This window comes from Mesorhizobium sp. 128a (assembly GCF_053848025.1).
The window spans coordinates 279,375-391,815 of sequence record NZ_JBSPKY010000003.1 but is presented as its reverse complement, the minus strand read 5'-3'; the positions used below and the strand labels follow the sequence as shown (position 1 = coordinate 391,815).

The 112,441-nt window shown below is 62.3% G+C and carries 108 protein-coding genes, 2 tRNA genes and 1 pseudogene (2 of these 111 only partly in view); 52 read left to right on the top strand and 59 right to left on the bottom strand.

Annotated features, from left to right (window positions below; all coding sequences use genetic code 11):
- Positions 1-2,700, bottom strand: the 5' portion of a protein-coding gene (gene gltB, locus ACWTU9_RS08225; protein WP_455857868.1) for a glutamate synthase large subunit. Its footprint begins 2,061 nt before the window's first position; 2,700 of the gene's 4,761 nt are visible here — the first part of the coding sequence; it begins with the start codon at positions 2,698-2,700; its stop codon lies off the left edge, out of view.
- 497 nt (positions 2,701-3,197) lie between these two features.
- On the opposite strand from gltB, the gene ACWTU9_RS08220 reads away from it, so the two are divergent.
- A complete protein-coding gene (locus ACWTU9_RS08220; protein ID WP_455857867.1) occupies positions 3,198-4,247 on the top strand; it encodes a threonine aldolase family protein in 1,050 nt (349 codons plus the stop codon).
- Positions 4,248-4,255: 8 nt separating this feature from the next.
- Positions 4,256-5,152, top strand: a complete 897-nt coding sequence (locus ACWTU9_RS08215) for an MBL fold metallo-hydrolase (RefSeq protein WP_455857866.1) — start codon at positions 4,256-4,258, stop codon at positions 5,150-5,152.
- Here the strand turns inward: ACWTU9_RS08215 and ACWTU9_RS08210 are convergent.
- Positions 5,149-5,913: a sulfite exporter TauE/SafE family protein gene (locus ACWTU9_RS08210; RefSeq protein WP_455857865.1), complete on the bottom strand. Its 765-nt coding sequence runs from the start codon at positions 5,911-5,913 to the stop codon at positions 5,149-5,151. The two genes, ACWTU9_RS08215 and ACWTU9_RS08210, sit on opposite strands and share 4 nt — an antisense overlap.
- 176 nt (positions 5,914-6,089) lie before the next feature.
- Positions 6,090-6,557, bottom strand: a complete 468-nt coding sequence (locus tag ACWTU9_RS08205) for an Hsp20 family protein (RefSeq protein ID WP_112559269.1) — start codon at positions 6,555-6,557, stop codon at positions 6,090-6,092.
- A gap of 463 nt (positions 6,558-7,020) precedes the next feature.
- On the opposite strand from ACWTU9_RS08205, the gene ACWTU9_RS08200 reads away from it, so the two are divergent.
- The 4 genes from ACWTU9_RS08200 to ACWTU9_RS08185 all read left to right on the top strand — a co-directional run bounded on the left by ACWTU9_RS08200 (position 7,021) and on the right by ACWTU9_RS08185 (position 9,508).
- Positions 7,021-7,980: an alpha/beta fold hydrolase gene (locus tag ACWTU9_RS08200; protein WP_455857864.1), complete on the top strand. Its 960-nt coding sequence runs from the start codon at positions 7,021-7,023 to the stop codon at positions 7,978-7,980.
- Between the two features lie 176 nt (positions 7,981-8,156).
- Positions 8,157-8,327 (top strand): hypothetical protein, encoded by a 171-nt coding sequence (locus tag ACWTU9_RS08195; protein WP_454574496.1) that lies wholly within the window; start codon positions 8,157-8,159, stop codon positions 8,325-8,327.
- 99 nt (positions 8,328-8,426) lie between these two features.
- Positions 8,427-8,570: a DUF1127 domain-containing protein gene (locus ACWTU9_RS08190; RefSeq protein ID WP_455857863.1), complete on the top strand. Its 144-nt coding sequence runs from the start codon at positions 8,427-8,429 to the stop codon at positions 8,568-8,570.
- A gap of 107 nt (positions 8,571-8,677) precedes the next feature.
- The gene (locus ACWTU9_RS08185; RefSeq protein WP_455857862.1) at positions 8,678-9,508 is read left to right on the top strand and encodes a helix-turn-helix domain-containing protein; all 831 of its coding nucleotides are present in this window, start codon (positions 8,678-8,680) and stop codon (positions 9,506-9,508) included.
- 60 nt (positions 9,509-9,568) lie between these two features.
- Here ACWTU9_RS08185 and hisN read toward each other — a convergent pair whose 3' ends face one another.
- Together hisN and ACWTU9_RS08175 are read right to left on the bottom strand one after the other, a co-directional pair.
- Positions 9,569-10,342: a histidinol-phosphatase gene (gene hisN, locus ACWTU9_RS08180; protein WP_455857861.1), complete on the bottom strand. Its 774-nt coding sequence runs from the start codon at positions 10,340-10,342 to the stop codon at positions 9,569-9,571.
- A 335-nt stretch (positions 10,343-10,677) separates the two neighbouring features.
- On the bottom strand, positions 10,678-11,619 hold the full coding sequence (locus ACWTU9_RS08175; RefSeq protein ID WP_455857860.1) for an N-formylglutamate amidohydrolase: 942 nt from the start codon (positions 11,617-11,619) through the stop codon (positions 10,678-10,680).
- 164 nt (positions 11,620-11,783) lie between these two features.
- Between ACWTU9_RS08175 and cpdR the strand changes: the two genes are divergently transcribed.
- Together cpdR and ACWTU9_RS08165 are read left to right on the top strand one after the other, a co-directional pair.
- Positions 11,784-12,146 (top strand): cell cycle two-component system response regulator CpdR, encoded by a 363-nt coding sequence (gene cpdR, locus ACWTU9_RS08170; protein ID WP_006199474.1) that lies wholly within the window; start codon positions 11,784-11,786, stop codon positions 12,144-12,146.
- 114 nt (positions 12,147-12,260) lie between these two features.
- Positions 12,261-12,335: transfer RNA gene (locus ACWTU9_RS08165), tRNA-Val, on the top strand.
- A gap of 238 nt (positions 12,336-12,573) precedes the next feature.
- On the opposite strand, the gene ACWTU9_RS08160 is transcribed toward ACWTU9_RS08165, so the two are convergent.
- On the bottom strand, positions 12,574-12,951 hold the full coding sequence (locus ACWTU9_RS08160) for a hypothetical protein (RefSeq protein ID WP_455857859.1): 378 nt from the start codon (positions 12,949-12,951) through the stop codon (positions 12,574-12,576).
- Between the two features lie 52 nt (positions 12,952-13,003).
- Between ACWTU9_RS08160 and ACWTU9_RS08155 the strand changes: the two genes are divergently transcribed.
- On the top strand, positions 13,004-15,274 hold the full coding sequence (locus ACWTU9_RS08155) for an alginate lyase family protein (RefSeq protein ID WP_455857858.1): 2,271 nt from the start codon (positions 13,004-13,006) through the stop codon (positions 15,272-15,274).
- On the opposite strand, the gene ACWTU9_RS08150 is transcribed toward ACWTU9_RS08155, so the two are convergent.
- From ACWTU9_RS08150 to ACWTU9_RS08140, 3 genes and pseudogenes are all read right to left on the bottom strand, one after another.
- Positions 15,271-15,615 carry a hypothetical protein gene (locus ACWTU9_RS08150; protein WP_455857857.1) on the bottom strand — a complete coding sequence of 115 codons (345 nt, stop codon included), beginning with the start codon at positions 15,613-15,615 and terminating at the stop codon, positions 15,271-15,273. The two genes, ACWTU9_RS08155 and ACWTU9_RS08150, sit on opposite strands and share 4 nt — an antisense overlap.
- A 71-nt stretch (positions 15,616-15,686) precedes the next feature.
- Positions 15,687-15,902 (bottom strand): annotated as a pseudogene (locus ACWTU9_RS08145) (GDP-mannose 4,6-dehydratase); the annotation flags it as partial.
- A gap of 105 nt (positions 15,903-16,007) precedes the next feature.
- A complete protein-coding gene (locus ACWTU9_RS08140) occupies positions 16,008-17,162 on the bottom strand; it encodes a dihydrodipicolinate synthase family protein (RefSeq protein WP_455857856.1) in 1,155 nt (384 codons plus the stop codon).
- Between the two features lie 239 nt (positions 17,163-17,401).
- On the opposite strand from ACWTU9_RS08140, the gene ACWTU9_RS08135 reads away from it, so the two are divergent.
- The 13 genes from ACWTU9_RS08135 (at position 17,402) to ACWTU9_RS08075 (ending at position 32,159) form a co-directional block, all read left to right on the top strand.
- Positions 17,402-18,460 carry a LacI family DNA-binding transcriptional regulator gene (locus ACWTU9_RS08135; protein ID WP_455857855.1) on the top strand — a complete coding sequence of 353 codons (1,059 nt, stop codon included), beginning with the start codon at positions 17,402-17,404 and terminating at the stop codon, positions 18,458-18,460.
- On the top strand, positions 18,457-19,473 hold the full coding sequence (locus ACWTU9_RS08130) for a Gfo/Idh/MocA family protein (RefSeq protein ID WP_455857854.1): 1,017 nt from the start codon (positions 18,457-18,459) through the stop codon (positions 19,471-19,473). The genes ACWTU9_RS08135 and ACWTU9_RS08130 overlap by 4 nt, the downstream gene beginning before the upstream one ends.
- Entirely contained in the window at positions 19,470-21,071 is a 1,602-nt protein-coding gene (locus tag ACWTU9_RS08125; RefSeq protein ID WP_455857853.1) for an acyl CoA:acetate/3-ketoacid CoA transferase, read from the top strand. Before ACWTU9_RS08130 ends, ACWTU9_RS08125 begins: the two co-directional genes overlap by 4 nt.
- Positions 21,064-21,840, top strand: coding sequence for an enoyl-CoA hydratase/isomerase family protein (locus ACWTU9_RS08120; protein WP_455857852.1), 777 nt, complete (start codon positions 21,064-21,066; stop codon positions 21,838-21,840). Before ACWTU9_RS08125 ends, ACWTU9_RS08120 begins: the two co-directional genes overlap by 8 nt.
- A gap of 10 nt (positions 21,841-21,850) precedes the next feature.
- Positions 21,851-23,362 (top strand): aldehyde dehydrogenase family protein, encoded by a 1,512-nt coding sequence (locus ACWTU9_RS08115; RefSeq protein ID WP_455857851.1) that lies wholly within the window; start codon positions 21,851-21,853, stop codon positions 23,360-23,362.
- Positions 23,363-23,420: 58 nt separating this feature from the next.
- Positions 23,421-24,674, top strand: coding sequence for an ABC transporter substrate-binding protein (locus ACWTU9_RS08110; protein WP_454585849.1), 1,254 nt, complete (start codon positions 23,421-23,423; stop codon positions 24,672-24,674).
- 154 nt (positions 24,675-24,828) lie between these two features.
- Positions 24,829-25,779 (top strand): carbohydrate ABC transporter permease, encoded by a 951-nt coding sequence (locus ACWTU9_RS08105; protein WP_455857850.1) that lies wholly within the window; start codon positions 24,829-24,831, stop codon positions 25,777-25,779.
- A complete protein-coding gene (locus ACWTU9_RS08100; protein ID WP_455857849.1) occupies positions 25,776-26,720 on the top strand; it encodes a carbohydrate ABC transporter permease in 945 nt (314 codons plus the stop codon). Before ACWTU9_RS08105 ends, ACWTU9_RS08100 begins: the two co-directional genes overlap by 4 nt.
- 22 nt (positions 26,721-26,742) lie before the next feature.
- Positions 26,743-27,858: an ABC transporter ATP-binding protein gene (locus ACWTU9_RS08095; RefSeq protein ID WP_455857848.1), complete on the top strand. Its 1,116-nt coding sequence runs from the start codon at positions 26,743-26,745 to the stop codon at positions 27,856-27,858.
- A 68-nt stretch (positions 27,859-27,926) separates the two neighbouring features.
- Positions 27,927-29,429: an FAD-dependent oxidoreductase gene (locus tag ACWTU9_RS08090; protein WP_455857847.1), complete on the top strand. Its 1,503-nt coding sequence runs from the start codon at positions 27,927-27,929 to the stop codon at positions 29,427-29,429.
- Positions 29,426-30,187: a 3-ketoacyl-ACP reductase gene (locus tag ACWTU9_RS08085; RefSeq protein WP_455857846.1), complete on the top strand. Its 762-nt coding sequence runs from the start codon at positions 29,426-29,428 to the stop codon at positions 30,185-30,187. Before ACWTU9_RS08090 ends, ACWTU9_RS08085 begins: the two co-directional genes overlap by 4 nt.
- A gap of 9 nt (positions 30,188-30,196) precedes the next feature.
- Complete coding sequence (locus tag ACWTU9_RS08080; RefSeq protein ID WP_455857845.1) at positions 30,197-31,828, top strand: GMC family oxidoreductase; 1,632 nt, start codon at positions 30,197-30,199, stop codon at positions 31,826-31,828.
- Positions 31,829-31,850: 22 nt separating this feature from the next.
- Entirely contained in the window at positions 31,851-32,159 is a 309-nt protein-coding gene (locus tag ACWTU9_RS08075; RefSeq protein ID WP_455857844.1) for a Dabb family protein, read from the top strand.
- A gap of 1 nt (position 32,160) precedes the next feature.
- Here ACWTU9_RS08075 and ACWTU9_RS08070 read toward each other — a convergent pair whose 3' ends face one another.
- The 13 genes from ACWTU9_RS08070 to ACWTU9_RS08010 form a co-directional block, all read right to left on the bottom strand.
- Positions 32,161-33,006, bottom strand: a complete 846-nt coding sequence (locus tag ACWTU9_RS08070; protein WP_455857843.1) for an EamA family transporter — start codon at positions 33,004-33,006, stop codon at positions 32,161-32,163.
- 7 nt (positions 33,007-33,013) lie between these two features.
- Entirely contained in the window at positions 33,014-33,922 is a 909-nt protein-coding gene (locus ACWTU9_RS08065) for an endonuclease/exonuclease/phosphatase family protein (RefSeq protein ID WP_455857842.1), read from the bottom strand.
- Between the two features lie 199 nt (positions 33,923-34,121).
- Positions 34,122-35,675, bottom strand: coding sequence for a cation:proton antiporter (locus ACWTU9_RS08060; protein WP_455857841.1), 1,554 nt, complete (start codon positions 35,673-35,675; stop codon positions 34,122-34,124).
- Between the two features lie 327 nt (positions 35,676-36,002).
- On the bottom strand, positions 36,003-37,067 hold the full coding sequence (locus ACWTU9_RS08055; protein ID WP_454585860.1) for an ABC transporter ATP-binding protein: 1,065 nt from the start codon (positions 37,065-37,067) through the stop codon (positions 36,003-36,005).
- 16 nt (positions 37,068-37,083) lie between these two features.
- Positions 37,084-37,875, bottom strand: coding sequence for an ABC transporter permease (locus tag ACWTU9_RS08050; RefSeq protein ID WP_454585861.1), 792 nt, complete (start codon positions 37,873-37,875; stop codon positions 37,084-37,086).
- Complete coding sequence (locus ACWTU9_RS08045; RefSeq protein ID WP_454585862.1) at positions 37,872-38,786, bottom strand: ABC transporter permease; 915 nt, start codon at positions 38,784-38,786, stop codon at positions 37,872-37,874. The genes ACWTU9_RS08050 and ACWTU9_RS08045 overlap by 4 nt, the downstream gene beginning before the upstream one ends.
- A 64-nt stretch (positions 38,787-38,850) precedes the next feature.
- Complete coding sequence (locus ACWTU9_RS08040; RefSeq protein ID WP_454585863.1) at positions 38,851-39,957, bottom strand: ABC transporter substrate-binding protein; 1,107 nt, start codon at positions 39,955-39,957, stop codon at positions 38,851-38,853.
- A 240-nt stretch (positions 39,958-40,197) separates the two neighbouring features.
- Positions 40,198-41,370, bottom strand: coding sequence for an iron-containing alcohol dehydrogenase (locus ACWTU9_RS08035; protein ID WP_455857840.1), 1,173 nt, complete (start codon positions 41,368-41,370; stop codon positions 40,198-40,200).
- 15 nt (positions 41,371-41,385) lie between these two features.
- Positions 41,386-42,774 (bottom strand): aldehyde dehydrogenase family protein, encoded by a 1,389-nt coding sequence (locus ACWTU9_RS08030; protein ID WP_455857839.1) that lies wholly within the window; start codon positions 42,772-42,774, stop codon positions 41,386-41,388.
- A gap of 136 nt (positions 42,775-42,910) precedes the next feature.
- Positions 42,911-44,281 carry a glutamine synthetase family protein gene (locus ACWTU9_RS08025; protein ID WP_455857838.1) on the bottom strand — a complete coding sequence of 457 codons (1,371 nt, stop codon included), beginning with the start codon at positions 44,279-44,281 and terminating at the stop codon, positions 42,911-42,913.
- 86 nt (positions 44,282-44,367) lie between these two features.
- Positions 44,368-45,924, bottom strand: coding sequence for an amino acid permease (locus ACWTU9_RS08020; RefSeq protein WP_455857837.1), 1,557 nt, complete (start codon positions 45,922-45,924; stop codon positions 44,368-44,370).
- Between the two features lie 80 nt (positions 45,925-46,004).
- The gene (locus tag ACWTU9_RS08015; RefSeq protein ID WP_455857836.1) at positions 46,005-47,549 is read right to left on the bottom strand and encodes an amino acid permease; all 1,545 of its coding nucleotides are present in this window, start codon (positions 47,547-47,549) and stop codon (positions 46,005-46,007) included.
- An 18-nt stretch (positions 47,550-47,567) separates the two neighbouring features.
- Entirely contained in the window at positions 47,568-48,386 is an 819-nt protein-coding gene (locus tag ACWTU9_RS08010) for an N-formylglutamate amidohydrolase (protein WP_455857835.1), read from the bottom strand.
- A gap of 146 nt (positions 48,387-48,532) precedes the next feature.
- Between ACWTU9_RS08010 and ACWTU9_RS08005 the strand changes: the two genes are divergently transcribed.
- The 3 genes from ACWTU9_RS08005 (at position 48,533) to ACWTU9_RS07995 (ending at position 53,818) form a co-directional block, all read left to right on the top strand.
- A complete protein-coding gene (locus ACWTU9_RS08005; protein WP_454574458.1) occupies positions 48,533-49,357 on the top strand; it encodes a MurR/RpiR family transcriptional regulator in 825 nt (274 codons plus the stop codon).
- Positions 49,358-49,526: 169 nt separating this feature from the next.
- Complete coding sequence (locus ACWTU9_RS08000; protein WP_455857834.1) at positions 49,527-50,690, top strand: efflux RND transporter periplasmic adaptor subunit; 1,164 nt, start codon at positions 49,527-49,529, stop codon at positions 50,688-50,690.
- The gene (locus ACWTU9_RS07995; RefSeq protein WP_455857833.1) at positions 50,687-53,818 is read left to right on the top strand and encodes an efflux RND transporter permease subunit; all 3,132 of its coding nucleotides are present in this window, start codon (positions 50,687-50,689) and stop codon (positions 53,816-53,818) included. Before ACWTU9_RS08000 ends, ACWTU9_RS07995 begins: the two co-directional genes overlap by 4 nt.
- 180 nt (positions 53,819-53,998) lie before the next feature.
- Here the strand turns inward: ACWTU9_RS07995 and ACWTU9_RS07990 are convergent, their stop codons facing one another.
- From ACWTU9_RS07990 to ACWTU9_RS07980, 3 genes are read right to left on the bottom strand one after another with little or no spacing between them, the layout of a single operon-like run.
- Positions 53,999-55,036: a zinc-binding dehydrogenase gene (locus tag ACWTU9_RS07990; RefSeq protein WP_455857832.1), complete on the bottom strand. Its 1,038-nt coding sequence runs from the start codon at positions 55,034-55,036 to the stop codon at positions 53,999-54,001.
- An 11-nt stretch (positions 55,037-55,047) separates the two neighbouring features.
- Entirely contained in the window at positions 55,048-56,016 is a 969-nt protein-coding gene (locus tag ACWTU9_RS07985; RefSeq protein ID WP_455857831.1) for an NADPH:quinone oxidoreductase family protein, read from the bottom strand.
- A 4-nt stretch (positions 56,017-56,020) separates the two neighbouring features.
- Positions 56,021-57,262, bottom strand: coding sequence for an acyl-CoA dehydrogenase family protein (locus ACWTU9_RS07980; protein ID WP_455857830.1), 1,242 nt, complete (start codon positions 57,260-57,262; stop codon positions 56,021-56,023).
- Between the two features lie 121 nt (positions 57,263-57,383).
- On the opposite strand from ACWTU9_RS07980, the gene ACWTU9_RS07975 reads away from it, so the two are divergent.
- The 6 genes from ACWTU9_RS07975 (at position 57,384) to ACWTU9_RS07950 (ending at position 61,783) form a co-directional block, all read left to right on the top strand.
- Complete coding sequence (locus tag ACWTU9_RS07975; protein ID WP_455857829.1) at positions 57,384-58,199, top strand: SDR family oxidoreductase; 816 nt, start codon at positions 57,384-57,386, stop codon at positions 58,197-58,199.
- 11 nt (positions 58,200-58,210) lie between these two features.
- Positions 58,211-58,726: a MaoC family dehydratase gene (locus ACWTU9_RS07970; protein ID WP_454574451.1), complete on the top strand. Its 516-nt coding sequence runs from the start codon at positions 58,211-58,213 to the stop codon at positions 58,724-58,726.
- The gene (locus tag ACWTU9_RS07965; RefSeq protein WP_455857828.1) at positions 58,723-59,757 is read left to right on the top strand and encodes a phosphotransferase; all 1,035 of its coding nucleotides are present in this window, start codon (positions 58,723-58,725) and stop codon (positions 59,755-59,757) included. The genes ACWTU9_RS07970 and ACWTU9_RS07965 overlap by 4 nt, the downstream gene beginning before the upstream one ends.
- 30 nt (positions 59,758-59,787) lie before the next feature.
- On the top strand, positions 59,788-60,564 hold the full coding sequence (locus ACWTU9_RS07960) for an SDR family NAD(P)-dependent oxidoreductase (protein WP_455857827.1): 777 nt from the start codon (positions 59,788-59,790) through the stop codon (positions 60,562-60,564).
- A 139-nt stretch (positions 60,565-60,703) separates the two neighbouring features.
- The gene (locus ACWTU9_RS07955) at positions 60,704-61,348 is read left to right on the top strand and encodes a TetR/AcrR family transcriptional regulator (RefSeq protein WP_455857826.1); all 645 of its coding nucleotides are present in this window, start codon (positions 60,704-60,706) and stop codon (positions 61,346-61,348) included.
- Positions 61,349-61,549: 201 nt separating this feature from the next.
- Positions 61,550-61,783, top strand: coding sequence for a DUF680 domain-containing protein (locus ACWTU9_RS07950; RefSeq protein ID WP_455857825.1), 234 nt, complete (start codon positions 61,550-61,552; stop codon positions 61,781-61,783).
- A gap of 104 nt (positions 61,784-61,887) precedes the next feature.
- On the opposite strand, the gene ACWTU9_RS07945 is transcribed toward ACWTU9_RS07950, so the two are convergent.
- From ACWTU9_RS07945 to ACWTU9_RS07925, 5 genes are read right to left on the bottom strand one after another with little or no spacing between them, the layout of a single operon-like run.
- Positions 61,888-62,115, bottom strand: a complete 228-nt coding sequence (locus ACWTU9_RS07945) for a hypothetical protein (protein ID WP_455857824.1) — start codon at positions 62,113-62,115, stop codon at positions 61,888-61,890.
- 52 nt (positions 62,116-62,167) lie between these two features.
- Positions 62,168-62,746, bottom strand: a complete 579-nt coding sequence (locus tag ACWTU9_RS07940; protein WP_455857823.1) for a sarcosine oxidase subunit gamma — start codon at positions 62,744-62,746, stop codon at positions 62,168-62,170.
- On the bottom strand, positions 62,739-65,747 hold the full coding sequence (locus tag ACWTU9_RS07935) for a sarcosine oxidase subunit alpha (protein WP_455857822.1): 3,009 nt from the start codon (positions 65,745-65,747) through the stop codon (positions 62,739-62,741). Before ACWTU9_RS07935 ends, ACWTU9_RS07940 begins: the two co-directional genes overlap by 8 nt.
- On the bottom strand, positions 65,744-66,040 hold the full coding sequence (locus ACWTU9_RS07930) for a sarcosine oxidase subunit delta (protein WP_455857821.1): 297 nt from the start codon (positions 66,038-66,040) through the stop codon (positions 65,744-65,746). Before ACWTU9_RS07930 ends, ACWTU9_RS07935 begins: the two co-directional genes overlap by 4 nt.
- A 49-nt stretch (positions 66,041-66,089) precedes the next feature.
- A complete protein-coding gene (locus tag ACWTU9_RS07925) occupies positions 66,090-67,343 on the bottom strand; it encodes a sarcosine oxidase subunit beta (protein ID WP_455857820.1) in 1,254 nt (417 codons plus the stop codon).
- 201 nt (positions 67,344-67,544) lie between these two features.
- Between ACWTU9_RS07925 and ACWTU9_RS07920 the strand changes: the two genes are divergently transcribed.
- The 9 genes from ACWTU9_RS07920 (at position 67,545) to ACWTU9_RS07880 (ending at position 74,162) form a co-directional block, all read left to right on the top strand.
- Positions 67,545-67,913 (top strand): YrdB family protein, encoded by a 369-nt coding sequence (locus tag ACWTU9_RS07920; RefSeq protein ID WP_455857819.1) that lies wholly within the window; start codon positions 67,545-67,547, stop codon positions 67,911-67,913.
- Positions 67,914-68,014: 101 nt separating this feature from the next.
- Positions 68,015-68,773, top strand: a complete 759-nt coding sequence (locus ACWTU9_RS07915; protein ID WP_455857818.1) for an SDR family oxidoreductase — start codon at positions 68,015-68,017, stop codon at positions 68,771-68,773.
- Between the two features lie 110 nt (positions 68,774-68,883).
- The gene (locus ACWTU9_RS07910; protein WP_454585887.1) at positions 68,884-69,270 is read left to right on the top strand and encodes an SET domain-containing protein; all 387 of its coding nucleotides are present in this window, start codon (positions 68,884-68,886) and stop codon (positions 69,268-69,270) included.
- A 176-nt stretch (positions 69,271-69,446) separates the two neighbouring features.
- The gene (rpsU, locus tag ACWTU9_RS07905; protein ID WP_023671138.1) at positions 69,447-69,725 is read left to right on the top strand and encodes a 30S ribosomal protein S21; all 279 of its coding nucleotides are present in this window, start codon (positions 69,447-69,449) and stop codon (positions 69,723-69,725) included.
- Between the two features lie 207 nt (positions 69,726-69,932).
- Entirely contained in the window at positions 69,933-70,787 is an 855-nt protein-coding gene (locus ACWTU9_RS07900; RefSeq protein WP_455857817.1) for a tetratricopeptide repeat protein, read from the top strand.
- Positions 70,788-71,061: 274 nt separating this feature from the next.
- Positions 71,062-71,535 (top strand): DUF992 domain-containing protein, encoded by a 474-nt coding sequence (locus tag ACWTU9_RS07895; RefSeq protein WP_454585889.1) that lies wholly within the window; start codon positions 71,062-71,064, stop codon positions 71,533-71,535.
- Between the two features lie 91 nt (positions 71,536-71,626).
- Complete coding sequence (locus ACWTU9_RS07890; protein WP_455857816.1) at positions 71,627-72,109, top strand: DUF992 domain-containing protein; 483 nt, start codon at positions 71,627-71,629, stop codon at positions 72,107-72,109.
- Positions 72,110-72,292: 183 nt separating this feature from the next.
- Positions 72,293-73,729, top strand: a complete 1,437-nt coding sequence (locus ACWTU9_RS07885) for an MFS transporter (protein ID WP_455857815.1) — start codon at positions 72,293-72,295, stop codon at positions 73,727-73,729.
- Between the two features lie 67 nt (positions 73,730-73,796).
- Positions 73,797-74,162 (top strand): VOC family protein, encoded by a 366-nt coding sequence (locus ACWTU9_RS07880; RefSeq protein WP_454585892.1) that lies wholly within the window; start codon positions 73,797-73,799, stop codon positions 74,160-74,162.
- A 10-nt stretch (positions 74,163-74,172) separates the two neighbouring features.
- On the opposite strand, the gene coaBC is transcribed toward ACWTU9_RS07880, so the two are convergent.
- The 3 genes from coaBC to ubiE all read right to left on the bottom strand — a co-directional run bounded on the left by coaBC (position 74,173) and on the right by ubiE (position 78,119).
- On the bottom strand, positions 74,173-75,645 hold the full coding sequence (gene coaBC / locus ACWTU9_RS07875; RefSeq protein WP_455857814.1) for a bifunctional phosphopantothenoylcysteine decarboxylase/phosphopantothenate--cysteine ligase CoaBC: 1,473 nt from the start codon (positions 75,643-75,645) through the stop codon (positions 74,173-74,175).
- 79 nt (positions 75,646-75,724) lie between these two features.
- Entirely contained in the window at positions 75,725-77,299 is a 1,575-nt protein-coding gene (gene ubiB, locus ACWTU9_RS07870) for a 2-polyprenylphenol 6-hydroxylase (RefSeq protein WP_455857813.1), read from the bottom strand.
- A gap of 43 nt (positions 77,300-77,342) precedes the next feature.
- Positions 77,343-78,119, bottom strand: a complete 777-nt coding sequence (ubiE, locus tag ACWTU9_RS07865) for a bifunctional demethylmenaquinone methyltransferase/2-methoxy-6-polyprenyl-1,4-benzoquinol methylase UbiE (RefSeq protein WP_455857812.1) — start codon at positions 78,117-78,119, stop codon at positions 77,343-77,345.
- A gap of 134 nt (positions 78,120-78,253) precedes the next feature.
- On the opposite strand from ubiE, the gene ACWTU9_RS07860 reads away from it, so the two are divergent.
- The 3 genes from ACWTU9_RS07860 to ACWTU9_RS07850 all read left to right on the top strand — a co-directional run bounded on the left by ACWTU9_RS07860 (position 78,254) and on the right by ACWTU9_RS07850 (position 80,683).
- A complete protein-coding gene (locus ACWTU9_RS07860; protein ID WP_455857811.1) occupies positions 78,254-79,225 on the top strand; it encodes an adenosine deaminase in 972 nt (323 codons plus the stop codon).
- Between the two features lie 135 nt (positions 79,226-79,360).
- Positions 79,361-79,990, top strand: a complete 630-nt coding sequence (gene upp, locus ACWTU9_RS07855) for a uracil phosphoribosyltransferase (protein WP_095084682.1) — start codon at positions 79,361-79,363, stop codon at positions 79,988-79,990.
- A 129-nt stretch (positions 79,991-80,119) separates the two neighbouring features.
- Positions 80,120-80,683, top strand: a complete 564-nt coding sequence (locus ACWTU9_RS07850) for a TIGR02281 family clan AA aspartic protease (protein ID WP_455857940.1) — start codon at positions 80,120-80,122, stop codon at positions 80,681-80,683.
- Positions 80,684-80,693: 10 nt separating this feature from the next.
- On the opposite strand, the gene deoA is transcribed toward ACWTU9_RS07850, so the two are convergent.
- The 6 genes from deoA to ACWTU9_RS07820 form a co-directional block, all read right to left on the bottom strand.
- On the bottom strand, positions 80,694-82,013 hold the full coding sequence (deoA, locus tag ACWTU9_RS07845) for a thymidine phosphorylase (RefSeq protein WP_455857810.1): 1,320 nt from the start codon (positions 82,011-82,013) through the stop codon (positions 80,694-80,696).
- Positions 82,013-82,834, bottom strand: a complete 822-nt coding sequence (locus ACWTU9_RS07840; RefSeq protein ID WP_455857809.1) for a purine-nucleoside phosphorylase — start codon at positions 82,832-82,834, stop codon at positions 82,013-82,015. Before ACWTU9_RS07840 ends, deoA begins: the two co-directional genes overlap by 1 nt.
- Positions 82,835-82,846: 12 nt before the next feature.
- Positions 82,847-83,239: a cytidine deaminase gene (gene cdd / locus ACWTU9_RS07835; protein ID WP_112624279.1), complete on the bottom strand. Its 393-nt coding sequence runs from the start codon at positions 83,237-83,239 to the stop codon at positions 82,847-82,849.
- 113 nt (positions 83,240-83,352) lie between these two features.
- Complete coding sequence (locus tag ACWTU9_RS07830; protein WP_023671125.1) at positions 83,353-84,324, bottom strand: ABC transporter permease; 972 nt, start codon at positions 84,322-84,324, stop codon at positions 83,353-83,355.
- Between the two features lies 1 nt (position 84,325).
- Positions 84,326-85,465 carry an ABC transporter permease gene (locus ACWTU9_RS07825; RefSeq protein ID WP_455857808.1) on the bottom strand — a complete coding sequence of 380 codons (1,140 nt, stop codon included), beginning with the start codon at positions 85,463-85,465 and terminating at the stop codon, positions 84,326-84,328.
- Entirely contained in the window at positions 85,462-86,994 is a 1,533-nt protein-coding gene (locus ACWTU9_RS07820; protein ID WP_455857807.1) for an ABC transporter ATP-binding protein, read from the bottom strand. The genes ACWTU9_RS07825 and ACWTU9_RS07820 overlap by 4 nt, the downstream gene beginning before the upstream one ends.
- Positions 86,995-87,210: 216 nt before the next feature.
- Here ACWTU9_RS07820 and ACWTU9_RS07815 point away from each other — a divergent pair, with 216 nt between their 5' ends.
- Positions 87,211-87,420 carry a SlyX family protein gene (locus tag ACWTU9_RS07815; protein WP_455857806.1) on the top strand — a complete coding sequence of 70 codons (210 nt, stop codon included), beginning with the start codon at positions 87,211-87,213 and terminating at the stop codon, positions 87,418-87,420.
- Positions 87,421-87,433: 13 nt separating this feature from the next.
- Complete coding sequence (locus ACWTU9_RS07810) at positions 87,434-87,853, top strand: hypothetical protein (protein WP_454585904.1); 420 nt, start codon at positions 87,434-87,436, stop codon at positions 87,851-87,853.
- 272 nt (positions 87,854-88,125) lie between these two features.
- On the opposite strand, the gene ACWTU9_RS07805 is transcribed toward ACWTU9_RS07810, so the two are convergent.
- The 3 genes from ACWTU9_RS07805 to ACWTU9_RS07795 form a co-directional block, all read right to left on the bottom strand.
- On the bottom strand, positions 88,126-89,115 hold the full coding sequence (locus tag ACWTU9_RS07805; protein ID WP_455857805.1) for a BMP family lipoprotein: 990 nt from the start codon (positions 89,113-89,115) through the stop codon (positions 88,126-88,128).
- A 233-nt stretch (positions 89,116-89,348) separates the two neighbouring features.
- Positions 89,349-89,672 carry a hypothetical protein gene (locus tag ACWTU9_RS07800; protein ID WP_455857804.1) on the bottom strand — a complete coding sequence of 108 codons (324 nt, stop codon included), beginning with the start codon at positions 89,670-89,672 and terminating at the stop codon, positions 89,349-89,351.
- Positions 89,673-89,787: 115 nt separating this feature from the next.
- Positions 89,788-90,543 (bottom strand): hypothetical protein, encoded by a 756-nt coding sequence (locus ACWTU9_RS07795; RefSeq protein WP_455857803.1) that lies wholly within the window; start codon positions 90,541-90,543, stop codon positions 89,788-89,790.
- 361 nt (positions 90,544-90,904) lie between these two features.
- Between ACWTU9_RS07795 and ACWTU9_RS07790 the strand changes: the two genes are divergently transcribed.
- Positions 90,905-90,994 (top strand) — tRNA-Ser (locus ACWTU9_RS07790).
- A gap of 94 nt (positions 90,995-91,088) precedes the next feature.
- Here ACWTU9_RS07790 and ACWTU9_RS07785 read toward each other — a convergent pair.
- Complete coding sequence (locus ACWTU9_RS07785) at positions 91,089-92,084, bottom strand: hypothetical protein (RefSeq protein ID WP_455857802.1); 996 nt, start codon at positions 92,082-92,084, stop codon at positions 91,089-91,091.
- A 30-nt stretch (positions 92,085-92,114) separates the two neighbouring features.
- The gene (locus tag ACWTU9_RS07780) at positions 92,115-92,408 is read right to left on the bottom strand and encodes a hypothetical protein (protein WP_455857801.1); all 294 of its coding nucleotides are present in this window, start codon (positions 92,406-92,408) and stop codon (positions 92,115-92,117) included.
- A gap of 201 nt (positions 92,409-92,609) precedes the next feature.
- On the opposite strand from ACWTU9_RS07780, the gene ACWTU9_RS07775 reads away from it, so the two are divergent.
- Positions 92,610-92,972, top strand: coding sequence for a sunset domain-containing protein (locus tag ACWTU9_RS07775; RefSeq protein ID WP_455857800.1), 363 nt, complete (start codon positions 92,610-92,612; stop codon positions 92,970-92,972).
- Positions 92,973-93,074: 102 nt separating this feature from the next.
- Here the strand turns inward: ACWTU9_RS07775 and ACWTU9_RS07770 are convergent, their stop codons facing one another.
- From ACWTU9_RS07770 to ACWTU9_RS07755, 4 genes are all read right to left on the bottom strand, one after another.
- Positions 93,075-94,235 (bottom strand): hypothetical protein, encoded by a 1,161-nt coding sequence (locus ACWTU9_RS07770; protein WP_455857799.1) that lies wholly within the window; start codon positions 94,233-94,235, stop codon positions 93,075-93,077.
- A gap of 107 nt (positions 94,236-94,342) precedes the next feature.
- Entirely contained in the window at positions 94,343-95,428 is a 1,086-nt protein-coding gene (locus ACWTU9_RS07765; protein WP_455857798.1) for a hypothetical protein, read from the bottom strand.
- Positions 95,429-95,789: 361 nt separating this feature from the next.
- The gene (locus ACWTU9_RS07760) at positions 95,790-96,230 is read right to left on the bottom strand and encodes a hypothetical protein (protein WP_455857797.1); all 441 of its coding nucleotides are present in this window, start codon (positions 96,228-96,230) and stop codon (positions 95,790-95,792) included.
- A 346-nt stretch (positions 96,231-96,576) separates the two neighbouring features.
- A complete protein-coding gene (locus tag ACWTU9_RS07755) occupies positions 96,577-96,798 on the bottom strand; it encodes a hypothetical protein (protein ID WP_455857796.1) in 222 nt (73 codons plus the stop codon).
- Between the two features lie 955 nt (positions 96,799-97,753).
- Between ACWTU9_RS07755 and ACWTU9_RS07750 the strand changes: the two genes are divergently transcribed.
- A complete protein-coding gene (locus ACWTU9_RS07750) occupies positions 97,754-99,112 on the top strand; it encodes a recombinase family protein (RefSeq protein ID WP_455857795.1) in 1,359 nt (452 codons plus the stop codon).
- Between the two features lie 14 nt (positions 99,113-99,126).
- Positions 99,127-100,353, top strand: coding sequence for a type II toxin-antitoxin system HipA family toxin (locus ACWTU9_RS07745; protein WP_455857794.1), 1,227 nt, complete (start codon positions 99,127-99,129; stop codon positions 100,351-100,353).
- A 350-nt stretch (positions 100,354-100,703) separates the two neighbouring features.
- Here ACWTU9_RS07745 and ACWTU9_RS07740 read toward each other — a convergent pair whose 3' ends face one another.
- The 6 genes from ACWTU9_RS07740 to ACWTU9_RS07715 form a co-directional block, all read right to left on the bottom strand.
- Complete coding sequence (locus tag ACWTU9_RS07740; RefSeq protein WP_455857793.1) at positions 100,704-101,567, bottom strand: hypothetical protein; 864 nt, start codon at positions 101,565-101,567, stop codon at positions 100,704-100,706.
- A 67-nt stretch (positions 101,568-101,634) separates the two neighbouring features.
- Positions 101,635-102,339, bottom strand: coding sequence for an SOS response-associated peptidase (locus ACWTU9_RS07735; RefSeq protein ID WP_455857792.1), 705 nt, complete (start codon positions 102,337-102,339; stop codon positions 101,635-101,637).
- Positions 102,340-102,350: 11 nt separating this feature from the next.
- Positions 102,351-102,782, bottom strand: a complete 432-nt coding sequence (locus ACWTU9_RS07730; RefSeq protein ID WP_455857791.1) for a restriction endonuclease — start codon at positions 102,780-102,782, stop codon at positions 102,351-102,353.
- A 174-nt stretch (positions 102,783-102,956) separates the two neighbouring features.
- On the bottom strand, positions 102,957-103,292 hold the full coding sequence (locus ACWTU9_RS07725; protein WP_455857790.1) for a KTSC domain-containing protein: 336 nt from the start codon (positions 103,290-103,292) through the stop codon (positions 102,957-102,959).
- A gap of 28 nt (positions 103,293-103,320) precedes the next feature.
- Positions 103,321-103,887, bottom strand: a complete 567-nt coding sequence (locus tag ACWTU9_RS07720) for a hypothetical protein (RefSeq protein ID WP_455857789.1) — start codon at positions 103,885-103,887, stop codon at positions 103,321-103,323.
- Positions 103,877-104,452, bottom strand: coding sequence for a recombinase family protein (locus tag ACWTU9_RS07715; RefSeq protein WP_455857788.1), 576 nt, complete (start codon positions 104,450-104,452; stop codon positions 103,877-103,879). Before ACWTU9_RS07715 ends, ACWTU9_RS07720 begins: the two co-directional genes overlap by 11 nt.
- A gap of 174 nt (positions 104,453-104,626) precedes the next feature.
- Between ACWTU9_RS07715 and ACWTU9_RS07710 the strand changes: the two genes are divergently transcribed.
- Positions 104,627-105,397, top strand: a complete 771-nt coding sequence (locus ACWTU9_RS07710; RefSeq protein ID WP_455857787.1) for a TIGR02391 family protein — start codon at positions 104,627-104,629, stop codon at positions 105,395-105,397.
- A 73-nt stretch (positions 105,398-105,470) separates the two neighbouring features.
- Here ACWTU9_RS07710 and ACWTU9_RS07705 read toward each other — a convergent pair whose 3' ends face one another.
- From ACWTU9_RS07705 to ACWTU9_RS07685, 5 genes are all read right to left on the bottom strand, one after another.
- Positions 105,471-106,868, bottom strand: a complete 1,398-nt coding sequence (locus ACWTU9_RS07705; protein ID WP_455857786.1) for a hypothetical protein — start codon at positions 106,866-106,868, stop codon at positions 105,471-105,473.
- Between the two features lie 392 nt (positions 106,869-107,260).
- A complete protein-coding gene (locus tag ACWTU9_RS07700; protein WP_455857785.1) occupies positions 107,261-107,779 on the bottom strand; it encodes a hypothetical protein in 519 nt (172 codons plus the stop codon).
- Positions 107,780-108,077: 298 nt separating this feature from the next.
- The gene (locus tag ACWTU9_RS07695) at positions 108,078-109,397 is read right to left on the bottom strand and encodes a DUF6538 domain-containing protein (protein ID WP_455857784.1); all 1,320 of its coding nucleotides are present in this window, start codon (positions 109,395-109,397) and stop codon (positions 108,078-108,080) included.
- A gap of 355 nt (positions 109,398-109,752) precedes the next feature.
- The gene (gene greA / locus ACWTU9_RS07690; RefSeq protein WP_455857783.1) at positions 109,753-110,235 is read right to left on the bottom strand and encodes a transcription elongation factor GreA; all 483 of its coding nucleotides are present in this window, start codon (positions 110,233-110,235) and stop codon (positions 109,753-109,755) included.
- A gap of 232 nt (positions 110,236-110,467) precedes the next feature.
- On the bottom strand, positions 110,468-111,868 hold the full coding sequence (locus ACWTU9_RS07685) for a phospholipase D family protein (protein ID WP_455857782.1): 1,401 nt from the start codon (positions 111,866-111,868) through the stop codon (positions 110,468-110,470).
- Between the two features lie 271 nt (positions 111,869-112,139).
- On the opposite strand from ACWTU9_RS07685, the gene ACWTU9_RS07680 reads away from it, so the two are divergent.
- Both ACWTU9_RS07680 and ACWTU9_RS07675 read left to right on the top strand, forming a co-directional pair.
- Positions 112,140-112,343 carry a hypothetical protein gene (locus ACWTU9_RS07680; protein WP_455857781.1) on the top strand — a complete coding sequence of 68 codons (204 nt, stop codon included), beginning with the start codon at positions 112,140-112,142 and terminating at the stop codon, positions 112,341-112,343.
- 15 nt (positions 112,344-112,358) lie between these two features.
- A protein-coding gene (locus tag ACWTU9_RS07675) for a hypothetical protein (protein WP_455857780.1) crosses the window boundary here: on the top strand, positions 112,359-112,441 show its 5' end (the start). It continues 124 nt past the right edge of the window; only the first 83 of its 207 coding nucleotides appear in the window; it begins with the start codon at positions 112,359-112,361; its stop codon lies beyond the right edge, outside the window.

Sequence of the window (112,441 nt, the reverse complement as noted above, 5' to 3'; positions counted from 1 at the left end):
CAGGCCGCGAATGGTCTGGGCGCGGGCCGTCTCGCTGTCGATCTGTGCCGAGTATTCCTTGAACGTCTCCCACGAGCCCTGGCGCACGGCGTGCTGTAAGGTGGCGACCGCGTCGGGTGACCACATATGGGCTTCGCCACGCATGCGGTACATGTACTCGCCGCCGACCTCGAGGCTGTTGCGCAGCACCGGGTCGTTGCCGAAACCGTCGGTGTGGCGGCTGAGCGTCTCGGCCGCGACCTCGTCCAGGCCCACACCTTCGATCAGCGTCGCGGTGCCGGTAAAGTACTTCTCGACGAAATCCGACTTAAGCCCGATGGCGTCGAATATCTGCGCGCCGCAATAGGACTGGTAGGTCGAGATGCCCATCTTGGACATCACCTTGAGGATGCCCTTGCCGATCGACTTTATGTAGCGCGAGACGACCTCATAGGCGTCGACCTCTTCCGGCAGTTCGCCGCGCTTGTGCATGTCGAGCAGAGTATCGAAGGCGAGGTACGGATTGATCGCTTCGGCTCCATAGCCGGCGAGGCAGCAGAAATGATGCACTTCGCGCGGCTCGCCGGATTCGACGACCAGGCCGACCGCGGTGCGCAGTCCCTTGCGGATCAGATGATGATGCACGGCGGCCGTCGCCAGCAGCGCCGGAATGGCGATCCGGTCCGGCCCGACCTGGCGGTCGGACAGGATGATGATGTTGTAGCCGCCGGCGACGGCCGCCTCGGCGCGCTCGCACAGACGTTCGACGGCGCCTTGCATGCCGGCGGCGCCCTCGCTCGACCCATAGGTGATGTCGATCGTCTTGGTGTCGAAACGGTCTTCCGTATGACCAATCGAGCGGATCTTTTCCAGATCGCCATTGGTCAGGATCGGCTGGCGCACTTCGAGCCGCTTGCGGCGCGAATTGCCGACCAGGTCGAAGATGTTCGGCCGCGGCCCGATGAAGGACACCAGGCTCATCACCAGCTCCTCGCGGATGGGGTCGATCGGCGGGTTGGTGACCTGGGCGAAGTTCTGCTTGAAGTAGGTGTAGAGCAGCTTCGACTTGTCCGACATCGCCGAGATCGGCGTGTCGGTGCCCATCGAGCCAACTGCCTCCTGGCCGGTGGTCGCCATCGGCGACATCAACAGCTTGGTGTCTTCCTGGCTGTAGCCGAACGCCTGCTGCCGATCGAGCAGGCTGACATCCTTGCGCAGCGCCCGCGGCTCGACCGGCTTCAGATCCTCAAGGATCAACTGCGTGTTGTTGAGCCAGGTCTTGTAGGGATGCCTGGTCGCGATCTCCGACTTGATCTCCTCGTCGGAAATGATGCGGCCCTTGGCGAGGTCGATCAAAAGCATGCGGCCGGGCTGCAGCCGCCACTTCTTGACGATTTTCTCCTCCGGCACCGGCAGCACGCCGGCTTCCGAGGCCATGATGACGCGGTCGTCATCGGTGACGATGTAGCGCGCCGGGCGAAGCCCGTTGCGGTCGAGCGTGGCGCCGATCTGGCGGCCGTCGGTGAAGGCGACCGCGGCCGGCCCGTCCCACGGCTCCATCAGGGCTGCGTGGTATTCGTAGAAAGCCTTGCGGTCGGCATCCATCAGCTTGTTGCCGGCCCAGGCTTCCGGGATCAGCATCATCATGGCATGGCTGAGGCTGTAGCCGCCCTGGAACAGGAATTCGAGCGCGTTGTCGAAACACGCAGTGTCGGACTGGCCGTCATAGGAGATCGGCCACAGCTTGGAGATGTTGTTGCCGAACAGTTCGGAATCGACCGAAGCCTGGCGCGCCGCCATCCAGTTGTTGTTGCCGCGCACCGTGTTGATCTCGCCATTATGCGCGACCATGCGGTAGGGATGCGCCAGCTTCCACGACGGGAAGGTGTTGGTCGAGAAACGCTGGTGGACCAGGATCAGCGCCGTCTCGAAACGCGGATCCGATAGATCCTTGTAGTAAGCACCGACCTGGTAGGCCAGGAACATGCCCTTGTAGACGATGGTGCGCGCCGACAGCGATACGCAGTACGCGCCGATATCCCTGTTGTTGTTCTCGGCATAGATGCGGCCGGAGATGACCTTGCGCAGCAGATAGAGCCTGGCCTCGTATTCCTCGTCGTCGGAGATGTCAGCCGTGCGACCGATGAAGACCTGGCGATGGAACGGCTCGGATGCCGCGATATCCGGCGCCTTCGACAGCGACGAATTGTCGACCGGCACGTCACGGAAACCAAGCAGCGGCAACCCTTCGGACTGCGCCGATTCGGCGATAATGTCTTCGATATGAGCACGCAGTGCCGCGTCCTGCGGCATGAACCAGTGGCCGACGCCATACTGGCCCGTAGCCGGCAGTTCGACGCCCTGCGCCGCCATCTCCTCGCGGAAGAAACGGTCCGGAATCTGCACCAGCACGCCGGCGCCGTCGCCCATCAGCGGATCGGCGCCGACGGCGCCGCGATGCGTCAGGTTTTCGAGCACGAACAGCCCGTCCTTGACGATCTGGTGCGACTTGACGTTCTTCATGTCGACGATGAAGCCGACACCGCAGGCATCATGCTCATTGCGCGGATCATAGAGACCCTGCGCAGCCATACCGTTGGGGGTTCGGCCGTTGGTGGTTCGGCCGGTAGTCAAGCCAGAGGTGACGGACGGATTTTTGACGGCCGCCGCTTTCGTCTGCACGGCCTGGCCGTTGATCGCAGATGGCGTCAATTCCGTCATCGTCTCGTCCTCCGTTCCGGCCCACCGGCATTGGTCAGCCTCGGGGCGCTGGTTTACCTTGGGAAGCGACTGGCTTCCGCTCTCATTCTTGCGGCACGTCTTGCGAAATCCTTGGCGAGCCGAGCGGTGCGCCGCCGGTTCGTATCCGGTATCGTACAGGCCACAGCCGAGCCGTCTACCCGTCGCTCGCGGCAACGGCCGGAGTGGCCCAAATGATACGCCAATCCAGCCTGACTTGTGCGACAAAATAAGACAGCACTACTGTCCTAAATTTTTATGGCAGAAATCCTGGGCGCACACAAGACCGATTCACAAAATTCTCTGGCGTTTGGCGACAGAAAATTACGTCGCGCGCAGTCGAAACGAAAACTTCGGTCCCTGCACGCCTTCGTGATCAGCATCTGGCTTTATCGCTTTTCCAGCCCTTGGCCCTTGCGCGTCAAACCCCGAAGCAGCCATGGTCGCGCTCCTTTTCGCAACCAGATACGGACCTCCTGATGTTCTTTGCATCCGACAACTGGGCGGGCGTCCATCCCGACATCTCGGCCAACCTGACCCGCCATGCCGCCGGCACCGCCACGGCCTATGGCGACGGCGAGCTCGACCGCGCCGTCTACAAGCGCTTCAACGATATCTTCGAGCGCGAGGTCGCGGTCTTCTTCGTCGCCACCGGCACCGCGGCCAACGCGCTGTCGATGGCGTCATTGAACCGGATCGGCGGCGTCGCCTTCTGCCACGCCGAAGCGCATATGAATGTCGATGAATTCGGCGCAGCGGGCTTTTACACCGGCGGCGCGCGCATGTCGCCCGTCCCCGGGCCTCTGGGGCGCATCAATCCGCAAGCGCTAGACCGGGCCATCAAGCGCTATTCGCAGGATCTCGCCCCCGCCGGCCAGCCGATGGCGGTGACGATCACCCAGGCAACCGAAGTCGGCACCGTTTACGCCGTCGACGATATCAAGGCGATCGCCGAGGTAGCTCGCCGTCACAAGCTGCCTCTGCACATGGACGGCGCGCGCTTCGCCAATGCCGTTGCGGCGACTGACATCAGCCCTGCGGAAATGACCTGGAAGAGCGGTGTCGACATCATCTCCTTCGGCGGCACCAAGAATGGTTGCTGGATGGCCGACGCGGTCGTGGTCCTCAACCCAGACGTTGCGCGCGACCTGCGCCTGCTTCGCCAGCGCGCCGGCCAGACCTTCTCCAAGGCGCGCTTCATCTCGGCTCAGTTCGAGGCCTATTATGCCGACGATCTGTGGCTGAGGATGGCACGCCACGCCAATGCGATGGCCGCAAGGCTGGCAGCGACGATCGAGGATGCCCCGTCCGGCCGGCTGGCCTGGCTGCCGCAGGCCAATGAAGTGTTCGCTATTCTCGACCGCACCAAGGCGGAAAAAATGCAAGGCGCCGGCGCCAAATTCTATGAATGGGCCCTGCCGCAAAGCTTCGACGGCCACCTCGGCGACAATGAAGCGATCTACCGCTTCGTCGCCAGCTTCGCCACGACCACCGAAGAAGTCGACCACCTTGGCCACATGATCGCCTGAGCTTTCCGATGACCAGACCTCCCCTCGGCTCGACCATGCGGCTGGTTCGCCCGGCGCCAAACGTGCTGGGCTTCTATGACGGCCGCATCGATGGCGTCCGCGCCTGGTCGGACGAGCCGAACTGGCTGGACGACGGCGCCTATGCGCTGGGCATCTGCACCTATGCCGTTGTCGACGGGCCGCAAGCGCTTGTCTACGACACGCATATTTCGCTGCCTCACGCGCGATATGTCAGGCAAACGCTCGAAGCCATGGGAGTGCGCTCGATCCGGGTCGTTCTCAGCCACTGGCATGACGATCATATTGCCGGCAACGAGGTGTTCCAGGACTGTGAAATCATAGCCAACACGCTCACCGCCTCTGCCTTGGCGAAGAACAAGGCCGAGATCGAAGCCGGCATTCCGCCGATCAAACCACTCGTGCTGCCCAACAGGACTTTCGAAGGCAGCCTTGACCTCACCGTTGGCTCGATTGCCGTCGAGCTGCGCCAGGTCGAAATCCACAGCCATGACGGCACAGTCCTGTTCATGCCGGAAACCGGCCTGCTGCTCGCCGGCGACACGCTGGAAGACTCGATCACCTATGTCAGCGAAGCGGATCGCTTGGCCGAACATCTGGTTGATCTCGAACGCATGGCCGGCTGGCCGATCAAGCGCATCCTGCCCAATCATGGCTCGTTGGTGGCGATCGAAGCCGGCGGTTATGGCAAGGACTTCATCGCTGCGACGCAGGACTATGTCCGCAAGCTGATCCGCTGCCGGCAAGACGCCGATCTGGCCAAGCAGGATCTGAAAACCTTCGGCGCCGAGATGTTCGCCGCCGGTACTGTCGAATATTTCGCACCCTACGAAGCCGTCCACCGGCAAAACGTCGAGGCCGTTCTCGCTGCAGGCACTGGCTGCTAAGCCAGGAAAGGCCGCAGCAGAAGCTCCAGGCCAAGCAGGATCAGGAAGATAAGAAACCAGCGCCGGAAGGTTGCCGGGCTGATCCGCTGCCGCAGCAACTGTCCCAGCCACATGCCGAGCAGGGCCGGCAGGACGGCCAGCGACGACATGGCGATATGCTCCACCTGGAACGCCCCATGCGAGACAAGCCCGGCGGCAAGCGCGATGGTCGACACGGTGAAGGACAGGCCGAGCGCCTGGATCAGGTCGTCACGGCTCAGGCCGAGCGCCTGGATGTAGGGCACGGCAGGGACCACGAACACGCCGGTGCCGCCGGTCACGAGACCGGTGAGAAAACCGACAATGGGCGACGCCCAGCGCTCGGCCGACACCGGGACCGTCAATTGCCGCGCCAGCAGTGTATAGGCGGCGTAGATGATCAACGCCGCACCGAGACCGGCGGTCGTCCATTTGACGTTGTCGCTGGCCAAGAGCCACGATCCGGCCTGCGTGCCGGCGACGATGCCGATCATTATCAGCCATAGGCGTCTGAGGATCGACGCGAAGCTCGGTCCGGCAAACAGCTGCCAGATGTTGGTGACGAAGGACGGCACGATCAGCAGCGAGGCCGCCGCGACCGGCGGCATGATGGTGCCCAGCAGCCCCATCGCCAGCGTCGGCAGGCCCATGCCGGTAACGCCCTTGACGATGCCGGCCAACAGGAAGGTGACGGCAATGGTGGCCGTCAGTGCCAAGGAGAAATCAGCCGGGAAATCAGACATCGCCCTTCATGGGAAGGCGACGCACGCTGCAAAAGAGCCAGAACTCTGCGGTTGGGGTGACAGGGAGTTGACGCAACAAAAAAGCGGCGCCCTCGCGGCGCCGCTTTCGTCTCGGGAGGAGACGCTTCTTTCTCAGGGCGTTACGACGTCCCTTGGACGTGACGCCGCTGTCTTGATTACGCGGCGTTCTTGGCCTCGATCTGCTTGGCCTTCTCGGAACTCGCGGTAATCGCGATCTTGCGCGGCTTCAGCTCCTCGGGGATGTTGCGCGTGAGGTCGACGAAGAGCAGGCCATTCTTCAGCGTGGCGCCAACGACCTCGACATGGTCGGCAAGCTGGAAGCGGCGCTCGAACGAACGCGAAGCAATGCCGCGATAAAGCAGCTCGGAGCCCTCGCCATTGCCCTCTTCCTTGCGCTCACCCTTGACGGTCAGCACGTTGCGGTGCGCTTCGATCGAAATCTCTTCGTCCGAGAAGCCGGCAACCGCCATCGAGATGCGGTAGGCGTTCTCGCCGGTGCGCTCGATGTTGTAGGGCGGATAGGTCTGCGCGCCATCGGGCTGGGCCAGCGAGTCGAGCATGGTGAACAGGCGGTCGAAGCCGACCGTCGAGCGATAAAGCGGGGAAAAATCAACGTGACGCATGAGGTGTTCTCCTGTTTGAGCAACATGGTTTGCGTGTGGCCGGTGCGAAACCCTGGAAAGGCGTTTCCGCGTGGACCAGCAGCCCCGACATCGGCGGCTGCATCCGACATTTGGGGAGCGCAAAAGCGCATTTCAAGGATTTTTGAAGAGTTGTGAATTGAGGCGTCGATGAACGGCAGATGAACCGCCGCTTCGGCGCCCGTTCAGCCGGCCGGCGCTAGAGTGCAGCCGGGATAAAGAACCAGGCGGCGCCGGATGAAGGCGCCGCGACGAAGCCGAACCGGGTGTAACGTCCCTTCCTCCCGGATCGACAGAGGCCGGAAGCACGCCGTCGCAGGCTGCTTCCGGCCTTACTCGTTGTTCGTCCACCCCCCGGGCGCCCTCCCTTTGCTTTTCATCCATTGGCGTCTATCACCATGCCGACGCCCCGCCGGGTGAGACACCACGAAGACGCAAGCGCCGAATGACGGACCTCTTCCACCCCACGCCAGGCAACCCGCCGCCGCAAAATGTCGCCGGCGGCTTCTTCACCACGCGCGACGGCAAGAAGATCCGCTACGGCCTTTTTGCCGCGGTCACCCGGCCGCTGAAGGGCACGGTCGTCCTGCTGCCCGGCCGCAACGAGTGCATCGAGAAATATTTCGAGACCATCCGCAACCTTACCGATCGCGGCCTCGGCGTCGCCACGCTCGACTGGCGCGGCCAGGGTGGTTCGGACCGGCTGATCAGAGACCCGCAACGCGGCTATGTCCGCTCCTTCTACGACTACACCGGCGACCTCGAACAGTTCTTCGAGGACATCGTACTGCCCGATTGCCGCGGCCCGTATTACATCTTCGCCCATTCGACCGGAGCCGTGATCGCGCTGCTCGCCGCGCCGTCGATGGTCAACCGGGTACGCCGTATGGTGCTGATCGCGCCATTCTTGACGGTGCCCGATTCTCCGCTGTCTGTACAAACGGTGCGCCGCGTCTGCTCGTTCTTGTGCCTTTTCGGCCTCGGCCGGCTCTATGCGGCCTGGGGGCCCAGACCCAGGCAGACCCTGCCCTTTGCCGTCAACAAGGTGACATCGGACCCTGTGCGCTACCAGCGCAACACGAAAATCTACGAGGACTATCCACAACTGGCGCTCGGCGGCCCGACGATCCGCTGGCTGCAGGCCGCCATCAAGGCAAGCGAAGCCATCAGCGAGCCGGACTTCATGGCGAAGATTCAGGTCCCCCTGCTCATGATCGCCGCCGGCGCCGATCAGGTCGTGTCGACCAGGGCCGTGGAAGCCTACACCAGGCGTCTGCGCCTCGGCTCGCTGCTGATAATCGATGGCGCCAAGCACGAGATCCTGCAGGAGGCCGATGTCTACCGCGAGCAGTTGCTCGCCGCCTTCGATGCTTTCATTCCCGGCAACGACGACCCCACCGCCTGATGCCGCCAGCGCCGCGAGGTGCGGCACGCCTTGAGTTCGCGCCTGCTGACAGCCTTCTGTCAGCAGGGCAGCCCAGTAGCGCCGGCCGCAGGCAAACAGCTAAAGATTCTGACAGCCGGTGCCATGCAGGAATGATCATCTCTCCGCGTCGAACTGAACGCCAAGGAGATGACATCATGACCGAGAAAACCTGCGCTGCCTGCGACTGCCAGTTGGACGCCAACCCGATCCGCGTCAAGGTCGGCGGCAAGACCGTGGAGGTCTGCTGCGAGGAATGTGCGATAGCGCTGAACGAAGCCGGCGCCTCAGTCGCCGGCGTCTCGGTGATCGGCAACGGGGAGGCCTGAGCGATGCGCCCGGATCATGCAGCGACGGCACAATGCCTGACACATCAGCCGACAACTCAAACCGCGACCTTCCGGCGGTCCTTGCGGACACAATGCATCGTGGCGGCCAACTGGATCGGTCGTCAGCTGGAACGGCGCCGAAGCCGCCTTGCCTTGCTCGAAATGACCGACGAGCAGCTCAAGGACATCGGCTTGTCGCGCGGTGAGGCCCACACGGAATATATGCGCCGCTTGTGGGACTGAGCCACGGCCGTTGCGAAGGCGCTGACAGGTGAAGTCTCCTGACAGGTCTGGGCAGACCGATCGCCTAGAGTGCCGGAACAGCTTTCGGCGCAAAGGGAAACGCGGCCATGTCGCAATTCACGGTACAGACGCTCCTGGACACCGGTACCGTCAGGGTAAGGGACATCGTCTGCAGCGGCAAATGCCGGCACAAGAGCGACGAGGAATGCACCTCCGCCACGCATCTGGTTTTTCCCTATCGCGGTGTTTTTGTGCGCCATGTCGGCCGCAACGATGCGGTCGCCGAAGCCAACCAGCTGCTGTTCTTCAACGAGGCCGAACCCTACCGGATCAGCCACCCCGTCGAGGGTGGCGATTCCTGTCTCGATCTCGTCATCGAGGAAGCACAGCTGCAGGAACTTACGCCGAAGGAACAGTTGCGCTCGGGCACCTCATTGGCGTTTCGCCGCCAGCGCCGCCGCATCGACCCGCGGGCCCAGGCGCTGGTGGCGGTGCTGCGTCACAGCCTGAGCCGCAACATTGCCGAAACGCTGGAGGCCGAAACCCTGGCCCTGACGCTGGTGCGGCGTTCGCTTGGCGAGCGCACCTCGCATGCCGCCGGCGCCAGCGCTGGCCGGCAGAAGCTGGTCGATCGCGCCAAGCTTGTCCTGTCCTCGGACCTGTCTCGGCGCTGGACGTTGGCCGAGATAGCCGCCGAAGTCGGCGTATCACCGGTTTATCTGACGCAAGTGTTCCAGCAGGTCGAGGCGATGCCGCTCTATCGATACCACCTGCGCCTGCGCCTGGCGCGCGCGCTCGACCTTCTGGGCCGCTACGACAATCTGACGACGCTCGGCATGGACCTCGGCTTCTCCAGCCACAGCCATTTCAGCGCGGCCTTCAGGCAGGTCTATGGACGAACGCCGGCGGAATTCCAGCGCTCGATCAAGCCGCGCTAAGAGCAGTTCCAGGAAAAGCGCGTAGCGCTTTCCCTAGGGAATTGCGTCGAACACAAAGTATCAGCCGCGCAGGGCAGCCATTGCGGCCGCATGAAGCTCCGGCGTCGCCGCGGCCAGTATGTCGCCGCCCTTTTCCGCCGGGCCGCCCTCGAATGTGGTGACGACACCGCCGGCCTTCTCGATTATCGGGATCAGGGCCACGATGTCATAGGGCTTCAATCCGGGATCGGCGACGATGTCGACGCTGCCCGAGGCAATCATGGCAAAGGCGTAGCAATCGGCGCCATAGCGGACGAGCTGGACCTCTTTTTCGAACCGGTCGAAGCGTGGGCGCGCCTCGCCCTTGAACAGCGCCGGCGTGGTTGTGAACAAGGTCGCCTCGTCGAGCTTCGTCGTCTTGCGGGTCGCGAGCTTGCGCGGGCCGCCGGGGCCTTCATAGTGGGAACCGGAAGCGTTGGCGAAGAACAGCTCGCCGGTGAAGGGCTGCGCCATCATGCCGGCGACAGCGTCGCCATCGACCGTGAGCCCGACCAATGTCCCCCACACCGGCAGCCCGGAGATGAAGGCGCGGGTGCCGTCGATGGGATCGATCACCCAGACATGCTTGCTGGAGATGTTCTCGCTGCCATGTTCTTCACCCAAAATGCCGTGATCGGGATACTCGGCCGATATCAGCGCCCGGATGGCGCGCTCGGCTTCGCGGTCGGCTTCCGTGACCGGGTCAAAACTGCCTTTTTCCTTGTTGGCCACCGCGCCTTGCGCGCGAAAACGCGGCAAGGTTTCAGCCGCCGCCGCTTGCGCGATCCGGCGCATGAAATCGATGCTGATGTCCACCTGATTCTCCCGCATGCAGAGTGCCTGACCCGTCTGCCGGCACTTTCGCGCCAAAACAAGCGGGTTTATCGATTTATCGTAGAGATAACCGTTGCCAAAATGTCACATCGGCGCTGTTCAAATGCAATTTCCACATCAGAGTGAATTAAATAAGCCCGAATTCGATTGACATTTGTGCATCGCACAATAAATTTGTTCTCGGACAGGTTTTCCTGTCCATGCCCTCCTTGGGCGTTTCCTCCCTAGACTTCGACCGTGTCGTGCAAACGATGCGGTCTTTTTTTACACCGAGGCATGGCTGTCGCGGGGTCCCATAATTAGCCGCCGCTCCGGCGTCATTCGGCAGCCAGAGGCAGGTCGATGAAATGGTGATCGGGCATTGCCATCAGGTCGGCCGAAAAGCGCGCCACATCGTCGGCCAGCGCATGGAAACCAGCCGATTTCTGGAACGTCCGCTCATTCATGTAGAGCCCGCGATTGACCTCGATCTGCAGCGCATGCAGATGGCGCGCCGGCCGGCCGTAATGCTCGGTGATAAAGCCGCCGGCATAGGGCTTGTTGTGGGCGACGGTATAACCCATGCCGATCAGCAGGCCGATCGCCGTCTCGGTCAGCGCAGCCGTGGCCGAGATGCCAAAACGATCGCCGACGATGAAATCAGGCCGTAAGCCGTTGTCGCCCACCCTGATGCTCGCCGGCATCGAATGGCAGTCTATAAGCACGGCATAGCCGAACCTCGCATGGGTTCTGGTCAACAGCCGCTTCAGCGTCTCGTGATAGGGTTTGTAGACGGCCTCGATGCGCTGGACGGCCTCCGCCAGCGGCAGGCGGCCGGAATAGATGTCGAGCCCCTCCCCCACCAGCTTGGGCACGGTGCCGAGCCCGCCGGCGACGCGAGCCGAGCGGATGTTGCAGAAGGACGGCACCGGCTCGGCGAACATGCGCGGGTCGAGCTCCCACGGTTCGCGATTGACGTCGAGATAGGCGCGCGGAAAATTCGCCGCCAGCATCGGCGCGCCGAGTGCCACAGCACCGCCGAACAGCTCGTCGACATAGCAATCCTCGGAACGGCGAATGGCGTTGCGGTCGAGCCTGGCCATGGCCAGGAAGCGGTCGGGATAGTAGCGGCCGCTATGCGGCGAGTTGAAGACGAAGGGAACGCGCTGCTCGGCGCCCGATCGGATTTCGAAGGGTGGAACGACCGAAAAATCCTCGGCTGCCGTCGTCAATTTGAACGAACCCGGAAACAGCAATGCATCATCATGGGAAACTGCCACCTCATCGGCCGCATGTCCAGCATTTCGGCATGTCAGGAAGCCCGTCAAATCAGGATTAATGCCACCAGCGTTCACTTGATGTTTACCGTCACCTCCTCATATACAGGATGGTTAACGGGCTTGCCGGACGGCAGGCTTGGGTGGGGTGATTCGGACGGGACACAATGGCACGCATTCTCCTGGCGGAAGACGACGACGACATGCGCCGGTTCCTGGTCAAGGCACTGGAGCGGGCCGGCTACCAAGTCAGCGATTTCGACAATGGCGCCAGCGCCTATGAGCGGCTGCGCGAGGAACCCTTCTCCTTGCTGCTGACCGATATCGTCATGCCGGAGATGGACGGCATCGAGCTTGCCCGCCGCGCCACCGAGATCGATCCCGACCTCAAGGTGATGTTCATCACCGGTTTCGCGGCCGTCGCGCTCAACCCCGATTCCAAGGCGCCGAAAGACGCCAAGGTGCTGTCGAAGCCCTTCCATCTGCGCGATCTCGTCAACGAGGTCGAAAAAATGCTGCAGGCCGCCTGAAGCACGCCAGTGCGATCCGGCCGCTTGCCTGACGGCGCGACAAAACGAGCCCTTCTTTCCCTTTTCCGGCTATTGACGCGCTGGATCAAAAATGGTGTATGCGCGGCTTCGGATGGGCGTGTAGCTCAGCGGGAGAGCACTGCATTGACATTGCAGGGGTCACAGGTTCAATCCCTGTCACGCCCACCATCCAGACCAACAAGCTTTTGATTTGTTCCGCAGCTTTGCGCTCATCGGAACTCGGTGGCGCTGTTTATGGCTTCGCCGCAGCGCACCAACGAGGTTCACCTCCAAGCGAGGTCACCCCGAGGCCAAATCAGGGATGCAAGACCGCCCCGGCACGAGCCGGGACGGCGAGGCCTCTCGGCCAGGTCATTGCGGCCGCGGATCGGGCCTGTCGGGCTTGTCATGAGGGTTGTTGATGCCTTCACGGCACGGGGTGCCGATGCCGCAGCACTTGCCGTTGTAGGTGACACCAGGCTTGGTCTTCTCGCATTCCCTCGGCGGTGCCGTCTGACACCCAGCCAGCACCGAAACGGCGATGACGGCGAGAAGGACGTTTCTTGAAGTGGTAGACATGGACGTTCTCGTTGATGGACCCGTGTTTGCTACACAGCGCTTGGTCGCGTGCGGCAACGAAATGGTTCACGAGCAAAACTGAATTGCCGGCAAAGCCTTCCCGGCGCAGGCTGGTGAGCTGGCGCGACAATGCCTGGACGAATTTTCTGTCGTGACGATTGGGTGCGATGGCTTTAAGGCTGGGAACAGGCGCGATGTTCGGGGGGAGCAATGCGAACAACGACATCAGGATGGTCGATTATCCCCGACCGTTGGCGCGCTCGCTCAGGCGGGTGGCCATGACGTCAACTCCGGCGCAGCGGAAACCGACCTGGCAACGCATCTACCTCGAACTCAAGCGGGCGAGGAAATATCTCCAATCGCCGGGTTCGAAACTTGGCGGCGTGCTGGTTGCGGCAAAACGAACGCTTGAGCACAGGCGCAATGTCAGGCTTCGCATCAGGGCGGCGCGTGACGCATATCCTGCCTTGCCGATTGCGGCGGCGAAGGACAGCTTCATGCTCGTCCGCATCATTGGCAACGATCTCGAGCCGCGGCACCGCAAAGGCCAGTCTTTAGACAATGCAAGGTTCATCCTGGACAATGAGCCGGCCTTTCCTGACTGCGACAAGTTCTGGATCGTCAATCGTATAGCCGATCCCGAAGAGGAGGCTCGCATCGTCGGGCTGCTGGAGGGCCGTAGCCAGAGCTTTCACCGCATCCCTTTCAATCTCGACGCCTATGGCAGAATTCCTTGGGACATCGACAGGCTGTCGGCAAAAGAGCTCCGGTTTTCCAGCAAAGGCAGCCGATCGGCTGAACTCACGGCGGCACGCTACGAAACGCTCATCAGAAGCAGCAAGAACCGCTACTTGATGAACAACAACGGCGCCCGCAACAAAGCGCTCGAGATGGCCCGCACGCGGGCGAAGTGGCTGATGCCATGGGACGGAAACTGTTTTCTGACCGAGCAGGCGTTCAGGCAGATACGCCGGGCAATCGAGGCGAGGCCGTATCTGCCCTATGTCATCGTACCGATGGCGCGCATCGTCGACAACACGGCCCTGCTCGACGAGAATTTCAGCCCGCCCGCGAATGAAGAGCCACAGATCATATTCAGGGCCGACACGACCGAGCTGTTCGACGAAACTCATCCCTACGGGCGCCGACCCAAGGTTGAAATGCTGTGGCGGCTTGGCATTCCCGGGCTTTGGGACCGATTTCGCCACGACCCGTGGGATTTCCCGCGTCCACCCCCATCGGCGGATTCAGGACTTTTCCAGACTGCCGGCTGGGTGGCGCGCCTGGATTCCGGGCGCGCGCATCTTGAAATCGGCCGGGCCGGATTCGTTGCCCGCTCGTTCAGCCGCGACGAGGCGATCATCACCATGATCGACCGTTGCGACGCCGCTGTGATCTCCGCAAGGCTCGATACGTCACAGCTGGTTTTCTACGACGAGAAGGCGCTCGCCGCCGCCTCGAGGAACAAGGACGCCGGCCTTCGGCAGCATCTGCGGCTCTGCGCCGACCAGGCGCTCACCCGAGGTCCGTTCAGTGTGACGGACAAGACATCAGTAGCGCCGAGCGGCGACCGACACGATTATTTCCAACCGGGGCCCTATTGGTGGCCCGATCCCCACAGCCCTGACGGCCTGCCCTTCATTCGGCGCGACGGCGAGCGCGCACCCGGCACCGCACTCTACGAAGCCGGCAGCGAAACCTATGATCGCACCCGCTTGCAGCGATTGCTTGACGACACCACCGTGCTTGCGCTGGCGGCGACAGTGCTTGACGAGCCAAGCTATTCCAACCACGCCGCCAAGCTGATCCGCACCTGGTTCATCGACCCCGCTACAAGGATGAACCCGCATATGCGATACGCGCAGGTCCGGTTCGGCCACGACGACAATGAAGGCAACGGGACCGGCATTATCGAGCTCAAGGATCTCTATTTCTTCCTCGATGCTGTTCGTCTGATTGAGCGTGCCGGCGCATTGGACGCAACGGAGCGCGAAACGTTCAGATCCTGGCTTGGCTCGTACGCCAATTGGCTGGACACCGCGCCCGCCGCGGTGACGGAGGCTTCCCGCGCCAACAACCATGGCGTCTTTTACGATTTGCAGCGGGCATCAATCGCAGCTTTCCTGGGTGATAGCGCCACGCTGGCCGGGATCGGACTTCATGCCAGGGAGAGATTGGCAGATCAGATCGCGTCGGACGGCTCATTGCCGAGGGAACTAGCCCGCACTCGGCCCATTCACTACACCCTGTTTACTCTGCAGGGCTGGACGACACTGGCGCGCCTGCTGACCTCGATCGGTGACGACCTCTGGCAGCACCGGGCAGACCAGGGACAGGGACTGGTTGACGCTCTGCATTGGCTGGCGGCCAATATCGACAGCCGGCAAGCCACGGAAGCGATCGACGCGGACCGACGTTGGCCGCTGTTGCTGGATCTGGTGCGCCACGACACTGAAGCGACGATTTCCGCCGCCGAGGCGGAAGCCGCAAAGCCTCTTTTCCACCCGGACGAAGGCATCGCACCCTTCTGGCGGTGGCGAAGGGGCTAGATTCTTATGCCCGCCTTCCGGAGCCGCGATCGCAGTTGCGATAGCCGGCCAGACTTACCTGATGCAACTGACCCCATCTGCCGCGCGACCTGCTTGAAGATTCTATTTTTGGGTTCAGCCTTGATCGCTATCGTGGTCATACTCGATGCGGACTCCATGTCCTCTAACGCCTCATGCAGAATATGGGCCGCGCACGCCGCGGCATAGGGGTGGCCGGCCTTGGCCGCGGCAACGTAGGATGCGAAATCCTTGCCCATGGCGTGGCCATGCACCGTCTTGCGCGACAAAGCCACAAGCATAGGCAGCGGCACCTTGGGACTCGCCTCGAATTGTTCCGTCATGCGCGATTTCAAAATGGCTTCGCCTGCAGCGTAATCCTTCTCGCGAAAATAAGAGGCCACGATCTTGAGCGCATATGCATTGCGTCGGTCAGGTCGCCATAATGCAGGAAGAAGCGCGCACCACGCTCGTGCGGATCGACATAGATGTCGTCGACGCGCTCGGTGTTGAACGAGGACGAGCGGCGTTTGACGCCATGGACAATATAGCCCTTCCGCAGAAGCAGCTCTGCAAGATGGGCCCCGTCCTGCCCGGTTACACCGGTGATGAGCGCCACTTTTTCCGTCATTGCCGCATTCGTCCGCATCTAATCCCGGCAACGGAATACAGATTTGAAGCGAGAAGGCAAATCCCCCATGTGGGGGATACTTTTCAGCCGCCGATTGTGCCGTCCTCAGACACCCGCAACCGCGCAGAAATGCTTCATTCTGGTCAACGCAAGTTCGGGATCGGCGAGCAACCCTGCCTGGTCGGCAAGACGGAAGATGTCGCAATAGTGCAGGATGCCGCGCGCCGACTGCATGCCGCCAACCATGGCGAAATGGTCCTGGTGGCCGTTGAGCCAGGCCATGAAGATGATGCCGGCCTTGTAGTACTCAGTCGGCGCCTCGAAAATTCTCCGCGACAGCGGCACCGTTGGCGCCATCAGCGCGTCATAGCCGGCGCGGTCGCCGTCAGTCAGCTTCGCCAAGGCCGCGTTGGCGACCGGCGCGATGGCGTCAAATATACCCAGCAGCGCGTGTGAATGCCGTTCGCCGTCGCCGGCGATCAGCTCGGGGTAGTTGAAATCGTCACCGGTGAACATGACGACGCCTTTCGGCAGGCGGTTGCGCAAGGCGACTTCCTTGCCGGCATCGAGGAGCGATATCTTTATGCCCTCGACCTTATCTGCATGGCGCTCGATAATGGCGACGACGGTGTCGAGCGCGGCCTCGAAATTGCTGCTACCCCAATAGCCCTTCAGGGCCGGATCGAACATGTCGCCCAGCCAGTGCAGGATGACCTTGCCGGAGGCCTGGCTGAGGATGCGGTCGTACACCTTGAGATAGTCGTCCGGCGCCTTGGCCACCGCGGCCAGCGCCCGGCTGGCCATCATGATCGCCTTGCCACCCTGGCCCTCGATGAAAGCGAACTGTTCCTCGTAGGCGCCAATGACATCATCGAGCGTTCTGGCAGCCGCCGGCGCCAGATGATCGGTGCCGGCGCCCGATGCCAGATCGGCGCCTTCGACGCTGCGTGCCTCGGCGATCGAGCGCCGGATCAATTCCTTCGCATTTTCCCAGTCGAAACCCATGCCGCGCTGCGAGGTATCCATCGCCTCGGCGATGCGGAAGCCGAGCCGCCACAGATGATGACGGAACGCCATCGTCTTGTCCCAGTCGACCGCGGGCTGCGACCATGGGTCGGTCATTGCAAGCGGATCGGCCACAACATGGGCGGCGGCATAGGCTATGCGCGAAAACCGCGCCCCGATAACCGGCTCGGCCGGCTGGCCGACGAGCCGATAGCGAGCGTGGCGGCCACCTTCCCCGGGCAAGGTGATGTCCATGAAATTCTCCCTTTGCCAGCGCCTATAAATGGAACGTTCCAATAAATCAAGAAGCTTTACGATTCCGGAAATTGACACGTCGGATGCTGCGGCGCAACACGCAGCCCCTAGCCTTATTCGACTTTAAGGCCGAAACAATCACTTTTTCGGGTTTTGCGGAAATCCCGATTGACTCTCAGTGAGGCCGACGTTTAGAACGTTCCAATTAATTCGAACAGAATGCCGGGAGGACTATCTGGATGGCCAGCCGGGCCAAGGCGACGATTTTCGACATTGCCCGCGAAGCCGGCGTGTCCAAATCGACGGTCTCACTCGTGCTCCAGGGCAGCGGGCTGATCAGACCTGAGACAGCCAGCAAGGTTCGCAAGGCGATCGAGGATGTCGGCTATGTCTACAACCGCGGCGCCGCCAATCTGCGCAAGGCCCACTCCAACGTCATCGGCATGGTCATCAACGATCTCACCAACCCCTTTTTTGCCGAGCTGGCGGTCGGCATGGAGCGTGTCTTCCAGTCGGCTGGCATCGTGCCCTTCATCGCCAACACGGCGGAAAATCCGGTGCGCCAGGAAGAAGTCCTGAAGTCGTTGATGGAACAGGGCGTCGCCGGGCTGATCGTGTCACCGGCGCGCGGTACCACGCCGGGCGCCTTCCGCCGCCTTGAGACGGCAGGTGTCCCGGTCGTCTTTGCCATGCGCCGGCTGCCGGACAGCCGCATCCCGGTGATTGCGCCCGACAATCATCGCGGCGCGTACCTGGCGGCCGCCCATCTCATCGGCAAGGGCCATCGCCGGCTGGCCTTCTTCGGCGGCACCGCCGATCTGGTCGTCTATCAAGAGCGCCTGGGCGGTTTTCGCGAAGCCTGCGAGACATCAGGCATTGCCAGGCGCGACGTGCTTGTCGTCGAAGGCGAGACCAGCCGCAGGGGCGGCATCGCCTGCCTGGAAACCGCCCTTGCCATGGCCGAGCCGCCGACGGCGGCGCTGTGCTTCAACGACGCCGTCGCCTTCGGCGTTATGCTGGCGCTGCGCAAGCGCGGACTGGAACCGGGGGCGGATTTCGCCGTCGTCGGTTTCGACGACGTGGTCGAGGCCGAGCATTACATGCCGGCGCTCACCAGTGTTTCGGTGGATACCCCCGGTCTCGGCGAGCGTGCCGCGCACGTCATGCTGAAGATGATCCAGTCGCGCACCACACGCGCCGAGGATCATATCGGCGCCGTCAATCTGGTCGTCAGGGAAAGCTGCGGTCCCGATCGCCGCACCCAGAACACGCCTGCAGGAATGGGAGACGCCGCATGAGCGTCAGATGGGGACTGATCGGCGCCAGCACGATCGCCAAACAATTCATGATCAACGCCATCCGAGCGCAAGCTGATGGCGAGATATCAGCGGTGATGAGTTCCAGCCCCGAGCGCGCCAATACCTATGCTCGAGAAAACAACATTCCGCTTGCCGTCTCGACGCTGGACGACCTTCTCGGCGCCAACATCGACGCCGTCTACATCTCGACCACCAATGAACTGCATCTCGAACAGGCGCTGGCCGCGATCAAGGCGGGAAAGCATGTTCTGTGCGAAAAGCCGTTGGCGCTGACCAGCGCCGATGCGCGCACCATGGTCGCCGCCGCCAAGGCAGCCGGAACCGTGCTTGGCACCAACCACCATCTGCGCAATGCCGGCGCCCACCGCGCCATGCGCGACGCCATATCGGCCGGCCGCATCGGCAAACCGATCGCCGCGCGCGTCTTCCATTCCGTCTACCTGCCGGAGAACCTGCAGGGTTGGCGCATCACCAGGCCTGAGGCCGGCGGCGGCGTGGTGCTCGACATCACCGTGCACGATGCCGACACGCTGCGCTTCGTGCTTGGCGACGATCCAATCGAGATATCGGCCTTTACCCAGTCGGCCGGCATGGCAGGCAGCGGCCTGGAAGACGGCGCCATGTGCATCTGGCGCTTCGGGTCGGGCCTGATTGCCCAATCGCATGAAGGCTTCACCACGAAGTTCGCCGACACCGGCTTCGAAGTGCATGGCTCCGAAGGCTCGCTGATCGCCAGGAATGTCATGACGCAGAAGCCGGTCGGATCGGTGCTGCTGCGCACCGCCAAGGGCGAGGAAGAGCTGAGCTTCGAGCGCGAAGATCTCTACGTCAGGTCGCTGCGCCAATTCCACGATGCGATCCGCGGCAAGGGCCAGCCATCGGCCACCGGCGAGGACGGCGTCTGGTCGCTGGCCTCGGCCGAAGCGGCATTGCAGTCGGAAAAATCCGGCAAGGCGGTCACCATCGATCCCAAGCTGGGGAGCGCCAAGTGAGCAAGCTCGTCTCCGCCGCCGAAGCCGCCGGCCTCATAAAGGACGGCATGACCGTGTCCGTCTCGTCGTCGAGCGGCCTCGGCTGCCCGGATGCCGTGCTGGCCGCCATCGGCGAGCGCTTCGACGCGGAGGGCCATCCCAAGGATATCACCACGCTGCACCCGATCGCCGCCGGCGACATGTACGGCATCAAGGGCATCGACCATCTGGCCAAGCCCGGCCTGTTGAAGCGCACGCTTTGCGGCTCCTACCCCTCTGGCCCGTCCTCGTCCGAGCCGCCGCAGATCTGGAAGATGATCTGCGACAATTCGGTCGCCGCCTACAATGTGCCGTCCGGCATCCTGTTCGACCTGCACCGAGAGGCCGCCGCCAAGCGCCCGGGTGTGCTGACCAAGGTCGGTCTCGACACGTTCGCCGATCCACGCCATCAGGGCTGCGCCATGAATGCCGCGGCCAGCGAGCCGATCGTCTCCGTGCAGCAGTTCGACGGCGAGGAATGGCTCTATTTCCGCTCGATCGTGCCCAACATCTCGATCATCCGCGCCACGACATCAGACGAACGCGGCAACCTCACCTATGAGCATGAGGGCGCCTATCTCGGCGGCCTCGAACAGGCGCTCGCCGCCCGCAACAATGGCGGCATCGTCATTGCGCAGGTCAAACGCGTCGTCGAAAACGGCACGCTGAAGCCGCATGACGTGCGCGTGCCCGGCGTGCTGGTCGACCATATCGTGGTTGCGCCGGATCAGTTGCAGACGACACTAACGCCTTACGACCCGGCGATTTCCGGCGAGATCTTTCGACCGCTGTCGAGCTTCCGCACGCCGGAGATGAACATCCAGAAGGTGATCGCACGCCGCGTTGCGATGGAACTCGGCGACGGCATGGCCGTCAACATCGGCTTCGGCATCTCGGCCAACGTGCCGCGCATCCTTCTTGAGGAAGGCCAGCACGGCAAGGTCACCTGGGTGATCGAACAGGGGGCCGTCGGCGGCGTGCCGCTGCTCGACTTCAAGTTCGGCTGCGCCTCCAACGCCGAAGCAATCATGCCGTCGCCGCACCAGTTCATTTATTTCCAGGCCGGCGGCTTCGACGCCTCGCTGCTGTCGTTCCTGCAGATCGACCGCCATGGCTCGGTCAATGTGTCGAAGCTTTCGGCAAGGCCGCATGTCACTGCCGGGGCCGGCGGCTTCGTCGACATCACCGCGCGGGCGAAAAAGATCGTCTTCTCCGGCTTCTTCAATGCCGGCGCAAAACTGTCGCTGGCCGATGGCGGCATCCGCATCGACGCGGAAGGCAAGGTCAAAAAGGTGGTCAACGAGGTCGAGCACATTTCTTTCTCGGGCAAGCGTGCAGTCGCGCAGGGACAGGACATCACCTATGTCACCGAGCGCTGCGTGATGAAGCTGACGCCGGACGGGTTGATGGTGACGGAACTGGCGCCGGGGATCGATCTCGAACGCGATGTGCTGGCGCAGTCCGAAACACCGCTCGCCGTCGCCAACGATCTCAAGGTGACACCGGCTGCCCTCTACCTGGACCGCCCGATCGGCCTGTCGCTCAATGGCGGCGCCTCGCTCGGAGGCGCGCATGGCTGAGCGCCTCGTCACCTTCGAGCAAGACGGCGCCATCGGCATCGTCACGCTGCGCCGGCCGGAAAAGTTCAACGCGCTCGACATTCCGATGCTGCGCGCGCTGGAAGCTGCGCTCGACGAAGCCGAGATGGCTGAGGGCGTGCGCGTCGTGCTGGTTCGCGGCGAAGGCAAGGGGTTTTGCGCCGGCGGCGACGTCGAGGCCTGGGCGCAGATGAGCGTCGCCGACTTCCAGGTGCAATGGGTGCGCTACGGTCACCGCGTCTTCGACCGGCTGGCAAGGCTCCGCCAGCCGACCCTAGCCGTGCTCTCCGGCCATGCGTTGGGCGGCGGGCTGGAGCTGGCTGTTGCCTGCGACTTCCGTGTCGCGGAAACGCAGGTGAAGCTCGGCTTCCCCGAAACCTCGATCGGCGTCGTGCCCGGCTGGTCCGGCACGCAGCGCGCCGTGCGCCGCTTTGGTGCGCAGACCGTGCGCCGCATGGCGCTCGGCGGCGAAGTCTTTGCCGCCCCTGGCGCGCTCGCCCTCGGCATCGTCGACCGCATGGTCGAGACGGGCCAGGCGCTGGCAGAGGCCAAGACGTGGGCCGAAAAAATCGCCCAGCGCGGGCCGCTCGCAACCGAAGCCGCCAAGCTGATGATCGCAGTCGCCGAAGGCGAGGAAAGTGCGGCCGCAACGGAGGCGCTCGCCAGCGGTTTCATTGCCCTGACCGGCGACCTCAAGGCCGGCGTCGGCGCCTTCAAGGCCAAGCAGAAGCCTGCCTTTTCGAGATCCTAGAGAAAGCACGATGAACGCACCGCTAAACATTTCCATGCCGACTGAGGCGTCCAAGGCGCCGAAGGCTTACAAGCTCCTGATCGACGGCAAGCATGTCGATGCCGGCGATGGTCGCATGCTGGAGCGCGACAGCCCCGGCCACGGCTTCACCGTTTCGCGCTATGCGCAGGCCGGCACGGCCGAGGTGGAAGCGGCGGTGCAGGCCGCGCACAAGGCCTTCGAGACCGGCCCCTGGCCGCGCATGAAGGCGGCTGAACGGGCCGCGATCCTGCTCAGAACGGCTGACCTCATCGAGGCCCGGTTGGAAGACATCGCCCGGCTCGATGCGCTGGAATCCGGCAAGCCGATCGCCCAGGCGCGCGGCGAGATTGGCGGCGCCGTCGACATCTGGCGCTATGCCGCTTCGCTCGCCCGCACGCTGCATGGCGAGAGCTACGCCAATCTCGGTGACGCCATGTTGGGTGTCGTGCTGCGCGAGCCGATCGGTGTCGTCTCGATCATCACACCGTGGAATTTCCCCTTCCTGATCGTCAGCCAGAAACTGCCCTTCGCGCTCGCCGCCGGCTGCACAGCAGTCGTCAAGCCGAGCGAAATGACCTCGGCCTCGACCTTCGTGCTCGGCGACATACTGATGCAGGCCGGCCTGCCTGCCGGCGTCGTCAACATCCTGGCCGGACTGGGCGCCGATGTCGGCGCGCCGATGGTCAGCCATCCCTTGGTTGAGATGGTGTCCTTTACCGGTTCGACCCGCGTCGGCAAGACGACCATGGCGGCAGCGTCGGATTCACTGAAGAAAGTCTCGATGGAGCTCGGCGGCAAGAACGGCCAGATCGTCTTCCCCGATGCCGACCTCAAGGCTGCCGCCGATGCGGCTGTCTTCGGCGGCTTCTTCAATGCCGGCGAATGCTGCAATGCCGGCAGCCGGCTGATCGTGCATGAGGCGATCGCCAAAGACTTCCTCGCCACTGTTAAGGCACTGACCGCCAAGGTAGCGGTCGGCGATCCGCTCGACGACCGCACCAAGGTCGGCGCGATGATTTCCACCGATCATCTGGGTAAAGTCGCGGGCTACGTCACGGCAGCAGCGAAAGACGGCAGCGATGTCTACAGCGGCGGAGGCCAGCTGGCCTCCAACGCGGGCCAATACCTCGATCCGACGATTGTTAGCGGCGTTACCGAGGACATGGCGATTGCGCGTGAGGAAGTGTTCGGGCCCGTGCTCGCCGTGCTGACTTTTGAAACGATTGAAAAGGCGTTGCACATCGCCAACAACACGCCCTATGGTCTCTCGGCAGGGGTGTGGAGCGCCAGTATCGACACCTGTATGTCGGTGGCGCGTGGTGTGCGTTCGGGAACGGTTTGGGTGAACACATTCATGGAAGGCTACCCCGAGCTGCCATTCGGGGGCTACAAGCAGTCCGGCATCGGACGCGAACTCGGCAAACGCGCTGTCGAGGATTATACCGAGGAAAAGACAATCCAGTTTCATCGCGGCCAGCGCACCGGTTGGTGGGTCGGCTGAGTTTGGAAGAACCCGGTGGGCTTCCACCGGTCGTGTAATGCAACAAGGGAGGTAGTACATGTTGCGCAAACTGCTTATCGGAACGGCTCTGGCGACGACCTTTGCTTTCTCGGCCCATGCCGAGGACGTCAAGGAAGTGCAGATGCTGCATTGGTGGACGTCGGGCGGCGAGGCGGCTGCTCTCAACGTCCTCAAGGGCGACCTGGCCAAGGAAGGCTATGCCTGGAAGGATGTGCCGGTGGCCGGCGGTGGCGGCGACGCCGCCATGACGGCGCTGAAGGCGATGGTCGCGGCCGGCAATTACCCGACCGCGTCGCAGATGCTCGGCTACACCGTGCTCGACTATGCCGCCGCAGGCGTCATGGGCGACCTGACCGAGACGGCCAAGAAGGAAGGCTGGGACAAGTCGGTTCCGGCCGCCCTGCAGAAGTTCTCGGTCTATGACGGCAAGTGGGTCGCGGCTCCGGTCAACGTCCACTCGGTCAACTGGCTGTGGATCAACAAGGCGGTGATGGACAAGATCGGCGGCACCGAGCCGAAGACCTTCGACGACTTCGTTGCACTGCTCGACAAGGCCAAGGCGGCTGGCGTCATCCCGCTCGCTCTCGGCGGCCAGAACTGGCAGGAAGCCACCATGTTCGACTCGGTCGTTCTGTCGACCGGCGGACCTGAGTTCTACAAGAAGGCCTTCAATGATCTCGACGACGAGTCGCTGAAGTCCGACACGATGAAGAAGTCGTTCGACAACCTCGCCAAGCTTGTCACCTATGTCGACCCGAACTTCTCGGGCCGCGACTGGAACCTTGCCACCGCCATGGTCATCAAGGGCGACGCCCTTGTCCAGGTCATGGGCGACTGGGCCAAGGGTGAGTTCCACGCCGCCAACAAGACCCCTGGCACGGATTTCCTGTGCTATCGCTTCCCGGGCACCGATGGCTCAGTGGTCTACAACTCCGACATGTTCGGTATGTTCAACGTTCCGGACGACCGCAAGGCCGCCCAGGTCGCGCTGGCCACCGCCACCCTGTCGAAGAGCTTCCAGTCGGCCTTCAACGTCGTCAAGGGTTCGGTTCCGGCTCGTACCGACGTTCCGGACACCGACTTCGACGCGTGCGGCAAGAAGGGCATCGCTGATCTGAAGGCTGCGAACGAGGGGGGCACTCTGTTCGGCTCGCTCGCCCAGGGCTATGGCGCGCCTCCGGCAGTCGCCAATGCCTACAAGGACGTCGTGTCGAAGTTCGTCCATGGTCAGATCAAGACCTCGGACGAAGCCGTGACCGAACTGGTCAAGGCAATCGACGACGCCAAGTAAGCGCTCGCCACCAAACACCTTCCCCGCTTCGGCGGGGAAGGTTTCACCTCAGGATTGGACGGCTTGAACACCATGCCGACCAAAGACCCGTACGCACGGGGCCGCCTTGCCGCCTGACGGCAGAGCATGGACGACCCGAAACGGGAGGAGCCTCATGAGCAGCGTAGCGACAACCCAGATCAAGCTGACGCCGGAGCGGTCGCGCCCCTCGGTGCGCTCGCGCCTGCAGGACGCGCTGCCGAAGATCGTATTGGCGCCAAGCTTCGCGGCGACGATCGTCTTCGTCTATGGCTTCATCCTTTGGACGATCTATCTGTCCTTCACCAACTCAAAGACCTTCCCGTCCTACGCCATCACCGGCCCCCGCGCCTATCAGCGGCTGTGGCGCTGGACCTTCGACACCGACCCGCCATCGAGCTGGTACACGTCGATCACCAATATGGGCATTTTCGGCTTTCTCTACATCGCCATCTGCCTGGCGCTCGGCCTGTTCCTGGCCATCCTGCTCGACCAGAAGATCCGCGGCGAAGGCGTGTTGCGGCCAATCTATCTCTACCCGATGGCGCTGTCCTTCATCGTCACCGGCGTCGCCTGGAAATGGTTCCTCGATCCCGGTCTCGGCCTCGAACAGACCTTGCATCAATGGGGCTGGACGAGCTTCCATTTCGACTGGATCAAGAACAAGGATTTCGTCATCTACACGGTGGTCATTGCCGGCGTCTGGCAGGCCTCCGGCTTCATCATGGCGATGTTCCTGGCCGGCCTGCGGGGCATTGACGGCGAGATCATGAAGGCGGCGCAGATCGATGGCGCCAGCACCTTCCAGCTTTATCGCCGCATTGTCATCCCGCTGCTGCGGCCGATCTTCCTCTCGGCCTTTATCGTGCTCGCCCACCTCGCCATCAAGTCCTACGATCTGGTGGTCGCGTTGACCAGCGGCGGTCCCGGCGGCTCGGCCTGGCTGCCGTCCAATTTTATGTATGAGTTCACCTTCAAGCGCAACGAGATGGCGGTCGGTTCGGCCAGCGCGGTGATCATGCTGATGACCATCACGGCCATCATCGTTCCGTATCTCTATTCCGAGCTCAGGGAGAAGTCGCGATGAGCGCCGTCACTTCACCCGCCCGCCAGGCTTCGAGCAGCATGAGCACCAAGACACTCAACCGCATCGTCATCTACGGGCTGCTGGCCCTGTTCGCGATCTTCTACCTGATGCCGCTCTTCGTCATGCTGGTGACGTCGTTCAAGACCATGGACGAGATCCAGAACGGCAACATGCTGTCGCTGCCGCATGAGCCGACTTTCGCACCATGGATAAAGGCGTGGAGCGAAGTCTGCTCGGGCCTAACCTGTGTCGGCATGAAGGGTTATTTCTGGAACTCCATCAAGATGGTCGTGCCGGCGGTGCTGATCTCGACGCTGCTCGGCGCGCTCAACGGCTATGTGCTGACCAAATGGCGCTTCCGCGGCCACACGCTGGTCTTCGCCATGATGCTGTTCGCCTGCTTCATCCCGTTCCAGTCGGTGCTGTTGCCGATGGCGACGATCCTCGGCAGCCTCGGCCGCTTCGGTGTCACCCTGCAGAACGCCACCGGCTTTAATTTCGGCCTCGGCAATTCGACCGTCAATCTCGTCTTCGTCCACGTCGTCTACGGTCTTGGCTTCACCACGCTTTTCTTCCGTAACTATTACGAGGCATTCCCGAACGAGCTGATTAAGGCGGCACAGGTCGACGGCGCCTCCTTCTTCCAAATCTTTCGGCGCATCATGCTGCCCAATTCGCTGCCGATCATCGTTGTGACGGTGATCTACCAGTTCACCAACATCTGGAACGACTTCCTGTTCGCCTCCGCCTATGCCGGCTCCGGCGACGTAATGCCGATGACGGTGGCGCTGAACAATGTCGTCAACACCTCGACCGGAGTCGTCGAATACAACGTCAACATGGCGGCCGCGATGATCGCGGCGCTGCCAACCCTGATCGTCTATGTCGTCGCCGGCCGCTATTTCGTGCGCGGGCTGATGGCCGGCGCGGTCAAGGGCTGAGCTATCAGGAAAGGAATAACCCATGGCTTTTCTGGAAATTGATGGGCTGAAGAAGCGCTTCGGGAACGTTGAGATCCTGAAGGGCATCGATGTCGAACTCGACAAGGGCGGCTTCCTGGTGCTGGTCGGCCCCTCCGGCTGCGGCAAGTCCACGCTGCTCAACACCATCGCCGGCCTGGAACAGATCACCGAGGGCGAGATCCGCGTCGATGGCCGCGCCATCAACGATCTGCATCCGTCCAAGCGCGACATCGCCATGGTGTTCCAGAGCTATGCGCTCTACCCGAACATGACCGTGGCCGGAAACATCTCCTTCGGCATGGAGATGCGCGGCGTGCCGGCGGACGAACGCCAGAAGGCGATCGACAAGGTGGCGAAAGTCCTGCAGATCGGCCACCTCCTCAACCGCAAGCCGAGCCAGCTTTCCGGCGGCCAGCGCCAGCGCGTCGCCATGGGCCGGGCACTGGTGCGCGACCCCAAACTGTTCCTGTTCGACGAGCCTTTGTCCAACCTCGACGCCAAGCTGCGCGTCGACATGCGCATCGAGATCAAGCGCCTGCACGCCACCACCGGCACGACCATCGTCTACGTCACCCATGACCAGATCGAGGCGATGACGCTGGCGACCAAGATCGCCGTCATGCGCGACGGCGAGGTGCAGCAGTTCGGCACTCCGGCCGAGATCTACAACAACCCCGCCAACCTATTTGTCGCCGACTTCATGGGCTCGCCGGCGATGAACCTGATCCCGGCGACCATTGCCACCTTGGGCAATACGCTGTCCGTCGTGCTGCAGCGCGAGGCGCGCGAGCCGATCACGCTGCCAATGGCCAATGCGCCGGCGGGCCTCTCGGAATTCCAGGGCAAGCCGATCATCTTCGGCGTCAGGCCGGAAGCGCTGACCGATCCGGAAGGCGCCGAACGCAACGCCTCGAACATCGCCACCGCCGACCTGCACATCGAAGTGGTCGAGCCTGCGGGCTCCGACACTTTCGCGGTGACCAATCTCGGCGGCAAGCCCGTTGTGGCGCGGCTGCGCGCCGACGCCAATATCCAGCCAGGTACCAGCACGCCGCTGGCCTTCAACCTGACCAAGGCAGTGTTCTTCGATCCGGCGACCGAGAGCCGCATTCGCTGATGCATGTCGCCCAAAAGTGGATCCGGTTTTGGGGCAACGACATGCATCAAAACGAAGACCTTTAGACCATGACAAAACCGGACATCGTCATCATCGGCTCCGGCATCGGCGGCGCCACGATCGCCTCCGGTCTGGCCGGCAGCGGCGCCTCGATCCTGATGCTGGAGCGCGGCGAGCCCTTGCCGGCAACCCCGCATGCGCGCGACACGCGCTCTATCTTCGTTGATGGCTATTACCGTCCCAAGGAGATGTGGCGCGAGGCGGGCGGTGCTGCCTTCAACCCCGGCAATTACTACTATGTCGGCGGCAATTCGAAATTCTACGGCGCGGTCCTGATCCGCTACCGCAAGGAAGACTTTTCGGCCATGGAGCACTTTGGCGGCGTTTCGCCGGCCTGGGCTTTTTCCTATGACGAATTCGAGCCCTGGTACTCCAAAGCCGAGCAGCTGTTTCGCGTCCGCGGCTCGCTGGGCGAGGATCCGACCGAACCGTTCCACTCGATCCCCTATGCCTTCAAGCCGGTGCCCGATGAAGCGCCGATCGCCCGCGCGCGCGCCGAGCTGAAAGGCCTCGGCCTGCATCCGGCCTCGCTGCCGCTCGGCGTCGACATCGACACCTGGCTCAAAGAGGGCAAGACCGGTTGGGATGCTTTCCCCAACACGGGGCAAGGCAAGATGGACGCCCAGACGGCGCCGCTGGCGGCAGCGCTCAAGGACAGCAACATCCGGCTCGAGACCGGCTGCTACGTCGAATATCTCGAGGCGGCGCCCAACGGCAAAAGCATCGCTGCCATCCACTACCGGCAAAATGGCGAGCTGAAAAAGGTGGCGCCGAAGCTGGTCATCCTGTCCGCCGGCGCGGTCAATTCCGCCGTCATCCTGCTGCGCTCGCCTTCACCGGATGGCAAAGGCCTCGCCAACCGCTCCGATCAGGTCGGCCGCAATTTCATGAACCACAATTCGAGCGCCATGCTGGCGATCGATCCGCGACGCAGGAACGATTCCGTCTACCAGAAGACCTTGATGCTGAACGACTACTATTTGTCCGACGGCAAGGGCGGCAGGCCGCTCGGCAACGTCCAGCTGCTCGGCAAGATCGACGGCAATATGCTGAAGGCCAATGTGAAGTCGGTGCCGAAATTCGCGCTGGACTACATGGCCGGCCATGCCGTCGACTGGTATTTGATGTGCGAGGACCTGCCCGATCCGGAAAGCCGCATCATGGTCGGCGGCAAGGACATCGTCATGCAGTGGCGGCGCTCCAACATGCAGTCGCTCGACGGGCTGACCAAGGTGATGCGCGAACATTTTCGCGCCTGCGGCTACCCCATCGTGCTGTCGCGCCCCTTCGACAAGCGCACACCGTCGCACCAGTGCGGCACTGTCAAGATGGGTGACGACCCGGCGACCTCGCCGCTCGATCCATACTGCCGTGCATTTGATCACCGGAACCTGTTCGTCGTCGACGGCAGTTTTCTGCCGAATTCAGCTGCGGTCAATCCGGCATTGTCGATCGCAGCCCAGGCCTTGCGGGTGGCTGACCATATCCGCCAGACGGACCTCGCGGCATGACCCGCCCAGCAGCCATCGTCACCGGCGGCGCGCGCGGCATTGGGCTGGCCTGCGCCGAGGCGCTGGCCGATGTAGGCTTCGACATTCTGGTTGCCGATCTGGCCGAGAAGGCCACAGACGGACTGGCCAAGAATATCACCGCACGTGGTGCGAAGTTCGCCTATATCAGATGTGACATCGCCAACCTCGACGATCACGCTGCGTTGATCGATGCCGCCACACGCGCCTTCGGCCGCATCGACTGTCTCGTCAACAATGCCGGCGTCGGCGCCGTCGTGCGCGGCGACCTGCTGGAGCTTAAGCCCGAAAATTTCGACCGTGCGCTGAACATCAACCTGCGCGGCACCGTCTTCCTCAGCCAGGCCGTCGCCAAGGTGATGCTGGCGACCCCAAGCGATCATCCTCGGTCGATCATCACCATCACCTCGGTCAGCGCCGAAATGGCCTCGCCGGAACGCTCGGACTACTGCATCTCCAAGGCTGGCCTTTCCATGTGGGTGAAGAACCTGGCGCTCAGGCTCGCGCCGGAAAACATCGGCGTGTTCGAGCTGCGGCCAGGGATCATCCGCACCGACATGACGGCGAGCGTGACTGCCAAATACGACACCCTGATCGACGGCGGCCTGGTGCCAGCAAAACGCTGGGGCGAAGCCTCCGACATCGGCGCGGTCGTGGCGACGCTTGCCACCGGCAAGCTCGGCTTTTCGACCGGCTCGATTATCAATGTCGACGGCGCGCTCTCCGTGCCGCGACTGTAGGTGGATAGTGTGATGACCGACTACATCATCGTGGGCGCCGGCCCGGCCGGCTGCGTTCTCGCCAACCGGCTGAGCGAGGAACCTTCAAATTCTGTGCTGTTGCTGGAAGCCGGCGGCAAGGACTGGCACCCCTACATCCACATGCCGGCGGGCTTTGCCAAGATGACCAAGGGCATCGCTTCCTGGGGCTGGTCGACCGTGCCGCAAAAGCACATGCAGGACCGCGTCTTCTGGTACACGCAGGCCAAGGTGGTCGGCGGCGGCTCTTCCATCAACGCCCAGATATATACGCGCGGCAACGCACGCGACTACGAGGCATGGGAGAACGAAGAGGGCCTGACCGGCTGGGGCTATCGCGACGTGCTGCCCTATTTCAAGCGCGCCGAAAACAACCAGCGCTTCGCCAACGATTTTCACGGCGACCAGGGCCCTCTCGGCGTGTCGAACCCGATTTCGCCGCTGCCGATTTGCGAGGCCTATTTTCGCGCCGGCCAGGAGATGGGCATCCCCTTCAACCCGGATTTCAACGGCGCCAGCCAGGAAGGCGTCGGCTATTACCAGCTGACCCAGAAGGACGCCCGGCGTTCATCCGCTTCGGTCGCCTATCTGAAACCGATACGCGCCCGCAAGAACCTGACCGTCAGGACCGATGTGCTGGTCACCCGCATCGTCGTCGAGAAAGGCCGCGCCATCGGCGTCGAGATCGTCGACAAGCCCGGCGGCCAGAAGACCGTCCTGCGCGCCGAGCGCGAGGTGATCGTTTCGTCCGGCGCGATCGGTTCGCCGAAGCTGTTGATGCAGTCGGGCATCGGCCCCGCCGACCATCTCAAATCCGTCGGTGTGACGCCGATCCATGACCTGCCCGGCGTCGGCTCCAATCTGCAGGATCATCTCGACCTGTTCGTCATCTGCGAATGTACCGGCGACCACACCTATGACAATTACGCGAAGCTTCACCGCACCGCCTGGGCTGGCCTGCAGTACTTGCTGTTGAAGAAGGGGCCGGTCGCCTCCAGCCTGTTCGAGACCGGGGGCTTCTGGTACGCCGACCCGACTGCTGCCTCGCCGGACATCCAGTTCCATCTCGGCCTCGGCTCCGGCATCGAAGCTGGCGTCGAGAAGCTGAAAAACCCTGGCGTCACCTTGAACTCCGCCTTCCTGCGCCCGCGCTCGCGCGGCACGGTGCGGCTGAAGAGCGCCGATCCGGCCGACCACCCGATGATCGACCCGAACTACTGGTCCGATCCTTACGACCGCACCATGTCGATCAAGGGTCTCAGGCTGGCGCGCGAGATCATGCGTCAGAAGGCGCTGTCGCCTTACGTGCTACGCGAAGTGCTGCCGGCTCCCTCGCTCGCCAGCGACGATGAGCTGTTCGACTATGCCTGCCGCAGTTCTAAGACTGACCATCATCCCGTCGGCACATGCCGCATGGGCAACGATGCCATGGCCGTGGTGACGCCGGACCTGCGCCTGCGCGGCATCGAAGGCCTGCGGGTTTGCGACGCTTCGGTGATGCCGCGCGTGCCCTCCTCCAACACCAATGCGCCGACCATCATGGTCGGCGAAAAAGGCTCGGACATTATCCTCGGCCGCGAGCCGCTGCCGCCGGCCGTTTTCTCCGGCAATCGCGCCGCGTAGCAAGTCCAGGAAAGGCTCTCAAATGATCCGGCACTGCGTCTTCGTTAAATTCCGCGGCGATGTTCCCGCCGCCGAGCGGACGGCAATCCACGCCGACCTCGAGGCGCTTCGCTCCGTGGTCGACGGCATGGGCACCGTCCATTTCAGCGCCAATGTCAGCCCGGAGCCGTTCGGCCGCGGTTTCAGCCACGGCTTCACCATCGACTTCCGCGATGCCGCCGCCCGCGACGCCTACCTCGTGCATGAAGCGCATCAGCGCGCCGGCGCCCGACTGGTCGCGGCCCTCGAAGGCGGCACCGACGGGCTGATGGTGTTCGATCTGGAGGTTTGAGCTATCCAAGCCTGAGCGCCACGACACCGGCGACAATGCCGAGCGCGGCGGCGCCACGCCAGCCCGTCATCTTTTCGCCCAGCGCGAAGACCGAGATCATCATGGCGAACAGGATCGAGGTCTCGCGCAGCGACGCCACGGAGGCGATCGGCGCCTTGGTCATCGCCCACATGACGATCCAGTAAGCGGCGCCGCTGAGCACTCCGGTGAACAGCCCGGCCTTCCAGTCGCGCGCCAGCACAGGCAGTGCCTTGGGTCCGCGAAAGGCGAGGCACAGCACCAGCGCGCCAAGGGCGTCGCAGACGAACAGCCAGGCGGCATAACTCTGCGCCGTCGCAGCCAGTCGCGCGCCGCTTCCGTCGGAGAGGGTATAACTGGAGATGAAGATCGAGGTGCCGAGCGCAAAGCCGACCGCGCGCAGATTGATCCGCTCCAGATGGGCGCCGCCGCGAAACGACATCACCAGCGTGCCGGCCGACAGCAGCAGGATCCCCAGGATGGCGAACGGCGCCGGCATCTCCTGCACCACGACAACGCCGCCGAGCGCGGTCAGCAGCGGCGCCGTGCCGCGCGCCAGCGGATAGGTCTGGGCGAAATCACCGGCCTTGTAGGCGCCGATCAGGAAAGTCCGGTAGCCCATGTGAAAGATCACCGAGGCGATGATGTAGGGCCACACTTCGGCCTTCGGAAACTCGACGAAGGGCAGCACGAACAGCGCGGCAAACCCCATGCCCAGCGTCATCAGCGTGATCGACAGGAAGCGGTCGAGATGCACCTTGACCAGTGCGTTCCAGATCGCGTGCATGGCGGCCGCGGCAAGCACCGCGAAGAAGACAAACAGCGTCATGGAGGGTTCAACGACCTCCCAAGCCCAAGGGCGTTTCGAGATCGATGTCGATCCGGACCGGGAAGTGATCGGACGCTACCTCGCCTATATCGGCACTGACCGAGCGAACGCGGTCCACGAACATGCCACCGACGAAGCAATGGTCGAGCCGACGCTTGGCCACCTTGCCGTCGATAGTCTTCACGTGGGTGTGGAAGTCCCCAGCCGGCTCGCTGGCAACAGCGGCCGCATCGACGAAGCCGCCGAGATAGGCTGCCCCACGATGATAGGGCGTGCTGCCGACGATGCGGCTGTACTCGGCGCTGCCCGGCTCCATGTTGAAGTCGCCCATCCAGATCGCAGCCGTCGGATTTTCCGGCTCGGCTTCGCCGCTGGTCCAGTTGCGCGAAGGCTCGTCATCCATGCCGCTCCATGGGCCGCCCTCGGATGGCGCCCGGCGATGTTCGGCCAGCAGATAGTCGATCTGCTCCAGCCGCTCCTCCGCCGCGATATGGGCGAGATGCAGCGACAGAAACCGCACCGGCCCGGCCGGCGTGCGGATCATGCATTCAAGTGCAGCGTTGCGGGTGTTGAGCGGTCGGAGCGTGCGGCGCATCGGCAGCGCGTGCAGGCGCGACCATACGATCGGTTGCTTCGACAGCAGCATGGTGCCGAACTGCCGGCGGCGGTTGACGATACGGCCGCCCTGCTTCTGGCTGGCATCCATGTCGAAGGCTGGGCCGTAAACCCAGTGATAGTCCGGCAGCAGTCTGGACAACAGCTCCGGCTGGTCATCCTCGCTGGTCCGCTGCCAGTGCCGCTCAACCTCCTGCAGCGCGATGATGTCGGCGCCGTCAACCAGCTTCGCGCAGCGCCTCAGATCGTAGCGGCCATCGCCGCCGAATCCGTACTGGATGTTGTAGCTGACCAGCTTCATTGCTTACCCGGCTCACTTTCGCTGATGGCAGTAGCGGTTCAGTGGATTGGTTGCAATGTGCACGAGACCGGAAGCGGCTTGTGCCAGAAGCCCCTCCCGCCATGCTGCGCGATCATGCATCGACTCCCGCCGGCTCGGTATCCTCTGCACGCCGAAAACGTCGCGAGGCGCGCCGTCGAACGACAGCGCGAAATTGGCGCTAGTCGGTCGTCAAAGGTTGGAACCGGCCCGCCGGCGATGCCGCCAGTTCGGCCCAGTCGATCTCTTCCTCCAGTCGGTGATAGGCCTCGTCGCCGATCGTGCCGTTGCGGCGCAGCTCCTCAAGTGTGTCGCGCTGGCGGTTGATGGCATAGAGGCGCAGCCGGTCATATTCGGTTGCCGCTTGAGCATCGTCGGGGTTTTCCGCGATCACGCGCTGCGCTTCATACTGCTCGCGCACGACGGCGGCCGCCGCCGAGGTCTTGCGGCTCAGCACGTCGAGTGCGGCCTGCATGATGGCGACGCGCGCCTGCGCCACCTCGTTGTCGACCGTTCTGTCGGGGGCGAAATTGATCCAGCGCAGCAGCGGCTTCAGCGTCATGCCTTGCAGTACCAGCGTGCCCAGGACCACCGCAAAGGCGGCAAGCACGATCGGATCGCGGTGGGGAAAATCGGCCGGCAGGGCAATGGCCACCACCAGTGTCACCAATCCGCGCATACCGCACCAACCAACCAGCACGGCGCCGCCAAATGTCGGCAGATCGCGCCTTGCCTCCTGGCTGCCAAGGCGGGCAAGCCATCGGATAATGGCGACGTAACTCCCCACCCAGAACAGGCGCGCCACGACGACGACGACCAGCACCGTCCCGGCGAAAAGGAATGCTTCGCCTTGCCCGTCGCCGGCGAGCCTGCCGACGATCGTGCGCGCCTGCAGGCCCATCAGCACGAAGGCGAGCACGTTGAGCACGAACACAGCCGACTCCCAGACCGAATAGGTGCTGACGCGGCGTCTCGCCGACATGCGGCGCGGCGCCCTGCGCGCGATGGTGATGGCGTAGACGACGATGGTGATGATGGCGGAAAGGCCGAGCCTGTCGGCGATGATCCAGACGGCAAAGGTTCCGGCGAACTGCACCACCGTGCTGCTGGCCGCGTCCTCGATGCGGGTCAGCGTCAGCAGCGAGACGCGGCCGAACACATAACCGGCGACGACGCTGCCGATCGTTGCCAGCAGGATCACAGGAATGGCGTTGCTCAGCATGATCGTGCCGAGCGCAGCCGAAACCGCCAGCCGATAGATCAGCAGTGCCGTGGCATCGTTGAGCAGGCTCTCGCCTTGCAGGATGGCAGTGATGCGGTGCGGCACCTTGAACTGGCTGAGCACGGCCGACGCCGCCACTGCATCCGGCGGCGCGACGATGGCGCCAAGCGCGATTGCCGCCGCGATCGGCAGGCCGGCCATCTTCCAGCCGACGAAGGCAACCACCACGGTGGTAAAGACGACCGCGCCAAGCGCGAGCAGCGCCAGCGAAAGCCGGTAACGCTTCAGGTCGCGCAGTGAGGTGTCATAGGCGGCATCGAGAAGCACCGGCGCGATGAACAGGGCAAGCGCCAGTTCCGGATCGATCTCGATCGTCGGTGCGCCGGGCACGAAGGCAATCGCCACGCCGGCCAGAGCCAGCAGGGACGGATAGGGAATCTCCAGCCGTCGCGACAGCGCCGTCAGCGCGACGGCAGCCAGAAGCAGGACAAGGGTGAGTTCGAAAAGCGCCATCGCCTATCGTAGCGGTGAAGCGGCATCATGGGCAGTGGCTGGATGGCAAGATGCTGTTGATTGTCCAGCGCATTCCGGGCCATGGCAGTATGCCCGGAGCGCATCCCCATCGGCCAGTACGACTTCCCCTTCGCCCGCCGAGTCGGAGTCGGAGACGGGCGCTAAACGACCAAAACGGTTGCTACAGAGAACCGGAGCGGAGCGTACCGGCCTACGCCGGCCGTAGCCTCGGCTGCAACCACACATTACGCGTGCTTCGGCCGGCGAAGGCCGGAAGCGCAGGCATCGGTCATTCGCAGGCCGGCCTCACCTGAACATCGGCACAGCCTAGTGCAGCACCAGCATATCGCTTGAAGAGAACGATATGTCGGCCTTTTCGCCGACGGCGGGGGGCGGTGTCGCCGGGCTGTTGAAGGTGTCGAGCGACACTGTGTTGCCGCCGATGCCGACGCGAACGCGGATCACCGAGCCGAGGAAGTGCACTTCGGAGATTTCACCCGAAAGGCTGGAGTCGCGGCCGGGCTGGCGTCCCAGCGAAATCGCCTCGGGTCGCAGTGCCAGCGACAGCATATCGCCGGACTTCGAACCGTTGAGCTTGCCCTTGAGCGAGACTTCCTGGGTGTTGACCTGCACCGTACCGGATGCGGGATCGGTGACCCTGCCCTCGAGCACGTTCAGCGTGCCGACGAAATTGGCGACAAACTTCGTTGCCGGCCGGTTGTAGATCTCGAACGGCGTGCCGACCTGCTCGGCCTTGCCGCCATACATGACCGCGATGCGGTCGGAGATCGACAGCGCCTCTTCCTGGTCATGGGTGACGAAGATGGTGGTGATGTCGAGCTTCTTCTGGATCGAGCGGATTTCCTCGCGCAGCGACACGCGAACCTTGGCATCGAGTGCCGACAGCGGTTCGTCGAGCAGCAACAGTTTCGGCTTCGGGGCGATGGCGCGGGCAAGCGCAATGCGCTGCTGCTGGCCGCCCGAGAGCTGGTACGGGTAGCGGTCGGCCATCTGCGGTAGCTTGATCATGTCGAGCATCTCGGCCACGCGGGCATCGATGTCCGCCTTGGCCATGCCGGCGACCTTCAGCCCGAAGCCGATGTTCTGGGCTACGGTGAGGTTGGGAAACAGCGCATAAGCCTGGAACACCATGCCGACGTTGCGCTGGTTTGGCTTCAACCTGGTAATGTCCTTTCCTGCGACGACGATCTTGCCGGCCGAGGGTTCCTCGAAGCCGGCGACCATGCGCAGCACCGTCGTCTTGCCGCAACCGGATGGGCCGAGGAACGATACGAACTCGCCGCTTTGAACGTCGAGATTGAAATCCTCGACCACTGTAGTGGCGCCGAAGGATTTTCGCACGTGCTGGATAGAGAGGAACGGCTCGGCCATGGCTTTTTCTTTCGGATCAGTTCGGACGGTTAGCCGATTTCGGCGCAAAGCGGGACAGGATCTGGATCAGCGACATGCAGCCCCAGGTGATGGCGAAGGCGATGATGGCAAGGGCTGCCGGCTCATAAGCGCGGTTGGCGCCGATATTCTGCAGATAGGGGCCGAAAGCGGGCCGGTTGAGCAGGCTGGCCATGGTGAACTCGCCGATGACGATGGCGAAGGTCAGGAAGGCGCCCGACAGCACCGCGATCAGCACATTTGGGAGGATGACGCGGGTGATGATCGTCCCCCAGCCGGCGCCGAGGATCTGTGCCGCTTCCGTCAGCGTGCGCACGTCGATGGTACGAAGTCCGGTGTCCACCGCACGGTACATATAAGGCAGCGCCAGCGTTGCATAGCCGATAACCAGCAAGGCATTGGTACCGGTGTCGCTCGCCAGGAACGGTAGCGGCGAATTCGAACCGTACATTCTGATGTAGCCGAAGACGATGACGATGGCCGGAATGACCAGCGGCAGCAGCGTGATGAACTCGACGATCGGGCGAAGCTGCGGCAGGCGCAGTCGAATCCAGTAAGCCGCGGGCACCACGATCAGCACACCAAGAATGATGGTGAAGATGGCGGCAAGCACCGAATAGCCGAACGTCGCCTGGAAGCGGGCGTCACCAAGCACGACCTGATAGGCGTCGAAGGAATAGGCACCGCGCCGCATGCGCATGGAGAATTCCACCGTCGCGATCAGCGGAATGAAGAAATAGGCCGCGCCGAGCGCGAAGACGACCCAGGCCCAGAACTTTCCAGACTTCATTTGAGCCACCTTTCCGAGCGCGTCCGGAACCAGATGTAGAAGACATTGGCAAGGCCGGTGATGACGATCATGCCGAACGCTATCGCATAGCCGAGATGGGCGTTGTGCAGCACATCGCCACGGATCTGCGCATAGAGCACGATCGGAATGATGTTCAGCGACGAGCCGGTCAGCGCATAGGCGGTGGCGATGGCTCCAAAAGCGTTGGCGAAGAGCAGGATGACAGTGCCGAGGAAACTCGGCCAGATCACCGGGATCACCACCATGCGCCAGTATTGCGACTGGGTGGCGCCAAGCGTCGCGGCCGCCTCGCCCCATTCCTTCTTCAGCCCGTCGATCGCCGGCGTGATGATCACCACCATCAACGGAATCTGGAAGTAAACATAGGTGAGCGTCAGGCCCCAGAAGGATAGGATGTTGAAGCCATGCGCATAGATGTTGATGCCGAACAGCGTGTTGAGCAGGACAGTGGCAAGGCCAAGCCGGCCGAGAGTGGACAGAAAGGCGAAGGCCAGCGGCACGCCGGCGAAATTGGAAGCCACGCCGGAGAAGGTCAGCGTCGCCGAGCGGATCCATTCCGGCAGGCCGCCGCGCACGATGGCGATCGCGATCGCCAGCCCGGCAAAAGCACCGATCAGCGACGAGGCCAGGCTGACCTTGATCGAAATCCAGTAGGCGGCAACGATCGACGGCTGCGAAAGCGCAAAAATGTTCTCGAGCGTGAACTCGCCGGCATCGTTCTGAAAGGCGCCTAGCATCAGGTAGAGCGTGGGCAGGATCAGGAACATGATGGCGAAGACAAAGAAGGGCGTCACGCCGAGCCATTGCGTCGGCAGCCTGAAGCCGCTCGCCTCGGCGGGCGGGGCGGTCTTGCCGATAACTGTCTTGTTGGAAAGCGAGAGATCGGTCATGCGTCGGCTGCCGTCTTCGAGGAATTGCCGGGCGACCGCGAGGCCGCCCGGCTGATTTCAAGTCTTACTTGACGTTGGCGCCGACCACGGCGTCCCAGTTCTTCGTGATGGCTTCCTTGGCCTTGCCCTGCTCGTCGAGTGTCGGGAACACTGCCGAGGCATAGGCCTCGGCCGGCGGCAGCTTGGCCATCACGTCCGCCGGGAGCTTGCCGTTCTTGGCAAGATCGTTGAAGCGGATCGGGTGGCAATAGCCCTTCAGCCAGCCGATCTGGCCTTCGTCGGAATAGAGATATTCCAGCCAGAGTTTCGCGGCATTCGGATGCGGCGCGAAGGCGCTGATCGCCTGCACATAGACGCCGGCGACGACACCGGTCTTCGGCACGACGACGTCGACGGGCGGATTACCCTTCAGCGTGTCGCGGCCGGCAAGTGCATTGTAATCCCAGGTCACCAGGATCGGCGTCTGGCCTTGTGCCAAGGTCGCCGGCTTGCCGATGACCGGCACGAAATTGCCGGCGGCATTGAGCTTCTTGAAGAAGTCGAGGCCAGCGGTACCGGCAGCTTCGCCGGCAGCCGCGCCGCCAGAAAGGCCAGCGGCGTAGACGGCCTGGATGGCCTGGTTCGAGGCGCGCGGGTCGCCGGCAAGCGCCACGGTGTTGGCGAATTCCGGCTTCAGCAGGTCAGCCCAGTCAGCCGGCGCTTCCTTGACGAGGTCCTTGTTCACCAGGAAGGACAGCACGCCGTAGTAGTCGCCGGTCCAGAAACCATCGGCATCTTTGGCGCTTTCGGGGATCGAGTCCCAGGTCGACACTTTGTAAGGCTGGATCAGGCCGTCGGCCTTGGCGGTCGGGCCGAAGGACAGGCCGACGTCGATAACGTCGGGAGCCTGCGGGCCTTTGTTGTCCTTGTTGGCCTTGATCGCCTCGACCTCGTCGCCGGAACCGGCATCGGGGTTGAGTTCGTTGATGGTGATTTCCGGATACTTGGCTTTGAAACCATCGATGACGGCGCCATAGCCGCACCAGTCATGCGGTAGCGCGATGGTGGTGAGCTGACCTTCGGTCTTCGCGGCCTTGACGAGATCGTCCATCGAATCCGCGGACGAAATCACCGTCGACGCGAAAAGCGCTGCGGCCGAAAGGGAAAGCACTTTCCCCGTGAACTTGAACATGTGTTCTCTCCGTTGAACTGGCGTCCCTGGACGCCTGCGATGCGGTATCTTTTTCATGTGACAGCCAGATGAAAGCTTTTTGAAACTGGCCCCCGGCGGCACGAAAAGTTAACTCTTTTTAACGGGCTGTAGCAATTAGCCTCTACTTAATTTCCCGGCTAATGGTTTATGCCCTTGTCTTTTGCCCCTTCCCCTTCCTTTCCCCTCGTTTTTAGATCACCTACGGCGCGGCCATCCGCCTCAGACAGTGCCGGCAATGGCGTTTTCGAGCAGCGTCAGCGCCGCTTTCTTGGTCAGCTTGACGGGGTTGCCGCCGGCGGTCGGATCGACCACCGCCATGTCGGCGATCAGCCCCTTGCGCTTCTTGTCCATGTCGAGCCCCTTGATCAGGCCCGGCAGCGCATGCGGCACCTTGAGCTCCTTGCGCAGCTTGATGACCGCCTTGGCGAAACCGTCGAAGCCACCCTTGATGCCGCAATAGGCGGCGAGCCGGCCGATACGCTCCTCGATCGAGTCCCGGTTGAAGGCCAGCACATAGGGCATGAACACCGCATTGGTCATGCCGTGATGGGTGTCGTAAAGCGCCCCGATCGGGTGCGAAAGCGAATGGATGGCCCCCAGCCCCTTCTGGAAGGCCGCCGCGCCCATGGCGGCCGCGCTCATCATATGGGCGCGGGCGACGAGATCCTTGCCGTTGGCATAGGCCTTGGGCAGGTTCTCGAACACCAGCCTGATGCCTTCGACGGCAATGCCGTCGGCCATCGGATGATAGCCCGGCGCGCAATAGGCTTCCAGGCAGTGGGCGAGCGCATCCATGCCGGTGCCGGCGGTAATGAAGCCCGGCATGCCGACCGACAGTTCCGGATCGGCGATGACGATTGCCGGCAAAAGTTTCGGATGGAAGATCACCTTCTTGGTGTGCGTCGCCTCGTTGGTGATGACGCCGGCGCGGCCGACTTCCGAACCTGTGCCGGCGGTGGTCGGCACTGCGATGATCCGCGCGATGGCGTCGGAATCGGCGCGCGTCCACCAGTCGCCGACATCCTCGAAGTCCCAGACGGGCCGCGTCTGCCCGGCCTGGAAGGCGATCAGCTTGCCGAGATCGAGCGCCGAGCCGCCGCCGAAGGCGATGACGCCGTCATGCTTGCCCTTCTTGAATACGGCGATGCCGGCGGTCAGGTTGGAATCGACCGGGTTCGGCTTCACCTCGGAAAACACGCCATAGGGCACCTTGGCGTCGTCGAGGATTTTCAGCGTCGAAGCGACGACCGGCAGCTTGGCGAGACCAGGATCGGTGACGAACAGCGGCCGCTTGATGCCAGTCGCTTCCAGCACGTCGGGCAATTCCTTGATGCGCCCGGCGCCGAAGCGGACGGTGGTGGGGTAGTTCCATTTGGAGATCAGCTTGGACATGTCTTGTCTTTCAAATCAGATGGCTTCGCGCAGGTGGAAGGATTTCGGCCGGGTCAGATTGTCATAGCCGAGCGCCGACAGGGCAACACCTTTGCCGGTGTCCTTGACGCCGGTCCAGACCAGCGCCGGATCAAGATAGTCGCAGCGGTTCATGAACACCGTGCCGGTCTCGACACGGTCGCCTATCGCCACCGCATGCTCGATGTCGCCGGTCCAGATCGAGGCGGTCAGCCCGTACGGGCTGTCATTCATCAGCGCGATCGCCTCCTCGTCATTGCGCACCTTCATGATGCCGACGATCGGGCCAAAGCTCTCCTCGCGCATGACGCTCATCTGGTGGTCGACGCTGGTCAGCACTTCCGGCGCCAGATAGGGCGAGCCGGCCTTGTCGTTAGCCACCTTCATATTGATATTCGCGACCGCGCCCTTGCGCAGCGCCTCGGCCTTCTGCTCGCGGATCAAATCGGCGAAGCGCGCCTGCGCCATCGGTCCCATTGTCGTCGCCTGTTCCAGCGGATTGCCGACGACATAGTTCTTGGTCTCGGCAATGAAACCTTCGACGAAGTGGTCGTAGACCTTCTCATGCACATAGACCCGCTCGATGCCGCAACAGCACTGGCCGGAATTGTAGAAGGCGCCATCGACCAGATTGGCCACCGCATGGTCGAGCTTTGCGTCCGGCAGCACATAGGCGGGATCCTTGCCGCCGAGTTCGAGACCGAGTGTCATGAAAGTGCCGGCCGCTGCCTTCTCGATGGCGCGGCCGCCGCCGACCGAGCCGGTGAAGTTGACATGGTCGATCTTGCCGGAGCCGAGCAGCTTTTCGGTTTGGGCGTGATTGAGCACGACATTCTGGAACACGCCCTTGGGCAGGCCTACCTTCTCGAACGCCTGCTGAAAACGTTCGCCGACGAGCAGCGTCTGCGCCGCATGTTTCAAAATGACCGTGTTGCCTGCCATCAGCGCCGGCACGATGGTGTTGACCGCGGTCAGATACGGATAGTTCCACGGCGCGATCACCATGACCACGCCGAGCGGATCCTTCTTCACATAGCGGCGGAAGCCGTCCTTCGGGTTGGAGGCCGGCACGGATTTCAGCGCAGCTTCGGCGATCTCGACCATGTAATTGGTGCGTTCCCTAACGCCGCCGAACTCGCCGCCATAGCGCACCGGGCGCCCCATCTGCCAGGCGATCTCCGGCACGATCTCGTCGGTCATGGCGACCAGCGCCTCGAGCATCGCCAGCATGTACTTGCCGCGCTCGACGATCGGCGTCTGCGCCCATTTCTCCTGCGCCGCCTTGGCGCGCTCGACGGCGGCGCTGATCGCCTGGTCGCTGGCGATGGGACGCTCGGCATAGATCGAACCATCGATAGGGGATTTGAGTTTGACCGTTTCGGTCATTTTGTAAGTCCTCGCACTTTTACAACAATTGAAAATCGCATGAGTGGGCACCGCCCCTCATCCGCCTGCCGGCACCTTCTCCCCGTATAGGGACGGGGGGAAGGAATGCGCACCAGCGCCGCCGCTCGCGGGCTATTTAATACCGCTCGAACCCGCGGTGCAGTTCCCAATCCGTAATCCGGCGATCGTATTCGAACTGCTCCCACTTGGCTGTGTGAACGTAGTGTTCGAGCACGTCGTCGCCGAGCGCCTGCTTCAGCATCTTCGACTTGGCCAGCGTCTCGGTCGCGTCGCGCAGCGTCTTGGGGATCTCCGGCAGCCGCGAGGCCTGGTAGGCGTCGCCGACGAACGGCTTCTGCAGCTCCAGCTTCTCATCGATGCCGGCAAGGCCGGCCGCGATCAGGCCCGCGAAGGCGAGATAGGGGTTCAGATCGGCGCCGCCGATGCGGCATTCCATGCGGATGCCCTTGGTGCCCTCGCCGCACAGGCGGAAGCCCGCGGTGCGGTTGTCCTCGCTCCACATGATCTTGGTCGGCGCGAACGTGCCGGCCTGAAAGCGCTTGTAGGAGTTGATGTAGGGCGCCAGGAACCAGGTGAACTCCTTGGCGTATTTCAGCTGTCCCGCCGCCCATTGCTGGCCCAGCGTCGACAGCGTCCAGTCCGCCTTTTTGTCGAAGAACAAAGGCGTCTTGCCGTCGGCGCTCCACAGCGAATTGTGGATATGGCTGGAATTGCCGGCGAGCCCGTAATTGTATTTGGACATGAAGGAGATCGCCTTGCCCTCGGACTCGGCAATCTCCTTGGCGCCGTTCTTCAGGATGACGTGGCGGTCGGCCATGTCGAGCGCCTCGGCATAGCGCACATTGATCTCTTCCTGGCCCGGACCCCATTCACCCTTCGAGTTTTCGATCGGGATGCCGGCAGCTTCCATCTCATTGCGAAGCCGGCGCATGACGCCTTCTTCCTTGGTGGTGATGCCGATCTGGTAGTCGCCGATATAGGGCGAAGCGGTGTCGAGACCCTGCCAGTGCTTCTTGCGGGCGGAATCATAGGTCTCGTTGAACAGATAGAATTCGAGCTCGGAGGCGAAATAGCCGATATAGCCGCGGTCGGTGAGCCGCTTGACCTGCTTCTTCAGGATGGCGCGCGGCGAATGCGGCAGGTCGTCATGGGTGTGGTGGTCGAGCACGTCGCAGATCACAAGTGCTGTCTTTTCGAGCCACGGAATGCGCCGCAGCGTCGCGAGGTCCGGCTTCATGACGAAATCGCCATAGCCCTTCGACCAGCTTGCCGCCTTGTAGCCTGGCACCGGCTCCATATCGATGTCGGCGGCCAGCAGATAGTTGCAGCCATGCGTCTCGTCATGGGCGGAATCGACGAAGTACTGCGCCAGGAAGCGCTTGCCGGCGAGCCGCCCCTGCATGTCGACGATGCACGCCAGCACCGTGTCGATCTCGCCATTGGAGACCGCTTTCTTCAACTGATCGAACGAGAAATTTCCGGCCATTCTTTTGGCTCTCCAGTGCTTGTCGATTGATAGGGGTAAACGAAACCATGGCCGGCAGAACGCCGGCCATGGCCCTGGCTGATGTATCAGTGGCCGGTTTCGCCGACCGCCTGTTCGGCCGCCTTGATGGCTGCCTGGCGCGCCGCGATGATGTCGCCCAGCGGCGGGCCCTGGAAGCGATTGCGCTCGAAAGCGAACCACACGATCGCCGTCAGGATGAAGAAGCCGACGGTGATGTACAGCGCCCAGTCGTTCGGTGGTTGGATGCCGATAACGAAGATCAGGATCATCGAGATGATCGAGAGAATGCCGAACAGCATGAAGATGCCGCGGCCCATATTCCACGGCCCCATCTTGTCCCACTTCGGCGTGCCCCAGGCCAGCATGCCGAGCACGATCGGCACGATGAACGACAGGAACAGGAAGATGACGGTGCACGACACCACGATGGTATAAGCCGAGGTGCCGGCAACCGAGACCAGCGTCGAGCCCCAGACGAACAGCACCGACAGGATCGACGCCGTCCAGATCGCCGCCACCGGGGTGCGGTAGGTCGGGCTGACCTTGGCGAGTGCCGACGAACCGGGCAGGCCGCCGTCACGCGAGAAGGCGAAGATCATGCGCGAGGCCGAGGTGACGGTCGCCAGACCGCACAGCAGCTGCGCGACGAACACCACGAGGTACACGAACTCCTTGAGGCCGGGGCTGACGCGCTGGTCGAAAGCCCAGAAGAACACGTTCCAGCCCTGCTTGGCGGCATCGTCCATGTTCGGGATCATCAGCACGAAAGCGGCCAGGAATAGATAACCGAATAGCGCCGACCAGATGACCGACATGACCATGGCGCGCGGCACCGAGGACGCCGCCTTAATGGTTTCCTCCGACGTGTGCGCCGAAGCATCGTAGCCGGTGATGGTGTAGATCGGCAGCAGCAGGCCGAGCGCGAACACCCAGGCATTCGATACTGACGGCCAGACGCTGGCGCCGGCCTCACCCGAGTAGTTGTGGAAGGTGAAGAGCCGGCTGAAATCCCAGGTCTCGGCGGAGAACAGGCAGACGACCGCGATCAGGATCGAGCCGAAGAAGATCAGATAGCCCGAAAAGTCGGTCAGTTTCGCCGTCAGCTTGATGCCGAGATGGTTGATCAGCGCCTGGGCGCCGGTGATGACAATCAGGAAGATCATCTGGTTGGTGAGCGTGCCCTCGATGCCGAGCGTTGGTCCGAAGGCGCCGATGAAGAACGTCCAGGTGCCGACATTGATGGCGCCGAGCACGGTGATCAGGCCCAAAAGGTTGAGCCAGGCCGTCACCCAGCCCGTGCCGCGATTGCCGAGGATCGAACCCCAGTGATAGAGGCCGCCGGCCGTCGGATAGGCCGAGCTGATCTGCGACATGGCGACCGCGAAGGTCAGCGAGACGAAGCAGCCCACCAGCCAGCCGATGCCGATGCCGATGCCGCCGGCGCCCGACGTTGCCTGCGCCAGCGAGTTGATGCCGCCCGACAGGATGCAGATGATGGAGAAGGAAACCGCGAAGTTCGAAAAGCGGCTAAGACGCCGCTCCAGTTCCTGGGCGTAGCCCATGCTGTGGAGGTGCTTTACGTCCTCCGCCTTATCAACTTCGGTATAACCTGGTGCTGCCATTTGAAGTCCCCTTTTTACGTTCTTAGCTGGCCGGCCCTGTTCCGGCCGGCATGCGCCGGCCGGAGGATGTAGTCTTGCTGTTAACCGGCCGCCTGGCCAACGGCTTTTTCCGCAGCCGCGATCTCTGCAGCGCGGCGAGCGATATCGGCGCCGATCGGTGGGCCTTTAAAGCGGCGCGACTCGATGCCGAACCACAGAACCACCAGCAGAATGATCAGGCCGATGGCATAGTTGATCAGGATGTCGAAGGGCGGCTGGATGCCGGCATACATCAACACCACAACACCAAGCACCGTAATAATGGCGAATGGCTTGGACCAGATGCCGAGGCGGAATGGACCGAATTCGGTCCAGCTCTTCCCCTCGGCAAGCAGGCCGGCGGCCACCGGCATGGCGTAAGACACATAGAGGAACAATGCACAGCCGGCGGCCAGTGCGGCGAAAGCCGGCGAGTACAATGTCGCTGCGACCGCGAGCACCGCCCCGAGCCAGATCGCCGCCACCGGCGTACGCCATGTCGGGCTGACGGTCTTCCACACCGACGAACCGGGCAGGCCGCCGTCACGCGCGAAAGCGAAGATCATGCGCGAGGTCGACGTCAGTCCGGCGAGCGCGCAGATGAAGTTTGCCAGCACGATGGCGATGGCAATAATGCTCTTCAGCCAGAATGGTGCCGGCAGGTTGTTGAAGAGATTGAACCAGGCATTGGCGCCATCCTTGGCCGTCGCCGCCAGATCGGGGCTGGCCAGCACGAACGAAACGGCCATGACGAAGCCGAACACCAGCGACCATAGAACAGAATGGATCATGCCGCGCGGCACCGCCACCCGGGCATTGTGGGTCTCTTCGGAAGTATGGGCCGAAGCATCGAAGCCGGTGATCGTGTAGAGTGGGTAGAGCAGGCCGATGAGGAAGGCGACGAGTGCCGTCCGTGCGGTCGGAACATAGCCGGCGCCGGCATCACCGGTGTTGTTGACGAAGGTGGTGAGCCGCGAGAAATCCCAGCTTGCGCCCCAGATCAGGAACATCGCGGTCAACACGACGGCGACGACCAGAATGAGGTAGCCCGAGAAATCCGTCAGTATGGTGGTGAGCTTGATGCCGAAATGGTTGATCAGCGCCTGCGCCACGGTGATGATCACAACGCCGATCACCTGCTCCTGATAGCCCCAGGCGGAGACGTCGTGACCGAACACGCCGGACCAGACAAGGTCCTTGAAGAGAGCATAGACGCCGACATTGACCGAGGCGACGACGAAGATCAGGCCGAGCAGGTTGATCCAGGCCGTGGCCCAGCCCCAGCCGCGCCCGCCAAGAATTGACGACCAGTGGTAGAGACCGCCGGCCGTTGGGTAGGCCGAGCCAATCTGGCCAAGGGACGCGGCCACGATAAGTGCAAAGACGCCGCCGATGATCCAGCCGATAGTCGCCTCGAAACCACTGCCGGTCGCCATGGCCAGCGGGAAGGACGTGATGCCGCCCGCTAGAATGCAAATGATCGAAAAGGAAATTGCGAAGTTCGAGAAACCGCTCATACGGCGAGCCAGTTCCTGGGCATAACCCATGCTATGGAGGGTTTTTACGTCCTCCGACCTCTCATGGTCTGATGTATCCGGTCCTGCCATTTTCGTCCCCTCTTGTTTCTAGCTGGCCGATTGAATTGACTTTCCGATTGCATGCCGTCGGGAACCCTTGGCCTCCTCGGGCTCCAGATCCGAAAAAATGCCGGTGAGCAGATCCGCCCATTTCCGCTGCCCGGTCTCTCCGGAGATTTCGTCGTTGCGGATTTCGATCATTGCGCAGGCAAGTCCGCGCGAGCGCGCATGGCGCTCCAGGGTGAAGTACACACGGTCGGCCGGCGAATAGGGCTCATTGATGCCGACGGTGACGCCGGAGAGCCGCTGCAGCGCCGCTATCAGCGGCGACGCCAGCCGGCGATCGTCATCGTGGATGATGCCGATATGCCAGGGCCGGCTCTTGCCCTTGTAGACCGGGGTGAAAGAATGGACCGACACCAGCCGCGTCTCCTGCCCGCGCGCCAGCCGGTCGTCGATGATGTTAGCGATCGTGTCATGGAACGGTCGCCACGACAGGGCGATGCGCTCGGCGCGCTGCGCGTCCGACAGGCCGGCATTACCGGGAATGATCGTCGTCTCGCTGACTGGCGGCACCAGGTCGGGCGCTTCGAGCGGGCGGTTGCAGTCGACGATGAGGCGCGAGATCCGTGTTTCGATGAGCGTCGCATCGAGCGCGGCAGCCATGCGGCAGGCCACCGGCAGCGCGCCGGGATCCCACGCGATATGGCGGGAAAGATCTTCGGCGGGCAGGCCCAGCGTGCCGAATTCAGCCGGCAGGAAATTGGAAGCGTGGTCGCAGGTCAGCACGAAAGGGCTGGAGCCGCCGGGATTCGCCACCCCTACGGTACCAGACGATGCAAGGCTGGCGGGCCGTGCTCTCTCCATACTGCCGTCCCCTGGGAAGCGCTGTATCTTATGTTACGTATTTTGCCTCATTGCGTCCCTGTGGATGATTTCATACAGTTTATCCGGCTTTGTCAAACGCGATTTCGGGGAAGCGCTGTAGACAGGGCAAAGGGTGGGGGAAAACCATGATTTCCAGCATTGCCGAACTGATTTCGGACCGCATCGGCACGATGCCGGCCGGCGAGCGCCGCGCCGCGCAGACACTGATTGCCAACTATCCGCTTATCGGGCTGAAGACGGTCGCCGAGTTCTCGGCCGCAGCCGGCGTGTCGTCGCCGACCATCCTGCGCTTTGTTTCCAGGCTGGGGTTTCAGAACTATCCCGAATTCCAGTCGGCGCTGCAGGACGAACTGGCGGCGCAATTGCAGTCGCCGGCCTCACGCACGCTCAACCCGGCGTCCCCAAGCGGTGCGGTATCGCCGATGCTGGAAGCGACGCTGGAAAACATGCGCGAGACCTTTCGGCATCTCTCCGACAGGCAGCTTGCCGACATCGCTGCCAGGCTGGCCGAGCGGCGCGGCAAGACCTTCCTGATCGGCGGCCGTTTCACCGATCCGCTGGCGCGCTACATGGCCGCCCACCTCGCCATCATCCAGCCCGATGTCTACCACCTTGCCGGCCAGGAGAGCATCTGGCGCGACCGGCTGATCGACATGGGCAAGCGCGACGTGCTGGTGATCTTCGACATAAGGCGCTACCAGGACAGCCTGGTGCGCTTTGCCGAGACGGCGCATCAACGCGGCGTGCAGATCGTGCTTTTCACCGACCAGTGGCTGTCGCCGATCGCCCGCTTCGCCCGCCATGTCATCGCCGGACGCACCGCCGTGCCTTCGGCGTGGGATTCCTCGGCGGCATTGTTCGTCGTCGCCGAGACGCTGATCGGCGCTGTCACCCGCCAACTCGAGGCTGATAGCGCCAAGCGCATCCGCGACCTGGAAGGACTACGCTGACAGCCTCAACGCCGGCCTCGGGCACGCTACGTTACGCAGATTTAATGTGCATGGCCGCGGCAGAATTGCCATAAAGCCATGATATTGCCGTGGCTTCGCACGTACCGGGTGCGTCGCTGCGTGTTTTTTGCTTGGGGAAACCGGAAGACGTTTGCCAACCGGAGTGCCGATGGCCGCCTGGAAACAGATCGTTTTTGCGCTTGTGATCCTGATCGCGGCTGTCCTCGCCTGGGCGCGCTTCTTTCCAGGCGCGCCGGAGGTTCTGGCGCGCTGGGGCATCGACTGGGCCTATGCGTCGGCGCCCGCCACCACCGGCGCGGTCGACACGACGAAACAGGCAGGCGGCCGCAACGCCGCCGGCCGCCCGGCTAACGTCGTCGCTTTGCCGGCGACCACCGCAACCATCAACGATCGCCTGCAGGCGATCGGCACCGGCCGCGCCTACGCCTCGGTGACGGTCAACCCATACAGCTCCGGCCGGCTCGTTGAATTCCTGGTCCAGTCCGGCACCCGGGTCAGCAAGGGGCAAATCATCGCCGTCCTCGATTCCGAGACCGAGGTGATCTCGCAGGATCGCGCCAAGCTCGCCTTGCAGGACGCCCAGGACAAGCTCGAGCGGGTGAAGTCATTGAGGGCCTCCAACGCCGCCACCCCGGTCGCCGTCGCCGATGCCCAGGTGGTGCTGGCCGGCGCGAAACTGGCGCTGCAGGATGCCGAACTCGCCTTGCAGCGCCGCTCGATCGTGGCGCCGATCGCGGGCACAGTTGGCATCCTGCCGATATCGGCCGGCAATTACGTGACCAGCCAGTCGGCGATCGCCACGCTCGACGACCGCTCTTCCATCCTGGTCGAGTTCCTGGTGCCCGAGCGCTTTGCCGCCGCCGTCAAGCTCGGCGCGCAGCTGTCGGCAACGCCGATCGCCAATCCGAGCAAAGCCTATACCGGCACGGTGTCGGCCATCGACAACCACATCGACGAAAAGAGCCGCACGCTGCTGGTCAAGGCGGCGATCGCCAATCCGGCGGATTCGCTGCGCGCCGGCATGTCGTTCGGCATCACCATGCGCTTCCCCGGCGAGACCTATCCGGCCGTCAGCCCGCTGGCGATCCTGTGGGGTTCGGACGGCGCCTATGTCTGGCAGGTCGAGAACGGCAAGGCCAGGCGTGTTCCCGTGCGCATCATCCAGCGCAACACCGAGACGGTGCTGATCGACGCTGAGATCCAGGACGGCGACATGGTGGTGACCGAGGGCACGCAGAGCGTCAGCGAAGGCGGCGAGCTCCGCATCGCCGGCCAGAACCAGCGCGCCGCGAACGCCGCCGAAGGCTCATGACCGCAAACGCCAACACCGCCAGCGAAACCGGCTTCACCGCGCTCTTCATCCGCAGGCCGGTCATGGCCTTCGTGCTCAACACGCTGATTGCGGTCGCCGGCCTTGCCGCCTTCTACGGCGTCGAGATCCGCGAACTGCCCGATGTCGACCGTGCCGTCGTCACCGTGTCGACGGCCTTCGAGGGCGCTGCCGCGGAAACCGTCGACCGCGAACTGACCGACACGATCGAGGGCGCGGTCGCCCGCGTCTCCGGCGTCAAATCGATCTCGTCGACCTCGTCCTTCGGTTCGAGCCGCGTCACCATCGAGTTCAACGACGGCGTCGACCTCAACGTCGCCGCCTCCGACGTACGCGACGCCGTCGGCCGCGTCGCCAACCAGATGCCGGAGACCGCCGATCCGCCGCGCATCGTCAAGGCCGACGCCAATTCCGATCCGGTGATGCGGCTGGCCGTCACCTCCGATAGCATGTCGGTGCAGGATATGACGGTGATTGTCCAGGACCAGATCGAGGACGAACTGGCCGCCGTGCCCGGCGTCGCCGACGTCCAGGTCTATGGCGACCGAGACAAGATCTTTCGCATCGATGTCGACCAGAACAAGCTGGCGAGCCTCGGCTTCACCGTTGCCGATCTTCGTGCAGCGCTCGCCTCCGTTGCTTTCGATTCGCCGGCCGGCTCGATCACCACCACCAACCAGGATCTCATTGTCCGCACCACGGCCGATGTGACGACGCCGGAGGAATTCGAAAACATCATCATCGGCGGCACGACGCGCATCCGCGATGTCGCCACCGTCACGCTCGGCCCCGATATCGGCCAGACGACGCTGCGCTCGGACGGCAAGACCGGCATCGGCCTCGGCATCATCCGCCAGGCGGAATCGAACACGCTGGATATTTCCACCGGCGTGAAGGCGGCCGTCGCCAAGCTGCAGGAGAACCTGCCCACCGGCATGTCGATCAAGATCACCAGCGACGACGCGGTCTTCGTGAACGGAGCCGTGCACGAAGTCGAGATCGCGCTCGGCCTGTCGATCTCCATGGTGCTGATCGTCATCTACATCTTCCTGCTCGACTGGCGCGCGACGCTGATTCCGGGCCTGTCGATGCCGGTTGCCATGATCGGCACCATCGCCGCCATCTATCTCGCCGGTTTCTCGATCAACATCCTGACCTTGCTGGCCCTGGTGCTGGCGACCGGCCTGGTCGTCGACGACGCCATCGTCGTGCTCGAAAACATCGTGCGACGGCGCAATGAAGGCATGGGGCCTCGCGCCGCCGCCGTGCTCGGCGCGCAGGAAGTGTTCTTCGCCGTCATCGCCACGACGCTGACCCTGGTCGCCGTCTTCGTGCCGATCTCGTTTTTGCCCGGACAGACCGGCGGCCTGTTCCGCGAATTCGGCTTCGTGCTCGCCATGTCGGTGCTGCTCTCCTGCGTGGTCGCGCTGACCCTGTGTCCGATGCTGGCCTCGCACATGCTGACCAGCGCATCGCTCCACCATGAAGGTGGCCATGGCATTGGCGCGCGCATCGGCGGCGCGCTGAATTCAGCCTACAAACGTGGCCTGCATGCCTGCCTCGGCGCGCCGTGGATCGTGCTTCTGGTCGCGCTGCTGTTTGCCGCCACCGCCTTCGCTCTGTTTGGCACCGTCCGCCAGGAATTGACGCCGAGCGAGGACCGCGCCGTCGTGCTTTTGCGCATCAACGCGCCGCAAGGTGTCAGCCTCGACTACACCACGCAGCAGATGCAGAAGATCGAACGGCTGATCCAGCCGCTGCGCGATTCCGGCGAGATCGTCTCGACCTTCGAAAATGCCGGCCAGAACGGTGCCTATAACTCAGGCTTCATGGTGATGACGCTGGCGCCGTGGGACAAACGCGCGCGCAGCCAGCAGGAGATCATGGCCGAGATCACCCAGCTGACCCGGCAGGTGCCATCCGTGCGCATCTTCCCGGTGCAGGCCAACAGCCTCGGCATCCGTGGCGCCGGCAACGGCCTGCAATTCGCGCTGGTCGGCAACGACCGCAAGGCGCTGGGCGACGCGGCAACGAAGATCATCGCCGAGATGCAGAAAGATGAGCGCTTCCAGAACCCGCGCCTATCCATCGATCCGACGCAGCCACAGCTCGCCGTTGCCATCGACCGCGAGCGCGCCTCCGATCTCGGCATCGACATTACGGGCTTGGCCAACACGCTGCAGGCAATGCTCGACGGCAACGATGTCGTCGACGTCTACATCGCCGACCGCAGCTACGGCGTGAAGCTGGTCTCGACCACCAACCCGATCAACGATCCGACCGATCTCGAAAACATCTTCCTGAAGACGGCCGACGGCCGCTTCGTGCCGATGTCGACCATCGCCACGCTGACCGAGCGTGCCGTGCCGCCGTCGCTGACGCGCGAACAGCAGCAGCCCTCGGTCGCCATCACCTCAAACCTGAACGGCAATTTCGCGCTTGGCGATGCGCTCGGTGTCGCCGAGCAGATCGCCGCGCCGCTGCTGCCGCCGGGCAGCCGCATCCTGCCTCTGGCGGAAGCCGCCACGCTCGGTGAAACCAACAGCGCCATGGTCACCATCTTCGGCTTCGCGCTGGTGATCATCCTTCTGGTGCTTGCCGCCCAGTTCGAAAGCTTCGTCAGCGCCGTCATCATCATGGCGACGGTGCCGCTCGGCCTCGCCTGCGCAATCTTTGCGCTGCTGCTGTCCGGCACCAGCCTCAACGCCTACAGCCAGATCGGCCTGGTGCTTTTGGTCGGCGTCATGGCCAAGAACGGCATCCTCATCGTCGAATTCGCCAATCAGCTGCGGGACCGTGGGCTGGGCGTGCGCGAAGCGATCGAGCAGGCCTCGATCATCCGCCTGCGGCCGGTGATGATGACGATGATCTGCACCATTCTCGGCGGCGTGCCGCTGGTGCTGGCCGCCGGCGCCGGTGCCGAGGCGCGCATCGCACTCGGCTGGGTCATCGTCGGCGGGCTGGGCCTCGCCACCGTCTCGACGCTGTTCCTGACCCCGGTCGCCTACCTCCTGCTCGGCCGCTTCGTCACACCGAAGACGCATGAGGAAGCCAGGCTGAAGCGCGAACTGGAAGAGGCCGCGTATACCAATGTGGAGCCGGCGGAGTGAGATTAGCCCTCCTCGCCCCGTTTACGGGGAGAGGATGCCGGCAGGCAGGTGAGGGGCCGCGCGGAGTTTCGAGGTTATCGCCTTGGACAGACAGCAGTAGCAAAGCCAATCACCGACATCAGCGCCGCCCCTCATCCGCCCTTCGGGCACCGTCTCCCCGTGAACGGGGAGAAGGCAAAGTCACGGCCTGATAAACACTTTCCCGTTCGGCTTCGCAAGTTCCGCCGGAACCTTCGCCATCGCCTCATCGAGCGGCAGCACCGCCGTCACATCGGTCGACCAGCGTCCGTCGGAAAAGCGCTTCTGCGCTTCCATGATCGCCGGGCCGCGCTTGTCGCGGAACTGGCGCATCCATTCGACCAGCCAGAACCCCTCAATGTGCTTGTGCTGGAAGATCATCTGGCCTGGCTCGCGGATGACAGTCGTCTCTGGATCGAGCCGACCATAGATAATCCAGCGCGCTCGCTTCGGCATGGCGTCGAAAATGGTTGACGCCAGCGGCCCGGTCACCGCGTCGAGGAAAATGCGCGGCTGCTCGGCCTTGATGACTTCGCGCAGTGCCGACTTGAAATCCGGCGCCTTCTCGTTGAGCACATGGACAGCGCCGATCTCTTTCAAGAGCGGGATCTGTTCATCACGGCGCACGGTGACGATCGGTCGGTAGCCCTCTTCCTTGGCAAGGCCCGCGATCAGCTTGCAGAGCTGGCTGGCGCCGGCGGTCATGATGAAGGCCTTTTCGCCCGTCTCCCTGACGATATCGAACATGGCGAGTGCCGTCAGCGGATTGACGATCATCGCCGCGCCATCCTCGTCGCGGACGGTGTCGAGCAGCGGAATGCAGCCCGCTGCCTCCGCCACCGCATAATCCGCCCAGGCGCCCCAATTGGTGACGCCGGTTGCAAAGGCAATGCGCTTGCCGGTCAGGCTTTTGGCATAGGGCTCGTCGCCCGTGGCAACCACTGTGCCGACGCCCTCAAAGCCGGCCGGCTGGCCCTTGGCCCGTGGTTGGCCATACTGGCCTTTGATGAAGGCGACATCGGACGGGTTGATCGAGGCGAGGCTGACCTTGATCAGCACCTGGCCCGGTGCAGGTGTCGGCACGCCGATGCGGCCCGGCGTGAGATAGGGCTCCATCGCTTCCAGTACGCTGCCGCTGGGTGTCCTGGTGTAGCCGTCGCCGGTCAGCAGCAGCGCTTTCATGTCTGAGGGGATGGCCATGGCGGGGCTCCTTACGGTTGGAGGATGAGCTTGCCGGAAGCACCGCGGCCGAGCACGCGCTTCAGCACGGCGGCTGCATCTGCCAGCGGGTAAGTGCCTTCGATGACCGGCCGGACCTTGCCGGCCAGGTACCAGCCGACAAGCTCCTTCATGTTGTCGGCGTAGACCCGCGGTTCCTTGGCGGTGAACGCGCCCCAGAACACGCCGACGACCGAGAAGCCCTTGACCAGCGCCAGATTGACCGGGAATTGCGGGATGGCGCCGGAGGCAAAGCCGATGACCAGCAGCCGGCCGTTCCACGCCATCGAGCGGGCGAGCACGTCGAAGGTTTCGCCGCCGACCGGATCGAAGCCGACATCGACGCCCTTGCCGCCGGTGACCTCTTTCAGCGCTCCCTTCAGATTGTCGTAGCCGAGCGCGATATCGGCGCCGGCTTCGGCGGCAATGCGGCGCTTTTCCTCAGACGAGGCGACGCCGATGACGCGCGCGCCGAGCGCCTTGCCGATCTGGATCGCGGCGATGCCGGTGGCGCCGGCCGCACCCAGCACGCACAGCGTCTCGCCGTCCCCAAGCGCCCCGCGCTGCTTCAGCGCATAATGCGACGTGCCGTAGCCGGCCAGCAGGGCGCAGGCATCAGTGGCAGGCATATCAGGCGGCAGCGGCATGACGAAAGGTTCGGCGGCAGCCACCCGTTCGGCATAGCTGCCATGGGTCGAGAGCGCGGCGACCCGGTCGCCGATCTTGACCGACTTCACCCCTGACCCGACCGCGACCACCCGTCCCGCGACCTCCATGCCGGGCACGAAAGGCAGCGGCGGCTTCATCTGGTAGAGGCCCTGGACGAGCAGGCCGTCGGGATAGTTGACGCCGATCGCCTCGGCCTCGATGACGACCGTATTGCCCTTGGCCTCGGGCTCCGGCCAGTCGCCATAGACGAGCTGGTCGAGCGGCGCGAAATCGCGGGCGATGATTGCTTTCATGCGCTCAGACCTTTTCCTGCGTGTATTTTCGGAGTTCGGTGCGCGCCACTTGCCGGCGGTGCACGGCGTCCGGCCCGTCGGCAAGGCGCAGGGTTCTGAGATGCGTCCACGAGCGGGCCAGCGGCGTGTCCTGGCTGATGCCTTGGGCGCCGAACATCTGCACGGCTTCATCGGTGACCTTGAGCGCGACACGCGGCGCGACGACCTTGATCTGGCTGATCCAGGGGGCCGCGGCGCGGGCATCGCCCTGGTCGATCATCCATGCCGCCTTGAGGCAGAGCAGCCGTGCCATCTCGATCTCCATGCGGCATTCGGCGATGATGTCGAAATTGGCGCCGAGTTTCGCCAAGGGCTGGCCGAACGCCTCGCGACGGACGGATCGCTGGCACAGCATCTCCAGCGCCATCTCGGCCTGGCCGATGGCGCGCATGCAATGGTGGATGCGGCCGGGGCCGAGCCTGCCTTGCGCGATCTCGAACCCCCTTCCCTCGCCGAGGACCAGGTTCGAAGCCGGCACGCTGACATTGTCGAAGCGAAGATGCATGTGGCCATGCGGCGCGTCGTCATCGCCATAGACCTGCATCGGCCGAAGCTTGGACACCCCCTTGGTGTCGGACGGCACCAGGATCATCGAATGCCGCCGATGCTGTGGCTCCCTTTCGCCGCCGGTCCGGGCCATGACGATATAGATGGCGCAGCGCGGATCGCCGGCGCCTGACGCCCACCATTTCTCGCCGTTCAGCACGTAGTCGCCGCCTTGGCGCTCGCAGCGCATGGCGATGTTGGTGGCATCGGAGGAGGCGACATCCGGCTCGGTCATCAGATAGGCCGAGCGGATCTTGCCCTCGAGCAGCGGCTCCAGCCACGCCTTCTTGTGGTCCTCCGAGCCGTAGCGCTCCAGCACCTCCATATTGCCGGTATCGGGCGCCGAGCAGTTGAAGGTCTCGGCGCCGAGATGCGCCTTGCCCATCTCCTCGGCCAGATAGGCGTATTCGACCGTCGACAGCCCATAGCCGCGCTCGGAGCCGGTCAGCCAGAAATTCCACAGGCAGCGCTCCTTGGCCTTATTCTTCAACCCTTCGAGGATCTCGGTCTGCCGCGCGGTGTGGACCCAGCGGTCGCCGCTTTTACCGACCTCGCTCAGAAATTCATGATCGAGCGGCATGATCTCGTCGCGCACCATCGCGGCGACGCGGGCGTGGATCGGCTTCAGCCGCTCGGTCATACCGAGATTCATATCGCTCATCGGTCGCTAACCCTTCATCCAGGCCGGGCATTTTGTCAGTGGCAAGGATCACCGTACTTCGGATAGCCTTGTCAACGCGAACTGTTTTGCCCGCGCGCCAGGCAAAGCGTGGAGGATTGCGATGAGCTATCTCGACGAGCTGTTCTCAGTCACCGGGAAGACCGCGCTGGTGACCGGAGCCGCAACCGGCATCGGCCGCATGGTTGCAACCGCCCTGGTTCAGGCCGGCGCCACCGTGATGATCGCCTCGCGCAAGGGCGAGGATTGCATCAAGGTCGCGGCCGAGTTGAACGGGCTCGGCGCCTCCGGCCGCGCCGAAGGTTTTGCCGGCGATGTCTCGACCGAGGCCGGCATTGCAGCACTTGTCGCCGAGGTCAGGACGCGCACCGAACGGCTGCACATCCTCGTCAACAATGCCGGCATATCCTGGGGCGCCTCGCTGGAGGATTTTCCCTATCATGGCTGGGCCAAGGTGCTGGCCGTCAACGTCACCGCCGTTTTCCACCTGACGCGCGAATTGCTGCCGCTGCTGGAAGCCGCGGCCAGCGAAGCCGACCCGGCCCGCGTTATCAATCTGGGCTCGGTGATGGGTACCCAGCCGCTGGCCGACGACGCCTATTCCTACACCGCGTCCAAGGGCGCCGTTCACCATCTGACGCGTACGCTGGCGATCGAGCTTGCGGCGCGGCGCATCACCGTCAACGCCTTCGCCCCCGGCCCCTTCCAGAGCCGCATGACCGCCTTTGCCACCGGCACCGAGGAAAAGGCCAAACATGTCGGCAGCCATGTCCCCATCGGCCGTATCGGCGTGGCGGATGACATTGGCGGCGCAACACTCTATTTGTGCAGCCGTGCCGGTTCCTATGTCACCGGCGCCATCCTGCCGATCGACGGCGGGCAATCGGTGCAGCATGGGCTGACACTGTTCAAGGAATGAGCCGCGGCCAAATGAGCCGCGGCCAGCGGCAAGTGGAGGACACCGCAGTGGAACCGATCAGTCTCGATGTGCTTTTGGCCAGCGTCGGCAAGGAAGTCGGCGTTTCCCCTTGGCGCGTGGTCACCCAGACCATGATCGACCAGTTCGCCGACGCCACCGACGACCACCAGTTCATCCATTGCGATCCCGAGCGCGCCGCGCGCGAGACGCCGTTCGGCGGTACCATCGCGCATGGTTTCCTGTCTTTGTCGCTGCTCTCGGCGATGACCTTCGAGACCATGCCGCCGCTGGAGAAGGGCAAGATGGGCGTCAATCACGGTTTCGATTCGCTGCGTTTCCTGGCGCCGGTGAAGACCGGCTCGCGCATCCGCACCCGTTTCGTGCTGGCCGACGTCAAGGTCCGGCCGTCCGGTTGGGTGCAGACGGCGCATGACGTGACCATCGAGATCGAAGGCTCGAAGAAGCCGGCGCTGACCGCGCGCTGGCTGACACTGACACTGATCGAGCGTGAGCCGGAGACCGCATGAGCGGTGACGCCAACGCGATCGATCAGGCAGCGCTAGCGCCCTATCTGGAGGCTCACATCCCGGGTTTTGCCGGACTTTCCGCAATTGAAAAATTCAAATCCGGCCAGTCGAACCCGACCTATCTGCTGACCGCTGCCAGTGGCCGCTATGTCCTGCGCGCGAAGCCGCCGGGCCAGTTGCTGAAATCGGCGCACCAGGTCGACCGCGAATTCACGGTGATGAAGGCGCTCGCCGGTACCGACGTACCGGTGCCCAGGATGCTGCATCTGTCTGGCGAGGACTCGCCGATCGGCCGCATGTTCTACGTCATGGAGTTTCTCGATGGCCGCATCTTCTGGGATCCGGCAGTACCGGAATCCAGCGGCAACGATGAACGCGCCGCGATCTACGATGCCATGAACGCCACGCTGGCGGCGCTGCACGATGTCGATGTCGAGGCGGTCGGACTCGGCGATTTCGGCAGACCCGGCAATTACTTCGAACGCCAGCTGGGCCGCTGGACCAGCCAGTACCGCGCCTCGGAGACCGGCACGGTCGCCGACATGGACCGGCTGGTTGCCTGGTTGGAGGCGCACATGCCCGCCGATGACGGTCGGATATCCCTCGTGCATGGCGACTACCGGCTGGACAACATAATCTTTGCGACCGGCGAACCGAAAGTGCTGGCACTGCTCGACTGGGAACTGTCGACTCTCGGCCACCCCTTCGCCGACATCGCCTATCAATGCATGCAATGGCGCCTGCCGCACGCCTCGGGCTTTCGCGGCCTTGGCGGCGTCGACCGCGCCGCCCTTGGCCTGCCTTCCGAGGAAGCGTACATTGCCGCCTATTGCCGGCGACGCGGTCTCGCCGGCATCGACAATTGGGGCTTCTTCCTCGCCTTCTCATTCTTCCGTTTGGCGGCCATCTGCCAGGGTGTCTACAAACGGGCGCTCGACGGCAACGCCTCCAATCCCGAAAAGGCAAGGACTTATGGCGAGGCAGTGAAGCTGCTGTCGCATCTTGCCGGAAAACTGATCGACCGAACCTGAACCGACAGTGAGATATAATGGCGAGGCATAATGGGCCGTTTTGACGGAGCGACCGTGCTGATCACCGGTGCCGCCGGCGGCCTCGGCCGCGGTGCTGCCAAAGGCTTTGCCGCTGAAGGCGCCCGCCTGGTGCTTTCCGACATCGACGAAAAGGCGCTGGCCGATCTTGCCGGTTCGTTGCAGGCCGAGACGGCCATCCTCGCCGGCAATATAGCGGACGAAAAACTGTCCGAGGATCTGGTGAAACTGGCGGCGGACAAATTCGGCCGCCTGGATGTCGCCATCAACAATGCCGGCATCGTCCAGAGTTTCGTGCGCCTGCCGCAAGTGGCCTCCGACGAGGCGCGCCGCGTGCTGGAGATCGACCTGCTCGGCGTCTTCTACGCCATGAAGCACCAGATTCCGCAGATGGACCGGCAGTTCAAGGCTACGGCCAAGGGCGGCGTCATCGTCAACATCGCCTCGGTTGCTGGGCTGGCCGGCGCGCCGAAACTGTCGGTCTATGCCGCCGCCAAGCATGGCGTCGTCGGGCTGACCAAATCGGCGGCCGCCGAATACGCCACCAAGGGCATACGCATCAACGCCGTCTGTCCGGCGCATACGCGCACCGCCATGGTCGACAGCTTCGTGCGCATCTCCGGCGCGCCGGAAGCCGAGGCGCTCGCCGAACTGACACGCGGCGTGCCGATGAAGCGGGTGGCCGAAGTCGACGAGGTCGTGACCGCCATCCTGTTTGCCGCTGACCCCTCGAACTCCTTCATGACCGGCCATACGCTGGCCGTGGATGGCGGCGTCGGCGCGATTTGATAGGCCCGATTTGGCAACCCCAGATTTTTGGTAACCCCAGATTTGGTAACCATTGCCGGTGGGGAACCTGCGGCGCCCTTGTTCGTTTCCGTACAGCGTATATGATTAGCCAACACCCACCACATGAAGGCCGACTCACGTGCCGCTGAGCGTCCAGAAACGCCGCGAAAAACAAAAGGCCGAACTGCGTTCCGAGTTGCTCGACGCAGCCCACAAGCTCGTCAAGGAAGAGGGCTATGAAGGCCTGACCATCCGCAAGCTGGCCAACCGGGTCGGCTATGCCCCGATGTCGGTTTATTCCTACTTCGCCGACAAGCAGGACATCCTGTTTGCGCTGGCCGAGGATGCGTTCGAAACGCTTGCCCGCAACATCGAGGCGCATCCCTCCGACGACCCGATCGAGGCGCTGAAGGCAGTGATGACCGAGTATGCCGCCTTCGGGCTCGGCAACCCCAACGAATACCGCACCGTCTTCATGACTGAAAAGACCAAGCTGCCGGAGGGCAGAAGCTATGAGGACATGGAAGACGGCAACCCGGCGATGAAAGCGCTGATCTCGAGGGTCGAGGCCTGCGTCGCCGCCGGCAAACTGCACGGCGATGCGCGCGCCATCGCCACCATGCTGTGGGCAGTCGGCCACGGCACCATCTCGTTGCTGATCACCTTTCCGTTCTACCCCTTTGGCGATCCGCAGGCTTTCGTGAGGCGGATGTGCGATTCCACCCTCGCCTCGCTCACCACGCAGGACGTGCCGCCGCTGACCGAGACCCCGGTCAACTGTTGATTCCCAAGGCTTTTCAATAGTCTGATGCCGTGATTGACGGCCCGGCGAAGCGGCTTACCTGTGTCAGCACGCCGCAATTTTCGGGGTTCAAAAAAATTTATCGTACGCGTACGTTTTTCTGACTTGAAAACCCGGCTCCTCGGACGTATCTGTACATTATATCGTACATGTACGAAAACAAATTGACCGATGGAGACTGACATGAACAAGACCCTTCTCGCCCTCGCCACCGTGCTGGCGCTCTCCGGCTCGGCCTTCGCCGCCAACGGCAACCATCCGGTCAAGCAGGCCCCCGCTGCCACCTGCGTCGACACCAAGACCAATGCCAAGCTCGATTGCGGCGTGACCGGCTCGGTCGAAAAGTCGGACGTCAAAGCCAAGGGCCCGCGCCTCGGCATCGAGATCAACCCGTGGATCGTGCCGAGCACGTTCTAAGTTGATCGCGCGCTCGACCACCGAACAGCACAACGTCTAAGGGCGGCAGGATAATCCCGGCCGCCCATTTTTCCCTCGGTGCGAACCAGGGGGTAATTGAACAATTAATTCTTGCGCGTCTTTCGTCCCGGCACGATCTTGGCCTTGCCTGGCCTCGCCGGCGCACCGGGGATGGCGGTCGCGGTGATCGACACCGGATCGCTGGCTGGGAACGTGTCCTCGAGGCCTTCCTCGAGTTCCTCTTCGGCACTCACCTCGTGATGCTGCTCACGTTCGAGCGAGCGCACGGCGGACGTCTTGCCAGCTGACTTCGGCAGCGCTTTCGACGGCATCGTATGTTCTCCCTGATGAGGGAAGCAGAACGGCTTGACGCGGCAAACGTTCCTACGCCGCCGCGTCGCCGGCTGCCTCCGACAGGAAAGTAAAGACATAGTCGGAGAAGGAACGCCAGCACTCGACCCGGAAGGCGTCGGCAGCCGTGCGCAACAGCAGGATTTCGCATTTGCCGAGAATGGTGCGCGATGCCGCACCCACAGGAAAAGCTTCCAGCGACAGGTCCTGCGGACAGCCGGCATTGATCGCCGCAGCGGCCGCCGCGCCGGTGACGGCGAAGGCGACGTTGCGGTGCGAAATGCCGACCGCCGAATGCAGCGCGGATACCTTGGCGCAGTCGACGAGTGGGTCTTTCCCAGCCTCGTCGATAAGAAGCCATTCGTCCGGCCCGAGCCACAGTGCCGTACGACCGGCCTTGGTCGCCGAGGTCTTCGGGCTCTTCGGCAAGGTCAGTCCGAGCGCCTTCGACAGCGCGGCGACGGAAGTCTCCGGTGCGCGCAGCGACATACGCTCCGCCGGCGGCAGCACCTCGACCTTGACGTTCTTCGCCGACACGTTGCGCCCCGCCTGCGCCGGACGGCGCTCGGCCGAAGGTGCGGGTGCGTTGGTTTTCGCAGCAGCCTTAGCCATTGAGGCGCCCTCCCGTCTCGTCGAAGAACACCATGCCGGTAACCTCCACTTCGATCACCCCGTCCGGCATCGGCACATAGAGCGTCTCGCCCATCCGGTCGCGCCCGCCGGCGACCAGTGCCAGCGCAATCGAGCGGCCGCAATTTTCCGACCAGTAGCTCGACGTGACATGGCCGATCATCTTCATCGGGATCGCCTGCTTGGGATCCGCGACGATCTGCGCGCCTTCCTCAAGCACCACTTTGGGGTCCTTGGTCTTCAGGCCGACCAGCTGCTTGCGGCCCTTGGCGACAAGGTCGGGCCGTGTCAGGCCACGGATGCCGACGAAGTCGGTCTTCTTCTTGCCGACCGCCCAGTCGAGCCCGGCATCGTTCGGCGTCACAGTGCCGTCGGTGTCCTGGCCAACGATGATGTAGCCCTTTTCGGCGCGCAGCACGTGCATGGCCTCGGTGCCATAGGCGGCAGCACCATGCTTCTGGCCTTCGGCCCACAGCGCTTCCCACACGGCCTGGCCGTAATCGGTCGGCACGTTGACTTCGAAGCCGCGCTCGCCGGTGAACGACATGCGAAACAGCCTTGTCGGCGCGCCGCAGATCTTACCTTCGCGCACCGACATATGCGGCAGCGCCTCATCCGACATGTCGATGCCTTCAACCAGCGGCACGATGATGTCGCGCGACTTGGGGCCCTGCACCGCAATCACCGCCCACTGCTCGGTGATCGAGGTCAGCCAGACATTGAGATGCGGGAACTCGGTCTGGAGATAATCCTCCATGTGGTTCATCACGCGCGGCGCGCCGCCCGTCGTCGTCGTCACATGGAAGCGGTCCGGCGCCAGTCGGCCGACGACGCCGTCATCGTAGATGAAACCGTCTTCGCGCAGCATGATGCCGTATCGGCAGCGGCCCGGCTCCAGCTTCTCCCACGGATTGGTGTACAGCAGCTCCATGAACCTGGCCGCATCCGGCCCGACCACTTCGATCTTGCCCAGCGTCGAGGCATCGAACAGGCCGGCATTGGTGCGAACCGCGACGCATTCACGGTCGACCGCCGCGTGCATGTCCTCGCCGCCCTTGGGGAAATACCAGGCGCGCTTCCACTGCCCGACATCCTCGAACACCGCACCTTGCGCCTCGGCCCAGGGATGGATCGCAGTCTTTCGTGTCGGATCGAACAACGGCCCGCGTGCATGGCTGACGATCGCGCCGAAGGTCACCGGCGTATAAGGCGCGCGGAACGTGGTCAGCCCGACTTCGGGGATCGGCTTGTCCAGCGTCTCGGCGGCAATGGCCAGGCCGTGCATGTTGGAGGTCTTGCCCTGGTCGGTCGCCATGCCATTGGTGGTGAAGCGCTTGACGTGCTCGATCGAGCGCATGCCTTCATGCACCGCCTGGCGGATGTCCTTGGCGGTGACGTCGTTCTGGAAATCGACGAACGCCTTGACTGTCTTGTCCGGTCCGGCGCCTGGTGCCGCACCCAGCATACCGCGCGACCAGCTTTCAGAGGCGTCGACCTTCGGCTTGGCGCCCTTGGCCGTCTTGGCTCCCGTGTCCTTGACGCCGGCATCTTTCGCTGCCTTGGCGCCGGCTGCATAGGCTTCGTCGATCGTCGCCGACAGGCCGTCGGTGCCGTTGCAGGCGCCGACCGAGACGCAGTCCTGCGCATAGCTGCCCGGCACGAAGCGCTTGGTCTCGTCGTTGAAGGCGACTTTGCCGCGCGATTGTGAGAACAGATGCACCGAAGGCGTCCAGCCGGCCGACATCAGGATTGCATCGACCGGGATGGTGCGCTCGCCGCCACCATTCTTTGGCTGCACGGTCATTGAGGTCACGCGCAATTTGCCGCCGGCGCGGATCACCGCGCGGCCGAAATTGATTTCGATGCCGAGCGCCCGCGCCTCGTCGATCACTGGTCCGGTCGGATGGTCGCGCAGATCGACGATCGCCGCCACATTGACACCGGCCTTCTTCAGGTCGATCGCTGCCGCATAAGCCGAGTCATTGGCGGTGTAGACGCCGACATTCTTGCCGACGGCGACGCCGTAGTGGTTGAGATAGACGCGCGCCGCGGAGGCCAGCATGATGCCGGGCCGGTCATTGTCGGCAAACACCATGTGGCGTTCGATGGACCCAGTCGCCAGCACCACGCGCTTGGCGCGGACCTGCCACAGCCGTTCGCGCGGCAGATCGTGGCCCGGGTTTTGCCGATGGTCGCTGACACGCTCGACAAGCGCGACGAAATTTTGCGCGTAATACCCAAAGGCAGTGGTGCGCGAGAGCACACGGACATTGTCCATGCCCTTGAGTTTCGCTATCGCCGCTTGCGCCCAGGCATAGCCGTCCTGACCGTCGATCCTGGCCCCGGTCTCGAAGCGCAGGCTGCCGCCGAAATCGGCCTGCTCGTCGGCGAGGATCACGCTGGCACCGGTTTCGGCGGCGGCAAGGGCGGCCGCAATGCCGGCGGCGCCGCCGCCCAGCACCAGCACGTCGCAATGCGCATAGCGCGACGAATAATGGTCGGGGTCGGGCTTGTCCGGAGAAATGCCAAGACCGGCCGCGGCACGGATCTTCGGCTCGTATAGGCTCTTCCACGCCGCCTTCGGCCACATAAAGGTCTTGTAGTAAAAGCCGGCGGAAAATAGCGGCGACGCCAGGTCATTGACGGCGCCGACGTCGAAGGCCAGCGACGGCCAGCGGTTCTGAGAACTGGCATCGAGCCCGTCATAGAGCTCCTGCACGGTGGCGCGGATGTTCGGCGCCTTGCGCGCCGCGTCGCGCCTGACCTCGACCAGCGCATTGGGTTCTTCCGCGCCGGCCGACAGGAAGCCCCGCGGCCGGTGGTACTTGAACGAACGGCCGACCAGATGGACGCCATTGGCCAGCAGCGCCGAGGCCAGCGTATCGCCCTCGATGCCGGCATAGGACTGGCCGTCGAAGCTGAAGCGCGCGGTTTTCGCCTGGCTGAGGCGGCCGGCGCCCGGGATACGGAACGCGCCGCTCATTTGGCCACTCCCGGCAGCTTCGAAGGTTTCGGCTCACCGGCCTTGTAGGTCATGACGAACTTGTCGCTGACGGTGTCGCGCACCGCATTGAAGAAGCGCGCGCAGCCATGGATGTGCCGCCAGCGCTCATAAATCACGCCCTTGGGATTCGAGCGGATGAAGAAGAACTTTTCGAAATCGTCGTCGCTCTCGCCCGCCATGTTGGCCGACCGCGCGATGTGTGCCTCGCCGGCGTTGCGGAACTCGAGTTCCGGACGCTCTTCCTCGCAATAGGGGCAGCGGATGAGAAGCATTTTCTTGTTCCCTAAAATTCGCTGTGGCCAAGTGGCGTTAAGGCCATCATCAGTGCGCCACCGCCGCCGCCGCTGCCTCATCAATGAGGCGGCCGGTGCGGAAGCGCTCGATGGTGAAGGGCGCGTTGATCGGATGCGGATCGTCCCTGGCGATCGTGTGCGCAAAGACATGGCCCGATCCGGGCGTTGCCTTGAAGCCGCCCGTGCCCCAGCCGCAATTGACGTAGAGGCCGGGCACCGGCGTCTTGGCCAGGATCGGCGAACGGTCGGGCGTGACGTCGACAATGCCGCCCCACGAGCGCAGCATCTTCATGCGCGTGAAGATAGGGAACATCTCGCAGATGGCATCGAGCGTGTGCTGCAAAATGTGCAGGCCGCCGGTCTGCGAATAGGAGACATACTGGTCGGTGCCGGCGCCGATCACCAGCTCGCCCTTGTCGGACTGCGAGATATAGGCGTGCACGGTGTTCGACATCACCACGCACGGCACCACCGGCTTGACCGGCTCCGACACCAGCGCCTGCAGCGGATAGCTTTCCAGCGGCATGCGCACGCCGGCCATGTTCATGATGACCGAGGAATGGCCCGCAGCGACCACGCCGACCTTCTTGGCGCCGATGAAGCCGCGTGTCGTGTCGACGCCCATGACCGCACCATTGGCCGCCCGCTTGACGCCCGTGACCTCGCAATTCTGGATGATGTGGACCCCGCGCGCCGAGGCGCCGCGCGCATAGCCCCAGGCGACCGCGTCGTGGCGCGCCGTGCCACCGCGCCGCTGCAACGCGGCACCAACGACCGGATAGCGCGCCTCCCTGGAAATGTTGAGCGGCGGACAGAATTCCTTCGCCTGCTCCGGCGTCAGCCACTCATTGTCGATGCCGTTCAGCCTGTTGGCGTGGACATGGCGCTTCAGCACCTGGATGTCGTGCACATTATGCGCCAGCATCATGACGCCGCGCGCCGAATACATGACGTTGTAGTTGAGCTCCTGGGAGAGCCCGTCCCACAGCTTCAGCGCATGGTCGTAAATGCCGGCGCTCTCGTCATAGAGATAGTTGGAGCGGATGATGGTGGTGTTGCGCCCCGTATTGCCGCCGCCGAGCCAGCCCTTTTCCAGCACCGCGACATTGGTGATGCCGTGCACGGTGGCGAGATAGTAGGCGGTGGCCAGGCCATGGCCACCGGCGCCGACGATGATGACGTCATATTCCTTCTTCGGCTCTGGCGAGGACCATTGTTCCTCCCAGCCCTTGTGGCCGCGCATGGCCTCGCGGGCGATGGCGAATACCGAATATTTTTTCAACGTTCCAGCCTCGCAAATGGCGGCAGGGTGTTCACTCAGCCCCGGCGCGCGAGGTGTATCACTAGCGAAACGGCGCTTCCACCCTTGCGCTGTTTGCGACGGCGCTTGCCGTTTTGCGCCGTGGCGAAAAAGACCTGTCCCGGCTGGCAGCCGTGGCTGCGTTCGGCCACATTGGCGATCGCGAGATTCTGGAGGACGGATATGGGCAAAGCCTGGTGGAATCTGACGTTGCGCTTCCTGCTGGAACTTGCGGCTTTGCTTGGCCTCGGCATGGGGGGCTGGAGCCTCTCCGGTGGATGGTTGCGCTGGACCTTCGCCGTCGGGCTCCCGCTCATTGCGGCCGTGCTATGGGGGACTTTCGCGGTACCTAACGACCCGAGCCGGTCGGGCCGCGCGCCGGTGCCTGTGCCGGGCGCTCTCAGGTTGGTACTGGAACTGGTCATTCTGTTCGGCGGCGGAGCCGGATTCCATCTGGCCGGCTACACCACCATAAGCATCGTCGTCGTTGCGCTCATCGTCATCAGCTACGCCTTTTCGCTTGACCGTCTGGGATGGCTGCTGAAGCAGTAGTTCCGGTCGCCTTTGCACGTATCGGGTGGCTCGCGCTGCTTCGATTTGCGACCAAGCATCCGATCGCTGGCAAAGCCGGCGCGAAGCAAAGGATGCAGATAATGTTCGCACTCGCCAACAAGGTCGCCATCGTCACCGGCGCCAGTTCCGGCATCGGCCGCGCCACGGCAAAGCTTTTTGCCGAGGAAGGCGCCAAGGTCGTTGTCGCGGCCCGCCGCCAGGCCGAGCTTGACGCGCTGGTCGCTGAGATCGAGGAGGCCGACGGCAGCGCAGTCGTGCTGGCCGGCGACGTCACCGACGAGGCTTATGCAAAAGCCCTTGTCGAGCTGGCCGTCGAGAAATTCGGCGGGCTCGATATCGCCTTCAACAATGTCGGCGCCGTCGGCACGATGGGTCCGATTTCAGAATTGTCGCTCGAGGGTTGGCGCGAGACGCTCGACGCCAATCTGACCAGTGCCTTTCTCGGCGCGAAATACCAGGTGCCGGCTATGGTCGAGCACGGTGGCGGATCGCTGATATTCACCTCTACCTTCGTCGGCAACACCGTCGGCATGCCGGGCATGACCAGCTATGCCGCGAGCAAGGCCGGGCTGATCGGCCTGACGCAGGTACTGGCCGCTGAATATGGGCCCAAAGGCGTGCGGGTCAACGCGCTGATGCCAGGCGGCACCGACACGCCGTCGGCAACATTCAAGACGCCGGAATCGCGTAGTTTCGTCGAAAACCTGCATGCCTTGAAGCGCGTCGCAGAGCCTGAAGAGATCGCGCGCGCGGCGCTCTTCCTGGCGTCGGACGCGTCGAGCTTCACCACCGGATCGGCGCTGTTTGCCGATGGCGGCATCTCGATCACCCGGACGTGAAGCATTTCGCGGTCATTGCCCGCATCGATCAGCCATAGAGCGCGAAACCGGACTTGCTTTTTCCAAGCGATTTGGCGATTCGGTTTGGAGAGAGGACTTCGAGGACGGACATGCTGCTGATCAGGACCTATGTCGCCCAGAGCGCAATCGAAGGCGTCGGCGTGTTCGCTGCCGAGCCGATCAGGAAGGGCGCCTCGATCTGGCGGCTCGATCCGGATTTTGACCGGCTGATCCCGATGGACAAATACGAGGCGGCACCGCCGCATCTCAGGGAATTGCTCGACCGCTACGCCTATCCGAGCCCGGACCGCCCCGGGTTCATGGTCTATGAGGTCGACAATGGCCGCTTCATGAATCACGCCGAACGGCCGAACACGGATTTTTCGCAATATGGCGGCGCCACCGCCACCCGCGATATATCAGCCGGCGAGGAAATCACCTGCGACTACGGCGAATTCTTCGAGGATTTCGCCCGGCTTCATCTGGCCAGCGCCTAATTGGCGCCCTATCTCGGGGCGACCAGGGGAAATTGGCGGTTGTCCTTCATTTCGAGTGTGGACAGCGCGGCCTGATTCTGCTATCAGCCGCCACAATTCGTGGTGTAAATCGCCGCGGAGGCATGTGGCTATGGCCGCTTGCCTGTTGATATCAAACCCGAAAGACAGGATTGCCCGTGCAGGTACTCGTCCGCGACAACAACGTTGATCAGGCGCTTCGCGCTCTCAAGAAGAAGATGCAGCGCGAAGGCATTTTCCGCGAAATGAAGATGCGCGGCCATTACGAGAAGCCTTCCGAGAAGCGCGCCCGTGAAAAGGCCGAAGCCGTTCGCCGCGCCCGCAAGCTGGCCCGCAAGCGCGCCCAGCGCGAAGGCCTGCTGCCGATGACGCCGCGCCCGGTCGCTGCCGGCGCCGCCGGTGGTCCTGGTGGTGCTCCGCGCCCGCCGCGGTTCTGACGCCAATTTTTCGTCCTTTTCGAAGGATACCTTGAGGTGGCGCGATGCGGAATCGCCGCCACCTTTTTGTTTAGAGCGCCGCCTTTTTGTTGGAGGGCGTTCCCTTGAACGCGCAAACGACGCTCTAGATTTTGTTACGGCAATCTGTGACCCGGCCCGGAGGGGGACTGGACTGAGCGACGCGGCTGAAGTGAGGACAGGGCAGACATGAACGCAATCAGCGTAGAGCGCAGAACCACAATGCGCGGTTTCGCCCTGACGGCAGCCCTGATCTCCGGCCTGGTGCTTGCCGGCTGCCAGAGCGTCCCGACCGGCGAGTTCAACAACATCGACAAGGCGCAAGGCTCGACCGAGAACATCTCCTCGCTGTCGGCGGTCATCCAACGCAATCCGCAGGATCCGGAAGGCTACAATGTGCGCGGCTCGGCCTATGGCCGCGGCGGCCAGTACCAGGCGGCGCTGAAGGATTTCGACACCGCCATCCAGCTCAACCCGAATTTCTACCAGGCCTATTCGAACCGGGCGCTGATCCAGCGCTTCCTCGGCAACCAGGCCGCCGCCCTCGCTGACTACAATCGCTCGATCCAGATCAATGGCAATTATGACGCCGCCTATATCGGCCGCGGCAACCTTTATCGCAAGGCCGGCCAGACGCAGCAGGCCTTCAACGATTTCCAGAAGGCGATCCAGCTCGACACGACCGATGCCCGCGCCTACCACAATCGCGGCCTGATCTATCAGAGCCAGGGCCAGCACAAGTTTGCCATCGAGGACTTCTCGACCGCCATCTCGCTGGCGCCGGATGCCGCCGAACCCTATAACGGCCGCGGCCTGTCCTATCTCGCCATGAACGACGAGGACAACGCTTTCTCCGACTTCAACATGGCCATCAAGCTCGACGGCAAGAACGCCGAGGCCTGGTCCAATCAGGCGCTGATCTACGAGCGCCGCGGCGACAAGGTCAAAGCGTCGAAAGCCTATCGCGAAGCCGTCCATCTCGACCCGACCTACCAGCCGGCCAAGGACGGCCTGTCGCGCACGTCAGGCGCCACCGCCGGCTGATAACCCAGCCGGTTCGGAACGTTTTATCCGACAGTGTTCACTTCCCTGTGCAGGTCGCCGCAAGGCGAGCCGTGCAGCAGCAAAGGCCCACTGGACAAGGCCTGGTCGGCGCTTGGGCGCCTGTGGCGCCACTGAGCTCTGGCCGACACGCCATCACCCAATCTTAACCACCGAGGACAAAGCGTTAACCCTTGCCTTGATCGCGCCAAGTTTTCAGCGGAACGCTCCGGGCCATTCAACCGTTGTTGAAGGCAATTTCTGAAAGGACTGACCCATGATCAAGAAAATCATCTGTGCTGCGGCACTCGCCGCCACCGCCCTTGCCACGCCCGTCAACGCCGGCACGCTTCGGCTGGGCACGCTCGATTGCACCATAGATGGCGGCGTCGGCTACGTTGTCACTTCGAACAAGGGCGTCGCCTGCACATTCCGCCCCTATCATCATGGGCCGGCCGAGCAGTACACGGGGATGATCTCCAAGCTGGGCGTGGATGTCGGCCAGACCCATCAGGGCCAGCTGGTGTGGGCGGTTCTGGCCGCCACCCGCGGCCATGACGAGGGCGATCTTGCCGGCCATTATTACGGCGTCAATGCCGAGGCCAGCGTCGTGACCGGCGGCGGCGCCAACCTGCTGGTCGGCGGGCTGGACGGCGCCTTTGTGCTCGAGCCGCTCAGCGTGCAGGCACAGACCGGCGTCAACGTGGCGGTCGCCGTGACCTCGCTGGAGCTGATCCACTCGTTCAAGTAAGCATCGGCAAATAAGCATCGACTGATCCCTCTACGTGCGGCGCGGAACAGGATACTGTTTCGCGCCGCATGCTTTTTTGGGGGGAACCGCCGTGCTCAAGACGATCATTGCCGCCGCCATCGTCGCCATTGCCTGGACGGGGCAGGCCCGGGCGCAGGATCAGGGCATCGAACTCGGCGTGCTCGAATGCGCCATCGGCGGCGGCACCGGCTTCATCTTCGGCTCCAGCAAGGATCTGAGCTGCACCTTCACGCCGGCCGACAAAAGCTTTTCGCCGGAAGCCTATTTCGGCGCCATCAACAAATACGGGCTCGATATCGGCACCACCAAGCAGACGGTCATGCAATGGCTGGTGCTGACGCCGCTGAAGAACATCTATGCGCCGGGTGCACTGGCCGGCGACTATGTCGGCGCCAGCGCCGAAGTGACGGCGGCGGTCGGCGCCGGCGCCAATCTCCTGGTCGGCGGCTCCTCGCAGGCCTTCACGCTGCAGCCGCTCAGCCTGCAGACGCAGACGGGCGTCAACATCGCCATCGGCGTCGGCCAGTTCCAGCTGCGCAGCACCGAGAATTGAGCAGCAGAAGGAGCCACCCGCCGCTTCGTGGCATCTCGACAAAAAACCCGCTTGAACTCAACTGCACTTGAGGTTCTAGAAGCCTGCCCTGACTGAGACAACGCGCATGGCCCCGCCGGAAATCCCCACTGGCTTCTGGTGCCATGCGCCGGCACCGCTATATGCAAAGGCAGGGTAAAAAGAATGACTGAAATCACCGGCAACAAAGTCGACTGGCAGGCATTGTGGGCAAGCGGCGACCTCGCGCGCTTCTGCTTCATAAGCCTCGGCATCCTGCTGCACGCCACCAACGAAACGATGGTGGCGACGGTGATGCCGGCCATGGTCGGCGATATCGCCGGCGTGCAGTTCGTCGGATGGTCGCTGGCGGTCTATGAGCTCGGCGCCATCGTCGCCGGCGCTGCCGCAGGCCGCCTGGTCAGCTATGTCGCGCTCCGCTCCAACGTCACGGTCGCCGCTCTGCTCTATGCCGCGGGCGCGCTGGTCTGCGCCACCGCGCCATCCATGCCGGTGTTTCTTGCCGGCCGGCTGGTCGAGGGACTGGGCGGCGGCGCGCTGGTGTCGCTGGCCTTCGTCTCTGTCGAACGGCTGTTCGACCGCAACATCTGGCCGCAGCTGTTCGGCATCATGTCGGCGATCTGGGGCGTTGCCGCCTTCAGCGGCCCGATGCTCGGCGCGATCATGGTCGAGCTGTTGTCCTGGCGCTGGGCCTTCGGCGTCTTCGTACTGGGCGGCATTGCCATGGCGCTGGCGAGCTTTATCTTCCTGAACACGCCGGAAGCGACGAAACCGCAAGCCGCTGCCGGCACCTCGCCGCCCTTCCCCTATGCCGCGCTTGGCTGTCTCGCCACCGCCGTCATTTTGATCGCCACCGCCGGCGTCGATGTCGCCTTGCTGCGCTCGTCGCTGCTGCTCGTGCTCGGCCTCGCCGGCCTGGCGCTGTTCGTCTTCGTCGACGCCATGAAGCCGCGCTCGCGGCTGTTTCCCTCGCAGCTGTTTTCGTGGCGCTCGCCGGTCGGTAGCGGCATGACCGTGGTCGCCGCCTTTTCGGTGGCGACGGTCTCCTTCTCGATCTACGGGCCGCTGCTTCTGACCACGCTGCACGGCATCCCGATCCTGACCACCGGCTACATCATCGCCGCCGAATCGATCGCCTGGTCGATCCTGTCGATTGTCGTCGCCAACGCGCCGCTGGAGCGTGAGCGGCAGATCATCGTCATCGGCGCGCTGATGATTGCATCTGGCCTCGCCGGTTTCGCCTGGTCGATCCCGTCGGGGTCGATCCCCCTGATCCTGGTCTGCGCCCTGCTGCAAGGCGGCGGGTTCGGCGTCACCTGGCCGTTCCTGACGCGGATCATCGTCGCCTCGGCCCGCGAGGGCGAGCAGACGATTGCCTCGGCCGCAGTGCCGACCATGCAGCGTATCGGCTACGCCGTGGGCGCCGCCGTCGCCGGCATCATCGCCAATGCCAGCGGCTTCTCCGCGGGGCTCAACCGCGATGCCGCGGCCAGCGTCGCCGGCTGGCTGTTCCTCGCCTTCGTGCCGCTCGGCATTGTCGGCTGCCTGGCGGCGCTGAGGATTTGGGGCGCGACGGATCGGCTGCGGGAAGCGACCAACTAGATGTTGGAACTCGACTGCGGATTGGCTAGTTTGCGGACGATCCCGGAGCGACGCCAAGGATGAGCCGATGTCCGCCGTACGGTACTTTGTCCGTGATGTTCAGGAAGCAATCGATTTTTATAAAGATATCCTGGAGTTCGAACTGATAGCGCAATATGGGCCGGCAATGGCCATCGTCAGGCATGGTCCATTGACGCTCTGGCTTGCCGGTCCCCGTTCGTCGGCCGCGCAGCCCACCGCCGAGGGCGAGACACCTTCGGCCGGGGGCTGGAACAGAATAGTCCTGGTCACCGAGGATTTGAAATCCCGCCTGCCCGGCATCGAAGCTGCCGGTTGCAAGATCAGAGTCCCGCTGAGGACCGGCCCTGGCGGTTCGCAACTCGTTATTCTGGATCCCTCCGGAAACTGCATCGAACTCTTCGAGGAAGGCTGAGCCGCGACGATCAGACCACGACGGTCTTCAGCCGCTCGGCGATGAGCGCGGCGAGCCGTGCCGCCACCTCGTCTTTAGTCATTTCAGGCCATTCCTCGACACCGGTTTTCGAAACGATCCGCACCTTGTTGCGGTCGCCGCCCATCACACCCGAAGGGCCGACGCCGCTTTCATGCGAGACGTCGTTGGCGACGATGAGATCGGCGCCCTTCTTCTTCAGCTTGGCCTCGGCATTGGCAATCAAATCCTGCGTCTCGGCGGCGAAGCCGACGACCAGCCCCGGCCGTTGCTTGTGATGGCCGACGCCGGCGAGAATATCGGGGTTTTCGACCATCTGCAGCGCCGGCGGCCCCTCGCCGGCCACCTTCTTGATCTTCTCGCCAGCGGCGCCGGCGGTGCGCCAGTCCGCGACCGCCGCGACGAAGATCGCGGCGTCCGCCGGCAAAAGCTGTTCGACCGCGTCTTTCATCTCAGCCGCCGTTTCGACATGCACCGTGGCGACGCCGGCTGGATCGGCAATGCTGACCGGTCCGGAGACCAGCTGGACATCGGCGCCAAGCCTCGCCAGCGCCGCCGCAATCGCATGGCCTTGCTTGCCCGACGAGCGGTTGGCGATGTAGCGCACCGGGTCGATCGGCTCATGCGTCGGCCCTGAGGTGACGATGATCCTGCGGCCGGAGAGCGGCTTCGGCTTGGTGTCCAGCAGTGCCTCGATCGCCGCGACGATCTCCAGCGGCTCGGCCATGCGGCCTTCGCCCGCCTCGTTGCTTTCCGCCATCTCGCCCTTGGCCGGGCCGACAAAGGCGATGCCGTCCTTGCCGAGCGTCGCCCGGTTGCGGCGGGTCGCGGCATGCGACCACATTTTCGGATTCATCGCCGGCGCCATCAGCACCTTCTTGTCGGTGGCCAGAAGCACGGTCGAGGCGAGGTCGTTGGCATGGCCGTTGGCGAGCTTGGCCATCAGGTCGGCCGTAGCGGGCGCCACCACCAGAAGGTCGGCCTCGCGCGACAGTCTGATATGGCCGACATCGTGCTCGTCCTTGCGGTCGAACAGTTCGGTGAAGACATGATCGGCCGACAGCGCCCCGACCGACAGCGTGGTGACGAACTCCTGCGCCGCCGATGTCATCACCACGCGCACCGCCGCACCGCGCTCGCGCAGCCGACGGATCAGGTCGAGTGCCTTGTAGGCGGCAATGCCACCACCGATGATCAGCAGGATGCGCTTGCCGGAAAGGCCGCCCCGCGCCGCGACCTTGCTGGCCGCAGCAGCAGTCGGCGCTATCGGGCTGCGTGCGTTCGCCAGTTCGCGCAGCGTCTGTTCGATCTGGTCGATGCGGCCGGAAGGGCCAAGCTGGCCCTCGACCGCTTCACGGATCATCACCCGCGCCTGCTCTTCCATCGAGCGGTCATTCTCCGCCGCAAGCCGGCGCAACAGGTCCTTGACCTCATCGTCAAGGTTTCGAATGGTGATGCTGGCCATATGATTGCACTCCGAGCGACCGACGCGCTTGCAACGATAGCAATGCAATCATTTCGGGGCAAGCTGTTCCGCCTAGGCGCTAGAAAATCCGCCAAGCGATATAGACCAGCGTCAGCGCGATCACCCACAGCGCCAGCCTTCCGGAGCGCGTGTAACGCGCTTCGGCCTTGCCGATGGCGCGCGATGTCGCCTCGTCGAAGCGCAGGCCGTGCTCGGCCATCAGGTCGATCTCGCGTGACAGCCGCTCGGTACGGGCGGCAAGGTCTGGCGCCTGGCGGGCGAGCGCCAGCATCGCCTTGGCGCCGTCGCGCGCGTCGGCGAGCAGGCCGCTAGGCCCCAGATTGCCCGCAATCCAGCCGCCCACCACCGGCTCGGCCGTCTTCCACATGTTGAAGGCCGGGTCGAGCGTGCGCGCGACGCCTTCAACCACCACCATGGTCTTCTGCAGCAGGATCAGTTCCGGCCGCGTCGCCATGTCGAAAAGTTCGGTGACCTCAAACAGCAACGTCAAAAGCTTGGCCATCGAGATGGTCTCGGCCGGCTGGCCATGGATCGGCTCGCCGATGGCGCGGATCGCCTGGGCGAAGGCTGCGACATTGTGCTGGCGCGGCACATAGCCGGCCTCGAAATGCACCTCGGCGACACGCAGATAGTCGCGGGTGATGAAGCCGTAGAGGATTTCGGCGAGGAACCGGCGCTCCTTCTTGCCGAGCCGCCCGGCAATGCCCAGATCGACGGCGACGATATCGCCATTGGCCTCGACGAACAGATTGCCCGGATGCATGTCGGCATGGAAGAAGCCGTCGCGCAGCGTGTGGCGCAGAAACGACTGGATCAGATTGGTGGCGATCGCCTTGAGATCGTGGCCCGCCGCCGCGAGGCCGGCCAGGTCGTTCATCTTGATGCCGTCGACCCATTCCATGGTCAGCACGTCGCGGCCGGTGCGCTCCCAGTCGACCGACGGCACGCGGAAGCCTGGATCGTCCTTGGTGTTCTCGCCAAGCTCCGAAAGCGCTGCCGCCTCTAGTCTGAGATCCATCTCGACTTTGGTGGTCTGCGCTAGCGTCTCCGTCACCTCGACCGGCCGCAGCCGGCGCGATGACGGGATGTATTTCTCCTGCAGGCGGGCGGCGAGAAAATAGCTTTCTAGATCCTGGAAGAAGCGGCGGCGCACGCCCGGCCGGATCACCTTCACCGCCACCGTGGTGGCCGTGCCATCGTGGATGGCTACTGCGGGGTGAACCTGGGCGATGGAGGCCGCTGCGACCGGATCGCCGAACTCGGTGTAGAGCTCGCCGATCTTGCGCCCGAGCGAGCCCTCGATCGCCGCCACGGCCTCAGCCTGCGGGAAGGTGTGCATCTTGTCCTGCAGCATGGCAAGGTCGAGCGCCATGTCGTTGCCGACGACGTCGGGCCGCGTCGCCAGGAACTGGCCGAGCTTGACATAGGAGGGCCCGAGCCGGACCACAGCCTTGGCCAGCCGGTCGCTGCGTTGATAGGCGAGCGCGCGGCGGCGGGTGAACAGCCTGGCCATGCGCCAGCCGAATTTCGGCAGGCCGGCGAGTTCGTCGCCCGGAAGTGCCGCGATCACGCCTTCACGGACCAGCACCCAGCCGGCCCGTACGAGCCGAAAGGCGGCGCCGACGCTGCTCATGACCCGACCCGCTGCAAAGCGTCTTGCTTCAAGCTTGCCTGCCTCAAAGCTTCCAGCCCGAATGCAGGGCGGCAATGCCGCCGGAATAGTTGCGGAAGGAGGCGCGATCGAAGCCTGCGCGGGTGATCATGGCAGCAAAGTTCGCCTGGTTGGGAAATTTGCGGATCGATTCGACCAGATAGGAATAGGGCTCGCCGTCGCCGGTCACCATCTTGCCGATCTGCGGAATGGCATTGAACGACCAGGCCTCGTAGACCTTGTCGAGCAGCGGCATCTCGACCTCGGAAAATTCCAGGCACAAAAAGCGGCCACCGGGCTTCAGCACGCGGAAGGCCTCGGTCAGCGCCACATCGATGCGCGGCACGTTGCGGATGCCGAAGGCGATGGTGTAGGCGTCGAATGTGCCGTCGGCGAAAGGCAATTCTTCCGCATTGGCCTCGACGAAATCGGTATTGCCGGACAGGCCCTTTTTCTCGGCCCGGTCGCGGCCGACACTCAGCATCGAGCCGTTGATATCGAGCACCGTGGCATGTGCGTTGCCATGGCTGGCGTCGACGATGCGGAAGGCGATGTCGCCGGTGCCACCGGCCACGTCGAGCACTTTCCAGCCCGGACGTTTCGGTGGGTTGAGCCATGTCACCATGGCATCCTTCCACAGCCGGTGCAGTCCGGCCGACATCAGGTCGTTCATCAGGTCGTAGCGGCTCGCCACCTTGTGGAAAACGTCGTTGACCAAGGGCTGCTTGTCGCCTGGCCCTACGCTCCTGAAACCATAGGAGGTTTCCATGCCGCCCGCGGCCGTGGTTCTCTCAACTGACATTATTTTCATCCGTCATAAAACCGGCGGGACCATAGCCGATCGATGGTGCGGGCGCTATTGTTTAAGGCGCGGTGTTCAGCCGCGCTTCCAGGTGGCGGGTTTTCAAGACCTGGACTGACCGACGGGATGTTTGAATGCCTTTGAAAGCAGAACTGCACTGCCACATTGAAGGGGCAGCGGCGCCAGAGCTCGTCATCCGCCAGGCGCAGAAATACGGCAAGGACGCCTCGCTCTATATCCAGAACGGTTCCTTCGTCTGGCACGACTTTACCTCTTTCCTCGCGGCTTACGATTTTTCCGCCGACCTGTTCCGCACAGAGGAGGATTATGCCCGCCTCGCCGACCATTATCTGACCAGCCTTGCCCGCGACGGCGCCATCTATTCCGAAGTCTTCACCTCGCCGGACCATGCCGTCAGGGCCGGGCTGTCGCCCAAGGCCTATACCGACGCGCTCGGCGAAGGCATGCTGCGCGCCAAGGCCAAGACCGGCATTGAGGGCCGCATGATCGTCACCGGCGTGCGTCATGTCGGCGTCGAATCGATCGAAAAGGCGGCCCGCTTTGCGGCGCGCTGCGGCAATCCTCTGGTCACCGGCTTCGGCGTCGCCGGCGACGAGCGCATGGGCGAGATGGAGGATTATGTCAGGGCTTTCGAGATCGCCCGGGAAGCCGGCCTCGGCATCACCATCCATGCCGGCGAACTGACCGGCTGGGAGACCGTGCAGGCCGCCCTCGACCACATCCGCCCCTCGCGCATCGGCCATGGCGTGCGCGCCATCGAAAACCCCGACCTTGTCAGGCGCATCGCCGACGAAGGCGTGGTGCTGGAATGCTGCCCCGGCTCCAACATCGCGCTCAAAGTCTACGACAGTTTCGCCGACCACCCCCTCCCCGCGCTGCAGGCAGCCGGCTGCAAGGTGACGCTCAACTCCGACGATCCGCCCTATTTCTGGACCTCGCTGAAGCGCGAATACGACGTTGCCGCCGAACATTTCGCCATGAACGAAAAGGCACTGACCGCCGTCACGCGAACGGCGATCGAGGCGGCTTTCGTCGACAGGAAGACGAAGAGCGCATTGCTGGCACGGCTCGATGCGAAGAAGTGAATGGTGAATGGTGAATGGTCGGGGGCTGGACGTGCCCCTCAAGCATCGCCGTTGGACAACTCGCAAAAGACTCGCAAACCGGCTTACCATTCACTATTCACTATTCACCATTCACCACCCAGCTCGGAGCAACCCATGCAGGGCGTCACCGTCGTCGACCACCCGCTTGTCCAGCACAAGCTGACCATCATGCGCAAGAAGGAGACGTCGACTGCCGGCTTCCGGCGGCTGCTGCGCGAGATCTCGCTGCTGCTCGGCTACGAGGTCACCCGCAACCTCGAACTGACGACGACCACCATCGAGACGCCGATCGAGACCATGGAGGCACCGACGCTGGAGGGCAAGAAGCTGGTCTTCGCCTCGGTGCTGCGCGCCGGCAACGGCCTGCTCGAAGGCCTGCTCGACCTGGTGCCGGCGGCGCGCGTCGCCCATATCGGCCTCTACCGCGACCACGAAACGCTGGAGGCGGTGGAATATTTCTTCAAGGCCCCGAGCGATCTCGCCGACCGGCTGGTGATCGTCGTCGACCCGATGCTGGCCACCGCCAATTCGGCCATCGCGGCCATCGACAAGCTGAAAGGGCGCGGCGCCACCAACATCCGCTTCCTCTGCCTGCTGGCGGCGCCCGAAGGCATCGAGCGCTTCACCAAGGCGCATCCGGATGTCCCGGTCTTCACCGCCTCCATCGACCGCCAGCTCAACGAGAAGGGCTACATCATGCCCGGCCTCGGCGACGCCGGCGACCGCATGTACGGGACCAAATGACGACGGCTGGCAAAGCCAGCTGACATTCCGTCGTTTACCAACCGTTTACGCAAAGCCGCGGTTTCGGGCCGACATTAAAGCGGCAAACACCATGGACGCGCGAGAATGGGCCTTCACGAAGGTCCATTCATGCTGCGCAAGCTTCTCATTCTGGGCGTTTTCGCCGGAACATCGGCGTCAATCCCGATCGTCTACCAGCAGAACCCGCAGATCCTCGACGGCCTGCTGAAGTCGACCGTCGCCAGCAAGCCGGCCGCCGAACCGCAGCCCGAGCTGAACCTCGTCTCGGTTCCCGACAAACCGGCCGCACCCCTGCCCACCGGCCGCAAGGTCACGGTGGCGGCTGACGAGCGCGGCCATTTCACCTCGGCCTTCAAGCTCAACGGGCGCCAGGTCGACGGCATGATCGACACCGGCGCCACTTTGGTCGCCATCAACGCCTCGACGGCGCGCCGCATCGGCATCTCGCTCAGCCCGTCGGATTTCAGCCATCAGGTCAACACCGCCAACGGCGCGATCAGGGCCGCCGTGGTCAACATCGATCGCCTGCAGATCGGCAAGATCAGCATCGATAACATCCAGGCCGTCGTCCTCGACGACAGGGCGCTTCGCACCAACCTGATCGGAATGAGCTTTTTGCAGCGGCTGGCAAAATACCAGGTCGAAAACGGCACCTTGCTGCTCGTGCAGTAGCGCGTCGCGGCTACCCGCGCGCCAGCACCCGCCGGATGACGGTCTTGTCGGCGGCCGGCTTTGAACCCCCAACTGTATAGGCCGAGAGTATGGCAGCCGCGGCCGCTTCGGCCTCCGCTTCCGTCCGGGCATGGACCAGCGCCAGCGGCTCGCCCGCCCGCACCTCGGCGCCGAGCGGCAGCAGCCTGGTGATGCCGACCGCATGATCGATCCTGTCGTCCGGCCGCGTCCGCCCGCCACCGAGCCCTACCACGGCAAGGCCGATATCGCGTGTCGCAATGCCGGTGACAAAACCATTGCCGTTCGCCTTGACGGGAAACTCCACTGCCGCCTTGGGCAGGTATTTCTCTGGCTTCTCGACGAAATCGGCGGGACCGCCAAGGGCTGCGACCATGCGGCCGAAGGCGGCCGCCGCGCGGCCACCGGCCAGCGTCTCGGTCGCGCGCCTGAGACCGTCCTGCTGCGACGATACCAACCCCGCCGATTGCAGCATCTCGGCGGCCAGCGCCAGCGTCACGTCCTCCAGCCGCTTGTCGCGGAAACGTCCGGTGAGGAAGTCGACGGCGTTGCGCACCTCGACCGCGTTGCCGGCTGCCGACGCCAACGGCTCGTTCATGCCGGTGACCAGCGCCGAGGCCTTCAGGCCGGCGCCATTGGCGACCTCGACCAGGCTGTTGGCCAGTGCGGTCGCGTCGCGCGACTTCTCCATGAAGGCGCCATTGCCGACCTTGACGTCGAGCACCAGCGACTGCAGGCCTGCCGCCAGCTTCTTCGACAGGATCGAGGCGGTGATCAGCGGCACCGATTCCACCGTTCCGGTGACGTCGCGGATCGCGTAGAGGCGGCGGTCGGCGGGCGCGAGATCGGCGGTCTGGCCAATGATGGCGCAGCCGGTCTCGAGCACGGTCTTGCGGAAGCGCGCGATGTCCGGCTGGCTGACATAGCCCGGGATGGCGTCCATCTTGTCCAGCGTGCCGCCGGTGTGGCCGAGACCACGGCCGGAGATCATCGGCACATAGGCGCCGCAGGCGGCGACGATCGGCGCCAGCATCAGCGAGACATTGTCGCCGACACCGCCGGTCGAATGCTTGTCGGTGACCGGACCCGGCAGGTCCGACCAATCGAGCACGTCGCCGGAATCGCGCATCGCCAGCGTCAGCGCCACCGCCTCATCGCGGCTCATGCCGTTGAAGAACACCGCCATGGCAAAGGCGCCGACCTGGCCGTCCGAGACGCTGCCCGAGGTCACGCCGGCAACGAAGGTCGCAATCTCCTCACCCAACAGTTTCTGGCCGTCGCGCTTGCGGCGGATGATTTCCTGCGGAAGCATCAGGCGCCGTCGCCCTTCGGCTCCGGCAACCCGTCCTGGAACACATGCGCAAGGATCGTCGCCAGCCGCGCGCCGCCGATCGGCGCCATGTCCTTGGTCTCCTGGTGCGACAGCTCCGCCCCGGTCATACCGGCGGCAAGGTTGGTGATCACCGAGCAGGCGGCAACGCGAACCCCAAGAAAACGGGCAAGGATGACCTCCGGCACGGTCGACATGCCCACCGCATTGGCGCCCATGATGCGCGCCATGCGGATCTCGGCCGGCGTCTCGAAGCACGGGCCGGAAAACCACATGTAGACGCCCTGATGCAGCTTGGTTCCCGTAGCTTTTGCGGCGCGTTCGATGGCCGCGCGCAGACCGGCATCATAGGCTTCGGTCAGGCCGACGAAGCGGCGATCGCTCGGCTCGCCGATCAGCGGGTTGGAGCCGGAGAAATTGATGTGGTCGGTGATCAGCATTACCGATCCCGGCGGCATGTCGGGATCGACCGAACCGGCAGCATTGGTGAGGATCAGCTTGGTGATGCCGATGCCGGCAAGCACTTCCAGCGCCGGCCGCATCGCCGCGGCAACGCCGTGCTCGTAATAGTGGGCGCGGCCCGACAGCATCAGCACCGGCGTGCCGGCAAACAGCCCCGCCACCACCTCGCCGGCATGGCCGGTAACCCCGCTTCTGGGGAAACCCGGCAAGTCCGCATAGGAAACGCGCACGGCATTTTCGACCTGGTCGACAAGCCCGCCAAGGCCCGACCCCAGCACCATGGCGGTGGTGGGCGCCAACCCGTCCAGCTTCTCGACAAGATGGTCCAGAGCTTCTTTCATGTCAGCCAATCTTCATTTCAAAATGTCGCCACGGAATCCGTAGGGCAGCATGTCGCCCATGGTCACGGTCTCGACCACGCCGCTATTGTCGCAGAGGTAGAGTTTCGTATCCGGCCGGCAGAACTCCGCCAGCCTTTGCCGGCAGCCGCCGCAGGGCGAGCACTTGGCCATGCGCGAGGCAATGACGGCGATTTCCACGATCTTGCCGCCGCCGCCCATGATGTAATGGCCGAGCGCCGTGGTCTCGGCGCACCAGCCTTCCGGATAGGACGCGACCTCGATGTTGGCGCCGGTAAAGACACGGCCGTCCTCGGTGCGCAACGCCGCCCCCACCGGAAACTTCGAGTAGGGCGCATAGGCCTTGGCCATGGCCTCCTGCGCGGCTTCGAACAGATCATGCGACATTCAGGTGTTCTCTCCGACGATCATGGTCAAAACCCGGCGCTTTGCGTTTCCTGGCGCCTTTCAAGCGCCGAGCCGCAGGTTCGGCTCAGCGGTCTCGGACTAGCGTACTTGGATCACCGTTCCTTTACATAGGGCACGCCGCCGGCGCGTGGCGGGATCGCCTTGCCGATGAAGCCGGCCAGCAGGATCACGGTCAGCACATAGGGCAGGGCCTGCATGAACTGGACCGGCACCTTGCCGATGAGCGGCAGCGGCGAGCCCTGCAGGCGGATCGCCGCCGCGTCGAGGAAGCCGAACAGAAGGCAGGCGAACATGGCGTTGACCGGCCGCCATTTGGCGAAGATCAGCGCCGCCAGCGCGATGTAGCCCTTGCCGGCGGTCATATCCTTTACGAAGCCGCCATTCTGCACCATCGACAGATAGGCGCCGGCGATGCCGGTGAGGATACCGGTGCAGATGAGCGCCCGGTAGCGCAGCCACGCGACCGAGATGCCGGCGGTGTCGACGGCGGCCGGGTTCTCGCCGACAGCGCGCAGCCTGAGCCCAAAGCGGGTCCGAAACAGCACCCACCAGGTGAACGGCACCATGGCGAAAGCGAGATAGACCAGGATCGAATGCCCGGACAAAAGCTCGGAATAGATCGGTCCGATGATCGGCACGTCGTGGATGGCGGCAGCACCTGGCAGAGTGATGGCCTCGAAGCGCTCGCCCGGCTGCAGCGCCGGCGTGCGCCCGCCTTGCTGGAACCAGGCCTGGCCCAGAATGATGGTCGAGCCGGCGGCGACGAAGTTGATTGCCACGCCGGAGACGATCTGGTTGCCGCGGTGGGTGATCGAGGCGAAGCCGTGCACCAGGGCAAAGGCGACCGACATCACGATCGCCATGCCGAGACCGAGGAAGGCCGAATGGAACACCGAAGCTGCGGCCGCACCGGCGAACGCGCCGACCAGCATCTTGCCTTCCAGCCCGATATCGAAGACGCCAGCGCGTTCGGAATAGAGGCCGGCAAGGCAGGCAAGCAGCAGCGGCACCGACAGGCGGATCGTCGAGTCGAGTATCTGCACGATGGCGATGAACACATCCATCTCAGGCGCCCTTCCCTTTGACCGCTTCCATGCCGACCGACCTTGGACTGAACGAAGCGAACAGCGCCTGGACGTAGGGCCGGAACATGTGCTCCAGCGCACCGGCAAACAGAATGACCAGGCCCTGGATGATGACGATCATGTCGCGGGAAATCGCCGGCATCTCGAAGGCAAGTTCGGCGCCGCCCTGGTAGAGCATGCCGAACAGGATCGCCGCCAGCACGATGCCGACCGGATGCAGGCGGCCCATCAGCGCCACGGCGATGCCGACGAAGCCGGCGCCGGAGACGAAGTCGATCGCCACATTGTGCTGGTCGCCCATCACCGGGTTCAGTGTCATCATACCGGCCAGCGCGCCCGAGATCATCATCGCGATGATGATGATGCGCGTCTCCGAAATGCCGGCATAGCGCGCCGCTTTCGGGCTGTGGCCGTAGGTGCGCATCTCGTAGCCGAGCTTGGTGCGCCAGATCAGCAGCCAGACCAGGAAGGCCATCACCAGCGCCAGCAGGAAGCAGATGTTGAACGGTGCCGAGCGTATCTTGGCGCCGAACAGTTCGATGATCCAGTTGAGCTTGGGCAGCTCCGCCCCGGCAAGGAAGTTTCGCGTCTGCGGCGCCTGCGAGGTAGCCGGCTTCAATGGCCCGACCAGGAGGTAGACCATGATCGAGGCGGCGATGAAGTTGAACATGATCGTGGTGATGACGATGTGCGAGCCGCGCTTGGCCTGCAGATAGGCCGGGATCAGCGCCCACAACGCGCCGACCGCGGCCCCGGCTGCGATCGCCAGCGGAAAAGTCAGCCACCATGGCAACACACTGTCGAAGGCGAGGCAGACCACGCCAACGCCAAGGCCGGCAATATAGGCCTGGCCCTCGGTGCCGATGTTGAACAGGCCGCAATGCGCGGCCACCGCAACCGACAGGCCGGTGAAGATGAAGGTGGTGGCATAAAACAGGGTGAAGGCAATGCCGGTTCCCTTGCCGAAGGCCCCTTCGACGAGGATGACCGCGGCGCGGAACGGGTTTTCGCCCACCAGCATGACGACGAAACCGGCAACAATGAAGGCCACCGACAGGTTGATCAGCGGGATCAGCCCATAATCGGCCCAGGCGGGCAATTTGGCGTAAGGCGTGCTCATTGCGCCGCCTCCTGGCGCTCGACACCCGCCATCAGCAGGCCAAGCTCGCCTTCGGTGGCCTCGGGGCCGCGCTCGCCGACGATGCGGCCGGCAAACATCACCAGGATGCGGTCGGACAGCGAGCGGATCTCGTCGAGTTCGACCGACACCACCAGCACCGCCTTGCCCTGGTCGCGCATGGCGATCAGCCGCTTGTGGATGAATTCGATGGCGCCGACATCGACGCCGCGCGTCGGCTGGCCGACGATGAGAACACCGGGGTCTTGTTCCATTTCCCGCGCCAGCACGATCTTCTGTTGGTTGCCGCCGGAGAAATTGGCCGTCTTCAGGCGCGGATTGCCGGGCCGGATGTCGTATTTCTCGATCTTGTCCTTGGCGTCGGCCATGATCGCATCGATGTTGAGGAACGGCCCTTTGAGGTAGCGCGGGTCGTCATGATAGCCGAGGATCGAATTCTCGTTCTCCTCGAAGGCCAGCACCAGCCCGACATGGTGGCGATCCTCCGGCACATGCGCCAGGCCCCGATCGCGCAATTCGCCGGGATCGGCCTTGCCCGTCAAGTCGATCGGTTTGCCGTCGAGCATGACCGAGCCTGACACGGCATGCCTGATGCCGGAAATCGCCTCCAGCAGTTCGGACTGGCCGTTGCCGGCCACACCGGCAATGCCGACGATCTCGCCGGCTTTGATATCGAAGGAGATGTCGTCGACCATGGTGACGCCGCGGGAATCCTTCACCGTCAGGTTCTTGACCGCGAGCTTGACGGCGCCGGCTTCCGCCTCGCCCTTTTCGACCCGCAGCAGCACGCGCCGCCCGACCATCAGCTCGGCGAGTTCCCCCACCGTCGTCTTGGAGGTCTCGCGCGTCGCCACCATCGTGCCCTGGCGCATGACCGAGACATTGTCGGTGATGGCCATGATCTCGCGCAGCTTGTGGGTGATCAGCACCACCGTTTTTCCCTGCTCCTTCAATTGCTTGAGGATGCGGAACAAATGGTCGGCCTCGGCCGGCGTCAAAACGCCCGTCGGCTCGTCGAGGATCAGTATCTCGGCGCCGCGATAGAGCGCCTTGAGGATTTCCACACGCTGCTGCAGGCCGACCGGCAGTTCCTCGATGATCGCGTCGGGGTCGACCTCCAGCCCGTATTCGCGTTCCAGGCGTTCGAGTTCGGAGCGCGCCTTGGCGATGCTCTTCTTCAAGAGCGCGTCGCTCTCGGCGCCCAGGATTATGTTTTCCAGCACGGTGAAATTGTCGACCAGCATGAAGTGCTGGTGCACCATGCCGATGCCGAGCGCGATGGCGTCGTTGGACGTCTTGATCGACGCCGGCTTGCCGCCGACGCGGATCTCGCCGCTATCGGCCTGGTAGAAGCCGTAGAGGATCGACATCAGCGTCGACTTGCCGGCGCCGTTCTCGCCGACAATGCCGTGGATGGTGCCGCGCGCGATCTCCAGATTGATGTCGCGATTGGCGCGAACGGCGCCAAAACTCTTGTTGATGCCGATCAGTTCGATTGCGGCTTGCGCCATGCAGCCTGTCCCACTCTTATTTTTTTATCGCTTGGTCAAAACGCCTAGCATGATGCCCCGTCTGTGCCAATTGGCGGCGCAGTGACCACTCTCGACAAATCCCGGTGCGATTGTCAATTTCGAACGTGGCCGGAGACCTTCGCATTCACTAATATACAAGGTTCAATGTCCGCAGCATTCTGCAACCGTGTACGCCAGGACCGAAGGATTTTTTAGATGATCATGCCTGCCGACCGGCTGACGACGCTGGAAATCCGTGCCACTGAACAGGAAAAGACCATCGAGGAACTGTCGGGCCAGATCGCCGAGCAGTGGCAGGTGATCGAGCGCATGCAGCGCAAGCTCGATGCCCTGACCGAGCGCTTCATGGCGCTGGAGGAACAGTCGGCGCCTGATGTGCCGATAACCAGACCACCACACTGGTAGCAAGGAGAAGCCGATGGCCAGTGAAAGCGATCGCGTTGCGCGTGCCGGCGACTATGTGCTTGGCCTGATGAACGAGCGCGACCGGGAACGCGCCGAGCGCGACCTCGAGATCGATCCTGCCTTCCGCGACACGGTGATGCGGCTGGCCGAGCGCATGCATGTCTTCGATCGCACGGGGCGGCCGTCGGGCGGCAGCGATCGCTGGCGGCTGATCTCGCAGCGCATCGCCGAAATGCCGCAGATGCGCGTTGTCGGCCAGGACGAGATAAAGCCCACGCCGGTGATCAGCAGGCTGGAGCGCCGCCCCTACGGTGTCGGCGTGCATTCGCTTGGCGGCCGACGAGGCTTCGCCATCGCCATTGCACTGATCGTGGTGTTTGCGCTGGGTTATCTCGTGGGCGTGTTGTCGGCGGGTGGTGTGCTTCTGCCTTGATCGGCGGAGCAAGTCGCATAAGTCGCTCCCCCTCTCCGTCTCGGCTTCGCCGAGCCACCTCTCCCCCGCTCCCGCGGGGGCGAGGAACCCAAGCCTATGAAGGCCGCGTCCTCTGCGATTAGCATTTCCTCGCCCCACAAAGTGGGGGAGAGGTGGCTCGGGCGAAGCCCGAGACGGAGAGGGGGCTGGCGCTACCCAACGCGATCCGCCCTGCCCCCAAAACAAAACCGCCGGGCTTGCACCCGGCGGTCCGAAACGTCAGTGGTTACCGATCAATACGGGCAGGCGTTGTCGGCGGTGTAGTCGTGCACCTGGATCGTGCCGGCGATGATGTCGGCCTTTGCCTTTTCGACCGCAGCCTTCATCTCGTCAGTGACCAGCGCCTTGTTGTTGTCGTCCATGGCGTAGTCGACGCCGCCTTCCTTGAGGCCGAGATTTTGCAGGCCGCCCTTGAAGGTGCCGTTCTTGCCGTCCATGAAGGCGGTGTAGACGGCCACGTCGACGCGCTTCAGCATCGAGGTCAGCACCTTGCCGGGCTGCAGGCCGTTCTGGTTGGAATCGACGCCGATGCCGAGCTTGCCGGCATCCGCCGCCGCCTGCAGCACGCCGACGCCGGTGCCGCCGGCCGCGGCATAGACCACGTCGGAGCCCTGGTCGATCTGCGTCTTGGCGATCTCGCCGCCCTTGGCCGGATCGTTCCACGCCGCCGGCGTGTCACCGGTCATGTTCTGGATGACGTCGGTCGCACCGGCAGACTTGGCGCCGCCGACATAGCCGCATTCGAACTTGCGGATCAGCGGGATGTCCATGCCGCCGACAAAGGAGACCTTCTTCGACTTCGACGCCATCGCCGCCATGATGCCGACGAGGTAGGAGCCTTCATTCTCCTTGAACACCAGCGAGCGGACATTGGGCATATCGACGGCATCGTCGATGATGGCGAAGTTGAGATCGGTGTACTCGGCCGCGACCTTCTTCAGCGCATCTTCCCAGGCAAAGCCGGCCATGACGATCGGGTTGCGGCCATCCTCGGCGAAGCGGCGCAGCGCCTGTTCGCGCTGCGAGGCGTTGGACACTTCGAATTCGACATAAGCGACGCCGGTCTCGGCCTTGAACTTCTCGGCGCCGTGAAAGGCCGCCTCGTTGAAGGATTTGTCGAACTTGCCGCCGAGATCGTAGAGGATGGCCGGCTGGACATCCGCGGCAAAAGCCGGAAGAACCATTGCGGTTGCGGCCAGGAGGCCGAGAACGATACGTTTCATGTGATCCACACCCTGTCGGTTATTTTTTTCCGTTACGCGCCGCCCGCCTACCCGGTTCTCCGGCAGGCATGCGACATCAGCCAGGAGTGTACTCCCCTCCCGCTCCAGGCAATCTGGCACGGCCCGAAACAAAATTCACGCGGAATTTTGACCTTTTGGAAAAGCATTGCCCAAGGCAGTGACGGCCATGGACGGTTGCCGCGGTGGCGTCGCAAGTCCGCGGGGACAAGCCGTCATCCCGGGGCGAATTCTCCGCCTCGCCGCCGGCGCCGGTAGCCGATCGCGTAGAGCAGCAAGGCAAGTACTGCGAACACGGCAAAGCCGGGCTGGGCAAGCACCCAGGCGATGCCGCCATCCCATATGATCGGGCTCGCCTTGGCGCGCACGAAGGTCTCAAAGGCCGCGCGAGTGTCGGGCGACATCGCCAGCCAGCTCGAATTCAGCGGCGTCATGACCAGCGCGGAGGCGGCAACCGAGCGCGTCGCGTCGAGCACCGCCATGATGACGGCGACCGAAAGTGCGACCATGGCCGCGAGGCGAAACAGAAAACGGAACATCGAAACCTTCCTCCGGTCCTCAAGCTCCTCCCGAGGACCTTCCGGTCAAGACGAGGAATAGAATGCGTAGGCCCAGCGCGCAATCGGCCTATGCGAATTTGAAGCCCCCGTCCGCCTATATCGCCGCCTTTCGGCTGCGCCGGTGGACGAACCAGACGGCAAGGATGCCGCCGGCAATGGCGCCGACCACCAGCCCAGCAAGGCCGATGAACACGGCAAAATAGCCGCAGCCGCCCTCGAAACAGCTGATGTCGGTCACCTCGGCAATCCCTGCGCCGAGCGCGAAGCCGGCGACGGCGCCGACGCCCGCGCCGAGGATTATGCCGAGCAAGGCTGCGGCAATCGAGGCGAAGGCTGACGGCGCTTGCCCTTGCCGCGCGGTATAGACGGCTGCGGGTCCGGCATCGCGCCGCAGCAGGTAGATGCAAAACAGGCCGATGCCGATTTCGGCTGCGGTGATGGCCAGGCTTCTGGCGGAGAAGACGAATTCCGGCACGGCCAGCACATAGGCCTGCCTTGCCAGCAGAAAGACGATGACGGCGATCTGCCAGAAGGTGAAATGGCGAGGGACGTGCACCGAACGGCCGAAGGCGAGGCCGAGCAGATAAAGCCCCCACAGGATGGTGACGATGTCGAAGGCCAGTGCGCCAAGGACGAAATAGAAGACCGTGTCCGGCAGGCCGGAACTGCCCACCAGCCACCAGGCCGAGACCAGCCCATAGACCGACAACGCCATGACGAAGGCCAGCCAGACCACCGGGATGAAGGCCAGGTCCGAACGCCCAGGCGGCGGCAGCCCGCCCGGCACGCCGCTGCCTTGCACGCCGCCGGCCGGCGTTCCGCTGGCCGGCTGTTCATTGCTTGATGTCATGTCCGGACGTTGCCCCCGCAAAGCCTCCGCCTCACTCGACAACTGGCCGGGGGCGAAGTCAAGTACGGCCGGCCCCGCCGCCTTGCCTGTGCACACCATTCGGAACCGAAGCGTCCTTGAAGCGGAGGCGTTGGCGGCTCCGCGAAACGATGCATGGCCGGCAAAGCGAATAGACTGCCGTTATGGCTTGGCATTCGGCGCCGGATCGACTAGATGAGCCCCGCGCCTGTTTGATTGACGGGCGCCGGGAAGGGCATCCGCTGGTTGGCGGCGCCCCGTGAAGCGGGTCTCCCCCGCACTTCCCAAAGGGATGCATCTCCCCAACCCGCGCGGCAAAACCGGCCGGCGCGAATGCAAGGACGGAGAGGTGGCCGAGTGGTTGAAGGCGCACGCCTGGAAAGTGTGTTTACGGGAGACCGTAACGCGGGTTCGAATCCCGCTCTCTCCGCCAGTTCCTCAGAGCATCGCTAAATATCTGACAATTATCAACATTTTGAGAAGCTTCTGAAAGTCGGTGCCCCACGCCGGTGCCCCAAAATAGACTTCTACCCGGCACCTATTGCCGCGTCTCCGATCACTGCACCTATCCTATTTCGAAGCTTTGCCTTCAATTCCTCCGGGTTGGCCCAAGTGATGTGGTTGAACTGCCGCGTGTCGAAGTGAACCTTGTCAATATGGTCCTGTCGACAAGTCCAGATCACCGGAATTCCCAACCCTTGGGCGAAGCCCGCTTCGTAATAGACACCTCCCCTAGGGATACTGACAACGGCATTGCCAACCCCCGCTTCTCCGCAAGTGAAATCCGCGACAACAAATTTGGACCGACGAATTTCCGCAATGATTTCGTCGTCGATCTTGTTGTTGTGTTCCTTCTGGTCAATGCGCATGGGGCGATAGCCGGCGGTGATAATTGCCGGACTGATTCCAAACTCATAGGCATCGTTGACCTCAGCACCAAACCACATGGCAACAAAGGCTTGGTTAGAAACCCTAGGGGCTGCTCCTAACTGCTCCAAATGGCTGTGCCCATCAAAAGTGAGAGAGAGTGCGTAACCGTCGTGAGTGACTAGCGCTTGTTTTGCCGCGAACGTGATAAGCGAATCAACCTCAGAGAAGTTGCAGGACTCTGTAGCGGCCAGCAGAATGTCCTGCGCTGCCCAATACGGGTTCTCGTGCGGTCTATCATTCACGATAAAAACCGGCTGCTCGTACCGCATCGCTTGCCCGAGACTTGGCGTATGCAGCGAAATGACTTGCAGAAGCCGGTCGCGCCTCTCCACTATTTTCTTCCCTTGGGCGACCTTAGCTCGCTCCAATTCCTCGCTTGTCACTAGCGGCCATTCAACTCCCGCGTTGTGCTGATCAATCAACCAAGAGGTCAGAAAAGCCTTCTGCCGGTCATCGGCGAAATTGAGGCTTGCCTTCGCAGACCCGGTGATTTCGTACCTGCCGCCTGCCCGTGGGGAATCGTAAGCAAACCTGTCGGCCTCGGTGATTTTCGATGTCTCCAGCGTACCAGTGTTCCAAATTGCGCACTGCATAGGGGGATTGGCTCCTCGCAAAAGACTCGGTTAATTGTTGGCCCGTCGATTGAATGACTCCACGGCATCCTCGTAGCCCGAGATTGCCTCCTCGTTCTCGCTTCGGGCCTGCCGATTGTTGCAGTCGAGGTAGCTCTCCACTTCCGACTTGTAGTCCTCCATTTCGCGCTTACACCTGTCGAACTCGTCTTGATCATCAAAGCTCCCGTAACGCTCGGCGCAGGAAGGAGTGGACGGCTTCGAGCAATACAAGGATGCAATTGCAGAGGAAGTGTCGAAACACACCGCTACCGCAGCGGCAGCCACAAGGTTTGTTAAGCGCATCGTATTATCCCCGATCCCAAGCGGGCAACCTGCCGGGAACTTTGGGGAGGTGCAATGGCAGTTATCAGTAACACACAACATGCCGGGCGAGACACGCGCCGCGGCCAAGCAAACCTTGCGAGTATCGTCCGACTAACACCAATCAAGGCCTTCTAGACTCCCAATCGAAACAGACGCATTCTCCCGCTGGGGGAGAGGGTGATGGGCAAAGAAGTTCATCCCAACTGGGCAAGACCACGGCGGTCGCTTTGGCGCTCGCTGGTGGCAGCCCGCCTCCCGATAGCGTTGGCGCTCTTGGTTGGCTCTTCTGCCGCATACCTTTCGGTTGGCGACCAGCCCCGCCTTCCGACCGTGCATTCGGCTGGCTCATCGTCTAGCGAGGGCGCGTTCCACAAGCCCGGCTGCGATATCAAGGGCAACATCAATGAGCGGGGCGAGCACATCTACCATATGCCTGGGCAGGCGTACTATTTGGCCACCCGCATAAGTCCAGCCCGTGGAGAGCGATGGTTCTGTTCGCAATGGGAGGCGTGGTGGGCCGGCTGGCGCAAGGCGAAGGTTTAGGGCAGGCGCAGAGCGAAGGCTTAAGTCGACCTTGCTCCGTCGTGCCTTCAATACCATCGGTACTTAGCGCCGCGATGGGAGCGTCGCTGCGCGGCGTGCTGACTATCGGCCCATGCGTGTGAGAAAATCATATATAACCTGATCCAAGACCTCAGCAGGATCGTCCTCGAAGCTCCTCTTTCCTGATTTCCCTTCAGCCTCTCGCCGAAGTTGCGCTTCGCGAATGTTGAGCATTTGATGTAGGTGGAGGTCATGAAGCAGAACGAAGAGTTTTCCTCCTTCTCGCATTGCGCCAAACGCGGCCAGTTCAGCGTGTTCGTGAGGCTTCTTTCGGCTGACGAGAAAGCAAACCGACCTAAGTGCACCGACATTCACATATCGCTCGGTTGAGTAGATTTGGCTCGGAGTGATCCCTTTGCTGTAATTTTTGCATTCAAAGACTATTGCCCGAGTTCTGAAGTCTCGCGTCAACGTGTCCCAGAAAGGGTGCCCCGCCCTCACCCTGTAGGTAATGTCCATAATGTCGAGGTCGTCTTCTGTGCGCCGATGCGGCCTTGCATCAACCAAGAAGGTCCCAAACAAGTAACGCACTATTTCTTGAACAAGGACCTCGTACTCCGTGGCTTGCTCCTGACCTTCCTTAGTAACGGTAAGTCTGTTGCGCAACTCCGCCCCAGAGGGCAGCAATTCTCCTTGACCAGCTTCTTCGGCCACAAACGGCCCGGGCGCTTCCGCGAGGCTAGGCTTAGGGGCGGGTTCAAGGCCACTTATCTCTTTATCTTGATCTTGATGTTTCGTTATCGGTCGGCCCAAACTGCGTCCGAAGTTCAGCCGCTCAAGCGGCCTGAGCCTCCTAAAAAACAATGCAAAATCGCGCTTGAGTGCAGTGGCCTTAGGCGAAAGCTGATCCAATTCCCGCTGAATACGATCGCGGTCCCAGACCTCAATTGCGAATTCCGTCTGAAGCCAATCTAGATGGACTGGCTCTATCTTAGAGCTGAGGATGGCTATGTGTTTGGCCTCAGTCCTCGTCTGCCGAAGTTGTGCCTTCGCGCCAGCAACCTTATCTCGAAGGAATCCTAAAGTTGGCCGAAGAAATGTAACTACTATCAACTCCGCCCGGATTTGTTCGTCGCCTCTTTGAGCGGAAGCGTCCACCCTAACGCCATTTTCAAGGCTTTGAGGGCGGACCTCGAATCCCTTGGCAGCAAACAATCGAACGCACAGTTGCTCGAACATTCGATACGCAGTTACTGTGTTCATCCTTCGCCCCCCTGTAAATCGAGCTTTAGCCTTGCTGAGTATGTCGCTCGACTGATTATTCTCAGTGCTACCATGAGGAATCAGCTGCGGGCCAGAATTGTAGAAATTTACCGGCTCTCTTTTGTTATCACGGGGATGATCGTGCCAATCTTCTCAAGGGACGCTACTTGCATCTCTCGAACCGCAGGCCGCCCCGCGTGCCTAGGGACCATGATGCCGTCATGCATGGGCAAAGCTGCAATCTCCATCCTCGCCAGCCGCAGCAGCACGGTCACCAGGATGCAGCTCTCGGTGAACATCAAGTCCATCGCGATGTCGTGACCGAAGAGGGGCACCAAGGCGGGATGCTTGGAGCCAATCGCCGCTGCCAATCTCGGTCCTGTCCAGCCCGCAGGTAGCGCCTCCTTTACGTCACTCGGCAAGCGGGTCATCTCGTTCGAAGACGACAGCATAGCCGCGAAGCCAGCCTTCACGCCGGCACGATGCTCCTCCAAGCCGGGAATGGCGTACAGGTCCCCTTCAGGCGGCTCAGCCCCTACCCGCGCATAGGCGAGCCTAGGGAACATGCTGGCATAGTCGAGGTCAGCTATCGGCTCCCCGTTGATGCGAAGGTCAGCCCGCAAGGCCTTCGGCATGGATTGCCAGAAGCCGCCATAAAGCCTGCCATGCAGGTTGAAGGTGTGCGGGTCGGTGACATTGCGAAGGGTGAAGCGGCGAATTAGCCTAAAGCCGGCTTGGCGTTGGCCTTGAAGCTCTATCCGCTGGGCGGCGAGGAAGGTATTGACCTCCTCCAGTTCCCGCCTCAGTCGGTGGGTCTCTTCGTTGTCCACATAGTCCACCAGTTCGAAGGGCAGCTTCTTGCCAATGGCACTACGGCCCATCCTCGCGGTGAGCCATATGGTTTCCTCTCCTGCTGCTCTCCCAACCTCTCCAGTCCCAGCCCCAAGCAGAGCCTCAAGCAGCTCTCCGGTGGCCTCTATGCCTGTCCTTCGCTTCTTGATGTGGGCTGCATGCTTGACCACCAGGCCCATGGTGGCCATCGCATTGATAACATGCGGGAGGTGCCCAAAGGCCTTCCGGTCATAGCGGGACAGGGTGTCATGGCGGAGGGGGAGAGCTAGGCGCCTGTGCACAGGGTGTCCTTGATGCAGGACCGCAAGGTTGGCCACTAGGCAGGACACGATGTTGGTCACCCTCTCCACCTGCTCCTGCTTGGGCTGCCTGATGCGGGCTTGACGCCCCTTGGCGGGGGCTTGGAGCACTTGCCTAACCATGGACTCCGAGAGGGCCTTGAGGTGAGGACCCTCGCAGGTGGCCCAAGGGTCAAACCAGTGGTCAGTGAGGGAGGTACGATCATCCATCAGGAGCAATCACATGGCAGCCTCCGAGCTCCGGCCTCAAGTCAGCAACGATAATGGGGCTGTGAAATAGCAGAAACCTTGCAGCCCACCACCTAGGCGCACCACAAGGGGAATGGGGGGAGCTAAGCTTGCAACATGCGAGCACCCCGAGCCGCCACCAAGTCGCTCGATTATTTGCATCGTGGAACATCTTCTAAGATCGGCGTTTGTCCCAACTGGGCCGCCAACCCGGAAGGTGCGATGGGTGCTCACCGAAGCGTTTGGTTTTGATGGCGATGATTTGCCCGACCGCTTGCCGAGCCAGTCCCTCTCCTGCCGTTTCCAGCTTCTCTCCGATTTTTCGCAGCACGAGTCCCGAAGATCTTGGATAAGCGTGAAGCTCGCTGTGAATATCCGGGCCGAGCGGGTTGAACATCTCCCAACTTTTATGCGTCCCGCTCGCAAGCCGGTGGACCGCCTTCGCAGCCTGCACAATTTTAAACTCCTGGGTGCGATGTGAGCCGAAGTCATCTTCAATCAACGCGCTAACGCCCAAGTAGGTGGACAGCAAACGGCGGGGCTCAACGCCGGCCTCTCGCAATCGGGCGAAGGCGACACGCGCTCTATAGCTGGCCGGGCGGCCGCGAAGATCCATCGCGGGCTCAATCCGTCCAGAGCTTGCTAGGATGTGGGCTAGCGTCTGCAAGCCATCCCTGACCGCACTTTGATGGGAAAACGCCGCAAGCCATGCTGAGGCAGCGGCAAGATACGGCCTGAGTTCGGCCGCCCGATAGGTTGCGCACCAATGGGAACCGTGACGAGCCTTGTGCAGCACATGATATCGGCAATGAAATGGGGATAGACCAGTCCCGCTTGCGAGTGACGGTTTGCGGTTGCATCCTGGAACAGCACAGGTTTGCTGGTTTGCGAGAGCGCCCGACGCAAAGCCAGCTTCGATCTTCGTCGACAAAGAAATCAGTGGCACAGCGGTGTAATCGACTTCAATTCCCACCGATAAGGCGGGTCAATTGCACATTGGCCAGCGCAAGGGCCTTCTTCTTTAGAGCCCTTTGGCGCGGACCGACCGAAGCGTATTTCACGGAAAAAGCGGCGCCCTTTTCAGAGGCGAGCTTGATGACCCCGGCGATGGTTTGTCCGTCCTTGACGAACGTGCCATCCACACCTCGCCCTTCGGATTGGAAGGCGGTGGCTAGATCGGCCATTGAAATCTCCACCATCACCGAGTCCCCGGTTAAACAGTCTTCAACGACACCACGGACTGCCATTATGAGCGCAAACCACTGATGTCGGTTGGCAGCGCGACTTGGGATCGCTCTAGGTTCACCGATCTCTTCACCGGTCGTAGCATCAAATATCTGCCACGCGGACGCGCTCACTCCGGGGGAGCCCGATTTAGGTGACGCAACAGTTGCCACAGCGATAGCAGAAAGCTTTCTCCCTGCCGCCACGGAGGCAACAGCCCTTCGTTCGATCATTGACATGCGAAGTCTCAATCCGTTTGCAATGCTCACCCTCTACCATTTCGGCGAAAATTTGTCAATAAAATCAATTTGTTACCATGATGGGTGTAACACAAGGGTGTAACATTTTGCGGTCTGGCAGCTGACATTCTTTCGGCTTTTCAGCGAGTTGAACCCCTTATGGCGGGTGTAACGCGCCGAGCATGAATCCCTGAATCGTTGATCAACAGCCCCAAGTAGCGCGTGCCTGCTGATAGCCGCCTTGCATTGCGTCATCCGGTAGCTAGACTCGCTTGTGAGCGCTCACGCGGCGCTCCGGGGTGTGGAAACCCTGAGTTCAAAGCATGACGCCGAAAGCATCGCGGGTTGCTTCTCGCCCCGCTTTGAAGCCGGAGGAAAGATGACTCCTAACGCTTGCCCATTCTGCACCAGCACAGAAGTTAGGCCCCACGTCAGGCGAGACATGCGCGTAGTCATTCACTGCGATGAATGCGGAGCCTCAGGGCCGATATGCATTGATCAGGCCGCCGCTGCTGAAAGCTGGAATAGCCGCCCCTGGAAAGGCAACCAGCGGCGTGCATCAGCTGGCCATCGGTAGGAACCAGAAAACACATTTAAGTTTTATTGGATTGAGTAGACAGGCAATATAATATCCCTCCTCAAACGGCGAACGTGTGTCGCATGAGGAGACACTATAGTGACTAATGTGACGACCGAGCTTCGCGTTCCAGCGGCGCAGTACATTCGGATGTCAACAGAGCACCAGCGCTATTCTCTTGAAAACCAGATCGCTGCCATTGCGGAGTATGCCGAGACTCGGCGCTTCGCTATTGTCCAGACTTATACCGACGCCGGTAAAAGTGGCTTGAGTTTGAAGGGGAGGGATGGCCTCAAGCAGTTGTTGAGCGATGTGGTGACCGGCCAGCGCATATATTCGGCAGTCCTGGTTTTTGACGTAAGCCGATGGGGCCGGTTCCAGGATACAGACCAATCAGCCCACTATGAGTTTCTTTGCCGAGAGGCCGGGGTTGCCGTGAAGTATTGCGGCGAGCCGTTCGAGAACGACGGCAGCATGGTTTCAACTATCGTCAAGAACCTGAAACGGGTCATGGCTGGCGAGTATAGCCGCGAACTGTCTGAGAAGGTTTCCAGGGCACAGCAACAGCAAGCTCGTTTAGGCTTTAGGCAAGGCGGCCAGATACCCTACGGCGTAAGGCGACTGTTGGTCAGCAAGGAACGAGAGCCCCGATTTATTTTGGGTTTCGGCGAACAAAAGGGCCTGAGTACCGATCGGGTTGTATTTGTGCCCGGTCCACTCGATGAAATCCGTACCGTCCGGCAAATTTTCCGAATGTTCGTTGGGCAAAACCAAAGCATGTCAAGCATCGCGCGAGAACTAAACGACAATGACATCCCTTCCACCAACGGTGGGACATGGACGTTAGCACGCGTCAGAACTGTTCTTACGAGCGAGTTGATGGTCGGGTACTACGTCTACAACCGAAAAACACAGCGAATGAAGGGGCCGGCTAAGCGAAATCCTCCAGGCTTGTGGATCAGAACACGAGTAATGGAACCTATCGTCGGGGCAAGGCAGTTCGCAAAAGCCCGAGAGCAGATGGCACGCCGGGCCGGCTACGCCTTCTCCAAACAAGGCATGATCGATCGGCTTGCACGGCTCTTAAGAGAGAAGGGGAAGCTGTCGTCGGCCATCATTGATCGCTGTCAGTACACGCCTTGTTGCAGAACGTATGCCGAGCATTTTGGTGGTCTTAGGGGTGCGTACGCGACAGTCGGATACCAGTGCCGATGGCGTGTTCCTAGGCGGGGACGCAAATACTCCGATGATGAACTCCTAGATGGTATCCGGCGATTACACGCTGCGATCGGGCACGTCACAATCGCACTCATCGAAGCAGACCCGGAACTTCCTCCACATCAGGTATTCGCGGAGCGTTTCGGCTCGATGGTCAAAGCTTATGGGTTGGCAGGATTCCCGACCACCAAACGAGAAGCGATCTCGGCCGCGCAGAAAAGAGCGGCTTCGCGACTTTAGAAGGGGTGGCGATCATGCCCCAAGGCTCGACCAATACGAGGATACAGTCGCTCGACGTGCTGTTGAGCAAGCGCAAGATCGGGACCATCTCGCGCAGTCCGACCTATGCGGTCAGGTTCGAGCAAGACTATCGCGCATCGGGCGGTTTTCCAATTCTCAGCCTCTCTTTTCGGTCGGCGAGTGGCGAACTCAGGAAAGACCCGAAGCCCCTTGCAGGCATCCTTCCCGCATTTTTCACCAATCTCCTGCCGGAGGGTAAGTTGCGCGAGGCGATGGAGAAGTATCACCAGGGCAACATAAGGCGACGCAATGATTTCGATCTCTTAGCTGTGCTTGGTGCCGATATGTCTGGAGCTGTGCAAGTCATACCCAGTGACGGTCCCGTTTTGAACGATCTGCCCAAGGCCCGCTTCTCGCTGGCCGGCATGCAAATGAAGCTGTCCGTTACAAAAAAAGGGGAGAGCGGCGTTTTCACCCTGCCGATGGATGGTGAACTGGGCCTTTATATCGCAAAATTCCCGCCCTTGGCCGTTCCGGGGGTTTCGGAGAATGAATTCGCTAATCTAGCCCTTGCGGCAGCGATTGGGATGGATGTTCCCGACCGCGAGTTGGTCGACAGGTCCCACCTGCAGAATATTCCCGAGGAACTCAACACCCATTCCGGGGGGCCGCTTCTCTTAGTTAGGCGCTTTGATCGAGGCGCTGACGCCCAAAGGATCCACATTGAGGATTTCGCTCAAGTCTTCTGCGTCCATCCCTCGCGCAAATATGACGGCGCTGCCTTTCACCAAATCGCGGCTACGTTGAACGATGCTGTGTCGTGTGATGCGGCTCTCGAATTCGTCCGTCGCCTGGCCTTGGCAGCTTTGACCGGCAACGGTGACATGCATCTGAAGAATTGGTCTCTGATCTACCCTGGAGATGGCGATAGACCGCGTCTTGCCCCGATCTACGATGTGCTGTCGACCGTTCCCTACATCCCAACCGACGGCATGGCGCTCTCCCTCGGTCGGGAGCGGGCATTCAAGGCGCTCACGGCGTCACGGTGGCAAGCGTTCGCAAACCGCGCAAGGCTGCCCGAATCCGCCGTGCTTAAAGCGGTTGTTGAGACAGTCGCACTGGTCAACCAGCATTGGTGGCGTTTGCCGGAGCGCGAGAAAGTCCCTGCATTGATCCTAGAACGCATCGATGAGCACATTGAGTTCATGACGCCGATTCTGACCACCTGCGACGCTAAGTGACTCCAACCCTTGGCCACAACGAACAAAGCGAGTATTGCGCAGCCCCCTCGGAAGACGGTCGCTCGGGCTGAGGCCTGAGGCAGCCACGATGTCGCCTGCGGATTTGAGGCTCAACACGCACCGCTAGGACAGGCAACTAGAACGTGGAGATAACAGAAGGCGATACTGCAACCACCATAGTAGGTGGTGCAAGCGTCGCGACCTTGACGTGGATACCCTGCTGCCAAGCGCATCGGAGGGCCTGAAGATACGCGTGAGGGCGACTAGTGGAAGCCGCATGGTGCGGCGGGTGATTTGGAGGGACGAGGAATGAAAAACACTGCTGCCGTTCGCCGATCCGCCCCGTCGCACTATTCGAAGGAGAAGGTCTTCGTCACACCGTCGCCCGGAAGGGTTGTAGATATTTTTATTGGGGCAAGTAGCCTCTCGGCAAACGTCCTTGTAAGTAGAATTTTGCCTTCCTCTACTCGCAACCCGTCGAAAGGGGTCGGCTCATCAGGGTATGCCGTGGCCGGAATCGCCACAAGCTTTCTGAGTCCCTCGCCTATCGGCAATTCTGCGGACATCTCCGGAATAGCCTCAGCCTGCTTGTCCACAAGTAAACCTACAAACTTGGCCGCTTGAATATCGACACGGAGTAACGCGTGGAGCATTTCCAACGCTGCCTTCGCCAAGCTCGTGCCACCGCGCCGGCCCTTATGGACCTCATCGTCGCGAACAAGCGAGTCGCCATTTCTATAGCTGCAGATCATAAACCTTGGGGAGGCGCGGCCAGTGGTCTCTGAAACTGCCCACACGAAACCGACATGAGCACCTGAGTGCTTGCATTTGTTGCATATAATGGCCCAAGGGTCGCGCAGCCGTTTTGCAGCCACTTGGTAGTCCTTAAGCCGCTTCTTGTCCGACGATGGAAAAGGTCCGATCCGTTCAACCAGAAGCTGCGAATAGACGTCGAAAACTTCAGTCGCATCGTAGATTATCCGACGAAAGGCGTCGGTCACGCGATCCCCGTCCGGCTTTGTCGCGAACTGCACTGCCTCCAATTCGACCGCGAACGAAAGCAGGGACGATGAAAACACTCGCCAAACGGCGTGGATCGATTGAACCGGGTGGGCACCACCGGGCTTTCCGCCATCCAAGCTCAGCCGACGGCCCACTAAAGCTGCAACAAGAGCCGAAGACGGGTGACCTTTCTCACCAAGCAGCAGTTCCATATGCGGCAGGCTCCCTAGGGGTTCGTTTGGGTCCTCTAACTTTCGTTCGGAGACTCGTCCGATTGATTCAGAACAACGAGCCTTGAGCCAGAGCCTGTTGCGGAAACTTAATCTGTGTGGCCGGCTTCTCGACAATCACCAAGGCATCGTCCGGGGCTGTCCGCTGCATATGCCGCGCTTCGGACCACGGGGCCGTGAGCCAGGTTTCCACCTCCTCGCGGGTGGTGAGGATCACCGGCATAGCCTTTTCGTGGATGGGCGCTATGAGGGCGTTGGGCTTGGTCGTGAGGAAGCCGTAAAGCTCGAAGTCACCCGGCCCGTCCTTGACCCTGCGGACCCCCTGCCAGCGCGTCCACATGCCGGCGAAGAAGAACAGCGGCCGGTCCTCGCCTCGGGCAAACCAGTAGTTCCGCTGTATGCCTGTCTCCAGGTCCTTGTCGTTGGGCGTGGGGCTCGGCTCCGCGAAGCTCGTGACGGGCACGACACAGCGGTTCTCCACGCCAACGTATTGCTGCCAGTGGCCATACTGCGGATTGCGGATGTTGGTGGTGCCGTAGTCCGCCTTGCCCTTCACCCGCTCTGCCGGCGTAGGCATGCCCCAGAGCAGCTTGGCAAGCTCGCGCTGACCATCGGGGGCATTGCGGACCACAGCGCCGGGCATGTTGGGGTAGACATCTAGCGAGGGCTCAAGGTTACCCATGATGTCCCGCATGGCGCGGGTCCACTCACGGATGGCATCTTGGCTGGTGGTGATATTGTAAAGGTTGCACATGCCCGGCGATCCTATGGCCTCGGGTTCTTTTGCCCCAACTCGTCAAGCCAAGCGCTCAAGGCCGCGCCGTCCTTTAGCTCTAGACGATAAGGCATGAACTTGGTGAATTCCGGCGAGGTCAGGAGCCCCGGCTGAAATGTTGAGGTCGTGGAAATTACCGCCTTGGATGCATTCTGATCGGCAGACAGCACCCCAAGCATTGCCCGAAGTTCGTCGTGCCCAACTTGATGGCCGGGCGAAAATGCTTTCGCTTGGTCGAGTATCCTAACGGACCCAAAACCATCCTTGGAGGCGATGACGTCCCGTCCGAAATCCCCACGCTGCGGAGTAAGTATCACATCATAGCCGGCACGCTCATAGGCCCCGGCGATGAACTCCTCAAACTTGCGAGGGGCTTGAACAAAATGGAAGAGGAACTTTGGGTCTTTGGCAATCTCGGCCACGATGGCCAGCCAGGGCAAGGTAACCGTTACGACCCGGGCACCCTCAGGAACATGCACGCCAGCCGTCACGAGTGCTTGGAGGAGAAGTGCAGTAGGCGGACGCTTGTTGCTGCGACTCCTACCACTCATTTGCGAGCTCGCAATCACCCCTAATGCAATCATCGGTCTCGCCCCTCAGAACTTCGGCACCGGCTTGTCCCGGCAGCCAAACTTGCCGCCCGTCCCCGAGTCCTTGATGCTTGAATTGTAGAAGCTGCCCTTGGACCCTGCGGCCAGCAGCGAGTCCACCGTCCCTTGGTCAATCTCGCAGTAGTGATACCAAGTCTGCTTGAGGCGAATGAGCATATAGGAGTGCTCGGCGTTGTAGCAGACGCGCTTGACCACGCTGCTGTCTAGCTCCCCCGTGCATTCGAACTTGGCGAGGTCCACAGGGCCCCGGTATTTAACCTCAACTGTCTCGGCGGCAACGGGGCTCAATGTCATGAGCAGCTGGAAACCAACAACAATCATTGACCAGATGCCGGCGATAGGGCGGTGGTTAGATGGTTGCGGGCTCCTCGCCGCTCTGCCTGCTGGCATTTTTGTTGCCCCTCTTTGGTAGCCGCCACTCCAGCTTTCTTGTGTAGGGAATTGCAGCAAGGCCAGCTGGTTCCAAGACGTCACGGTTTAGCGACTCCATCGCGTCTTTTCTAGTAGCGTAGTAGTGGGAGGCGTATAGTATGGGCTTGCCTTCCACCATCCACGAAAGGACCAAGAGCGCGCCTAAGTCTCCCTGGTCCTTGAGGACGATGCGGAACTTCCCTGGCGGCTCATGGGCAAGCCAGTGCCTCAGGTGATCCACCAAGGGTGCGGTTAAGGATGGGCGGAGCGGGGCGGCGGCCGTCAGCTCTTCTAGGCCCTCGCGCACTGTGCTGGCCAGCCGCTCCGTGTAGGCCTCCATGCGGCTATTGGCATCCCCGCCGCCGTGATTGCGGTCAAGCAGGGTCTCCGCTGTAGCCAGCGCGAGCGCCTCCAATCGGCTTTCGGGAGAAAGTTCTTGCAGTGCAGAAACCATCTCGCCGGCCAAGAGGCCCGCTGGGGACCGAATAGTGGCCTCATAGCTCATTGGGGCTCTCCGCCAGAATGCGAAAGACCGACGCGCGGCTAATCCCTAATGTCGCCACGATGTCGCCCGCAGACTTGCCTTCCGTCTTGAGGCGCAACACCTCGCTGGCTTGACGGCGGGCGGTGGGCTGGCGGCCAATATACTTCCCTTCGGCTTTGGCCTTGGCGATGCCTTCGCGCTGCCGCTCTAGCATCAGCTCCCGCTCAAACTCCGCGATGGAGCCCAGCAGGTTTAGCATGAGCTTCCCGGTGGGGGTCGAGGTGTCGAGGTTCATCGCCAGAATACGAAGGCCTGCCCCCTTCGCCTTTAGGGCCGCAGTGATCGACACCAAGTCGGCCACTGAGCGTGCTAGGCGGTCCAGCTTGGTCACAACTAGCGTGTCGCCCTCGCGAACCCATTCAAGCACGGCGGCAAGTTGTGGCCTATTGGTTGCCACCGAAGAAATCTCTTCTCGGAACACCTTGGTGCACCCCGCTTGCTCAAGGTCGCGAAGCTGGGCTTCAAGGCCCGCCTTTTGATCGGTGGTGGAGGTGCGAGCGTAGCCGACTAGTGCGGATGTAGACATAGTTTCAGGTCTCCTTTTGGCTGTCATGTGAGACCATCATGTGAGACCAAAGACCAAAATGTCAAGAGACCACTTGTGTGAGACCGCCAAGCTGGCCATTCGGCAGACTCACATGGGCTTGCCCTAGTGAGATTGGATGTGGTCCAGTGGCGTGCAATTTGGGAGGGGAAAAGGTTGAAAACGTTGGCCGAGATGGTTCCGGACGTAGACCTGCTACTGGAGATGGAACCAGAGGAGCTTGGAGCCTCGTTGCTTTTCGTCATCCGCGAAGCGATCACCAGGAACTCAATGGGGATGGCAACGCTCACCAACGTCCTCAGCAGCATTGCGACATCGGACTCAAGCGGCAGCTCAGCAATTCCTGTCAAGAAAAGGGACCATGTTTTTCAGGCGATCACTGAGGCTTGGATGTGGCTTGAGGCCCAGGGGTTGCTAATACCAGCGCCGGGCACCAATGGTCAGAACGGGTGGAAAAGGCTAAGTCGACGGGCGGAGAAAATTGAAAACGCCACGGACTTCTCGGGCTACTCGGCCAGTCGCTATCTCCGCAAGGAACTGTTGCATCCAAGAATGGCGAATTGGGTATGGGCGGCTTTTTTGCGCGGCGAATATGACGTGGCAGTATTTCAATCCATGAAAGCCGTCGAGGTAGCCGTGAGAGAAGCAGCGAGACTACCGGAGACCGAACTAGGCTTGTCCCTGATGCGCAAAGCCTTCAATGCAGAGCACGGACCGCTCGCTGATCCGGCAGCGCAAGGGAGTGAAAGGGATGCGTTGTCCAACCTGTTTGCCGGTGCGATAGGATGTTACAAGAACCCCCACTCGCATCGTTACATTGCGGTGACTGATCCCGCCTCAGCGGCGGAGGTCGTCATGTTGGCGAACCAATTGCTCCGCATCGTGGACGAAAGACGCTCGGCCTTGAGCGAGGACCAAGAGGGTTAGCAGGGCGGGCGGAGGGGGGGAACCTCCTGCCACTGGCTCGTATGGGACCTCTCAAATCTATGACCCAAAAATTTCATTGGGTGTGCTTGCCGAGGTCCGCAAACATCGTCTCAGCCATTCCGGCACAGTACAACTCAGCGAGTTGAAGCTGGTTAAGACCAATGAGTTCGCGAACAGGAACATGGTCTGACATCCAGTTTATCAGCAGCTCTTTATCGGTACGGTGGTAAGTACGGAAGAGAAAATCAAACGCATCAAGTGGATGACGAAACCCGCTAGATTTCTTCTCAGAGTGAACGTTCCGCAAAAACGAGACAAAAGGGTCCTCAGGAAAATAGTTTGGGATCGAAGAAAGCTGCTGCATGGCTTGAAAAACCTGATACGCCTCAATGTGCAACATTCTCGCTCGTTGCATATTTATTATGCCGCGCAGACGCTCGGGTGGGAAATCCGCTATCTTAAATCCCGCACTGCCTACCTCATAACCAACCTTCGCCTTCGATCCACCAACAAGCAGTGGCCTGTTTGTCACGTACAAGTAGGCCGGAGATGCGGGTGCGTCGCCTACCATCATGTCATATTCCGCCTGTCGCACTTGCTCAACGAAATGCGGGGCCCATTCTGGAATGGAATCCTTTGCTGAAATCGCTCGATTGATCTCAATAAAAACCATTCTTGGATGATCTGCATGTTTTAGTAGCGCATCGTATAGCTTACCGCGAAATCGTGGTGGTTCTGCTGATGTGCCTGCGCGGGCAGAACGAGAAGTCACAGCTTTTGCTTCAACCGAAAACTTGCGGCCTGTGCCCTTATTGGTAGCTATGAACTCACAGTGAGATTGGCGACTGTCAGTCTCGTCTTCAAACGCGATTACAAACCCTGCACGTGCGAATATGCCGATGACATGCGCCTCATAGAGCGCACCTTCGTAGTGCTGCGGCGACTTTAAACGCTCCAGCAGTAGCTTAGGTATCGTCTCGTTGTGAGCGCAAAGGTAGAGGTCATATGCAAGCGACAGTAGAGCAGCCATCGGGCCAGTAGGTTCGACCGAAAACAGCCCAGTACGACCTCTACTTGATGATTGTTCGGCTTCCTCAAACTGCGAGAATTGCTGGGCGATAGGATGCCGATTTTCGAAAGGTTTGCTTCGCTCTAATTGCCACCAATCTCTGCCGAAGCTGATTTCAAGGAACGAAAAGAGGAAGTCGTTAAACGTTCGCCAATATGGCGATTTGTACGTGATGTCCTTGACCCGTACGTGCCGATCACCGTCCCTGACCCACGACTCCGGCAACTTACCATAGCCATACTCCCGCTTCTGACTTACCGCGACAGCGGCATTGAAGTCACTGTTGCCCACAACACGGGAAAGCCCCTCCGCCGCTGGCGACAAAAGGTCTAGATGCTTGAAGTAATGCTCGTGGCACTCTCGATACGTCCGACCAGAGCCGCACTCGCAGGCGTCGGCCATGTGACCTCCAACAGACAAAAAAGGCAACCAGCCCAAAAGACTCAGTTGCTGTTGGCGTATTATAGCGCAAGTCCAATGGCGTTTTCTCCAAACTCACCGATTAACTGACTGGAAGCCGCACCGCTTTCACGGGCCGCCCTCTTGGCCTTCTCAGGGTCTTGCCCCGCTTAGCCGTGCTGGCTCAGTCCGGGCTCTTCGCGCGGTCGCTGTCAGTGTGGCCGACTACCCAGATGATGGTCCACTCGTCAAAGCCCCGCGAACTTGGCATCGCGTGCCTTGCGGACAAACCAGCGGCGGAGAGTGGAAATCCGCGTTGCTCTTGGCCTTTTCGTTTAGCCGTTACCCCGACTTTTCGGCGATAACATTCCCGGGCGGTCGGACGAGGCTTGTAACTACAGGCTCTGCTCAATGATGGAGCGGACTTGCTCCGCGTTCATGTGGTCGTGCCGGCCATCATAGGTGGAGGTGTCCCCATTCCACAGGCTTGCCTTGGCGACAATCAGCACGTTGCCGCGCAGCAGTCGCACTACGACACTCGCGTCGTCCGGCAAAGAAATCTCCTGCCCATCCTCTTCGTAGCCGAGAACTCCATGCTCCCATATCGAGTAGTCGAGGTACTCATCATCAACTTCGACCAACTGCTCGCTCTCGGAGCGAACCGTTTCATAGACGTCAGTTGGCTTCAACGTCGTAAGCTCCATCAGGAAGAATGAGTTCGCTGGGGAGCGGTCGACATACTCGAACGACAGCTTCCGTGGCTTCGCTAGATAGAAGGATCGTTCTCCCGTATCGAAACGAATGCATCCGGCTTCGCGGCTGTGAGTGATCGCGTCGACGCCCAATCCTCCGCCTCCGGGCAGCATAGCGTGATTGAGATTGAAACCCATGAAGGGCTGGAGGACGTCGATCATTGCGTAGATGTCCGTCCACACGGCGGAGGCGGGCGCGGCCCCGAATGCCGATTGGATGGCTGCCTCCCAGGCCCTTAGATTTTTCACTTGGAAGTCAGACACCATTCTCTCCGCCGACTCATGAACAACTTGATGATAGCGCACCGCGCCTGCCGAGAGAAAGCTGCGCGACTCTGCTTCCGTCGACCTTACTACCTGCAAGCCTCTCCGATCTCACACTTCTCTGCCCTTGCAAGCATCCCCAGCGAGGACCTTGGAAAGAGGCTCCCGAGCGCAATCTTCTTCTGAACACCACCGGCTAGGACGGCAACTTCACGGCCTCCACAAGCGCCCTCTTCGCTTTCTCGGGGTCCTGCCCCGCATAGCCGTGCTGGCTGAGATCGAGGCTCTTAGCTCTATCGCTGTCGGTGTGCCCTACCACCCACGTGATCGTCCACTCGTCAAAGCCCTCCGCTCCCGCAAGCTTGGCATCACGCGCCTTGCGGATGAACCACCGGCGGAACGAGTGGAAGTCCACATTGCTCTTGGCCTTGTCGTTTGGCCGTTCGTCCACCCCCACCTTCCGGCGATACCGTGTGAACTGCTTGGCGGCCGGATCGGAGCGCGTCTCGCGTGACTTCGGGATGGGCGGCAGGTCGTCAAAGAGATAGTCACCATCCTTCTTGCCTTCGGTGCGGCGCTTCACGATCTCCTTGAGGCCACTGTGGATCGGGACATTACGACGGGCGCTGTCGGTCTTACCGGCCCAGACGTTGAAGACCCCGGCCTGGCAATCTGAAACCTGCAATTGGCAAATCTCTTCGATCCGCATTCCGCTCAGCGCCCCGATTGGCATAAGGTCATTGAGCAATGCTCCACCATCGCCGGTTAGCAATGTGGTTATCTCGGCATCCGTAAATGGGCGCTTGCCCCTATCCGTCTCCGCGTCACGCTCTGGCCGTCGCTCTGCGGGAAGCCTTTGGCCGGCCCAAGGGTTTTCGCCCGCCGGCAAGTGTCCTTTGTCCAGAAGCCATGCCCAATACTGGCGAATGAAACCAAGATAGGCGGTAGCCTTCTGACGGCTCCTTCCAACGAGCAGCGACTCCGACAGAAACTTGCCGGCGTCCACCCGCCTAACGGCTTCAAGAGCGACCGGGAGCCGGCTGTCACGAAGCCAAGCGCCAAGCCAGCCAAGCACTCTCTTGAAGTCCCCTTCAGACTTGAGGCGGTAACGCTGATGCTTCAGGAATTCGGATGCGTGATGATCCAGAGGCGTAACCTGCCCGCTAGCAAGTGCGTAGAAGGCTTTGGCCGTGTCGAGACCCTTGATCGCCTCGATCTCGTTTGCCCGCAAGTTGATAGCGTATTGAGTGTCCTCGTCATCCATCGTGAGCCTATGTAGAAGCGCTTCAGCCTCGAGTGGGTCTTTTGTAGCCAAGGCTTTCTCAGCGGCGGCAATGACACCCTTGAGGCGTAACACGATGGGCCATTTGCGGGTGTCAGCTTCCTTGAGGTCTGCAGTGTGCAGAGGGTGGGTAAGCTTTCCTCGCCCGATTAGATAACGGACCTTCGCGGGGACCTTAATGCGGACCCGCCACTGCTGACCGTGCCATTCTAGATACTGCCTCTGGTTAGCCATTCCGCCGCCCGGTGCCCCACGTTGGTGCCCCACAGGTGAGAGTGAAGAGCCCAGAAGTCAAGGGTTGCAAGGGGTCGGGGGTCTTGGAGGAGAGTGTCCCGCTCTCTCCGCCAGCTATTCAATAAAACTGATTAAAATCAACCCGATAGAAACTGTTAGTAGAGAGACCCACCTTATGGCTCGCCAACAGGCTGTTTGCTTTGAAGTGCGGGACGCGCACCGCGCATTTGCGCCTCATAGGAGCCCACAAATAGCTGCTCTTAGCCCTTGGTGGCCCCGAGTTGACGCTGCCTACGCAGAACTCCCTGCGCATCACCCGAAGGGGCAAAACATCTGCACTTCCCCCGATGTCCAACTAGGAGATGGAGAGGATCTCGAGTTCGCGCTTCCCTAGATGGACAACATCTCCAACGGTTTTGCCAATCAGCGCGATGGCAACCGGTGAACCGTGCGATATGGATGCTTGAGACGGGTTGGCCTCATCCTCACCGACAATGCGGAAGGTCTGAGTGCGGCCATCGTCACGCTCGAAGGTGACGGTGTGACCGAAGGTGATCACTTCATTGCACGTCGGCGCAGCCATAAGCTGGGCCGTACGGACGCGTTCGGTATAATAGCGTATATCTCGAACCGGAACCGCCGACTGCCGCCGCCTTTCGTTGACATCGTCCAGCGCGTTGGCGGCCTCGAGAGCCTGCTGGGCGCGAGCCAATTCATCCTGCAACATCTTGAGCCCCGCCTCAGTGACGAGGTTGATCCGATCGGAGATAGGCCGAGCCGGCAATATGGTTTCCGCCGCTGCCTCCGCGCTTTCCTCCTTTGCAAATGCTACGCTCAATTGGTCAAAACTCCCTGTCGAACACCGTCATTAATCAGATAACGCAGGGCTGACAGCAAAGCTGCAATCTGGCGCCTGGCCTCGGCAGGAACGTCCATACGTGTGCGCAGGGCAGGCCTCCCCTCGCATTCAATGCTGGAAGCGGGCGGTCCTTTGTTCGTCCCGGCCCCTCACCCGCCGTCTCGCATTGCGGGACACGGGCAACTCCCGCGTCGCTATCTCGTGTTGCCGGCTAGAGCTGGGATTCGATCGGAAGATGGCGGACCAGACCCGCCAGGATACGGCGAAAATATCCGGCTTCTGGTTCATGCGTATAGTCTTGGAGCTTGCCTTCGTCACGTCCATGCCAGTGCAGCACGTTGCCTTTCAGTTCAAGCCGATAGCTAGCCTCCGGAGATATCTCTGATTGGAATTGATTCCGCAGCTCAGCGACCAATTGGGCATCCTCAAAGAGCACGCCCATCTCCGAATTCAATGACACTGACCGCGGATCGAAATTGAAGGAGCCGACGAAGCCGATCCTGTCGTCAACGGTGAAAGCTTTCGTATGCAGACTGGCGCCCTTTGAACCAAACACCGAGATCGCCGGCTGACGGCTGAACGGCTGAAGCTCGAAAAGTTTGACGCCGTTCCTCAGCAGCCGCCTGCGATAGTTCGCATAGGCGCCATGGACCGCGGCAACGTCTGTAGCAGCCAGGGAGTTGGTCAGAACCGAAACCACAACACCGGCGCCGACAAGGTCCAGCAAGATCGCCGTGCCTCTTTTGCCGGGGATGAAATAGGGCGACACAATTTCCAGACACCCGCGCGTCGACTGAATGATGGGACGCAGCTCTTTCATAAGCCAGCTGCGGCGTCTCCAGCCGCGAACCTTCTCTGGTGGATCGGAAATGACCCGCACGCCATCCACCCAATGAACGTCGTTGCTGGCCGCGATAAACTCTGCAATTGAGCCTCGATCGCCAATACCGTTCAAGAATTTTGACTCGGTTTCGGAATCGCTTGGCTCGAACAATTTCGCTTGCTTCTGGTCGGCCATGGACCCGAGCGTTTTGATCGGAGTGGCTTCCTCACAAGCCCAGAAGGCATCGAATATGTGGCTCGTTTGCTGTACCGCAGGGCCCAGGAGAAGCATGTCGAGGTCCCGGAAATTGGTCTCTGCCGCATCGAAATAGGCATCGCCGACATTCCGACCGCCGACAATGGCAAACTTGCCGTCGGCGATCCAGGCCTTGTTGTGCATACGTCTTGTCAGTGCAAAGAGCCGCAACAGCACTTCCACAGCACGCATGATCCGGCCGCTTCTGATTCCGCTTGGATTGAACAACTTCAGTTCGATGTTTGGATGGTTGTTCAGCGCCAGATATGCTGCATCGTTTTTGCGCGGATTGGCGTCGTCCAGGAGCATTCGCACCCGCACGCCACGCTCAGCGGCTCGAAAAACCTCCTGCAAGAGCAAGCGACCGGTGTGGTCGTCGTGCCAAAGGTAATACATCAGGTCGAGGGTGCGCACTGCGCTCCTTGCCGTCAGCACACGCACGGCGAAAGCGTCATAATTGTCCGAGACAAGCAGCAACCCGCTCTTGCCGGCCTTGATGTTGTCGTCTGCGGTTTGAGAAACCGATACGTCCATGAAAATTAGCCACCTTCGGACGGCTGTCGCAGCCGGCCTTGCTCAAAATCATAGCAAGAACCCGTCAGCGCGATTCTGGTTGCATGTCCCAGCCCAACTGGCGGGACTCGCATCCCCGTTCGTCGTGCGTGCAGCAGGTGAGACCACTTATAACCGACGGCGCATTTCTGGCGCGAACCGCGGTACCAGCAACTCTTGCCCTTAAAGGCGGCCGTCCGGAACAAAACGCAGCCTCACCTATTGATGCCTAGCATGAAGCGGGTGACGGCAGATGGTGGATAAGACAGTACCGGCGGATAAAGCGGCCAAGACATTCCTGGGGCGCCTGACCCGAGGGTCAGTTCCTCGACACGAGCTGGAATTCATCGGCAAAATGGGCCGCATCAATCGCGAGGAGGCAGTGGCTCTTCTGCAGAAGCATATGGGCGATCGAGAGGCGGTCTTCAGGGAGCTGGCATCGCGTCACAAATCCTGACCCCCGGAGGATGGCATGGACGATGATTTAAAACAGAGATTGATCGACCACAGCGCCCGTATGCAAGCAAGGGCGGCTGAGTTGGCGCTGCCAGACGG

Excerpts from the sequence above, each read along its gene's own strand:
- ACWTU9_RS07720 (WP_455857789.1), bottom strand. The coding sequence starts at position 103,887 with ATGAGCTATGAGGCCACTATTCGGTCCCCAGCGGGCCTCTTGGCCGGC.
- ACWTU9_RS07980 (WP_455857830.1), bottom strand. The coding sequence starts at position 57,262 with ATGAGCGATATGAATCTCGGTATGACCGAGCGGCTGAAGCCGATCCAC.
- ACWTU9_RS08105 (WP_455857850.1), top strand. The coding sequence starts at position 24,829 with ATGAGCAGCGTAGCGACAACCCAGATCAAGCTGACGCCGGAGCGGTCG.
- coaBC (WP_455857814.1), bottom strand. The coding sequence starts at position 75,645 with ATGGCCAGCATCACCATTCGAAACCTTGACGATGAGGTCAAGGACCTG.
- ACWTU9_RS08095 (WP_455857848.1), top strand. The coding sequence starts at position 26,743 with ATGGCTTTTCTGGAAATTGATGGGCTGAAGAAGCGCTTCGGGAACGTT.
- ACWTU9_RS07970 (WP_454574451.1), top strand. The coding sequence starts at position 58,211 with ATGAGCCGCGGCCAGCGGCAAGTGGAGGACACCGCAGTGGAACCGATC.
- ubiB (WP_455857813.1), bottom strand. The coding sequence starts at position 77,299 with ATGAGCAGCGTCGGCGCCGCCTTTCGGCTCGTACGGGCCGGCTGGGTG.
- ACWTU9_RS08150 (WP_455857857.1), bottom strand. The coding sequence starts at position 15,615 with ATGACGGAACAATTCGAGGCGAGTCCCAAGGTGCCGCTGCCTATGCTT.
- ACWTU9_RS07990 (WP_455857832.1), bottom strand. The coding sequence starts at position 55,036 with ATGGCCATCCCCTCAGACATGAAAGCGCTGCTGCTGACCGGCGACGGC.
- ACWTU9_RS07840 (WP_455857809.1), bottom strand. The coding sequence starts at position 82,834 with ATGAAAGAAGCTCTGGACCATCTTGTCGAGAAGCTGGACGGGTTGGCG.
- ACWTU9_RS08160 (WP_455857859.1), bottom strand. The coding sequence starts at position 12,951 with ATGTCGTTGTTCGCATTGCTCCCCCCGAACATCGCGCCTGTTCCCAGC.
- ACWTU9_RS07705 (WP_455857786.1), bottom strand. The coding sequence starts at position 106,868 with ATGGCCGACGCCTGCGAGTGCGGCTCTGGTCGGACGTATCGAGAGTGC.
- ACWTU9_RS07695 (WP_455857784.1), bottom strand. The coding sequence starts at position 109,397 with ATGGCTAACCAGAGGCAGTATCTAGAATGGCACGGTCAGCAGTGGCGG.
- ACWTU9_RS08200 (WP_455857864.1), top strand. The coding sequence starts at position 7,021 with ATGACGGACCTCTTCCACCCCACGCCAGGCAACCCGCCGCCGCAAAAT.
- ACWTU9_RS07755 (WP_455857796.1), bottom strand. The coding sequence starts at position 96,798 with ATGGCCGATCTAGCCACCGCCTTCCAATCCGAAGGGCGAGGTGTGGAT.
- ACWTU9_RS07745 (WP_455857794.1), top strand. The coding sequence starts at position 99,127 with ATGCCCCAAGGCTCGACCAATACGAGGATACAGTCGCTCGACGTGCTG.
- ACWTU9_RS07795 (WP_455857803.1), bottom strand. The coding sequence starts at position 90,543 with ATGACATCAAGCAATGAACAGCCGGCCAGCGGAACGCCGGCCGGCGGC.
- ACWTU9_RS07950 (WP_455857825.1), top strand. The coding sequence starts at position 61,550 with ATGAACAAGACCCTTCTCGCCCTCGCCACCGTGCTGGCGCTCTCCGGC.
- ACWTU9_RS08045 (WP_454585862.1), bottom strand. The coding sequence starts at position 38,786 with ATGACCGATCTCTCGCTTTCCAACAAGACAGTTATCGGCAAGACCGCC.
- ACWTU9_RS08060 (WP_455857841.1), bottom strand. The coding sequence starts at position 35,675 with ATGGCGCTTTTCGAACTCACCCTTGTCCTGCTTCTGGCTGCCGTCGCG.
- ACWTU9_RS08185 (WP_455857862.1), top strand. The coding sequence starts at position 8,678 with ATGTCGCAATTCACGGTACAGACGCTCCTGGACACCGGTACCGTCAGG.
- ACWTU9_RS08070 (WP_455857843.1), bottom strand. The coding sequence starts at position 33,006 with ATGACGCTGTTTGTCTTCTTCGCGGTGCTTGCCGCGGCCGCCATGCAC.
- ACWTU9_RS07805 (WP_455857805.1), bottom strand. The coding sequence starts at position 89,115 with ATGAAACGTATCGTTCTCGGCCTCCTGGCCGCAACCGCAATGGTTCTT.
- ACWTU9_RS08040 (WP_454585863.1), bottom strand. The coding sequence starts at position 39,957 with ATGTTCAAGTTCACGGGGAAAGTGCTTTCCCTTTCGGCCGCAGCGCTT.
- cdd (WP_112624279.1), bottom strand. The coding sequence starts at position 83,239 with ATGTCGCATGATCTGTTCGAAGCCGCGCAGGAGGCCATGGCCAAGGCC.
- ACWTU9_RS07780 (WP_455857801.1), bottom strand. The coding sequence starts at position 92,408 with ATGCGCTTAACAAACCTTGTGGCTGCCGCTGCGGTAGCGGTGTGTTTC.
- ACWTU9_RS08005 (WP_454574458.1), top strand. The coding sequence starts at position 48,533 with ATGATTTCCAGCATTGCCGAACTGATTTCGGACCGCATCGGCACGATG.
- ACWTU9_RS08055 (WP_454585860.1), bottom strand. The coding sequence starts at position 37,067 with ATGGCCGAGCCGTTCCTCTCTATCCAGCACGTGCGAAAATCCTTCGGC.
- ACWTU9_RS07915 (WP_455857818.1), top strand. The coding sequence starts at position 68,015 with ATGTTCGCACTCGCCAACAAGGTCGCCATCGTCACCGGCGCCAGTTCC.
- ACWTU9_RS08090 (WP_455857847.1), top strand. The coding sequence starts at position 27,927 with ATGACAAAACCGGACATCGTCATCATCGGCTCCGGCATCGGCGGCGCC.
- ACWTU9_RS08030 (WP_455857839.1), bottom strand. The coding sequence starts at position 42,774 with ATGACCGAAACGGTCAAACTCAAATCCCCTATCGATGGTTCGATCTAT.
- ACWTU9_RS08115 (WP_455857851.1), top strand. The coding sequence starts at position 21,851 with ATGAACGCACCGCTAAACATTTCCATGCCGACTGAGGCGTCCAAGGCG.
- ACWTU9_RS08065 (WP_455857842.1), bottom strand. The coding sequence starts at position 33,922 with ATGAAGCTGGTCAGCTACAACATCCAGTACGGATTCGGCGGCGATGGC.
- ACWTU9_RS07775 (WP_455857800.1), top strand. The coding sequence starts at position 92,610 with ATGGGCAAAGAAGTTCATCCCAACTGGGCAAGACCACGGCGGTCGCTT.
- upp (WP_095084682.1), top strand. The coding sequence starts at position 79,361 with ATGCAGGGCGTCACCGTCGTCGACCACCCGCTTGTCCAGCACAAGCTG.
- ACWTU9_RS07975 (WP_455857829.1), top strand. The coding sequence starts at position 57,384 with ATGAGCTATCTCGACGAGCTGTTCTCAGTCACCGGGAAGACCGCGCTG.
- ACWTU9_RS08195 (WP_454574496.1), top strand. The coding sequence starts at position 8,157 with ATGACCGAGAAAACCTGCGCTGCCTGCGACTGCCAGTTGGACGCCAAC.
- ACWTU9_RS07940 (WP_455857823.1), bottom strand. The coding sequence starts at position 62,746 with ATGGCTAAGGCTGCTGCGAAAACCAACGCACCCGCACCTTCGGCCGAG.
- ACWTU9_RS08010 (WP_455857835.1), bottom strand. The coding sequence starts at position 48,386 with ATGGAGAGAGCACGGCCCGCCAGCCTTGCATCGTCTGGTACCGTAGGG.
- ACWTU9_RS07985 (WP_455857831.1), bottom strand. The coding sequence starts at position 56,016 with ATGAAAGCAATCATCGCCCGCGATTTCGCGCCGCTCGACCAGCTCGTC.
- ACWTU9_RS08110 (WP_454585849.1), top strand. The coding sequence starts at position 23,421 with ATGTTGCGCAAACTGCTTATCGGAACGGCTCTGGCGACGACCTTTGCT.
- ACWTU9_RS07685 (WP_455857782.1), bottom strand. The coding sequence starts at position 111,868 with ATGGACGTATCGGTTTCTCAAACCGCAGACGACAACATCAAGGCCGGC.
- ACWTU9_RS07965 (WP_455857828.1), top strand. The coding sequence starts at position 58,723 with ATGAGCGGTGACGCCAACGCGATCGATCAGGCAGCGCTAGCGCCCTAT.
- ACWTU9_RS08135 (WP_455857855.1), top strand. The coding sequence starts at position 17,402 with ATGGCCAGCCGGGCCAAGGCGACGATTTTCGACATTGCCCGCGAAGCC.
- ACWTU9_RS08075 (WP_455857844.1), top strand. The coding sequence starts at position 31,851 with ATGATCCGGCACTGCGTCTTCGTTAAATTCCGCGGCGATGTTCCCGCC.
- ACWTU9_RS07815 (WP_455857806.1), top strand. The coding sequence starts at position 87,211 with ATGATCATGCCTGCCGACCGGCTGACGACGCTGGAAATCCGTGCCACT.
- ACWTU9_RS07920 (WP_455857819.1), top strand. The coding sequence starts at position 67,545 with ATGGGCAAAGCCTGGTGGAATCTGACGTTGCGCTTCCTGCTGGAACTT.
- ACWTU9_RS08035 (WP_455857840.1), bottom strand. The coding sequence starts at position 41,370 with ATGTCCAAGCTGATCTCCAAATGGAACTACCCCACCACCGTCCGCTTC.
- ACWTU9_RS07935 (WP_455857822.1), bottom strand. The coding sequence starts at position 65,747 with ATGAGCGGCGCGTTCCGTATCCCGGGCGCCGGCCGCCTCAGCCAGGCG.
- ACWTU9_RS07680 (WP_455857781.1), top strand. The coding sequence starts at position 112,140 with ATGGTGGATAAGACAGTACCGGCGGATAAAGCGGCCAAGACATTCCTG.
- ACWTU9_RS07770 (WP_455857799.1), bottom strand. The coding sequence starts at position 94,235 with ATGAACACAGTAACTGCGTATCGAATGTTCGAGCAACTGTGCGTTCGA.
- ACWTU9_RS07830 (WP_023671125.1), bottom strand. The coding sequence starts at position 84,324 with ATGGATGTGTTCATCGCCATCGTGCAGATACTCGACTCGACGATCCGC.
- ACWTU9_RS08215 (WP_455857866.1), top strand. The coding sequence starts at position 4,256 with ATGACCAGACCTCCCCTCGGCTCGACCATGCGGCTGGTTCGCCCGGCG.
- ACWTU9_RS07860 (WP_455857811.1), top strand. The coding sequence starts at position 78,254 with ATGCCTTTGAAAGCAGAACTGCACTGCCACATTGAAGGGGCAGCGGCG.
- ACWTU9_RS07810 (WP_454585904.1), top strand. The coding sequence starts at position 87,434 with ATGGCCAGTGAAAGCGATCGCGTTGCGCGTGCCGGCGACTATGTGCTT.
- ACWTU9_RS08220 (WP_455857867.1), top strand. The coding sequence starts at position 3,198 with ATGTTCTTTGCATCCGACAACTGGGCGGGCGTCCATCCCGACATCTCG.
- ACWTU9_RS07715 (WP_455857788.1), bottom strand. The coding sequence starts at position 104,452 with ATGTCTACATCCGCACTAGTCGGCTACGCTCGCACCTCCACCACCGAT.
- ACWTU9_RS07825 (WP_455857808.1), bottom strand. The coding sequence starts at position 85,465 with ATGAGCACGCCTTACGCCAAATTGCCCGCCTGGGCCGATTATGGGCTG.
- ACWTU9_RS07910 (WP_454585887.1), top strand. The coding sequence starts at position 68,884 with ATGCTGCTGATCAGGACCTATGTCGCCCAGAGCGCAATCGAAGGCGTC.
- cpdR (WP_006199474.1), top strand. The coding sequence starts at position 11,784 with ATGGCACGCATTCTCCTGGCGGAAGACGACGACGACATGCGCCGGTTC.
- ACWTU9_RS08020 (WP_455857837.1), bottom strand. The coding sequence starts at position 45,924 with ATGGCAGCACCAGGTTATACCGAAGTTGATAAGGCGGAGGACGTAAAG.
- ACWTU9_RS08130 (WP_455857854.1), top strand. The coding sequence starts at position 18,457 with ATGAGCGTCAGATGGGGACTGATCGGCGCCAGCACGATCGCCAAACAA.
- ACWTU9_RS07930 (WP_455857821.1), bottom strand. The coding sequence starts at position 66,040 with ATGCTTCTCATCCGCTGCCCCTATTGCGAGGAAGAGCGTCCGGAACTC.
- ACWTU9_RS08000 (WP_455857834.1), top strand. The coding sequence starts at position 49,527 with ATGGCCGCCTGGAAACAGATCGTTTTTGCGCTTGTGATCCTGATCGCG.
- ACWTU9_RS08210 (WP_455857865.1), bottom strand. The coding sequence starts at position 5,913 with ATGTCTGATTTCCCGGCTGATTTCTCCTTGGCACTGACGGCCACCATT.
- ACWTU9_RS07725 (WP_455857790.1), bottom strand. The coding sequence starts at position 103,292 with ATGATTGTTGTTGGTTTCCAGCTGCTCATGACATTGAGCCCCGTTGCC.
- ACWTU9_RS07785 (WP_455857802.1), bottom strand. The coding sequence starts at position 92,084 with ATGCAGTGCGCAATTTGGAACACTGGTACGCTGGAGACATCGAAAATC.
- ACWTU9_RS07995 (WP_455857833.1), top strand. The coding sequence starts at position 50,687 with ATGACCGCAAACGCCAACACCGCCAGCGAAACCGGCTTCACCGCGCTC.
- ubiE (WP_455857812.1), bottom strand. The coding sequence starts at position 78,119 with ATGTCAGTTGAGAGAACCACGGCCGCGGGCGGCATGGAAACCTCCTAT.
- ACWTU9_RS07700 (WP_455857785.1), bottom strand. The coding sequence starts at position 107,779 with ATGATCGACGTCCTCCAGCCCTTCATGGGTTTCAATCTCAATCACGCT.
- ACWTU9_RS08100 (WP_455857849.1), top strand. The coding sequence starts at position 25,776 with ATGAGCGCCGTCACTTCACCCGCCCGCCAGGCTTCGAGCAGCATGAGC.
- ACWTU9_RS07800 (WP_455857804.1), bottom strand. The coding sequence starts at position 89,672 with ATGTTCCGTTTTCTGTTTCGCCTCGCGGCCATGGTCGCACTTTCGGTC.
- ACWTU9_RS08205 (WP_112559269.1), bottom strand. The coding sequence starts at position 6,557 with ATGCGTCACGTTGATTTTTCCCCGCTTTATCGCTCGACGGTCGGCTTC.
- ACWTU9_RS07820 (WP_455857807.1), bottom strand. The coding sequence starts at position 86,994 with ATGGCGCAAGCCGCAATCGAACTGATCGGCATCAACAAGAGTTTTGGC.
- ACWTU9_RS07760 (WP_455857797.1), bottom strand. The coding sequence starts at position 96,230 with ATGGATCTTCGCGGCCGCCCGGCCAGCTATAGAGCGCGTGTCGCCTTC.
- ACWTU9_RS08015 (WP_455857836.1), bottom strand. The coding sequence starts at position 47,549 with ATGGCAGGACCGGATACATCAGACCATGAGAGGTCGGAGGACGTAAAA.
- ACWTU9_RS08085 (WP_455857846.1), top strand. The coding sequence starts at position 29,426 with ATGACCCGCCCAGCAGCCATCGTCACCGGCGGCGCGCGCGGCATTGGG.
- ACWTU9_RS07900 (WP_455857817.1), top strand. The coding sequence starts at position 69,933 with ATGAACGCAATCAGCGTAGAGCGCAGAACCACAATGCGCGGTTTCGCC.
- ACWTU9_RS08025 (WP_455857838.1), bottom strand. The coding sequence starts at position 44,281 with ATGGCCGGAAATTTCTCGTTCGATCAGTTGAAGAAAGCGGTCTCCAAT.
- ACWTU9_RS07735 (WP_455857792.1), bottom strand. The coding sequence starts at position 102,339 with ATGTGCAACCTTTACAATATCACCACCAGCCAAGATGCCATCCGTGAG.
- ACWTU9_RS08050 (WP_454585861.1), bottom strand. The coding sequence starts at position 37,875 with ATGAAGTCTGGAAAGTTCTGGGCCTGGGTCGTCTTCGCGCTCGGCGCG.
- ACWTU9_RS08120 (WP_455857852.1), top strand. The coding sequence starts at position 21,064 with ATGGCTGAGCGCCTCGTCACCTTCGAGCAAGACGGCGCCATCGGCATC.
- ACWTU9_RS07960 (WP_455857827.1), top strand. The coding sequence starts at position 59,788 with ATGGGCCGTTTTGACGGAGCGACCGTGCTGATCACCGGTGCCGCCGGC.
- ACWTU9_RS08140 (WP_455857856.1), bottom strand. The coding sequence starts at position 17,162 with ATGGACATCACCTTGCCCGGGGAAGGTGGCCGCCACGCTCGCTATCGG.
- deoA (WP_455857810.1), bottom strand. The coding sequence starts at position 82,013 with ATGCTTCCGCAGGAAATCATCCGCCGCAAGCGCGACGGCCAGAAACTG.
- ACWTU9_RS07895 (WP_454585889.1), top strand. The coding sequence starts at position 71,062 with ATGATCAAGAAAATCATCTGTGCTGCGGCACTCGCCGCCACCGCCCTT.
- ACWTU9_RS07740 (WP_455857793.1), bottom strand. The coding sequence starts at position 101,567 with ATGGAACTGCTGCTTGGTGAGAAAGGTCACCCGTCTTCGGCTCTTGTT.
- ACWTU9_RS07885 (WP_455857815.1), top strand. The coding sequence starts at position 72,293 with ATGACTGAAATCACCGGCAACAAAGTCGACTGGCAGGCATTGTGGGCA.
- ACWTU9_RS07880 (WP_454585892.1), top strand. The coding sequence starts at position 73,797 with ATGTCCGCCGTACGGTACTTTGTCCGTGATGTTCAGGAAGCAATCGAT.
- ACWTU9_RS08155 (WP_455857858.1), top strand. The coding sequence starts at position 13,004 with ATGACGTCAACTCCGGCGCAGCGGAAACCGACCTGGCAACGCATCTAC.
- ACWTU9_RS07850 (WP_455857940.1), top strand. The coding sequence starts at position 80,120 with ATGCTGCGCAAGCTTCTCATTCTGGGCGTTTTCGCCGGAACATCGGCG.
- ACWTU9_RS07945 (WP_455857824.1), bottom strand. The coding sequence starts at position 62,115 with ATGCCGTCGAAAGCGCTGCCGAAGTCAGCTGGCAAGACGTCCGCCGTG.